The 115,343-nt window shown below is 40.3% G+C and carries 98 protein-coding genes, 1 other RNA gene and 1 pseudogene (2 of these 100 only partly in view); 62 read left to right on the top strand and 38 right to left on the bottom strand.

Annotated features, from left to right (window positions below):
• Together F952_RS03270 and F952_RS03265 are read left to right on the top strand one after the other, a co-directional pair.
• Window positions 1-277, top strand: partial view of an HAD-IA family hydrolase gene (locus tag F952_RS03270; RefSeq protein ID WP_004922134.1) — the final stretch only. The gene continues 398 nt to the left of window position 1, outside the view; the window shows 277 of its 675 coding nt (coding positions 399-675); its start codon lies beyond the left edge, outside the window; the stop codon is at window positions 275-277.
• 160 nt (window positions 278-437) lie between these two features.
• A complete protein-coding gene (locus F952_RS03265; protein ID WP_004922131.1) occupies window positions 438-1,559 on the top strand; it encodes an acyltransferase family protein in 1,122 nt (373 codons plus the stop codon).
• Window positions 1,560-1,583: 24 nt separating this feature from the next.
• On the opposite strand, the gene hemJ is transcribed toward F952_RS03265, so the two are convergent.
• Together hemJ and F952_RS03255 are read right to left on the bottom strand one after the other, a co-directional pair.
• Complete coding sequence (hemJ, locus tag F952_RS03260; RefSeq protein WP_004922129.1) at window positions 1,584-2,036, bottom strand: protoporphyrinogen oxidase HemJ; 453 nt, start codon at window positions 2,034-2,036, stop codon at window positions 1,584-1,586.
• Window positions 2,037-2,354: 318 nt separating this feature from the next.
• Complete coding sequence (locus F952_RS03255; RefSeq protein ID WP_004922125.1) at window positions 2,355-3,584, bottom strand: beta-ketoacyl synthase N-terminal-like domain-containing protein; 1,230 nt, start codon at window positions 3,582-3,584, stop codon at window positions 2,355-2,357.
• 299 nt (window positions 3,585-3,883) lie between these two features.
• On the opposite strand from F952_RS03255, the gene F952_RS03250 reads away from it, so the two are divergent.
• The 7 genes from F952_RS03250 (at window position 3,884) to rimI (ending at window position 11,806) form a co-directional block, all read left to right on the top strand.
• The gene (locus tag F952_RS03250; protein WP_004922123.1) at window positions 3,884-5,269 is read left to right on the top strand and encodes an EcsC family protein; all 1,386 of its coding nucleotides are present in this window, start codon (window positions 3,884-3,886) and stop codon (window positions 5,267-5,269) included.
• Between the two features lie 184 nt (window positions 5,270-5,453).
• Window positions 5,454-5,828 carry a 30S ribosomal protein S12 gene (rpsL, locus tag F952_RS03245; RefSeq protein WP_002050319.1) on the top strand — a complete coding sequence of 125 codons (375 nt, stop codon included), beginning with the start codon at window positions 5,454-5,456 and terminating at the stop codon, window positions 5,826-5,828.
• Between the two features lie 160 nt (window positions 5,829-5,988).
• Complete coding sequence (gene rpsG, locus F952_RS03240) at window positions 5,989-6,459, top strand: 30S ribosomal protein S7 (RefSeq protein ID WP_004750610.1); 471 nt, start codon at window positions 5,989-5,991, stop codon at window positions 6,457-6,459.
• Window positions 6,460-6,636: 177 nt separating this feature from the next.
• Window positions 6,637-8,775 carry an elongation factor G gene (gene fusA / locus F952_RS03235; protein ID WP_004922119.1) on the top strand — a complete coding sequence of 713 codons (2,139 nt, stop codon included), beginning with the start codon at window positions 6,637-6,639 and terminating at the stop codon, window positions 8,773-8,775.
• A gap of 91 nt (window positions 8,776-8,866) precedes the next feature.
• Window positions 8,867-10,057, top strand: coding sequence for an elongation factor Tu (gene tuf / locus F952_RS03230; protein ID WP_004922118.1), 1,191 nt, complete (start codon window positions 8,867-8,869; stop codon window positions 10,055-10,057).
• A gap of 256 nt (window positions 10,058-10,313) precedes the next feature.
• Window positions 10,314-11,195, top strand: a complete 882-nt coding sequence (locus F952_RS03225; protein WP_004922115.1) for a metal-dependent hydrolase — start codon at window positions 10,314-10,316, stop codon at window positions 11,193-11,195.
• A gap of 152 nt (window positions 11,196-11,347) precedes the next feature.
• A complete protein-coding gene (gene rimI / locus F952_RS03220; RefSeq protein WP_004922113.1) occupies window positions 11,348-11,806 on the top strand; it encodes a ribosomal protein S18-alanine N-acetyltransferase in 459 nt (152 codons plus the stop codon).
• A gap of 6 nt (window positions 11,807-11,812) precedes the next feature.
• On the opposite strand, the gene F952_RS03215 is transcribed toward rimI, so the two are convergent.
• The 3 genes from F952_RS03215 to trxB form a co-directional block, all read right to left on the bottom strand.
• On the bottom strand, window positions 11,813-12,628 hold the full coding sequence (locus F952_RS03215; protein WP_004922110.1) for an arginyltransferase: 816 nt from the start codon (window positions 12,626-12,628) through the stop codon (window positions 11,813-11,815).
• A 24-nt stretch (window positions 12,629-12,652) separates the two neighbouring features.
• Window positions 12,653-13,378, bottom strand: a complete 726-nt coding sequence (aat, locus tag F952_RS03210) for a leucyl/phenylalanyl-tRNA--protein transferase (RefSeq protein ID WP_004922107.1) — start codon at window positions 13,376-13,378, stop codon at window positions 12,653-12,655.
• A 72-nt stretch (window positions 13,379-13,450) separates the two neighbouring features.
• Entirely contained in the window at window positions 13,451-14,398 is a 948-nt protein-coding gene (gene trxB, locus F952_RS03205) for a thioredoxin-disulfide reductase (protein WP_004922106.1), read from the bottom strand.
• 266 nt (window positions 14,399-14,664) lie between these two features.
• Here trxB and F952_RS03200 point away from each other — a divergent pair, with 266 nt between their 5' ends.
• Window positions 14,665-17,721, top strand: coding sequence for a DNA translocase FtsK (locus F952_RS03200; protein WP_004922102.1), 3,057 nt, complete (start codon window positions 14,665-14,667; stop codon window positions 17,719-17,721).
• 46 nt (window positions 17,722-17,767) lie between these two features.
• On the opposite strand, the gene F952_RS03195 is transcribed toward F952_RS03200, so the two are convergent.
• From F952_RS03195 to F952_RS03170, 6 genes are all read right to left on the bottom strand, one after another.
• Window positions 17,768-18,055 (bottom strand): PA4642 family protein, encoded by a 288-nt coding sequence (locus F952_RS03195; protein ID WP_004922099.1) that lies wholly within the window; start codon window positions 18,053-18,055, stop codon window positions 17,768-17,770.
• Between the two features lie 245 nt (window positions 18,056-18,300).
• Window positions 18,301-18,573, bottom strand: a complete 273-nt coding sequence (gene minE / locus F952_RS03190; RefSeq protein ID WP_004922096.1) for a cell division topological specificity factor MinE — start codon at window positions 18,571-18,573, stop codon at window positions 18,301-18,303.
• Window positions 18,574-18,575: 2 nt separating this feature from the next.
• Window positions 18,576-19,388 carry a septum site-determining protein MinD gene (gene minD / locus F952_RS03185; protein WP_004922093.1) on the bottom strand — a complete coding sequence of 271 codons (813 nt, stop codon included), beginning with the start codon at window positions 19,386-19,388 and terminating at the stop codon, window positions 18,576-18,578.
• 66 nt (window positions 19,389-19,454) lie between these two features.
• The gene (minC, locus tag F952_RS03180) at window positions 19,455-20,177 is read right to left on the bottom strand and encodes a septum site-determining protein MinC (protein WP_004922091.1); all 723 of its coding nucleotides are present in this window, start codon (window positions 20,175-20,177) and stop codon (window positions 19,455-19,457) included.
• Between the two features lie 123 nt (window positions 20,178-20,300).
• Window positions 20,301-21,347, bottom strand: coding sequence for a hypothetical protein (locus F952_RS03175; RefSeq protein ID WP_004922088.1), 1,047 nt, complete (start codon window positions 21,345-21,347; stop codon window positions 20,301-20,303).
• Window positions 21,348-21,363: 16 nt separating this feature from the next.
• Window positions 21,364-22,290: an acyltransferase gene (locus F952_RS03170; protein ID WP_004922085.1), complete on the bottom strand. Its 927-nt coding sequence runs from the start codon at window positions 22,288-22,290 to the stop codon at window positions 21,364-21,366.
• A gap of 250 nt (window positions 22,291-22,540) precedes the next feature.
• Between F952_RS03170 and F952_RS03165 the strand changes: the two genes are divergently transcribed.
• From F952_RS03165 to F952_RS03125, 9 genes are all read left to right on the top strand, one after another.
• Window positions 22,541-23,194, top strand: a complete 654-nt coding sequence (locus tag F952_RS03165; protein WP_004922081.1) for a YiaD family glycine zipper/OmpA-like lipoprotein — start codon at window positions 22,541-22,543, stop codon at window positions 23,192-23,194.
• Between the two features lie 125 nt (window positions 23,195-23,319).
• The gene (locus F952_RS03160) at window positions 23,320-25,359 is read left to right on the top strand and encodes a UvrD-helicase domain-containing protein (RefSeq protein ID WP_004922078.1); all 2,040 of its coding nucleotides are present in this window, start codon (window positions 23,320-23,322) and stop codon (window positions 25,357-25,359) included.
• Between the two features lie 24 nt (window positions 25,360-25,383).
• On the top strand, window positions 25,384-25,836 hold the full coding sequence (dut, locus tag F952_RS03155) for a dUTP diphosphatase (RefSeq protein ID WP_004922077.1): 453 nt from the start codon (window positions 25,384-25,386) through the stop codon (window positions 25,834-25,836).
• Between the two features lie 191 nt (window positions 25,837-26,027).
• Window positions 26,028-27,452 carry a phosphomannomutase/phosphoglucomutase gene (locus F952_RS03150; RefSeq protein WP_004922074.1) on the top strand — a complete coding sequence of 475 codons (1,425 nt, stop codon included), beginning with the start codon at window positions 26,028-26,030 and terminating at the stop codon, window positions 27,450-27,452.
• A 10-nt stretch (window positions 27,453-27,462) separates the two neighbouring features.
• Window positions 27,463-28,374, top strand: coding sequence for an acetylglutamate kinase (gene argB / locus F952_RS03145; protein ID WP_004922071.1), 912 nt, complete (start codon window positions 27,463-27,465; stop codon window positions 28,372-28,374).
• A 126-nt stretch (window positions 28,375-28,500) separates the two neighbouring features.
• Window positions 28,501-29,280, top strand: coding sequence for a GNAT family N-acetyltransferase (locus F952_RS03140; RefSeq protein ID WP_004922069.1), 780 nt, complete (start codon window positions 28,501-28,503; stop codon window positions 29,278-29,280).
• A 107-nt stretch (window positions 29,281-29,387) separates the two neighbouring features.
• Window positions 29,388-30,236 carry a class II glutamine amidotransferase gene (locus tag F952_RS03135; protein WP_026056952.1) on the top strand — a complete coding sequence of 283 codons (849 nt, stop codon included), beginning with the start codon at window positions 29,388-29,390 and terminating at the stop codon, window positions 30,234-30,236.
• 98 nt (window positions 30,237-30,334) lie between these two features.
• Window positions 30,335-31,420, top strand: coding sequence for a hypothetical protein (locus tag F952_RS03130; protein WP_004922063.1), 1,086 nt, complete (start codon window positions 30,335-30,337; stop codon window positions 31,418-31,420).
• Window positions 31,417-31,728 carry an RnfH family protein gene (locus tag F952_RS03125; protein ID WP_004922060.1) on the top strand — a complete coding sequence of 104 codons (312 nt, stop codon included), beginning with the start codon at window positions 31,417-31,419 and terminating at the stop codon, window positions 31,726-31,728. The genes F952_RS03130 and F952_RS03125 overlap by 4 nt, the downstream gene beginning before the upstream one ends.
• Before the next feature lie 55 nt (window positions 31,729-31,783).
• Here F952_RS03125 and F952_RS03120 read toward each other — a convergent pair whose 3' ends face one another.
• Window positions 31,784-32,182 carry an outer membrane protein assembly factor BamE gene (locus F952_RS03120; protein ID WP_004922056.1) on the bottom strand — a complete coding sequence of 133 codons (399 nt, stop codon included), beginning with the start codon at window positions 32,180-32,182 and terminating at the stop codon, window positions 31,784-31,786.
• 111 nt (window positions 32,183-32,293) lie between these two features.
• Between F952_RS03120 and fur the strand changes: the two genes are divergently transcribed.
• The gene (gene fur / locus F952_RS03115; RefSeq protein ID WP_004922054.1) at window positions 32,294-32,734 is read left to right on the top strand and encodes a ferric iron uptake transcriptional regulator; all 441 of its coding nucleotides are present in this window, start codon (window positions 32,294-32,296) and stop codon (window positions 32,732-32,734) included.
• A gap of 45 nt (window positions 32,735-32,779) precedes the next feature.
• Here the strand turns inward: fur and F952_RS03110 are convergent, their stop codons facing one another.
• Both F952_RS03110 and F952_RS03105 read right to left on the bottom strand, forming a co-directional pair.
• Window positions 32,780-33,931: a PilT/PilU family type 4a pilus ATPase gene (locus F952_RS03110; RefSeq protein WP_004922051.1), complete on the bottom strand. Its 1,152-nt coding sequence runs from the start codon at window positions 33,929-33,931 to the stop codon at window positions 32,780-32,782.
• Window positions 33,932-33,967: 36 nt separating this feature from the next.
• On the bottom strand, window positions 33,968-35,002 hold the full coding sequence (locus F952_RS03105; RefSeq protein ID WP_011182164.1) for a type IV pilus twitching motility protein PilT: 1,035 nt from the start codon (window positions 35,000-35,002) through the stop codon (window positions 33,968-33,970).
• Between the two features lie 124 nt (window positions 35,003-35,126).
• On the opposite strand from F952_RS03105, the gene F952_RS03100 reads away from it, so the two are divergent.
• Both F952_RS03100 and F952_RS03095 read left to right on the top strand, forming a co-directional pair.
• Complete coding sequence (locus F952_RS03100) at window positions 35,127-35,816, top strand: YggS family pyridoxal phosphate-dependent enzyme (protein ID WP_004922045.1); 690 nt, start codon at window positions 35,127-35,129, stop codon at window positions 35,814-35,816.
• Window positions 35,817-35,952: 136 nt separating this feature from the next.
• A complete protein-coding gene (locus F952_RS03095) occupies window positions 35,953-36,810 on the top strand; it encodes an undecaprenyl-diphosphate phosphatase (protein ID WP_011182166.1) in 858 nt (285 codons plus the stop codon).
• A gap of 95 nt (window positions 36,811-36,905) precedes the next feature.
• On the opposite strand, the gene F952_RS03090 is transcribed toward F952_RS03095, so the two are convergent.
• The 3 genes from F952_RS03090 to F952_RS03080 form a co-directional block, all read right to left on the bottom strand.
• Window positions 36,906-37,691 (bottom strand): transglutaminase-like domain-containing protein, encoded by a 786-nt coding sequence (locus F952_RS03090; protein ID WP_004922040.1) that lies wholly within the window; start codon window positions 37,689-37,691, stop codon window positions 36,906-36,908.
• 210 nt (window positions 37,692-37,901) lie between these two features.
• Window positions 37,902-41,498 carry an AAA family ATPase gene (locus F952_RS03085; RefSeq protein ID WP_004922038.1) on the bottom strand — a complete coding sequence of 1,199 codons (3,597 nt, stop codon included), beginning with the start codon at window positions 41,496-41,498 and terminating at the stop codon, window positions 37,902-37,904.
• 9 nt (window positions 41,499-41,507) lie between these two features.
• Complete coding sequence (locus tag F952_RS03080) at window positions 41,508-42,758, bottom strand: exonuclease SbcCD subunit D C-terminal domain-containing protein (protein WP_004922034.1); 1,251 nt, start codon at window positions 42,756-42,758, stop codon at window positions 41,508-41,510.
• Window positions 42,759-42,881: 123 nt separating this feature from the next.
• Here F952_RS03080 and F952_RS03075 point away from each other — a divergent pair, with 123 nt between their 5' ends.
• Window positions 42,882-43,355 (top strand): OsmC family protein, encoded by a 474-nt coding sequence (locus tag F952_RS03075; RefSeq protein WP_004922028.1) that lies wholly within the window; start codon window positions 42,882-42,884, stop codon window positions 43,353-43,355.
• Window positions 43,356-43,433: 78 nt separating this feature from the next.
• On the opposite strand, the gene F952_RS03070 is transcribed toward F952_RS03075, so the two are convergent.
• Window positions 43,434-44,003 carry a hypothetical protein gene (locus F952_RS03070; protein ID WP_004922025.1) on the bottom strand — a complete coding sequence of 190 codons (570 nt, stop codon included), beginning with the start codon at window positions 44,001-44,003 and terminating at the stop codon, window positions 43,434-43,436.
• Window positions 44,004-44,367: 364 nt separating this feature from the next.
• Between F952_RS03070 and F952_RS03065 the strand changes: the two genes are divergently transcribed.
• Together F952_RS03065 and F952_RS03060 are read left to right on the top strand one after the other, a co-directional pair.
• Window positions 44,368-44,814, top strand: coding sequence for an ABZJ_00895 family protein (locus F952_RS03065; RefSeq protein WP_026056951.1), 447 nt, complete (start codon window positions 44,368-44,370; stop codon window positions 44,812-44,814).
• Between the two features lie 66 nt (window positions 44,815-44,880).
• Window positions 44,881-45,792, top strand: a complete 912-nt coding sequence (locus tag F952_RS03060; protein ID WP_004922018.1) for a TIGR01777 family oxidoreductase — start codon at window positions 44,881-44,883, stop codon at window positions 45,790-45,792.
• A gap of 2 nt (window positions 45,793-45,794) precedes the next feature.
• Here the strand turns inward: F952_RS03060 and F952_RS03055 are convergent, their stop codons facing one another.
• On the bottom strand, window positions 45,795-46,910 hold the full coding sequence (locus F952_RS03055; RefSeq protein WP_004922015.1) for an NAD(P)/FAD-dependent oxidoreductase: 1,116 nt from the start codon (window positions 46,908-46,910) through the stop codon (window positions 45,795-45,797).
• A gap of 24 nt (window positions 46,911-46,934) precedes the next feature.
• A complete protein-coding gene (gene hemB, locus F952_RS03050; RefSeq protein ID WP_004922013.1) occupies window positions 46,935-47,948 on the bottom strand; it encodes a porphobilinogen synthase in 1,014 nt (337 codons plus the stop codon).
• Between the two features lie 109 nt (window positions 47,949-48,057).
• Between hemB and F952_RS03045 the strand changes: the two genes are divergently transcribed.
• From F952_RS03045 to F952_RS03030, 4 genes are all read left to right on the top strand, one after another.
• Window positions 48,058-48,555, top strand: coding sequence for a thioesterase family protein (locus F952_RS03045; RefSeq protein WP_004922010.1), 498 nt, complete (start codon window positions 48,058-48,060; stop codon window positions 48,553-48,555).
• A gap of 327 nt (window positions 48,556-48,882) precedes the next feature.
• A complete protein-coding gene (locus tag F952_RS03040; protein ID WP_004922008.1) occupies window positions 48,883-50,019 on the top strand; it encodes an HlyD family efflux transporter periplasmic adaptor subunit in 1,137 nt (378 codons plus the stop codon).
• A gap of 6 nt (window positions 50,020-50,025) precedes the next feature.
• Entirely contained in the window at window positions 50,026-51,573 is a 1,548-nt protein-coding gene (locus tag F952_RS03035) for a DHA2 family efflux MFS transporter permease subunit (protein ID WP_004922005.1), read from the top strand.
• A 203-nt stretch (window positions 51,574-51,776) separates the two neighbouring features.
• Entirely contained in the window at window positions 51,777-53,738 is a 1,962-nt protein-coding gene (locus F952_RS03030; RefSeq protein WP_004922002.1) for a gamma-glutamyltransferase family protein, read from the top strand.
• Window positions 53,739-53,795: 57 nt separating this feature from the next.
• Here F952_RS03030 and glpK read toward each other — a convergent pair whose 3' ends face one another.
• Window positions 53,796-55,283 (bottom strand): glycerol kinase GlpK, encoded by a 1,488-nt coding sequence (gene glpK, locus F952_RS03025; RefSeq protein ID WP_004921999.1) that lies wholly within the window; start codon window positions 55,281-55,283, stop codon window positions 53,796-53,798.
• 131 nt (window positions 55,284-55,414) lie between these two features.
• Here glpK and ssrA point away from each other — a divergent pair.
• Window positions 55,415-55,774, top strand: a transfer-messenger RNA (tmRNA) gene (gene ssrA, locus F952_RS16645).
• A gap of 251 nt (window positions 55,775-56,025) precedes the next feature.
• On the opposite strand, the gene F952_RS03020 is transcribed toward ssrA, so the two are convergent.
• Window positions 56,026-56,658: an HvfX family Cu-binding RiPP maturation protein gene (locus tag F952_RS03020; protein WP_004921996.1), complete on the bottom strand. Its 633-nt coding sequence runs from the start codon at window positions 56,656-56,658 to the stop codon at window positions 56,026-56,028.
• Window positions 56,659-56,821: 163 nt separating this feature from the next.
• Here F952_RS03020 and F952_RS03015 point away from each other — a divergent pair, with 163 nt between their 5' ends.
• From F952_RS03015 to F952_RS02985, 6 genes are all read left to right on the top strand, one after another.
• Entirely contained in the window at window positions 56,822-57,097 is a 276-nt protein-coding gene (locus tag F952_RS03015; RefSeq protein ID WP_004921993.1) for an HvfA family oxazolone/thioamide-modified RiPP metallophore, read from the top strand.
• Between the two features lie 72 nt (window positions 57,098-57,169).
• Entirely contained in the window at window positions 57,170-58,033 is an 864-nt protein-coding gene (locus tag F952_RS03010) for an HvfB family MNIO-type RiPP peptide maturase (protein WP_004921990.1), read from the top strand.
• On the top strand, window positions 57,984-58,742 hold the full coding sequence (locus tag F952_RS03005; RefSeq protein ID WP_004921986.1) for an HvfC family RiPP maturation protein: 759 nt from the start codon (window positions 57,984-57,986) through the stop codon (window positions 58,740-58,742). Before F952_RS03010 ends, F952_RS03005 begins: the two co-directional genes overlap by 50 nt.
• Window positions 58,739-59,359, top strand: a complete 621-nt coding sequence (locus tag F952_RS03000) for an RNA polymerase factor sigma-70 (RefSeq protein WP_004921984.1) — start codon at window positions 58,739-58,741, stop codon at window positions 59,357-59,359. Before F952_RS03005 ends, F952_RS03000 begins: the two co-directional genes overlap by 4 nt.
• On the top strand, window positions 59,353-59,532 hold the full coding sequence (locus F952_RS02995; RefSeq protein WP_004921982.1) for a zf-HC2 domain-containing protein: 180 nt from the start codon (window positions 59,353-59,355) through the stop codon (window positions 59,530-59,532). Before F952_RS03000 ends, F952_RS02995 begins: the two co-directional genes overlap by 7 nt.
• Before the next feature lie 493 nt (window positions 59,533-60,025).
• Window positions 60,026-61,185, top strand: a protein-coding gene (locus F952_RS02985) for an IS3-like element IS1236 family transposase (RefSeq protein ID WP_099046170.1) whose coding sequence is annotated in 2 segments (ribosomal slippage) — window positions 60,026-60,260 and window positions 60,260-61,185 — 1,161 coding nt in all. Because the reading frame shifts where the segments join, the coding sequence is not laid out codon by codon here.
• Here F952_RS02985 and F952_RS02980 read toward each other — a convergent pair.
• Window positions 61,153-61,779 (bottom strand): DUF805 domain-containing protein, encoded by a 627-nt coding sequence (locus F952_RS02980; protein WP_004921979.1) that lies wholly within the window; start codon window positions 61,777-61,779, stop codon window positions 61,153-61,155. The genes F952_RS02985 and F952_RS02980 overlap by 33 nt on opposite strands.
• A 1,149-nt stretch (window positions 61,780-62,928) precedes the next feature.
• Between F952_RS02980 and F952_RS02970 the strand changes: the two genes are divergently transcribed.
• The 12 genes and pseudogenes from F952_RS02970 (at window position 62,929) to F952_RS16920 (ending at window position 82,869) form a co-directional block, all read left to right on the top strand.
• On the top strand, window positions 62,929-64,728 hold the full coding sequence (locus F952_RS02970; protein WP_004921976.1) for a ShlB/FhaC/HecB family hemolysin secretion/activation protein: 1,800 nt from the start codon (window positions 62,929-62,931) through the stop codon (window positions 64,726-64,728).
• Between the two features lie 85 nt (window positions 64,729-64,813).
• On the top strand, window positions 64,814-75,949 hold the full coding sequence (locus F952_RS02965) for a two-partner secretion domain-containing protein (RefSeq protein ID WP_004921974.1): 11,136 nt from the start codon (window positions 64,814-64,816) through the stop codon (window positions 75,947-75,949).
• A 1-nt stretch (window position 75,950) separates the two neighbouring features.
• Window positions 75,951-76,421, top strand: a complete 471-nt coding sequence (locus tag F952_RS02960) for a hypothetical protein (protein WP_004921971.1) — start codon at window positions 75,951-75,953, stop codon at window positions 76,419-76,421.
• A 369-nt stretch (window positions 76,422-76,790) separates the two neighbouring features.
• A complete protein-coding gene (locus F952_RS02955) occupies window positions 76,791-77,252 on the top strand; it encodes a hypothetical protein (RefSeq protein ID WP_004921968.1) in 462 nt (153 codons plus the stop codon).
• Window positions 77,253-77,326: 74 nt separating this feature from the next.
• Window positions 77,327-78,868, top strand: coding sequence for a hypothetical protein (locus F952_RS02950; RefSeq protein WP_011182172.1), 1,542 nt, complete (start codon window positions 77,327-77,329; stop codon window positions 78,866-78,868).
• A gap of 8 nt (window positions 78,869-78,876) precedes the next feature.
• Window positions 78,877-79,308, top strand: coding sequence for a hypothetical protein (locus F952_RS02945; protein ID WP_004921963.1), 432 nt, complete (start codon window positions 78,877-78,879; stop codon window positions 79,306-79,308).
• Window positions 79,308-79,571, top strand: coding sequence for a DUF6572 domain-containing protein (locus F952_RS02940; RefSeq protein WP_004921961.1), 264 nt, complete (start codon window positions 79,308-79,310; stop codon window positions 79,569-79,571). Before F952_RS02945 ends, F952_RS02940 begins: the two co-directional genes overlap by 1 nt.
• 117 nt (window positions 79,572-79,688) lie before the next feature.
• A complete protein-coding gene (locus tag F952_RS02935) occupies window positions 79,689-79,877 on the top strand; it encodes a hypothetical protein (RefSeq protein ID WP_227499419.1) in 189 nt (62 codons plus the stop codon).
• Complete coding sequence (locus F952_RS02930) at window positions 79,874-80,716, top strand: immunity 49 family protein (RefSeq protein WP_004921952.1); 843 nt, start codon at window positions 79,874-79,876, stop codon at window positions 80,714-80,716. The genes F952_RS02935 and F952_RS02930 overlap by 4 nt, the downstream gene beginning before the upstream one ends.
• A 121-nt stretch (window positions 80,717-80,837) precedes the next feature.
• A pseudogene (locus tag F952_RS02925) lies at window positions 80,838-81,965 on the top strand (hemagglutinin repeat-containing protein); the annotation flags it as partial.
• A gap of 242 nt (window positions 81,966-82,207) precedes the next feature.
• Window positions 82,208-82,579 (top strand): CDI toxin immunity protein, encoded by a 372-nt coding sequence (locus F952_RS02920; RefSeq protein WP_004921946.1) that lies wholly within the window; start codon window positions 82,208-82,210, stop codon window positions 82,577-82,579.
• A 137-nt stretch (window positions 82,580-82,716) separates the two neighbouring features.
• The gene (locus F952_RS16920; RefSeq protein ID WP_004921944.1) at window positions 82,717-82,869 is read left to right on the top strand and encodes a hypothetical protein; all 153 of its coding nucleotides are present in this window, start codon (window positions 82,717-82,719) and stop codon (window positions 82,867-82,869) included.
• Window positions 82,870-83,116: 247 nt separating this feature from the next.
• Here the strand turns inward: F952_RS16920 and F952_RS02915 are convergent.
• A protein-coding gene (locus F952_RS02915) for an IS3-like element IS1236 family transposase (RefSeq protein WP_099046170.1) occupies window positions 83,117-84,276 on the bottom strand; the annotation gives its coding sequence in 2 pieces (ribosomal slippage) (window positions 83,117-84,042 and window positions 84,042-84,276; 1,161 coding nt in all).
• Between the two features lie 251 nt (window positions 84,277-84,527).
• Here F952_RS02915 and F952_RS02905 point away from each other — a divergent pair.
• Window positions 84,528-85,073, top strand: coding sequence for a hypothetical protein (locus F952_RS02905; RefSeq protein WP_004921930.1), 546 nt, complete (start codon window positions 84,528-84,530; stop codon window positions 85,071-85,073).
• Window positions 85,074-85,184: 111 nt separating this feature from the next.
• Here F952_RS02905 and F952_RS02900 read toward each other — a convergent pair whose 3' ends face one another.
• Window positions 85,185-86,114 (bottom strand): YrzE family protein, encoded by a 930-nt coding sequence (locus F952_RS02900; RefSeq protein ID WP_004921928.1) that lies wholly within the window; start codon window positions 86,112-86,114, stop codon window positions 85,185-85,187.
• Between the two features lie 660 nt (window positions 86,115-86,774).
• On the opposite strand from F952_RS02900, the gene F952_RS02895 reads away from it, so the two are divergent.
• Window positions 86,775-88,163, top strand: a complete 1,389-nt coding sequence (locus tag F952_RS02895) for an NAD-dependent succinate-semialdehyde dehydrogenase (protein WP_004921926.1) — start codon at window positions 86,775-86,777, stop codon at window positions 88,161-88,163.
• A gap of 100 nt (window positions 88,164-88,263) precedes the next feature.
• Here the strand turns inward: F952_RS02895 and F952_RS02890 are convergent, their stop codons facing one another.
• The 4 genes from F952_RS02890 to F952_RS02875 all read right to left on the bottom strand — a co-directional run bounded on the left by F952_RS02890 (window position 88,264) and on the right by F952_RS02875 (window position 91,989).
• Complete coding sequence (locus F952_RS02890; protein WP_004921924.1) at window positions 88,264-88,578, bottom strand: DUF8200 family protein; 315 nt, start codon at window positions 88,576-88,578, stop codon at window positions 88,264-88,266.
• Between the two features lie 132 nt (window positions 88,579-88,710).
• Window positions 88,711-89,451, bottom strand: coding sequence for an ADPR responsive transcriptional repressor NtrR (gene ntrR / locus F952_RS02885; RefSeq protein WP_004921920.1), 741 nt, complete (start codon window positions 89,449-89,451; stop codon window positions 88,711-88,713).
• Window positions 89,452-89,573: 122 nt separating this feature from the next.
• Complete coding sequence (locus F952_RS02880) at window positions 89,574-91,091, bottom strand: nicotinate phosphoribosyltransferase (RefSeq protein WP_004921916.1); 1,518 nt, start codon at window positions 91,089-91,091, stop codon at window positions 89,574-89,576.
• A gap of 16 nt (window positions 91,092-91,107) precedes the next feature.
• A complete protein-coding gene (locus F952_RS02875; RefSeq protein ID WP_004921914.1) occupies window positions 91,108-91,989 on the bottom strand; it encodes a phosphoribosyltransferase family protein in 882 nt (293 codons plus the stop codon).
• A 331-nt stretch (window positions 91,990-92,320) separates the two neighbouring features.
• Between F952_RS02875 and F952_RS02870 the strand changes: the two genes are divergently transcribed.
• Window positions 92,321-94,252 (top strand): acid phosphatase, encoded by a 1,932-nt coding sequence (locus F952_RS02870; protein WP_004921910.1) that lies wholly within the window; start codon window positions 92,321-92,323, stop codon window positions 94,250-94,252.
• 93 nt (window positions 94,253-94,345) lie between these two features.
• Here F952_RS02870 and F952_RS02865 read toward each other — a convergent pair whose 3' ends face one another.
• A complete protein-coding gene (locus F952_RS02865) occupies window positions 94,346-94,939 on the bottom strand; it encodes a LysE/ArgO family amino acid transporter (protein WP_004921909.1) in 594 nt (197 codons plus the stop codon).
• Window positions 94,940-95,151: 212 nt separating this feature from the next.
• On the opposite strand from F952_RS02865, the gene F952_RS02860 reads away from it, so the two are divergent.
• Window positions 95,152-96,045 carry an ArgP/LysG family DNA-binding transcriptional regulator gene (locus F952_RS02860; protein ID WP_004921908.1) on the top strand — a complete coding sequence of 298 codons (894 nt, stop codon included), beginning with the start codon at window positions 95,152-95,154 and terminating at the stop codon, window positions 96,043-96,045.
• A gap of 99 nt (window positions 96,046-96,144) precedes the next feature.
• The gene (locus F952_RS02855) at window positions 96,145-96,834 is read left to right on the top strand and encodes a GntR family transcriptional regulator (protein ID WP_004921905.1); all 690 of its coding nucleotides are present in this window, start codon (window positions 96,145-96,147) and stop codon (window positions 96,832-96,834) included.
• Between the two features lies 1 nt (window position 96,835).
• Here F952_RS02855 and F952_RS02850 read toward each other — a convergent pair whose 3' ends face one another.
• From F952_RS02850 to F952_RS02840, 3 genes are read right to left on the bottom strand one after another with little or no spacing between them, the layout of a single operon-like run.
• On the bottom strand, window positions 96,836-97,600 hold the full coding sequence (locus F952_RS02850; protein WP_004921901.1) for an ABC transporter ATP-binding protein: 765 nt from the start codon (window positions 97,598-97,600) through the stop codon (window positions 96,836-96,838).
• 3 nt (window positions 97,601-97,603) lie between these two features.
• Window positions 97,604-98,620, bottom strand: coding sequence for a FecCD family ABC transporter permease (locus F952_RS02845; RefSeq protein WP_004921899.1), 1,017 nt, complete (start codon window positions 98,618-98,620; stop codon window positions 97,604-97,606).
• A gap of 3 nt (window positions 98,621-98,623) precedes the next feature.
• Window positions 98,624-99,649, bottom strand: a complete 1,026-nt coding sequence (locus tag F952_RS02840) for an ABC transporter substrate-binding protein (RefSeq protein ID WP_004921897.1) — start codon at window positions 99,647-99,649, stop codon at window positions 98,624-98,626.
• A gap of 152 nt (window positions 99,650-99,801) precedes the next feature.
• On the opposite strand from F952_RS02840, the gene F952_RS02835 reads away from it, so the two are divergent.
• Window positions 99,802-101,916: a TonB-dependent siderophore receptor gene (locus tag F952_RS02835; RefSeq protein ID WP_004921894.1), complete on the top strand. Its 2,115-nt coding sequence runs from the start codon at window positions 99,802-99,804 to the stop codon at window positions 101,914-101,916.
• 42 nt (window positions 101,917-101,958) lie between these two features.
• Here F952_RS02835 and F952_RS02830 read toward each other — a convergent pair whose 3' ends face one another.
• Window positions 101,959-102,414, bottom strand: coding sequence for a GNAT family N-acetyltransferase (locus F952_RS02830; RefSeq protein WP_004921890.1), 456 nt, complete (start codon window positions 102,412-102,414; stop codon window positions 101,959-101,961).
• Between the two features lie 766 nt (window positions 102,415-103,180).
• Here F952_RS02830 and F952_RS02825 point away from each other — a divergent pair.
• The 3 genes from F952_RS02825 (at window position 103,181) to F952_RS02815 (ending at window position 106,059) form a co-directional block, all read left to right on the top strand.
• Entirely contained in the window at window positions 103,181-103,636 is a 456-nt protein-coding gene (locus tag F952_RS02825; protein WP_004921889.1) for a hypothetical protein, read from the top strand.
• A gap of 571 nt (window positions 103,637-104,207) precedes the next feature.
• Entirely contained in the window at window positions 104,208-105,206 is a 999-nt protein-coding gene (locus tag F952_RS02820) for an isopenicillin N synthase family dioxygenase (RefSeq protein ID WP_004921886.1), read from the top strand.
• 166 nt (window positions 105,207-105,372) lie between these two features.
• On the top strand, window positions 105,373-106,059 hold the full coding sequence (locus F952_RS02815) for a GntR family transcriptional regulator (RefSeq protein WP_004921883.1): 687 nt from the start codon (window positions 105,373-105,375) through the stop codon (window positions 106,057-106,059).
• 46 nt (window positions 106,060-106,105) lie between these two features.
• On the opposite strand, the gene F952_RS02810 is transcribed toward F952_RS02815, so the two are convergent.
• A complete protein-coding gene (locus F952_RS02810; protein WP_004921880.1) occupies window positions 106,106-107,053 on the bottom strand; it encodes a PDR/VanB family oxidoreductase in 948 nt (315 codons plus the stop codon).
• An 11-nt stretch (window positions 107,054-107,064) separates the two neighbouring features.
• Window positions 107,065-108,141 (bottom strand): aromatic ring-hydroxylating dioxygenase subunit alpha, encoded by a 1,077-nt coding sequence (locus tag F952_RS02805; RefSeq protein ID WP_004921878.1) that lies wholly within the window; start codon window positions 108,139-108,141, stop codon window positions 107,065-107,067.
• Window positions 108,142-108,949: 808 nt separating this feature from the next.
• Between F952_RS02805 and F952_RS02800 the strand changes: the two genes are divergently transcribed.
• Together F952_RS02800 and F952_RS02795 are read left to right on the top strand one after the other, a co-directional pair.
• Entirely contained in the window at window positions 108,950-110,296 is a 1,347-nt protein-coding gene (locus tag F952_RS02800; RefSeq protein ID WP_004921875.1) for an MFS transporter, read from the top strand.
• Between the two features lie 31 nt (window positions 110,297-110,327).
• Window positions 110,328-111,611, top strand: a complete 1,284-nt coding sequence (locus F952_RS02795; protein WP_004921872.1) for an OprD family outer membrane porin — start codon at window positions 110,328-110,330, stop codon at window positions 111,609-111,611.
• A 92-nt stretch (window positions 111,612-111,703) separates the two neighbouring features.
• Here the strand turns inward: F952_RS02795 and F952_RS02790 are convergent, their stop codons facing one another.
• On the bottom strand, window positions 111,704-112,843 hold the full coding sequence (locus F952_RS02790; RefSeq protein WP_017385208.1) for an FAD-dependent monooxygenase: 1,140 nt from the start codon (window positions 112,841-112,843) through the stop codon (window positions 111,704-111,706).
• A 265-nt stretch (window positions 112,844-113,108) separates the two neighbouring features.
• Window positions 113,109-113,921, bottom strand: coding sequence for an IclR family transcriptional regulator (locus tag F952_RS02785; RefSeq protein ID WP_004921865.1), 813 nt, complete (start codon window positions 113,919-113,921; stop codon window positions 113,109-113,111).
• A 274-nt stretch (window positions 113,922-114,195) separates the two neighbouring features.
• On the opposite strand from F952_RS02785, the gene F952_RS02780 reads away from it, so the two are divergent.
• The 3 genes in view from F952_RS02780 to F952_RS02770 are tightly spaced (at most 18 nt apart) and all read left to right on the top strand, a layout consistent with a single transcriptional unit that may run on beyond the window.
• On the top strand, window positions 114,196-114,501 hold the full coding sequence (locus F952_RS02780; protein WP_004921862.1) for a non-heme iron oxygenase ferredoxin subunit: 306 nt from the start codon (window positions 114,196-114,198) through the stop codon (window positions 114,499-114,501).
• Window positions 114,502-114,519: 18 nt separating this feature from the next.
• Entirely contained in the window at window positions 114,520-114,819 is a 300-nt protein-coding gene (locus F952_RS02775) for a recombinase-like helix-turn-helix domain-containing protein (protein WP_004921859.1), read from the top strand.
• A 17-nt stretch (window positions 114,820-114,836) separates the two neighbouring features.
• Window positions 114,837-115,343, top strand: partial view of an aromatic ring-hydroxylating oxygenase subunit alpha gene (locus F952_RS02770; protein WP_004921856.1) — the start only. Its footprint extends 546 nt past the window's final position; only the first 507 of its 1,053 coding nucleotides appear in the window; its start codon is at window positions 114,837-114,839; its stop codon lies beyond the right edge, outside the window.

Genomic DNA, 115,343 nt, shown 5'->3' with positions numbered 1-115,343 from the left:
TCCCTATGGCAGTGAACTCACAGGTGAGCGAACCAATAAAGGCGACCTGATTCGTTATATTCTTGAGCAAGAGCAATTAGATCCTGCAGAATGCATTATGGTGGGTGATCGCGAGCATGATATTTTAGGTGCACGTCGCAATGGAATTGAAACGATTGCAGTGGAATACGGCTACGGTACTCAGCAAGAGCTAGATCTGGCAACACCAAAGTATCGAATTCAAAGTTTCGATCAGGTTTTGAAAGTCATCACTGAACATGAATATGATCAAATTTAATTTATAATGAAAGACAGGTTTACACATTTGAATCTGTCTTTTTATAATCCATTTTTTGGTTTATTTCACAAAATAGCCTTAATTTTTATTAATATGGATCAAGCACACAATATTTTAAGCGAGAGTTGATTCCTTTCTCTAATAAATAATGATGATAAAAATGCGACATTATAAAATTGATGTACTAAGAGGCGTGGCTATTATTTTGGTGCTACTTCACCATTTTAATATTCCTTACAAATTACAAGATACTTGGCTGGGTATTTCAGTTTTGGGTGAGCCTTTAAGTACTTTAGTTGCCCGAAATGGTAACTATGGCGTCACACTATTTTTTGTCATTTCAGGTTTTTTGATTACTCAACATACTTTAAATCGGGAAGGGGCTCTATCCAGAATTAATATCAGAAATTTTTACGTGCGGCGGATTGCTCGTATAGTGCCCTGTCTGGTTTTACTGGTGTTAATGGTCACGCTATTGGGATGTTTTGGATTACAGCCTTTTCTCAATCAGGCACCCACGGGTATACATGTTTCTTACAGTCTAACTATTTTTGCGGCCTTAACCTTTTGGATGAATCTTTTAATTATCGAATATGGCTGGGTAAACTACGCTTTGGGGGTGCTGTGGTCACTTTCGGTTGAAGAGGTTTTTTACCTGGCTTTTCCAATATTGTGTTTGATATTGGGTAAAAGCAAACTATTCATTTTATTTCTGATCTCGGTAATTGCTTATGCCCCATATTTTCGTTCTTTACATGCAGGCGAAGAAAGCGGTGCATATTTGTATCATTATTTTTCAAGTTTTGACGGTATTGCCATCGGCTGCCTTACTGCGCTACTGGCACAAAAAATATCGATACGGTTCATATACATTAAGCCTGCCATTTTTTCACTGGTTGCTCTAATGATGGCTTTATATGGTTATGTACCTATTAAAGAGGTGAGTACATGGAGCATAAGTGTATTTGCTCTATTGAGTGCAGCCTTAATTTTTTGTTGTGTTCAACAACAGCAAGTTCAAAACTTGGCTATTTTTCATAGAGTGTTTGCTTGGATTGGGGAGCGCAGTTATGAGATGTACTTGTTTCATTTAATTGTTTTAGGGCTGATTAAAGTCATGTATGTCCCCAAAACCACCTTGCCTGATCAAAAAATTATGCTACTCGTGACTTTTTTAATGGTGACTTTTATTTTGAGTTGGTTGATCGAGAAATATTATTCATCACCATTAAATCAAAAGATTAGACAAAAATGGATGGTAAAAAAGCCTCAAATGGACTGAGGCTTAATGCTGTGTAACCATGCTTTAAAATTGTGGTTTGACCACGACCAGGATCACGACTGCAAATAAAATCAGTGTCGGCATTTCATTAAAATAACGCCAGAATTTGTGTGATTTATAATGGGCATTGCCAATCAGTTTTTTACGGTAGTAGCCGCAAACAAAATGATAGATAACTAAAAGTCCCACCAATCCGACTTTGATATAAAACCAGAGTGCTTCATGATAATGTCGTGTTGCATCGCCCCAATCTACCAAAAAATGAGCAGTGATCAGTGTCGCAATCATAGAAGGCCACATAATCCCACGATAAAGTTTACGCTCCATGACTTCAAAACGACGATGACTAGTGTCATCCTCACTCATGGCATGGTAAACATAGAGTCGAGGTAAATAGAATAAGGCAGCAAACCAACATACTACGGCAATAATATGTAATGCTTTTACCCATAAGAAAGCATCAGAAGGTGCATCCATTACAAATCCTTAAATAGAGACAATGAACTCGAGATAATTGCAACACACAGCATATCTCGATGCGATCATGAGTTTAGATGAACACAGTATTTAGTGTTGAGTCAGATTTTTCAAGTGCTTGCACAGAAGCATTGCAGATCATGTGCTGAATTAAGATGCCTGTTTTCTGAGCTAAAACCATGCGGGTTTGTATTGAATAGGATGCTATAAATCATCGGGCAGAGTTAAAACCTAAATTAAAAAATAAGCGGAAATATATATCCGCTTATTTGTAATGGATGTATCTTTTAAAAAATGCTTTAAAGCTTTAAAAAGAAATTATTGATCCCATTTTTTGAAGATCAAGCATGCATTTACGCCGCCAAAACCAAAGCTGTTGCTCATTACAGCATTGAGTTTTGTATCACGTTTTTCTAAAACAATATCAAAACCTTTAGCGCCTTCATCGAGTTCAGTCACATTGATGTTTGGTGCAATAAATTCATTTTGAAGCATTAACACAGAATAAATCGCTTCATGAACACCCGCAGCACCCAAGCTATGGCCTGTCATAGATTTGGTAGAACTAAAAGCAGGAACTTTACCTTCACCAAATGCACGTTCCATGGCTTTAAGCTCGGTGATATCACCAGCAGGAGTCGATGTACCATGTGTGTTGACATAATCTAGAGAATCAACACCATGTTGCTTGGCTTCTTCAAGCGCCATGAGGATACAGCGAGTTGCGCCTTCACCACTTGGTGCAACCATGTCTGCACCATCGGCATTTGCAGCATAAGCTACAATCTCAGCCAGAATGTTGGCACCGCGTGCTTGAGCATGTTCAAGTGACTCAAGTACCAAGAAACCACCACCACCTGCGATGACGAAACCATCGCGGTCTTTAGAGTAAGGGCGAGATGCAGTTTCAGGTGTATCGTTGTATTTTGAGCACAACGCGCCCATGGCATCAAACAATAAGCTTTGTGACCAGTGGTCTTCTTCACCACCACCTGCCAAGATAAGATCTTGTTTGCCTAGCTGGATTAAATTATAAGCATAACCAATTGCATCAGCAGAAGTTGCACACGCGCTGGCAATAGAATGTGAAACACCCTGTAACTTGAATGCTACGCCTACGTTTGCAGTAATGGTATTGGTCATGTTACGGGGTACAAAGAAAGGACCGACTTTACGCGCACCTTTGGTTTCAAGTAATTCCTGCATTTCTACAACAGATGCGGTAGAACCACCACCACTTCCGCCTACGATACCGTAGCGAGGATTACCTTCAAGGTCTGCTGCTGTTAAGCCTGCATGTTCAACTGCAGCGACTGCTGAGTTGTAAGCGTACATTGCACATACGCCCATAAACCGTTTTAATTTGCGATCAATATTGTCAAAATTTTGTTCTGCTGCAGCACTCACATGACTTTTGAAGTTGAGTTCTGCATAAGTTGGGTTAAAACGTGTGCCCGAGATTCCATTTTGAAGTGAATGCGTTACATCTTCTAAAGTGTTACCAATACATGAGTTGATACCCATACCAGTGATTACAACACGTTTCATTTAGAGATCCCTTATTGGTGATAGTCTTGAGTCTGAATAAATACGTCGTCCTTTACGCGCAAGGTAAGGCGAAACGAAACATCGTGTGACTCATTGTTTGAGATTGTATTCATGATAACAGAATGATTTTTTAATTCTTATGGCAAATCTTATATGTATTAATGTTTACAGCAGATCATGTTACATGAAGTGACATACCTACAAGGATTAACCAAAAGAAACAGATTAAAGTTGAGATAAATCCGTACTCCACCTAGTATTTAGCATTAAACGTAAGAAACAAAATATAGAGGTACTTGATGACTAATTCTAATAATAATCAAACCCAGAGTCTGCTCTCTACGGCGTTTGGAGTGGCTAAAAAGCTCAGCTTCACGGGTTTAGATGCTTTAAACCATGTTGCACCCGGCACAATTGCTAAAATGAATTCTGCTGTAGATCAAGCACGTACCGTTGAAGGGCATGTCGAAACCAAGGGCGCTTTTGAAATAGAAAAATTTGATAGTCCTCAACAAATGCTTCGTCAGCATTTACCCAAAGTTTCGCATCAGCTTTTGGGGCGTCATTACAATCGTGTTTATAGTGTGGCAAATTTTGTATCTCCTGATTTTCAAAATAAAATTGCAGATTACTTATTTGATCGACTCAACGATTTTACAGCGCAAACCAGTTCGGTCGGGCGTGTTTTGGAGGAAGCAGGTGCAAAATCAATTGATGAACTCAAAAAGAATCCAGATCGTTCTCAGCGTTTGAGTCAGGCTTTTATTGAGCAAAACAAACTCATTGCTATTGCACAAGGCTCAATCAGTGGTGCTGCAGGTGTTATCGGGGCGGCTATAGATGTTCCATTATCCCTACTTTTGGCATTGCGCACGATTTATCAAACAGGGCATGCCCATGGTTTTGAGCTAAAAAATGAACAGCAGGTTGTAGCGTTTGTATTTAAAGAAATTGATCTTGGTCTTGTCGCTGAAAAACAGACATTGTTATTGGCACTCAAAACCTTAAAAAATATGCTACAAACCCATGACATTTCTCAATTACAGCAGTTTCTAGGGTCGAGTAATGATGCCGAAGTATTAAAAAAATGGTTTCTGGATGAGCAAGGACAACCGAAATTTAGTTGGTTAAATGGTGTATCACGTTTTGGTGCGATTGGTAAGCTTACTCCTGTAGCGGGTGCTGCACTTAGCGGCATATATAGCTGGAAACTAATAGAGGATGCTGGACATAAGGCCCAAGCGATTTTTGGTGGGGCAAGACATTATTTGCTTGAGCATCCAGATGAGCATCTGAATGCACTAGATGCATATCATGCAGAGGCCAGATTATTCCAGTCATCTTCTGCACCGCAGATGAAAGTTGCACAGATTGAGCAAAATACCGAAAATTCTGCTGCTGTAACGCCTACTTCAGAAGAAAATCCTGTGGTTGCAAAGGTTAGAGTACGAAAAAAAGTAGCAAAGCCTGCGCCTACTGAGTCTGAGGTTGATCAAGGTGTTCAGGAAAAACTTGAATCACTAGCTGATCAATATGTGGAACCACATCCAGATACAACACCTCAGCAACCTGCCTTAAAAGAGACTACTGAGGAGGAAGGTGCCGAAATTCAAGCATTTGATGAGCAACAGCCTCCAGAAGTCAAACCAAGACGTAAACGTACACCTAAACCTAAAACACCGTAATGTCATAAAAACTTAAACAAAACAGGTTATTTTCTACCGCTTAAAAAGATGTGCAATCCAAGGGCTGGTCAACATTTGCTAATGATGCCGATGTTGACCATTCTTGTATCTTGGCTTACAATTGCATGCCCTCAAAAAGAGGTGTTTTCTTTTTGAGGTTTTTAATTAACGGGAGAATTGCCATATGGCAACAACAAATCAGTTGATCCGTAAGGGTCGCACAACTTTGGTTGAAAAATCCAAAGTTCCTGCGTTGAAGGCTTGTCCACAACGTCGTGGTGTTTGTACACGTGTTTATACCACTACACCTAAAAAACCTAACTCAGCTATGCGTAAGGTTTGCCGTGTTCGCTTGACTTCTGGTTTTGAAGTATCTAGCTACATCGGTGGTGAAGGTCATAACCTACAAGAGCACAGTGTTGTTCTTATCCGTGGTGGTCGTGTTAAAGACTTACCAGGTGTACGTTACCATACCGTTCGTGGTTCTTTAGACTGTGCTGGTGTTAAAGATCGTAACCAGTCTCGTTCTAAATATGGTACTAAACGTCCTAAGAAATAATTCTTAGTTGTTGAATGCCGCAATCCTTTAGCGTTTCGCTTGTTTGAATTCCTAAGTGTTTGAAATTCAAGCGACGTATAGTAAGGCCAGCGTAGCGTGCATGACACTTGCACAATCTGCTGGATCATCCTGAAGTGTCATATTTATAGGTAGTTTTAAAATGCCAAGACGTCGCGTAGTCGCTGCTCGTGAGATCCTTCCAGATCCTAAATTCAGCAGCCAAACAATCGCTAAATTCATGAACCATGTTATGCAAGACGGTAAAAAGTCTGTTGCTGAAGGTATCGTTTACGGTGCTTTAGAACGTGTTCAAGAAAAAAATAAAGTAGACCCAGTAGAATTTTTTGAAGCTACGCTTGAAAAAGTTCGTCCTATGGTTGAAGTAAAAGCACGCCGTGTTGGTGGTGCTACTTATCAAGTACCTATGGAAGTACGCCCATCCCGTCGTACTGCCCTAGCTATGCGTTGGTTAGTAGATGCTGCTGCTAAGCGTTCTGAAAAAACGATGGCTTTACGTCTTGCTGGTGAGTTGCTTGATGCAGCTGAAGGTAAAGGTGCAGCAATCAAAAAACGTGAAGATGTGCATCGTATGGCTGAAGCCAACAAAGCCTTCTCTCACTACCGTTTCTAAGCGGATAAAACAGTCCCTCATCAGGAGAATATTCATGCGTACAGCAGCTCGATTCAACATTGCTCTTTATCAAAGTGGGAGCTTTGCGGGTATTTAGGTTGTCTGTTTGGATATTTGTGCGCATCAATTTGATTGATGCGTCCTGTTTTAAATATAACATTTAGGAATGTAGACATCATGGCCCGCCAAACCCCAATTAGTAATTACCGTAACATCGGTATTTCTGCTCACATCGATGCAGGTAAAACAACTACAACAGAACGTATTTTGTTCTACACAGGTGTATCTCACAAAATTGGTGAAGTACACGATGGTGCAGCAACAATGGACTGGATGGAACAAGAGCAAGAACGCGGTATTACAATTACCTCGGCTGCTACAACTTGTTTCTGGTCTGGTATGGGTAACCAATTTGCACAACACCGTATCAACGTAATTGACACCCCGGGACACGTGGACTTCACAATCGAAGTTGAACGTTCTATGCGTGTTCTTGATGGTGCGTGCATGGTTTACTGTGCAGTTGGTGGCGTACAACCTCAGTCTGAAACTGTATGGCGTCAAGCAAACAAATATAAAGTGCCTCGTTTAGCATTCGTGAACAAGATGGACCGTACTGGTGCAAACTTCTTCCGTGCTGTTGAACAAGTTAAAACTCGTTTAGGTGGTAATCCTGTACCTATCGTTGTACCAATCGGTGCAGAAGATACGTTTGCAGGTGTTGTTGACCTGATCGAAATGAAAGCGATTATCTGGGATGAAGCATCTCAAGGTATGAAGTTCGAATATGCTGATATCCCAGCTGACCTCGTTGATACGTCTAACGAATGGCGTACAAAAATGGTTGAAGCTGCGGCTGAAGCATCTGAAGAATTAATGGACAAGTACCTGGAAGAAGGTGATCTTTCTAAAGAAGAGATCATTGCAGGTTTACGTGCTCGTACATTAGCTTCTGAAATTCAAGTAATGCTTTGTGGTTCTGCGTTCAAGAACAAAGGTGTTCAACGTATGTTGGATGCTGTAATTGAATTCTTGCCATCACCTACAGAAGTTAAAGCGATCGAAGGTATCCTTGACGACAAAGACGAAACTAAAGCGTCTCGTGAAGCATCTGACGAAGCGCCGTTCTCTGCGTTAGCGTTCAAAATCATGAACGACAAATTCGTAGGTAACTTAACATTCGTACGTGTTTATTCTGGTGTTCTTAAACAAGGTGATCCGGTTTATAACCCAGTTAAATCTAAGCGTGAACGTATCGGTCGTATCGTGCAAATGCATGCGAACGAACGTCAAGATCTTGATGAAATCCGTGCAGGTGATATCGCAGCGTGTGTAGGTCTTAAAGACGTTACGACGGGTGATACATTATGTGATGAGAAAAACATCATTACCCTTGAGCGTATGGAATTCCCAGAGCCAGTAATTTCATTGGCTGTTGAACCAAAAACTAAAGCTGACCAAGAAAAAATGTCAATTGCTTTAGGTCGTTTGGCAAAAGAAGATCCATCGTTCCGCGTTCGTACAGACGAAGAATCTGGTCAAACCATTATTGCGGGTATGGGTGAACTTCACCTTGACATCATCGTTGACCGTATGAAGCGTGAATTCGGTGTTGAAGCGAACATTGGTAAACCAATGGTTGCTTACCGCGAAACCATCAAAAAGTCTGTTGAACAAGAAGGTAAGTTCGTTCGTCAAACAGGTGGTAAAGGTAAATTCGGTCATGTATATGTTCGTTTAGAGCCTATGGATGTTGAAGAAGCTGGTAAAGAATACCAATTCGCTGAAGAAGTTGTCGGCGGTACTGTACCTAAAGAATTCTTTGGTGCGGTTGACAAAGGTATTCAAGAACGTATGAAGAATGGTGTATTGGCTGGTTACCCTGTTGTGGGTATCAAAGCGACATTATTTGATGGTTCTTACCACGATGTCGACTCTGATGAATTGTCATTCAAAATGGCTGGTTCTTACGCCTTCCGTGATGGTTTCATGAAAGCAGATCCTGTTCTTCTTGAGCCGATCATGAAAGTTGAAGTAGAAACTCCAGAAGATTACATGGGCGATATCATGGGTGACTTAAACCGTCGTCGTGGTATGGTTCAGGGTATGGACGATCTTCCTGGTGGAACAAAAGCAATTAAGGCTGAAGTTCCACTTGCTGAGATGTTTGGTTACGCGACTCAAATGCGTTCTATGTCTCAAGGTCGTGCGACATATTCTATGGAATTTGCTAAATATGCTGAAACTCCACGTAACGTGGCAGAAGGCATTATCGCGAAATTCCAGTCAGGCGGTAAAAAAGGTGACGACGAGTAATCTTTCGATTACTATAAGCCCAAACTAATTTTTAGTTAAAAACCAAGCGCTCATGAGCGATCCTCATGAGCAGTTTATAAAGGAAAAACTCATGGCTAAGGCTAAGTTTGAACGTAATAAACCACACGTAAACGTGGGCACAATTGGTCACGTTGACCATGGTAAAACAACTCTTACTGCTGCGATCGCAACAATCTGTGCGAAAACTTACGGCGGTGAAGCGAAAGATTACTCACAAATCGACTCAGCTCCAGAAGAAAAAGCACGTGGTATTACCATTAATACTTCACACGTAGAATACGACTCTCCAATTCGTCACTACGCGCACGTTGACTGCCCGGGCCACGCCGACTACGTTAAAAACATGATTACTGGTGCTGCTCAGATGGACGGCGCGATCCTTGTTTGTGCTGCGACTGACGGTCCTATGCCACAAACTCGTGAGCACATCCTTCTTTCTCGTCAGGTAGGTGTACCTTACATCGTTGTATTCTTGAACAAATGCGACCTTGTAGACGACGAAGAGCTTCTTGAGCTTGTAGAAATGGAAGTTCGTGAACTTCTTTCTACTTATGACTTCCCAGGCGACGACACTCCAGTGATTCGTGGTTCTGCGCTTAAAGCGTTAGAAGGTGATGCTGGTCAATATGGCGAGTCTTCAGTTCTTGCGCTTGTAGAAGCACTTGACACTTACATCCCAGAACCAGAGCGCGCAATCGACAAAGCATTCTTGATGCCAATCGAAGATGTATTCTCGATTTCTGGTCGTGGTACAGTTGTTACTGGCCGTGTAGAAGCTGGTATCGTGAAAGTGGGCGAATCAGTTGAAATCGTAGGTATCCGTGATACTCAAACTACGACAGTAACTGGCGTTGAAATGTTCCGTAAACTTCTTGACGAAGGCCGTGCGGGCGAGAACTGTGGTGTTCTTCTTCGTGGTACTAAGCGTGAAGACGTACAACGTGGTCAAGTACTTGCTAAACCAGGTACAATCAAGCCGCACACTAAATTCGACGCAGAAGTATACGTACTTTCTAAAGAAGAAGGTGGTCGTCATACTCCATTCCTTAACGGTTACCGTCCACAGTTCTATTTCCGTACCACTGACGTAACTGGTGCAATCCAGTTGAAAGAAGGCGTTGAAATGGTAATGCCAGGTGACAACGTTGAAATGTCAGTAGAATTGATCCACCCAATCGCAATGGACCCAGGTCTACGTTTTGCGATCCGTGAAGGTGGTCGTACTGTAGGTGCTGGTGTTGTTGCGAAAGTAACTGCATAATCAGTGCTCGAAAAAAAAGCGTCCCCTTGGGGCGCTTTTTTTATATCTACATTTAAACATTACTTATTTAAGAATAATCCCTTTAATTTCTCCTTCAAAGAAATGGACTTGTTTAATCTTTTCTATTGTTATGACCCAAACTGATAATTCTGTGTCCTTAACTGCACTTAACTCCTTTCCTTAATTCAGTATCATGACAATCAAGAAAATAAACAATAAATGTTAATGGCGTTAGCGTCATTGAGGAGTAATTGGCATGAATGCTAAGGTAAATATTTCGAATCGTGCAGGTGCAAGCTTTCCTGTTCGTCGTATGAATTTTGACTTTGATGCTGTACCCGAATACTGGATGAATGGTTCAGCTGGATTGACTCATTTCATGACTGCACTGTCTGCATTGTTTCCAGCAGGCGAAAAATTTTTTATTGATAGTGTTCGTGCAGTACGTTATCACCCAGCAATTAAAGACGATGAAGCATTACAAAAAGAAATTAGTGCTTTCATTGGTCAGGAAGCTATGCATACCCAGGAACATGTTAATTTTAATGCATCGGCTCAGAAGTATGGGCATGATGTCCATACACTAGAAAAATTTACTGATAAAGCCATTCAGACATCACTTAAAACCTTTGCAAAAATTGTCAAACCTTTTGGGATGACACAGGAGATGGTTGATCTAACCGCAACAACAGCACTTGAGCATTTTACAGCAACAATAGCATCTCAACTTTTGGTGAATACACATATCCAAGAACTTATGACAGATGAAACCATGTCAACCATGTGGTATTGGCATGCGATTGAGGAAAATGAACATAAAGCAGTCGCTTATGATGTATATGAAGGGGTGTTTGGTAAAGGTGCCAAGGCATATGTTCTACGAACAAGCTCACTTGTCTTTGCAATGACATTAATCTTTTTGATCCAATCATCCTTTGTACTACGGTTATTAAAACAAGATAATAAACTTAATTTGAAAGAATTGTCAGTGATATATACCTATGGCTATAGTCCATCCAAAGGGATTATTTCAGGTATGGCAAAAGAAATGATGGCGTATTTTAAGCCTGGGTTTCATCCAAACCACTTGGATACCATTGATCTTCTTAAAACATGGAAAGCAAAAATCGGTCTATAAAAACAAATTTTTAGCGCAGAGCAGCTAAGCTGCTCTTTTTTTAATAGACGAAGTTTGGTGATACCGTCTATTTAAAAGTCCTTTTTACTCGTTTTTTTATTCGAAGTTTCTATAATAGAGATACCAAAATTTCTAGTAATGCTGAACCTTTTATGATTCGTGATATGCAAGCTGCTGATATTGATATCGTTACTCAAATTGAGGCAATGGTTCAGACACATCCATGGTCAAAACAACAATTTGCAGAATCCTTAAATTCGTATCAAGCGACTGTGATTGAATTGAACAAGCAAGTCGTGGGCTTTTGTATACTACAGCCTGTATTGGACGAAGCAAATCTGCTTCTGATGGCAATTCATCCCAATATGCAGGGAAGAGGTCTTGGTTTTAAGTTACTTGAAGAATCTATCAATCAGCTCAAAAATAATCCTGTGCAAATTTTTTTGGAAGTAAGAGAAAGTAATTTATCTGCGGTTGGACTATATGAAAAAAGCGGTTTCCATCAAATTGATTTAAGACGTCATTATTATCCTAATCCTGATGGTACACGAGAGCATGCAATCATTATGGTCAAAGCATGCAGTGATAACTTTGCAGATCTTTTTAAGTAAAAATAGTTACTTAATAATCATACTATTCCATTCAGATGGCAAAATTGTCATCAGTGATTCACCAAGCTGAGATATTTCTTCTTGAGATAAGGCTCTGTTAAGACGACGCCATTGACCATCAAGCAATAGTTCAAGAGGAATATATTGTGATTTATAATTCATCTTTTGTGAATGTGGAACCCAGTAACCAAGATACAAATAATCCAGATCGATAGATTTTACATATTCAAGCTGTTTGAGAATTGCAAAAACACCTAAAGATCTACGGTTTTCATCAGGATCAAAAAAGGTGTAAACCGCAGATAAACCATCGTCCATTAAATCACATGTTGAAACACAAATCAGACGGTCATCTTTCCACAATTCAAGAAAAAAACTTTCTGTACAACTGTGAACCAGAAATTTTTCAAATTGATCTAGACTCGGTGGGAACATATCACCATCGGCATGACGTTCATTGATATAGCGTTCATATAACTGATAATGAACAGAGGTTGCCGCATGGGTGGGCACAATCGACATACGCAAGTCCTGATTTCGTTTCCATGCTTTTTTTTGCAGGCTATTCATGTTGAAATCATGAACAGGGACGCGACAGGACAAACACTGGCGGCATAAATGACATTCAGGACGATAAACGAAATCTCCACTACGGCGAAATCCGACGCGTGAAAGTTCAGAAAGCGTCACCACGTCAATTCGATGGATAGGGTCAAGAAACACCATACGTGCAGATTTATTATCTAGATAACTGCAATCGTGTGGTGGGGTAATATAATATTGTAAGTCGTTAAGAAGGGACTTTGGTTGGTATGATTTCATTGTGATACAGCCCCCTCATTGTTATCATTCGGTTAGTTTTGCATTTTGGGCAATTCTTTTACTTGAAAATACACGTTCTTGATATCTTTTCCAATTGATAGGGGGCTGAATAATTACATCTTGTAACGATTTTAAGTAGGCTTGTCGAGAAAGTGTACAGGCACCCAGACTAATTAGATGGTCATTGACCAATTGACAGTCCACCCAAGGAACCTGATTTTCCTGTCCAATCAGCATTAGTGTGTAAAATGCAATTTTTGAAGTGTCTGTACGCAAACTAAACATCGATTCGCCGAAACAACCTTTACCAATATTTACCCCATATAAACCGCCAATCAATTGATCGTTTTCCCATACCTCTACACTATAAGCATAACCTGCCTTAAATAACTCCACATACCCTTGTACAATATCTTCTGAAATCCATGTTTCATTGGTGTAGTTACGTGGTAATGCACACGAACGTATTACTTTTTCAAAAGCGCGATTCATGGTGATTTGATAATCGTACTTTTTCATACTACGAATTAAGGTTTTACTGGGTTGATACTGCTCTGGATAGATTACACAACGTGGTTCTGGACTCCACCAACAAATTGGATCACCTTCATTGAACCAAGGAAATAATCCGTGCGTATAAGCTTCGAATAGCGTCGAAGGTTCCAGGTCTGCACCAATACAGATGAGTCCCTGACCTTCTGGATCTGCTTCGGGTGGATCGGGAAAAACATACATCGATGGAAGAATCATGGCAGGGGAGATATAAAAAGATCGGCTTCATTTTAGCCGATCTTTTTTATAGGATGAGAATAAATATTAAATTTAGATGCTATCTAAATAAAAATCTGCGTCCAAAGCTGCCATACAACCTGAACCAGCAGAGGTAATAGCCTGACGATAGATGTTATCGGCCACATCACCCGCAGCAAATACACCCGCTACAGAAGTTGCAGTGGCATTTCCCTTGGTTCCACTTTGTACCTGAATATAACCATCGCGTAATTCAAGTTGGTCTTTAAACATTTCTGTATTTGGTTTATGACCAATAGCCACAAATAAACCTTGTACATCGATGGTTTGAGTTGATTCATCTTGAGTCGATTTTAAACGTACCGAAGTTACACCAGTAGTGTCACCCAATACTTCATCTACTTGATGGTTCCATACGATGCTAATTTTGCCTTCTTTTTCTTTGGCAAAAAGATGATCTTGCAAGATTTTTTCAGAGCGCAAGCTATCACGGCGATGCACCAGTGTGACATGTGAGGCAATATTGGATAAATACAAAGCTTCTTCAACTGCAGTATTACCACCACCGACAACCATGACTTTCTGGTTTTTATAGAAAAAACCATCACAGGTCGCACAAGCACTTACACCTTGACCCATAAAGGCGGCTTCAGATTCTAAACCTAAATATTGTGCAGTCGCACCAGTCGCAATAATGAGCGCGTCACACGTATATTCATCCATATCGCCTTTAAGAACAAAAGGACGGGTTTTTAAGTCGACTTCATTGATGTGATCGTAAACGATCTCTGTACCAAAACGTTCTGCATGTGCTTGCATACGTTCCATCAGAGCAGGCCCAGTTAAACCTTCAGGATCACCAGGCCAGTTGTCGACTTCAGTGGTCGTTGTCAACTGACCACCCAGTTGTAAACCAGCAATCAGGGTTGGCTTGAGATTTGCACGTGCTGCATAAACAGCAGCGCTATAACCTGCAGGACCAGAACCTAAGATAATTAACCGTGAGTGACGAGCGCTCATGAAAGGTATCCTTATTTATATCGAAATTTTTAGAATTATACGTGAAACTGAAGCGGAATGGCTGTGATTTGATGTTGATAATATTGATCAATTAAATCGAATTAGGCTATATAGATGAATCCTGCACCGTGTTAACAACAAGCGTAAACAATCATGCATCATTTTTGTCAGAACAGGTGCATAATAGAAGGATTAATTCGTAGATTTATACACAAATCTAACGAAAGAAAAATGAATTCATTGAAACTGGTTTTACAGGACAGTATATGACTGCGGTGTCGAGTGTTTATGCACAGCGATTATTAATCACATTATTTTTGGTTTCGTTCGGGATTTATCTATTTGTCGCAACTGTGACTTATACGCCTTTCGATCCTGGCTGGATGCATATTTCGAGCGACACCCAAAATGTGTCCAATGCAAGTGGTGTCGCTGGTGCATGGATTGCCGATCTGATGTTTGGCTTTTTAGGTTGGGCAAGTCTGCTGATTCCTATTTTTTTATTTATAGAAGCCATTCAGATCTGGTGGCCTAGAAGCTTTTTAACTCGACCGTTTCGTTATGCTGCGCAATTTTTTATTATTCTTGCGACCTCTACATTATTGTATCTGTACTGGAATGTACCTGCAGACACGCTAGAAAATGCTTCGGGCGGTATTATTGGTTTTGAAGTGGGGCAAAGCCTTTCTGGATTGTTGACGATTTATGGTGCGACATTATTCTTAGTCGCATTTTGGGTTTTGCTAATCACATTGGCTTTTGGTATTCAATGGAATCGTACCTGGGCGACACTGAAAGCTACACCTGCATATTTACAAGATTTATTCTATAAAAATGTCTCTCCTAACGAGTCTGATTATGATTTAACTGAACAGCCAAAGAAAACAGCTTCTACTAGCAAAACGACGGTGGCTAGCGAACAAAATCATCAAGATCAAGTACATGATCAGCATCTTGAACAAACTACTCGTACAGATCAAAAAGCTTTTGATACCACAACGAAAAACTTTGTCAGTGATGAGATGGTAGAAAAACTTTTTGCTGATGTTGTAGCAAAAGAACAATATGCACAACAACAGGTTCAAGCGGTAAACACGTCAATAGAAGATCCAGCATTTGAGCAAACGATTCAAAAAGCACATCAACTTGAAAAAGAAGCCAAACGTTTAGTGCCGACAGGTGAAGTATGGAAAGCACTTCAAACCGATGATTCAACACATAAGCAGGAAATAGATGCTTTACTTAGAGCGGCTGATGACAATGAGCCATCAGTGACGCCAATGACATCGGATGAACTTCTGGCCAATTTAAAAGCCCAACAAGCACAGCAGAACCATACGCAACCGAATAATCATACCGCCAAACTAAATTGGAATGATGATCAGATTTTTGATGAGTTATTGGCAGCGATGCCTAACTCCAAAATAGGAAGCGATATTCATACGCCTTTTGTGGAACATCGTGAAGATACAACACCAGATCATACCGATCATTTGATTCAGCAAGTTGAGCAAACCCTGCAAGCGTCTTCCAATACACTACAACCAAAAAATATGACGAATTTAGACGAAGCTGAAGAGCAGAGTGATTTATTGACTGAAACTGTCGAAGAAAATCCAAGCACTCACTATGCGGGTCAGCCACAGAACCGTAGTTTCACATCAAATGAATTAACTGCAAAAGATCAGGAAAAACTTTCTAAAGAAGAATTTATTGAAGCGTGGCAAGAAACTGCAGGTAAACCTGTAGAAGATGACTTTGATTTTGATGCACCCTTAACAGATGCATCTGGACGACCAATGTCTCGTGCCATGCAGGTTGCACAAAAACGTCGTGATTTGCCAACCTTACCAGGTTTAGAATTACTGGATAAAGTTGATCCAAATAAAAAAGTCAATTTTACGGTTGAGCAGTTAGAGCGGTTATCTGAATTACTTGAGATTAAGTTACAAGAGTTTAATGTTAAGGCGAAAGTTGTAGAAGCACAGCCAGGTCCTGTTGTTACACGTTTTGAACTTGATTTGGCGCCTGGTGTAAAAGCATCCAAAGTCACCAATATTTCGCGTGATCTGGCACGCTCTATGTCGATGGCATCTGTACGCGTAGTCGAGGTAATTCCTGGTAAACCTTATATCGGAATTGAGGTACCTAACAGCTCGCGTGAAATGGTTCGTTTGATCGAACTTCTGGAAACTGCATCTTTTAGAGATCCTGCTGGTTTACTTTCGATGGCAATGGGTAAGGATATTTCTGGTAATCCAGTGATTACTGACTTAGGTAAAGCACCCCATATGCTAGTTGCAGGTACAACGGGTTCAGGTAAATCGGTGGCAGTAAACTCGATGATCCTGTCGATGCTACTCAAGTACACACCCGATCAACTACGTTTGATTTTGATTGATCCTAAACAGCTTGAATTGGCCAACTATAACGATATTCCACATTTGCTTACCCCAGTGGTCACAGACATGAAAGACGCTGTCAGTGCACTCAACTGGTGTGTCAATGAAATGGAGCGTCGCTATAAGCTCATGTCATTTTTAAAGATTCGTAAATTGGCTGATTATAATCGTAAGGTTGAAGAAGCCATTGCTAATGGTGAAGATCTCATTGATCCAACCTGGAAACCAAGTGATTCTGCTACGCAAGAACGTGCGCCACGTTTGCAGCCTTTACCATCAATTGTGATTGTGGCAGATGAATTTGCCGATATGATTATGCAGGTGGGCAAAAAAGCCGAAGAAATGATCACCCGTTTGGCTCAAAAATCACGTGCTGCTGGTATTCATCTATTACTTGCAACACAACGGCCTTCGGTAGATGTAATTACAGGTCTAATTAAAGCCAATATCCCAACCCGTGTAGCTTTGCGTGTTAACTCTAAAATTGATTCACGTACCATTCTGGATGCAGGTGGAGCAGAAGATCTGTTAGGTCATGGTGATATGCTCTTCCTTGGGCCTGGAAAGATTGAGCCTGAGCGTGTGCATGGAGCATTTATCGGTGATGACGAGGTGAACCGTATTTGTGATGCATGGCGTGAGCGTGGTGAACCTAACTATGTCGATGAGATTCTGACACCATTTGATGAGGAGCCTACTTCTCGAGGCTTTGAAGACGGTGGTGAGGGGGCATCAGATCGGGATATGCTTTATGACCAATGTGTGGCATTTGTGTTGGAAACCCGAAAAGCATCGACATCATCCTTGCAGCGCAAGTTTAGCCTTGGCTATAACCGTGCAGCACGTATTATTGACCAGATGGAAGAAAATGGCATAGTGAGTGCCATGGGCGCCAATGGTAAACGAGAAATACTGGTCTAGACCATAATAAAAAACCTGCATCATGCAGGTTTTTTATCAAATGTATTTAAGCAAACTTTGCCAAGACTTCCAAAAATGGTTCACGTTGTCTTGGAAACTCAGCAATCACGTCATGAATACGCTGACCTTCTGGATTTATTGCATTAACATCACGACCATTGGCAACAAATTGAGTGAGTAAACGCTCATAATCGGTTGGGCGCATGTGCTTAAAAGCATGATACAGCACATGAAAGTCTGCATTTATACCTTCAGGAGGAAGTTGGTTGAGGTAGGCAAACACACGCTCATCTGACCATTCTTCGTTGAAAGTTGCTGGCTGTGATAATGCCATAACACGTTCCTCATAAAAATTAAAAGGGTAAAATTTGAGACAGGATATTGAATCTTTTAGACGAAATGAGTTGTGATTCAAGTCCACTCGAAGCATAGCTTCTCGTCTTGCGACTGGGCAAAAAGTACTGATCCAGTCCACTCGAAGCATAGCTTCTCGTCTTGCGACTGGGCAAAGCGTTGCTTTGCTGATCCAGTCTCATATTTTGCCCTAATTTTTAGGTTATTGACTAATCAGTAATGAAATTATCGTTCTTCAGGTAAATTGATATTCATTTCTAACATTTCAATATTCGCCTCAGATCTTACCTGCATCTGGATATGATCTTCATCCACACCGCGTACATAGCGACTAACCACTTGCATGATCTCTTTTTTCATTTGATCAATTTTATCTTGACTCAAACGACGCCCAAGACCTTGCTCAGATGCCACGATAACTTTTAAACGATCTTTGGCTGTTTGGGCGCTCGAAGGCTTTTCATCATTACCGAATATTTTGCTCCAGAATCCTGCCATGCTTATGCTCCAAATAATCGTGCCAACCAGCTTTTCGGTTGAACGGTAATATGTCGATAAGGACGTTCTTCTCCCAAGAAACGCGCAACAAGGTCATCGTAAGCCTGACCTGATTTTGATTCTGTATAAAGAACTACAGGTTTTCCTTCGTTTGAAGCTTGTAATACGCTAGGACATTCTGGAATGACACCTAACGTTGGAATACGCAAAATATCTTTAGAAATATCATCGATTGTTAACATTTCTTGACGATCTGCACGTTCAGGGTTGAAGCGCGTAATACATAAATGTTTACGCACACGTCCTTCATTTTGCTCTACTTTTTTAGTTTTACTATCTAGCATGCCAATAATACGGTCAGAGTCACGTACAGAAGAAATTTCTGGATTCGTCACAATAATCGCTTCATCTGCATGATACATGGCTAAAATAGCACCGCGCTCAATACCCGCAGGTGAGTCACAAATAATATAATCAAATTCTTGAGATAATTCTTCGATTACACGGGCGACGCCTTCGTCGGTCAAGGCATCTTTATCACGTGTTTGTGACGCAGGTAAAATATACAAATTTTCAATGTCTTTATCGCGAATTAAAGCCTGCTGTAAGCGTGCTTCGTTGTTAATCACATTGACAAAATCATAAACAACACGGCGCTCGCATCCCATGATGAGGTCTAGATTACGTAAACCTACGTCAAAATCAATCACAACAGTTTTATGACCACGTAGGGCTAAACCTGTTGCAAAAGATGCACTTGTAGTAGTTTTACCTACACCACCTTTGCCTGATGTTACGACAACAATTTTGGCCACCGAATCCACTCCTATTATGGTCATACACCCGCTTTTTACGGGCTTTTCAGGTGCTTAATTTATACCTTAAAATTCCAACGCCCGAAATTCAAGTTCTTGGTTATCATTTAGATAAATATGTACAGACTTCTTTAATACATCTTTTGGTATGTCTTCTGCAACACAATACGTCCCAGCAATTGAAACAAGTTCAGCTTCCAGTGCATGACAGAAAATACGTGCAGAGGGATTACCACCAGCACCAGCGATAATTCGACCACGAACATTACCATAAATATGAATATTACCTGATGCAATTACTTCAGAACCACTGTTCATGCCAGCATTTAAAATAATATCGCCATGATCCTGCACCAAGCATTGTCCTGTACGCAAAATTTCATCATGGTATGAGGTTTTGTGTGCAATCGCTGTTTTTGTTATGGGTGTTTTTGTTTCAGGAGTTGTATCTGCTGCTTTAGGTGTAGCAATGACGGTAATTTCTTCTTTGGATGCCTTGATACGTTGTAGAGGCTGATCTGCTGGCAACACCGGAAACTGAATCGCTTTTGCTTCGTCACTCAAAATACCGTCAATGACAGCCATAGGTTGTAAGCCAAGACTGATCAGCAATTGAATCAATGCAATTAATTCTTGCTCGACTGTACTATCGAGAATGACGACTGTACCTTGATACGAGCCTTCATTTAAAATAGAAGTAAGTTGTTGTCGGATGGCATCATGATCATTGGTATCGAAGGTTAATCGGGTAAAATTAACCATTCTGCCTGTAATCCGTATATCAGCCATAATTATTCCTTAAGAACTTCTGACGGGTTGTTGGACGTTGAAGTTATATTGAGTAAATAGACCAGATGCTAGAACAAATTAACTGAATTCTCTAGGTAAAAACCTAAAAAAAAGTCGATATGCTTATTCTTTAGCTTGATCTTGTTGTTTTAATATCTCTTGCCACTGTTTAATTTTCACTTGTTTGCGAATTGCTTCGATACTTTCAAAGACAATGGATTCAACCAATTGTTCGAGATGTTGATTATCGATATTTAATTCGCTTACACGCTGCGCAATCAATTGATAATTTGTATTAGGTGCAGTGTCAGAGCCTTGAATAAAGGGATCAATCAGTCCTGAGGTAATATTTTCTCCCAGACGTTGACCGATGCTCTGTATTTGAGATTCTATACGCCCACCAACAATCGGAATCAAACGCAATAACTGGGTGAGCTCTGGTGTATCCTCAATTGCCTGATTGACGATTTCACCTACACGCTGAGACATGATGGGTTGTTGAGCTTTAAGTTCTGTGGCCAGTGTTTCCTGCAAAATTTCGGCAAGCGTTGTCGCAAATAAGCTGCGGTGATGATCAACCAGGTCATGCAAAATCTTTTTATGGGTCGAACTGGTTTGAAGTTCATGTTTGATACCATCAATCACTGTGATCACAACACGGTCGGACAATTCTTCCATAATCACTTGGTAATAAAAACGACCACGCTGTAGCCATGAGGCGGGAATGATTTTATATCCCATCTCGTATAAGCGGTATGCCACAATTCCTGCACGAAATAATCGCAAAAAACGCAAGTGTGGAATAATCGCTAATATTTCATACCAATGAATAAATGGGAAAAAGAACCAACGCTGATGATGTTTGTATACAACTGAAATTGCCCAGCGAACCAAAAGTTCAACAATCAAAAAGCCAATAAACCATGCTTCTGTCGTAATTACCCAAGGATGAAGATGGGTTTTATAAAACTCCAAGACAAAATTTAGGCGGATATGATCAAAGAACCAACTGCCTATGTTGCTCATCAAAAAAAAGTTGGCACATAAGCAGAACAGGTTAAAGATAATAATAAAGACCATAAAAATGTCATAGATCAAAAATAGCTTGAATGACAAGCTATTTGGATCCAGGTGATGATATTTAGTCTGATTTTTTGAACTGTTCTGCATAGTTAAAATGGCTAACTTAAGAGGATGAAACGGCGTATTTGGCTTTCATTTGCCCGATGAGTTGATCTTTTTCAAGCCAGAGTTGATCGACCCAAGCTTGGAAGCGTTTACGATACTCTTCGTCATCTTCGTAATTGCCACCTAAGACCCAGTCAGGAATATCAATTTTACGCAGGTTAACCGCAATTTTTGATACATCTCCTAACCAGAAATCTCCATAACCTGGACTTCCATCTGGATAAACAATAGTCATATCCACCAGAGCATCAATCTTGTCACCCAAAATATTAAGGGCGAGTGCTAAGCCACCCGCTTTAGGTTTAAGTAAATGCTGATAAGGCGAGGCTTGCTGATCATGTTTTTCCTGAGTGAAACGTGTTCCTTCCAGATAATTGAGTAAGGTAAATGGCTGACTTAACAGTTGCTCACAGGCTTTACGTGCCTCAATCATGTCCCGGGTTTTAAGTTCAGGATTTTTTTCAATTTGTGCTTTGGTATGCCGTTTCATCATGGGGAAACCCAGAATTTTAAAGGCTTGTCCTACAAAAGGAATAAAGATCAGTTCCCACTTAGTAAAAAAGCGGGTCAATGGCATACGGGTGAGTCCAAAATATTGATTGACCGTGGTATCTACCCAGCTCTGATGGTTACAGGTCATGAGATAACGACCTTGCATACTTAAATCGAGCTGTTCATCAATACTGATATCCCATTCCAAATGAGGTAAAACATGGTCGATTAACCAGTTATTGACATTTAACCAACTATTGGTGATCTGAATATTTGTTTGATCGACTTTACGAGATTTTTTAAAAAGTTTGGTTAAGCCGAGAGCTAAAACAGGAGGGCCATGTAAAAATGTACTTCCTGTAATCACACTGCCCACAGTCAGTCCGCGTGTAATTTTTTTTAGCGCCGATTGCTTATTCGCTTGCGTAGACATAAAAAAGTCCTGACTATCGAATCTTGAGATGGTATAAGGGTGTCATCAATATAGACGGTGTTTTGCAAATAAAAAAGTCATCTGATCAAACAATGAATAAAATGTGATGAACTGCACAATTGTATAGTCGTTAAATATTACAAAATGTAACTAAAATCGATATTCTTAACAAAAAATCAATGGTCTAAGTTATTTTTTTCTTTCATCATTTTCATCATAGACAACAAAGACACAAACGAGGAGGCATGCAATGCGTGCACTAGTCATTACAACAGTAGTCGGGGCGGCGGTAGCACTTGCAGGTTGCCAAACAACAGGTAACAACTTGGGTGGCGTAGAGTATGATAAAGCCGCTCTAGGTACACTTATTGGTGCAGCAGCGGGTTATGGTATCTCTAAGTCTAGCGCAAACTCTAGCCGTCAAAATAACCGTGCCGCAGCAATTGGTGCGATTCTTGGTGGTGCAAGTGGTTTGTATCTTGACCAGAAAGAGAAAAAATTACGTCAACAAATGGCAGGTACTGGTGTAGAAGTCAACCGTAACCCAGATGGTTCTGTTGGTTTGGTGATGCCAGGTAACATTACGTTTGATACCAACAAATCGAATATCAAACCAAACTTCTATTCTACTTTAAACAAGGTTGCACAAACTTTGGCTGAAGATAATAAGAGCGCGATTTTGGTTACAGGTTATACCGATAATACTGGTAACGATTCAATTAATATTCCACTTTCTCAAGCTCGTGCGCAATCAGTTGCAAACTACTTGAGTGGACAGGGTGTTTCTTCTAGTCGTATCAATGCCCAAGGTTACGGTTCGTCAAATCCAATTGCTTCAAATGCAACAGCACAGGGTCGTGAACAAAACCGTCGTGTTGAGATTAGCATTTACGAACGTCAATAAGCGTCGCGTGAATTTACAAAAACCACCTTCGGGTGGTTTTTTTATGAGTAAAATCCCTTGTTTTCGATTAGTCATCTTGCTGTTAGATGTCTATAATCATGCTCGGATCAATCAGAGGAATACTTATGTCTGCAGCCAGTCATTTAAATGACAAACAACAAGAAGCCATGAAATATACTCAAGGACCGTTGTTAGTGCTTGCAGGAGCAGGTTCAGGCAAAACTTCCGTTATCACGCAAAAAATTGCATATTTAGTCAAGCAATGTCGTATTCCTGCGCATCGTATTACCGCGATGACCTTTACCAACAAAGCTGCACGTGAGATGAAAGAACGTGTAGCTAAGTTACTTTCGCGTGAAGATGCAAAAGGTTTATCTGTTTCAACGTTTCATACCTTTGGTCTGAATTTATTAAGATTAGAGCTTAAACATACACCCCTGAAAAATAATTTTTCAATTTTGGATTCGGATGACTGCAAACGCATCCTGATGGACTTGATGCAACGTGACAATCTTTCAGGTGCAGAAAGCAAAGAATTGATTGCCAAAGCCATGAAAAAGATTTCAGACTGGAAAAATGATCTGATTGTGCCCGAACAAGCACATTCAACATGTGAAACCGTTGAAGACGTTCAGTTTGCACACCTCTATCAACTCTATGAGCGTAATTTGCGTGCCTACAATGCAGTCGATTTTGACGACCTGATTGTATTACCTACACGGCTGCTTCAGGAAAATGCTGAAGTACGTGACAAGTGGCAAAACCGTACTCGTTATTTATTGGTGGATGAATATCAAGACACCAATACAGCACAGTATATTTTAGTTAAGCTCTTGGTTGGGGTGATGGGGCAGTTTACTGCGGTAGGCGATGATGACCAGTCGATTTACGCTTGGCGTGGTGCTAAACCAGAAAACATGGCGCTATTGAAAGAAGATTTTCCAAATTTAAAAGTCATTAAGCTTGAACAGAATTATCGTTCGACCAGTCGAATTTTGAAAGCAGCCAACGCCGTTATTGAAAACAATCCACATATTTTTGATAAAAAGCTGTGGAGTGACAAAGGGCATGGTGAAGTGATTCGGATTATTACCTGTCGTAATGATGATGATGAGTCTGAACGTGTGGTCAAGGATTTGATGACTCATAAGCTGATGAATGGAAAAAACTGGAAGGATTATGCAGTACTGTATCGCGGTAACTTTCAGGCACGAGTTTTAGAAACCCAGCTACGTCAGATGCAGATTCCTTATAAGCTTTCGGGTGGACAATCATTTTTTGCGCGGGCTGAAATCAAAGACGTTATGAGTTATTTGCGTTTGATTATTAACCCAGAAGATGATAGTGCTTTTTTGCGTATTATTAATACGCCTAAACGCGCGATTGGACCTGTGACACTGGAAAAGCTTGGACTATTTTCTCAAGAAAATCATTTATCTTTATTGGCTGCTGCCGCTGACCAGCGTTTGAGTATGGTGATTCCGAAAAAAGCTGCATCTCAATTACATGAATTTGCAGATTTTATTACCACATTTACCCGTGAATTATTAGATGATGACGAGCCTGTGCCTAAGGTGCGTCAGATGATGAATGAAGCGGGCTATATTGATTATATCCGTGAGCAGGCAGCAACCCCTGCGCAAGAAAAAACCAAGCTCGATAATATCGAGAGTTTATTTAGCAGCATCCAAAACCTGTTAAATCGTACCGAAGATGTCGATGAGAAAAATATTGAAAGTGTGATTCGTAAGCTGGTTTTGCTCGATATGCTGGAACAACAGCAGGAAGAAGAAGATACCGATAAGGTCAATCTTTTAACTTTGCATGCAGCTAAAGGTCTAGAGTTTCCATTTGTTTATATTATGGGGCTTGAGGAAGAGTTGTTGCCACACAAAAACTCAATTGCAGCAGATACGATTGAAGAAGAGCGTCGCTTGATGTACGTGGGAATTACCCGTGCGCGTCAAGGCTTGACTCTAACGCTTGCCGAGCAACGTAAAAATGGCGGACAAATGAAACAAATGACACCAAGCCGCTTTCTGGATGAATTGCCTCAAGATGAGCTGGAATGGCTAGGTCGTAAGAAAAAGCTGGCAGGCAATGTTGATCCGAAAGAGCAGGCTCAGCAGTATTTAGCCAATTTAAAAGCGTTATTAAAGAAATAATTGATAAACCAATTAGGAACTGTAATGAAAGTCCAAGTTAAAATTTTAGATCAGCGTTTAGGTCAGGAATGGCCTTTGCCTTCTTATGCCACTACGGGTTCTGCGGGTCTAGACCTTCGTGCTTGTCTGGATGAGGCCATTCAGATTGAACCAGGTCAAACTGTTTTAATCAAAACAGGCATGGCGATTTATATTCATGATACTAACTTTGCTGGTTTGATTTTGCCGCGTTCAGGTTTAGGTCATAAGCATGGTATTGTTTTAGGCAATCTGGTGGGATTAATTGATTCAGATTATCAGGGTGAACTGATGATTTCAGTTTGGAATCGTGGTCAAAACACCTTTACTCTGGAACCAGGTGAGCGTTTAGCGCAGTATGTTCTGGTTCCAGTAATTCAGGCTGAATTTGAGCAGGTTGAAGAATTTGTAGCAACCGATCGTGGTGCGGGTGGCTTTGGTCACACAGGTCAGAAATAAGCCAAATTGTTGAAAATAAATGTCTGTGTTAACAGACATTTATTTATTAGTAATTGAATGTTACAAAAAATTATATTAAAAATGTTTGATTGTGTTTTGCAATATTTCCCTTCCACTTTACCTCAAGCGTTTTCATGTACTTATTTCAATTTTTATTATTTTGCTAATATAGGCATAAGAAGAATTTACTTATGGATATCAAGCAGGCTTTTCCGTTTCAGATTTTTCGTGCATACGATATTCGTGGAAAACTGAATATATTGACACCTGAACGGATCGTTGCAATTGCTCATGGATTGGCATCTCAATATTTGGATGCAGAGCAAACATGTGTCGTTATTGGATATGATGCCCGTTTAACCAGTCCCTCTTATGCACAGTTAATTCAGTCTGTATTTGAGCAACGTGGTCTAACGGTGATCAACATGGGGTGTTGTTCTACGCCCCTAATGTACTTCACGGCACGCCACTACGAAGGAAATGGAGTGATGATCACGGCCAGCCATAACCCAAAATCAGACAATGGCATTAAGTGGCTCATTGATAACGAACCACCATCACCAGAGATGATTCAGCAAGTAGGGTGGTCAGCTTCCCAGATTCGGGTGGATGCGTCAGATTTTCAATCTTGTACTGCAATACCACATCAAATCAAAACCGAGTTTTTTAATGTTTATCAAGATACGATCCTTCAAGATATTCATTTAAACCGATCCTTTAAAGTGGTATTGGATGGTTTACATGGTTCCGCAGGTCAATGTGCAAAAATTTTACTCGAAAAACTCGGATGTGACGTGATTGCACTGCGCTGCGAGGCAAATGGTGAATTTCCAGATCATGCACCTGATCCTTCTCAGGCAAAGCATCTTGAGTCTTTGCGCCAGCAGATCATATTGCAGCGGGCTGACATCGGAATTGCACTTGATGGAGACGGAGACCGTTTGGTGGTGATTGATGAACACACCAACATCATTAGTGCAGATCGGCTCATTTCATTGTTTAGTCATTTATGCTTGCAAACATTACCCGCACGTGAAATTGTATTTGACGTAAAATGTTCAACGATGGTCCGAAATACCGTATTGAACTGTTCTGGCACACCTAAGATGATTCGTACTGGCAGCAGCTTTTTACGCAAGTATCTGGCTCAATCACAAGGACATGCGATTTTTGGTGGCGAATATGCAGGTCATTATGTGTTTAATGACGGGCGTGGTTTTGGTTTTGATGATGGCATTTATGCAGCTTTGCGCTTGCTCGAATATTTAAGCCAATCTCCACAGCAAACCATTTTTCAATTATTACAAGCCTATCCTGAGCGTTGTTCTACTGAAGATCTGTATATTAGTACGCATCATGCGAACCCAGAAGTCGTTTTAAAATATATAGAGCAGTTTGCACAACATATACCTGCACAGTTAAGTAAAATTGATGGTATCCGTCTTGATTTTGAAGACGGTTTTGGCATTATTCGAGCATCCAACACGGGTGAATATTTTACTGTGCGTTTTGATGCGGATACGCCCCAGCGTTTAGCTGAAATCAGACAAATATTTATCGTCATGCTGCAAAAGCAATACCCTAACATTGCACATGATCTTTCACAGGCTTATTAAGGAGAGGCGAATGCCACATCAGCATAAAGGTATCGATAAGGCAAAAATTTTGACTGAAGCTTTACCTTATATTCAACGTTTTTCTGGTAAAACGCTGGTGGTCAAATATGGCGGTAATGCCATGACAGATCCTGAGCTTGAAAGCTCATTTGCCCGTGATATTGTACTGCTTAAGACGGTCGGTCTGAATCCAATTGTGGTTCATGGTGGTGGCCCGCAGGTAGATTCATTACTCAAACGTTTAGGACAAGTTTCTGATCGTATTGATGGAATGCGCGTGACCGATGAAGCGACCATGGAAGTGGTTGAAATGGTTTTGGGTGGTAGCGTAAATAAGTCGATTGTCAATCTGATCAATCAACACGGTGGTCGTGCGATTGGCTTGACGGGTAAAGACGGCAATTTGATTCGTGCACGTAAGCTACTCATGGAAAAACATGATGAACAGGGCGATATCAAGCATATCGATTTGGGCTTGGTAGGTGAAGTCGTGGGCATCAAGACAGATGTACTCGAAATGTTTACCCAAAGTGATTTTATTCCGGTGATTGCGCCGTTAGGCGTTGATGAAAGTGGCAATACCTACAATATCAATGCAGACTTGGTGGCTGGTAAGGTCGCAGAAGCATTAGGGGCAGAAAAACTGATTCTTCTGACCAATATTTCAGGTGTTTTGGACGAAAACAAAAACCTTTTGACAGGGTTGTCCACACAAGAAGTAGACCGTTTGATTGCAACGGGCGTGATTTATGGAGGAATGATTCCGAAAGTTGGATGTGCATTAGATGCCGTAAAAGGCGGTGTAGTAAGTGCACATATTGTGGATGGACGTGTTCCACATGCGACATTACTTGAAATCTTTACCGACCATGGCGTTGGTACCCTCATTACCAATCGTCTGCATGCTAAGTCAGAGCATTAAACGTATATCCGCTACATATATCAAAAAGATCACGGAATGTGATCTTTTTTTTGGCAATAATTATTGGTCATTATTTTGTCATCTGTGTGTTTTAGTGTAAGCAGAGAAAAACTCAGTGGTGACATTATGCTAGAAAAACTGAATCACTATCGTCAAAATTTAAACTTTCCGCTTGCTCGTCCAAAAAATAGCTCAACTCAATTTAGGTTCGATTGGGTAGATAATTTAAGAGAGCTCCAAGAAGTACAACGCTTTCGTGCGACACAATTTAGCCATCAATTTGGTATCCATTTTGATGATGGTCTGGATCAGGATTTATATGATTTTAACTGTGAGCATGCCGTTTTAAGGGAGAAATGGACAGGTGAGATTGTCGCCTATACCCGATTAAAACTATTTCAAGGACATGAACTATCACAAAGTTATAGTGCTCAGGAATTTGACATAGTCGATAAGCTATCTTATTTACCTAATGTTGTTGAAATTGGACGTACTTGTGTTCATCCAAAATTTCGCTCTGGAAAGGCGCTCTCTACCTTATGGCTCAATCTAGTACCCAAAGTGCTGTGGTCGATGAAAGCCAAATATTTAATGGGCTGTGTCAGTATTCATTTAGATGATAATGCTGCACGTGTCTACCATACGCATCAAAAGATTCAACGCCTAAGTGCAGAACAAACTATTGATATTTCTTCTAAATGTGCCTATGAGCCGACTCATCCACAATTCAGTTTTCCGCAAGATGAGCGTATTCCAAAACTGTTTCAGATGTATTTAACCATGCAATCTAAGCTGTCCAAAGAAGCATTTTATGATGAAGATTTTAACTGCCTTGATTATTTTGTTTTCTTGGAAGTGAATAAAATTGCAAAGTCTTTTGTCATGAATAAGATGGTACAGCGCTAGTCTTAGCAGAAAAAGTGCATAAGATGTGCCAAAATTGAGATTTGCAACACCTTCTACTCTCATGCAAAATAGTGTTTGAATCTCGATAATTATTTAATTTGATTGTTATGTGCCAGCTACTTGGAATGAATTGTGCAACCCCGACAGACATCACCTTTTCGTTTAAGGGGTTTTCACAGCGTGCTGGCATTACCTCTGATCATTCAGATGGCTTTGGTATCGCCTTTTTTGAAGATAAAACCTGTCGTTTATTTATCGACAATCAATCTGCTGTTGAATCTCCAATTGCCGAACTGGTAAGAAACTTTCCAATTAAATCACGTAATGTGATTGCGCATATCCGTAAAGCGACGCAAGGTAAAATTACGCTGGAAAACTCACATCCATTCATGCGTGAACTTTGGGGGCGGCAATGGATTTTCGCACATAATGGAGATTTACATGGTTTTGATCCGCGTTTGACAGGTCGTTTTGTACCTGTGGGTAATACCGACAGCGAACGGGCATTTTGTTATGTGCTGGATCAACTGGTGGAACGCTTTGGCTATACAGAGCCGAGTGTACTTCAGGTTTTTGCGACGCTAGAACAGATTGCACCGCGTGTTGCCGAATACGGAACCTTTAATTTCTGTTTATCGAATGGACAGGCATTATTTAGTTATGCCACCACCAAGTTACACTGGCTGGTTCGTGAATATCCTTTTAAAGCAGCGCGTTTGATTGATATTGATGTCGAAGTCGATTTTAGCCAGGTCACGACAGCTAAAGATCGTGTTGCGGTGATTACTACTGAACCCTTGACGCATAACGAAATCTGGACGCCTTATCAGCCAGGTGAAATAATCCTGTTTCAGGATGGACGTCCTGTAAAACGTGCTTTAACCCATGTTGCGCGTCTGACACGTGAAGCACTCAATCCCGAATTAAAACGGATCACACGTGCAGACCAGTATTAAGTGATTAGATCTAATTAAAACATCTATTTTTAGAGAAGCTTTGATTTTCATACACGACAAAGGCAAAATATCGGCAGTCTTTATTCAAGGAATGCATGATGCAGGATTCTCCTCTATCACGATGGTTATCGCCGCTCATGGCGTTTTGTTTAAGCCTAGTGATTATTGTAACACTTGCGCCATCTGCGGGTATTCAGATTGATCGTCAGTTAGATTTCTGGTTATTGTGGCTAGGTAGCATGGTGGTTTTGGCACTGCCCATCTGTTATCTGGAAATTGCACTGGCACGGCGTTCAAAAACAACAGCACTGAATGCATTATCCCATTTAACCCGCGATGCAGATGCATCAGCCAGATGGCGACTGGTGGGATGGATGGCCGTGACATTCATCGCCTTTTTGGCAGGTGGAATTTTATCTCATCTTAGTTTATTGCTACCGCAATTTACCCAGTTTAATGTAATTCCGAGCTTTATTCTGGCTGGACTAGCTGTTTTAGCCTTTGCTTTATCTTTTGTCTCTCGTCAGATTTTATTACTGATGACAGGAATTGGCGTCATTCTATCTCTGATTTTAGCCCAAGTGAGCGGTACAGAAACGACACCGTGGCATTGGACATCTATCGAGTTTAAAGAGTGGGGCAATGCAACTGTACTGGCTCTGGTGGCGAGTGGGTTAGGAATGGGCTTATATTGGCAGACCAGCTTACAACACGCTTCACAATCTCAACACGCAAGTTCAACAGTCCTACCAATTTGGTTTGCTCAGCTTCTGGCTGTGGTTGCATTTGGTTTTATGAGCATTCAGCATGCCTTACCTATGTGGACTTGGGCTGTTGCGGCGATCATGGCATCTGCTTTATTAATTCAATTGGCTAAAGAGCAACTTGCACAACGCCAAATTGCTTTGCCTATACAGTGGATGATTCTGATTGTTGCTGTTTTGATCTGGATGATTCCAAATTTACAACAGCAATTCTTTGTACTGTTGATGCTGTGGGGGTTACTCCTTTGTCTGATTTATGCGATCTTTGCTGGCTGGATTATGAAAATTAGTCATTTGCGTAAATCGATGAATTTTAGTAACGAGCTGTTTTATAACCTTTGGCGCATTGCAGTACGTATTGTGTTACCTTTGGCAATCATCGTTGCCATGATTTCCGTGATTGGACAGTTGTTCGGATGAGTAACCAGCAAAATGTCTGGGTGGCTTATGCAACGCAGACACAACAGTTTCATATCCGTGTCGCATTTCAGCAAGGTATGACTGCTTGGCAGGCGATTGAGAGCAGCGGTTTGCTAACGCAGGTAGAACTACCACAGCCCTATCACCTGGGGATTTTTGGTGTGCGCTGTGTCGCGGATCGATTACTTGAAGCTGGTGATCGGGTCGAAATTTATCGACCTTTGACCATCAATCCAAAGGATATTCGACGTAAACGTGCAGAAAAAAATCCAGTAGGTCGGTTTCAGAAAGGCAATCGCTTTAAGTGATGCACTTAATAAGAAAAACCCCTCTGCTGAGGGGTTTATTTTTTTGCATAAGTCTTTATAGTGGTGGCGCAGTTAAAATCGCTTCTTTTGAGCCTGGTAAGCCAGGTTGAGAATCTGGAAGGGTATCTATTCCTTCTATACTTTTCACAATACCAGACTCGTTGAAATAGATTTTCAAATGTTGACCATGAGCTGCTGGGATTTTTGCTTTTTTCGCATAAGTTCCTGGGATGTAATTATAGATGTAATCCCAACGTAGTGGATTTAGCGGATCAGTAATCGTTGGGCTACCTAGTAAGAAACGAACTTGTTGGTAACTCATGCCGACCTGAACTTTCGATGCTTGAGCTTTGGTTAAAGGGGTTCCTTGAGGAATATCAACCTTATAAACTCCAAGCGTCGAACAACCAGCAAGCAGTGAAGTGACGAATAACGCCAACATAAGTTTTTGCATTTTGCTACACTATCCCGATAAATTATGATGCATTTGATCCAAGGATAGATCATACTGCATCTAAACACGATTGCCTATTCCAACTTGAGATTTGTTGAGAGACCTTTTTTTATGCCGATTTCCAATCAAGATTTACGAAAAGCTGGACTGAAAGTCACCCTTCCTCGAATTAAGATTTTGGAATTATTAGAAAATTCAAAACAACATCATTTGAGTGCTGAAGATATTTATAAAACTTTGCTTGAACAAGGCGAAGATGTGGGTTTAGCAACAGTTTACCGTGTATTAACTCAGTTTGAAGCAGCAGGAATTATTCAGCGTCATCATTTTGAAAACAATCATTCTGTTTTTGAAATTATGCAAGAAGACCACCACGATCATTTAGTATGTTTAAATTGTGGGAAAGTTGTTGAATTTACAAATGAAGTTATTGAACATGAGCAACATACAGTAGCTGAAAAGCATGGCTTTACGCTGACTGGCCATTCTTTAAATTTATATGGTTATTGCGATGCGACTGAGTGTCAGGAAGCATATCGTAAAAAGCAGTAAAATCACATAAATACAACAATTAAAAGAGGGCAAAATTGCCCTCTTTTATTTGAGATTACGGCGTTGACCATCAAAAGTCATTTTCCGTTCCATTTCGGACATTCTTTCTCTGTTATCTAGGGGTTTGTTGGCTTCTTCCGAAAGCTTGATCTGTAGACGTAAATTATTAGGCGAGTCTGCATGCTTGAGCGCATCTGCATAACTGATGTGCTGATGATCATATAAATCAAAAAGTGCCTGATCAAAGGTTTGCATGCCAAGTTCTCCAGAACGAGCCATTAATTCCTTAATTTTATAGATTTCACCTTGACGAATGTAATCTGACAGTAAAGGCGTATTAATCAGCACTTCGACGGCAGCACGTCGACTTTGACCATCATGGGTTGGAATAAGCTGTTGTGAAATCACCGCTTTAAGATTGAGCGATAAATCCATAAAAATTTGCTGATGTCGATCTGCATCAAAGAAGTGAATAATCCGTTCTAAGGTTTGATTGGCATTATTGGCATGTAAAGTTGCAAATACTAAATGGCCAGTTTCTGCAAAAGCTAAAGCATAGTCCATCACTTCACGTGAGCGAATTTCACCAATCAGAATCACATCAGGCGCCTGGCGCAACGTATTTTTAAGCGCGATTTCAAAAGAATCTGTATCAATGCCGACTTCACGCTGAGTGATAATACATCCAGCATGCTCATGTATAAATTCAATCGGATCCTCAATAGTAATAATATGACCTTTTGAGTGCTGATTACGATGTTGAATCATGGATGCCAAAGACGTGGATTTTCCTGTACCAGTTGCCCCAGAAAAAATAATAATGCCACGTTTGCTCATGGCCAGTTCTTTTAAAATTGGAGGTAGATGTAAATCGTCAGGAGAGGGGATCTTGGTCTCAATACGACGAATCACCATACCAGGCATGTCACGCTGTTGAAATGCGCTCACCCGGAAACGTTCGTTTTTTTCACGATTTAAGATGGCAAAATTACATTCATGCGTTTCAATGAATTCTTGTCGTTGCTTTTGCGTTGTAATCGAATCAATCAACTGAGCGATCATATCTCCATCGAGTTTGGTTTTAGAGACGGGGGTAATTTCACCGTTAATTTTTAAAGATGGTTCTACACCTGCTGTAATAAACAAATCAGATGCTTTGTGTTTTGCCATCAAATTGAGTAAATCATTAAAGTCCATCGTATTGTTTTCCTCTCAGATCGAGTAGCGTTATTCTTAGAACGACTCTGGAGATTTTGCGACAGCGCGTGCCGTTGGTAAGTTGATGATGCCTTTTGCCAAAAGCTGTTTGAGACTCTGATCCAGGGTCGTCATGCCATGTGTCGCACCTGTTTGGATAGAAGAGTACATTTGAGCGACTTTACCTTCACGAATGAGATTGCGAATTGCAGGAATTCCAATCATGATTTCATGGGCTGCAACACGTCCACCGCCTTCTTTTTTTAATAAAGTTTGGGAAATAACCGCTTGTAAGGATTCCGACAACATGGTGCGAACCATATCTTTTTCTTCGGCAGGAAAGACATCAATAATACGATCAATGGTTTTCGCGGCTGATGTGGTATGCAGTGTTCCAAAAACCAAATGCCCTGTTTCTGCGGCAGTAAGAGCCAGACGGATGGTTTCCAGATCCCGCATTTCGCCAACCAGAATAATGTCTGGATCTTCACGCAAAGCTGAGCGCAGTGCTTCATTGAAGCCTAATGTATCGCGATGTACCTCACGCTGATTGATCAGGCATTTTTTAGGCTCATGTACAAACTCAATTGGATCTTCAACAGTCAAAATATGGTCGTAGCGATGATTGTTAATATAATCGAGCATGGCTGCAAGGGTGGTTGATTTACCGGAACCAGTGGGGCCTGTGACAAGGACGAGTCCTCTCGGATAATCGCAAATATCCCGAAAAATTTTACCCAGTCCCAGTTCTTCAAGCGTCAGAACTTGTGATGGAATGGTCCGAAATACAGCACCAGCTCCACGATTTTGATTAAACACATTGACGCGAAAACGAGCTAGATTAGGCACTTCAAAAGAAAAATCTGTTTCCAGTTTTTCTTCGTAGTCTCGGCGCTGTTTATCATTCATAATATCGTAAATGAGATTATGGACTTCTGAATGATCCATTGCAGGAAGATTAATACGACGAACTTCGCCATCGACACGGATCATGGGGGGAATTCCTGCGGATAAATGCAGGTCAGAGGCACGATTTTGCACCGAAAACGCGAGTAATTCTGTTATATCCATATTTTCCCCGAAGATCGTCAAAAGGTTTAATTATTTTGTAGAATACTGAGTTGTTTGATTAAAGCTTACCAAGATTTGTGCTTTAGGTTAAGTAAAAAATACGTTTGAAATGAGAACCCTGTCAATGAATCACTTTAAAGATGCACGAAATCAAGTTCTTCATCAAATTCAGGTCGCCTGTGAGCAGGCACAACGTGATCCAGCCACTGTACAGTTATTGGCAGTCTCGAAAACTCATCCAGATTCTGCACTGCGAGAGATGTATCAACTTGGGCAGCGCGCTTTTGGTGAAAACTATCTTCAGGAAGCGCTAGATAAAATTGAAGCCCTCGATGATCTCGATATTGAGTGGCATTTTATTGGTCATGTTCAGCGTAATAAAACTAAGCTTTTGGCAGAAAAGTTCGACTGGGTGCACGGGGTCGATCGTTTGATCATCGCCGAGCGATTATCTAGCCAGCGTTTGCAGACGCAGCCGCCGTTAAATTTATGCATTCAGGTCAATATTGATCATCAGGATTCTAAAGATGGATGCCAGCCTGAAGATGTTGCTCAACTGGTTGAAGAAATCAGTCAGCTTCCTCAGGTACGCTTACGCGGAATAATGGTGATACCTGCACCCGATCAGATCACCGCTTTTACTGATGCTAAACAATTGTTTGAACAGGTTAAATCTCATCATCAACAACCACAGGATTGGGATACGCTCAGCATGGGAATGTCTGGAGATTTACAGCAAGCAATTGCTGCGGGAGCCAGTATTGTACGTATTGGAACTGCTTTATTTGGTGCTCGAGATTATGCCAAACCTTAATACTGAACTTGCGATACCCGATGATTACTTTAGAACATGATTTTATTTAAAAAGGGATATGATTTATTTCTAAAAAATTTTACGCTTTTTAATCTGTTCTTAATGGCATCTGCGTATATAAGCTGCAATAGCATATATGAGTCACGCCATGGATCTGTTGCATGTTTTTATTTTAGCTGTTATTCAGGGATTAGCTGAATTACTACCCGTTTCGAGTTCTGCGCATGTAATTTTGGCAGAAAAGCTGATGGGGTTTGATCCTTCAGCACCCAATATGACATTTTTATTGGTTATGCTGCATACGGGAACCATGTTTGCCGTTATTGTGTATTTTTGGCATTCGTGGAAGAAAACTTACTTTTTTGATTGGCAGTCATTTAAACAGCGTGCATGGTATGTGTTACTGGCAACCGCGATTACGGGCGTACTTGGGCTGTTATTGCAATCGCTCATTAAGCATGTGTTCTTTGGCGGAGTGAGCAGCTTTGAAATTGAGCATTTATTTAGTAATTCAAAACTGATGGCTGCGGCATTGGCTGCGGCAGGAATTTTAATTATTTTGTCTTCTCGTTTAGATCGCGGACAGCAAGGCGATATCCGTTTACCAAGCGCTATGATTATTGGCGCTGTGCAGGCATTGTGTCTACCTTTTCGTGGTTTTTCTCGTTCTGGTGCGACTATTTCAACGGGACTATTTTTAGGTATTTCCCGTCAAAAAGCAGAAGAATTCAGCTTCGCTTTGGCAGTGGTGCTTACTCCTGCTGTGATTGTAAAAGAACTTGTACGCTTATTGCATGCTCAACACGCAACGACAGGAGCAACGCATTTGGCGTTAGGGAGCCTGCTTTTGCCGAGTATATTTGGAATGGTATTTAGTTTTTTGACTGGTTTATTGGCACTTAAATGGCTTTCAGCATGGCTCGAGCATGGTCGTTGGTATTTATTTGGTATTTACTGTCTGGCATTTTCAGGTGTCGTTCTGACTTTGGCTTAAATACTCAAGCTAAATAATTACGAGGGAAATTTATGTTCCCTCGTTTAAAAATTAAAAACTCTTAATTAGCAAATTGATTCATCATGCGGTTTGATTTAAACAAGCTCAATCACGGGGCTCATAGAAATGAGCTCAATCTCGCCATAAACCGTTGCAAACGGAACGTCTTTGGCATCAAGCCCAGTACCAACACGTACAAATTGGTCAATCGGCCCCATACGTGTTGCATCAAAAAGCATCCATTGATTTTCAAGGTAAACCTCAAAAATTGCATGAAAATCTGGTTGAGCTTGGTAAAAAGGCATATAACCAAAAACAAAGCGGGCAGGAATGTTGAGCGCACGGCAAATCGCAATGCCTAAATGGGCAAAATCACGGCAGACGCCTGCACGGTTCACCAAAATATCTCGTGCTGTGGTGGTACTGTCGGATGATCCTGATTGATAGATAATATTGTCATGGATCCAGTCGCAGATTGCCTGCACACGTGAATAGCCTTTAGGTAACTCTGCAAAAGTGTTAGTTACCATTGTGTCGATGAGGTCAGATTCGCAAAAACGGCTGGGTGCCAGATAAAATAAAGTATCAGAAGGTAAATCTTTAATTTCACACTCTTTTAAAGAAGTATTCCGTTCTGGGATGTGCGTTTGAACTTTCGCAGTATAGGAAACACTTAAATCACCTTCTGGGGCATTGACGCGTATGAGTCGATTTAAACCCGCGTCACGTTCGTACTGCTCAAAGGCCAAATCAGGCTTGAATTGAAATGACTCATGGATCAGCGTTTGCCAAGGGTGCTCGGCCACTTCAAACTGAAAAACAAACTCAGTCATTTGGATAACGCGATAGTGAAGTTGACAATCAATTTTAAAAGTATGCATATGATAAAGCTCAAAGAAAAAATTAATAAAAATTCTTCTTCATCCTAAAAATTGATCTTTGCTTTATGAGTTTATGTGATCATTTTTTCATTTTGAATCTGAATCATTTTAAGCTATCAGTTTCTGGGATATTTTCAATTGAGTCTTGGCATACAAACGGTAGTCTAAAGGTAAAAAGATTAAACAATAAAAGGGATTTAAGCGTCGGGTTTAACCGACCACTTCAATTCGACTTGAGCCAGACCCAATCGGTTGTACTTGAATCTGCACTGGAATACGTTCGTGCATTTCCTGAATATGCGAGATGAGTACAACTTTACGTCCCTGACTTTGTAACTGATCCAGTGCATTCATCACCATATGTAAGGATGAAGCATCGAGTGTGCCAAAACCTTCATCAATAAATAGCGATTCTATTTTCATGGAGCCAGAAGCCATATTGGCAATTGCCAAAGAAATGGCAAGGGCAGTTAAGAAAGACTCACCACCTGATAGTGATGCAACCGAACGAGTTTCTCCATCCATATCATGATCGATAATCGCAAGACTCAATGAGTTATCCAAACGCTTTAATGTATAGCGTTGAGACAGCATGGCGAGCTGCTGATTGGCATATTCTAAGAGAATATCAAGATTATATTGTTGAGCTAAATCTCGAAATTCTTTCCCTTTAGCGTCACCAATGAGGCTGGAAATTTTACTCCAGCGATGTTCTTGTTGTTGAATGATTTGAATCTGATTTGCAAATTGCTGCTGCTTGCTCAGGTTTTGTTGATGTAATTCGAGCTGTATTTTTAATTGATCTCGTTGATCTGTGGTGTGCATTAAAATGTTTTGATTGGTTATCATGAGTTCAGATAACTGCTCAGCCTGAATGGCTGGTTGTAACTCAAGATGCACATTTAACTGTTGCTGAAGTGTTTTGAGCACAGAATTTACTTCACTTAACGCACGATCTGCCTGTTGTATTGTATTTCGAATCTGTTGTTCTTGAGTCGATGCAATAGCAAGTAAGTCGTTCAATTGATCTTCTACAAAATCCTGATGTTGAACGAGCCATGTAGATATTTCAGTTTTACATTGTGCGAGTGAATCCTGATTTTGCTGCTGTTTTGCTTCTAGGTGCTCAAGCGCACTTTTCTGCTGTTCAAAATTTTCACGTGCTTGTTCAAAGTTGAATTTTAACTGTTGGTATCGCTGCTGTAATTGATGACGCTGTTGATCATGCTGTTGTAACCATTCATTGGCTTTAAGCTCAGTCGAACCTGTCATGGTGAAAATCAGTTGATTGGCTGCATCTGTATTTTGTTTCCCGTTTGCTTCGATCTCTTTTAATTGCTGCGCACATTCTGCTTGCTGTGTCGTAAGTCCTGCCACATTGGATAGTAATAACTTGAGTTGCTGATCATGTTGGTCTTTTTGTTTGAGTAGGTGTTCTGCGTGTTCAAGTTGCTGGCTACGATGTTGTAACGCTTGTAAAATATGCTGTGTAAATAACAGGCCTTGTTTGGTCCAGGAAATTTTATCCTCGGCGCTTAGACAATCTACAATATGCTGAACTTGCTGCTGTAATTGATCTACTGTCTCAAGTTGATGACGTGTATTTTGAATACGTTGAGTCAGTTGATAGTGATCTTTATTGGCCTGATTGAGCAGTTGTAATTCATTTTCAAGCTGCTGATGTGCTTGAAAAGAGTCTAAGGTTAAAGCTTGAAGCTGAGCAGTGATATCTTGCTCATTTAAGTTAAAATTGAGTTGAATATTCGACTGTAATAAATGCTGTTGTAACTGCTGATCATGACCATTCAATTTTTCCCGCAGTTGCTGTAAATCGTGTTGCAACTGTTTATGCTGGGTTTGGCTTTGAGTGAATTGCTGTTGCATGTTTTGCCACAGTTTAAAACACTGCTGTTCCTGCTGAATGGCTTGTTGTTCTTGTTGTTGCTGTAATTCATATAGGGCTTTTGATATTTGACTTTCATCATCACGATAAGGATGTTCGATACTGCCACAGACCAGACATGCTTCGCCGTGTTTGAGCTCGGCACGTAAATGTTCAATATTTTCAGCGTGCAATAAACGTTGTTGTTGCAACATTTGCTGTAGTTTTTCACGTTCATTTTTAGCTGATTGATAATCTTGCTCGGTTTTTTGAGTGGACTGCTCAAACTCTTGGTATTGTTGATTTACAGTCTCAAATTGACTTTGCAGAGTGAACATTTCATTTTTTAATTCAAAATAGCGCTGGATTTTCTGTTGAGTCGTATCCAATTGATTAAGACGAATCTGCTGCGCTTGTTTTAGTTTTTGTTGTTGCTCAATGCGTTCCTCAATGTGTTGGGTGGTACCAAATTGCATGATTAATGTGTTGAATCTATTTTGATCTTGTTCAAGCCTTGCTTGTGCGTCCTGAATCGAACCTAAACTATGTTCTATTTTCTGATAGTGCAAATTAAACTGGTTAAGCTGCTGAATATGCGCTTTTAAACCTTGATCTAAAGGAGAATACTGAGCGCTGTTTTTTAATCGCTCTAAGTCATCCGTATGCTGTATATCGAGCTGATGGATCGTTTGCTCTAACTGTTGTTGTTGCGCTAATAGAGGGTGTCGTTGGCTTTCGATTTGGGTTAAACGACTTTTAGTTTTGTTATAGTCTTCTTTAATATGCTCGCGTTTCTGCAAATGATTGCGTAAATCGGCAAGCTCTTTTTGATGCTTTTGTTCAAAACCTTGAAACTGATGTAGGCTCTGTTCTGCCTGAGAATAACGCGTTTTCTCCTGCTGAAATTGCGTGGTTAAAGCATGAAACTCGTTGTGCTTTTGTTGAATGTGTGGCGCGAGTTGTTGTAATGTTTTTTGAATCTGTTGCTGTTGAAATACGATTGGACGTATTTCAGAAAATATTTCTAACTGACTCAGTAAAACGCGATCTTGTGCAATTGCTTGTTGAGCTTTAAGTTGCAGATCATATTGTTGTTGCTTTAAATCGATTTCATTTCTAATTTTATCTCGTTGTTCAAACCATTGCTGTTGCTGTTTGAATTGATTCTTTTCATTTTCAAGCTGTTGAACTTGTTGCTGAATGTTTTGAAATTGTGTGTGTAATTCAGCAATTTCTTCATCGGACCGGATTTCAAGATGCCCGAGAACGCTTTCTAATTTTTCACGCTGTAATCGAACTTCTTTCGTTTTTTCAAAAGCCAATTGTCCAATTTTGGCAAAAATGGCAGAGTTGGTCAGATACTCAAGCAGTTCACCCCGTTCATTGTCGCGTGCTTTTAAAAAAGCAGTGACTTCAGATTGTGCCAGCAATACTGCACGGGTAAATTGTTCAAAACTCAGCTGAGTAATTTGCTGAATATACGTTTCGACTGCTTTGCTTTTATCGGCAACCACGACACCATCGGTCAGGCATTTTAAATAACGTTGCACACTTTGCAATTTACCGTTGGCATTCTCGCGTGCGCGTTTGATTTCCCATCGAACCAGATAGTGTTTTTGATCTTGTGCGACAAAGCACAGTTCGGCAAAACCATGTGCTGTTCCACGACGTAGTACAGTAAGGGGTGAATTGGTTAATAACTCAGAACCATCAACATCGGTGAGTTTGCCATCGCTGTCTTTAAGTCTTGGAATTTTGTTAAACAGCGCCAGACACATAGCGTCTAAAATTGTGGATTTTCCTGCACCTGTTTTACCAATAATCGCAATGAGTCCTGCACTGGCTAAAGGCTCACTTTCAAAATCAATAAAATGCTCACCTGCCAAAGAGGCTAAATTTTTAAGTCGGATTGATAAAATTTTCACGGCAATCCTTTAGTATTTGTGTTGATCTTCAAGTTGTTGTTGTGCCTGAGCGACCAGGCTCATAAAGTCTTTTTTGACGTCATCATCTGCGTGATAGCCTTTTTTATCCCAGATTTGTTCAAACAGTTTTTCGGGAGTCGGTGGTTCTAGATTAATTTTGCTTGCTTGGGCTGCGTTGTTGTCCTGTGACAAATATTGCCGTGAGATTCGAACCAATCGATAGCGCTTGGGGGGCAATGCATCTTCAAATTGTTGTCTGAGATTGGGTAATGGTGGTGTAAGCGTATGATATTCAATATCGATATATTCGCGTAAATCAATTGATTCAATTTCACCCTGCGCCAATGATTTTAACTGCTGTATAACCTCATTGAGTTCACCACGAATTTTATGCAGTTTTATACTTCTTGGAATTTCGATTGCTTCAAACTGGAATTTATCTGTGCTCTGCGTAGGATCAATATTCACATCGACTACTTGATGTTTATAGTTAATTTCACTAAATGACAGTGGAATAGGCGAGCCACTATAACGAATGTGCGGATGCTGTACTTTCTGGGGTTTATGCAAATGCCCCAGTGCGACATAATCAATTGCATCGTCAAATAGCGCAGTCGAAAGAGCTTCTTCATTGCCAATAATAATCGGGCGTTCGGAGTCTGAGGTTTCACCGCCTTGCATATGCGCATGTGACATCAAAATAATCGCTTGATCATCCGTTTTACGTCGTTTGGCTTCTGAAATCAATTGTTCATGCAAGTAAGCAATCGCGCTTTGGCTATTGTTGGTATGCTCGTTAAAGCCTGTAATTTCGGCCGAACGTAGAAAGGGCAGCGCAATACACCATGCAACCACGTTTTTATTTTCATCATAAACAGGCAGGATCAAGCGTTCCAGATTAAGTGTTTTATCTTCATTCCAGCGAATGACACCTACAGTTCTGGCATTGTATTTTTCAAGCAAAGGCTCAACTTGTTCAATGCGATAACCCGAATCGTGATTACCAGCAATCATCAGCGTTTGCATGTGTGGAGCAAGTGCATGGGCATCGGCCAGAAACTGATAAAGTTGCTTCTGTGCCTGCGAACTTGGATTAATGACATCAAAAATGTCACCAGCGATCAGCAGGGCATGTGGCTGTTTGGCCTTGATCTGCTTAAGTAACCATGCCAGAAATTGTTCATGTTCATAGTGGCGGGAGTGATTATAAAAAAACTGCCCCAAGTGCCAGTCTGAAGTATGAAAAAAACGCACGGCCATTGCTGATGAATTTCCTGTTTTTGATGAGAAGATAAGGTAGCATAAATCACAGTCTAATTCAGATTCTACCGAGTGAAAAAGCTACTTCGGTTTTTACTCAAATCGTGTCAAGGAATATCTATAATGACCATTCATCAATATGACCTAAAAATTCGCTGGATTGGTAATACGGGTGAAGGCACTCAAACCTATCAATCCTATCAACGTGATTTTGTCATTGAAAGTGAGAATAAACCCGCTATTTCTGGTTCGGCAGATCCAGCGTATCGTGGCGATCCACGCAGATGGAACCCTGAAGATTTGATGGTCGCAGCAGCATCAGCCTGTCATAAATTATGGTATTTGCATCTTTGTGCAGTGAATCATATTTGTGTCGTCGATTATGTTGATCATGCATGTGGATTTATGGATGATGCGCATGCTGAAAAACGGGGACACATGACGCATATTGTTTTAAAACCGCATGTTATTTTAAAAGCAGGTGCAAATCTTGATCTGGCGAATCAGTTGCATGAGCAGGCGCATCATGAATGTATGATCGCAAATTCTGTGAATTTTCCAATTATGTGTGAAGCATCATTTAAATTTGAAGGGTAATGCTGATTTTTTAAACAAAGATAGGGTTGAAAATACAAAGATAGGGTTGGTTTAGATTTTAAATGGATATTTTTAGGTTTAATCCACCCGATTTAAGGCTTGATGTAACTGATCCAGAAAATTTTGTTGTTTCGCATCATTTTTAAAATATCGTTGATAAAGCACACTACAGCTTTCAACATCAGTGATATTATTTTTATTAAATGACCAATCATTTGTGTTTTTTACGGTGATGCCTAATCTCTCGTCACATGATTGCCAAAGTTGAGTAAATCTATTTTTCTGAGTATCAGGCAATCGTTTGAAATCAGCATAAACTGTATAACCATGCATTTCTGAGTTAAAAAATTTATTGATTGAGGAGATAGGAACCCCTCCCCAAAGTATGGTTTGGTTATTTGGAAATTCAATTGCGGTCAGCTTTGTCTCAGGCAGCAACCGATCTTGTCTGCCTTGTTTAAAAGATTGTTCTTGATAAACTAATTTTGTTCCTATTGGAACACGAATATTTTTTACAATTTGAGCTTGAGTTGTAATAAAAAAGGGATAGTTTGGAGATGAATTTCCACCAGTAGGATTCATATTCCCTACACAAGCAGTTAATAATGGCAAGCATAGAACCGACAAAAAATTAATTTTTATAGACATTTAAAAATCCTTTTAATCATGATTCTATTGAGTTCTGGCTTTTATAAAATAGAGATGTCAAAGATTAAGCTATGCTAACCATAAATAAAATGAAAGCTTAAAAAAATAAAGACCGACGATTCGAGTGATGATAAATCGTCGGTCAAAAACTTTAGAACAGGTTTGGCTGCTAACAAAACATATCCTAAAGTGGATGTCATAATGAAAGGTCACCGAAAATCTGCGGATGCCGTGCAAAAATAATCGGTTGCTGCTGACCTTGTACTCCATATAACGAAGCTCATACCGAAAAGGTTGACAATAAAATGAAAAAAAATTGAAAAAAACTTAAAATATTTTTTTCTTTGTCAATTTTGTGATGAATATGACCGCTTTACGCCGTTATTACCTTTGGTTTTTTCTGATTTGTTTTATTTTAACTTTAATTGGGGGTGTCATTGCAGCCGTGCTGCCTGCAGGGATGGGAGGAATTGTGACAGCAATCCCTTATCTGGTTGCGATGATCGTGGTGTTATTTCAATTTTTAAAACGTGAGCAGCGAGCACCCACGCAGCAAGAGCGTAAGAAACTGACCTTGGGATTTACCTTGATTTTTTGGGGTTACAATTTTTTGGGCGTATTGCTTGGATTAGTGATCTTTGCGCGTCAGGACGCTGAAATTTTTCAGAACTTTTTATTGTATTTACAACAGCCCCAATTTATCACTATTGCACTGATCATGATTTTATTGCTGGCGATTCCACTGTATCTGATTACCTACTGGTTTTATGGTAAACAGGCGCAACGCATGGCAGACAAAATGTTTCAATAAGCAAACGGCAATATAGATCAGCTTAGTTAGACTTGTTTCAATAATAGCAATAATGACTTTAAAAAGATGAATCATCATGTCGCAACAATTTTGATTACAGGCGCATCAGGTTTTATTGGTCGTCATGTATTACCGCATTTACTTGATGCGAATTATCAGCTTTTTGCTTATACACGGCATATTGCTCAGCGTTATAAGCATCCAAATCTGGTCTGGATTGACGATCTGGATCAGATCATGCAACCGCTCGACTATGTCATTAATTTGGCGGGAGAAAATATTGGCCAGTCCAGATGGACAGCAGAACGCAAGCAAAAATTGATCGATAGTCGAGTCGACACCACGACGCATGTTTATGAATGGTTAATCAGGCAGCAGCAAAAACCAAGACGTATTATTTCGGCTTCTGCGATTGGTTACTATGGCATAGATGAAACAGAGCAATGGCAACGCGTTTGTGATGAGCATTCACCTCCGCAGGCAATTTTTATGTCAGAACTCTGCCAGCAATGGGAGCAGGCGGCATTAAGCTATACGCAGTTTGACACCAGAATTATGCGACTTGGCGTCGTTTTTGCCAGAGACGGTGGGATTTTGCCACAAATGATGCTTCCGATTAAACTGAATCTGGTGGGTAAAATTGGTTCTGGGCGCCAAGCTGTGGTGTGGGTGCATATTCAGGATGTGCTGGCTATTCTTGATTTTTTATTACATACCCAGACCGAGCACATCATCTTTAATGCCGTTGCGCCGACTCAGACCTCGCAAGCCGAATTTGTGAAAATTGCAGGGCAAGTGATTAAGCGTCGTCCATTTTTGAGCGCGCCTGCTTTTATATTTCAGAAACTTTTGGGAGAACAGTCTCAACTGATTTTAAATGGACAGTATGTGCAACCTAAAGCGTTGCTAGACGCAGGTTATCTTTTTCAGTTTGCTCATCTCGATCAAGCATTACGCCAGATTTATTCTAAATCTTAGTGCTATACCATGACAGGCTTACTGAGGCGTTCGGGAGAATAAAGGGCTGGGTTTATGTCTGTGGGTTGTTTGAGCATGAGCTGACGTAACAGTTGTGCAGAGGCAGGCCCCATACATAACCCATTACGGAAATGCCCCGCATTGATCCATAAGTTATCTATTTCTGGCACTTGGCCAATATAGGGAATACCTGTAGGTGAGCTTGGTCGAAGTCCAGCCCATTGTTTTACAATTGGAAATTGAGCCAATTCAGGCACCATTTCCAGACAGGCATCAACAATATTTTGCTTGGTGGTTGAGTCTGGTAGGGTGTTAAAACCACAATGTGCCATACTGGAACCGCAGACAATATGGCCATCCTGACGTGGTATCAGATACATCACGTTATTCATGCACATGGTCGGTAGCCATTGGGCAGGGGCTTTAAACAGTACCATTTGTCCTTGTACTGGATGTACAGGAATATCCAGATCAAGCTGTTGTGACCAGTGCTGGCTCCATGCGCCAGTTGCAATCACAAACTGATCCGCTTCAATTTTTATGCCTGATTCATCAAGTACATACCCAATTTGATGCTGCTGAATATGAAGTTTGACCACGGGACGATGTTCAAAAAAGCGAACTAAAGGATGCTGTTTTAAATAAGCCATGATGGATTGTAAAAGGCGTGGATTACGGATATTGGAGAGTTCAGGAAAATAGATCGCCTGTTCCAATTTGGAATTGATCCGTGAATTGACCTGTTGCAGTGGGTTGCCATCCAGATAGCTGGCGTGTTGCATCGGCTCTCGATGCTTTTTTGCGTAATTTAAGCCAATTTCAAAATCGCTTTCATCAAAAATCAGCATGCCTGTATCGTGGATTTCAAAATCGATACCTGTCAGCGGCTGCAATTTTTGGTTCCATTGTTGATACAGGGTTTTGCCATTTTGGGCGAGTGTATTGACCGCTTGCGGATAGCGCCATGGATACATAGGCGATAAAATACCACCACCTGCCCACGAGGCGGCTTGTCCTGCCTGTTGCTGATCAAAAATAGAGACCTGACAACCGTGTTCAATCAACTCCAGTGCGGTGAGTAAACCACTTACGCCCGCGCCAATAATGGCAATATGCATGCTCATATCCGATGTGTATTCTGCTTATTTCATCTCTTTGAGTTTTTGTGCGGCTTCTTCTGCAAAATATGTCCAAATACCGTCTGCACCCGCACGACGACAGCACATCAGTGATTCTAAAATCACACTGTCAGATAGCCATCCATTCTGGATGGCACCTGCCAACATGGCATATTCACCACTGACTTGATAGATGAAGGTCGGAACACCAAAAGTATCTTTCACTTCACGAACGACATCCAGATACGGCATACCAGGTTTGACAATGACCATATCTGCACCTTCCTGAAGATCAAGGGCAATTTCGTGGAGTGCTTCGGCACGATTTCCGATATCCATCTGGTAGTTATACTTATTACCACCTTTAAGGTTGGTTGCCGAGCCAACTGCGTCGCGGAATGGACCGTAAAAGCTAGAAGCATATTTTGCAGAATAGGCCATGATATTGGTATAAATGAAATTATTTTGCTCTAATGCCTGACGAATCGCACCAATACGCCCATCCATCATATCACTTGGTGCAATCACATCTGCGCCAGCTGCAGCATGGCTTAGTGCTTGCTTCACCAGACATTCAACCGTTTCATCATTGAGCACATAACCTGTGTCATCGATAATGCCATCCTGACCATGCGTGGTATAAGGATCTAAAGCACCATCGGTGATCAGTACCATTTCTGGCAATTCTTTTTTAAGCAGACGACAGGTTTCCTGGACCAATCCATCTTCACGCCATGCCGCTTCGGCGCTTAGACTTTTATCTTCTTGTGGAGTCACGGGAAATAGAGCCAGTTTTGATACACCCAATTCTAAAAGCTGTTCAGCCTTTTTGAGCAACAGATCGGCAGATAGGCGCTGAACATTCGGCATGCTTGGAATATCCTGGCGCTGGTTTTGCCCTGGCAATACAAATACTGGATAAATGAGATGATGAGGCGTCAGTTGTGTTTCACTGACCATTGCTCGCAATTGATCATTTTTACGGATACGGCGCATACGCGTTGCGGGAAAAGCAGGACGATTGAACGTATAAGTCATAACAATCTCAATGTTCAGTATTAAACTTGTGGGGTATTGTAGACCCATCACTGGGCATTTGTACAAGCAGAATTGGCTTTAATGCAGATTTATCAACGTTGAGTATTTTATGACTGAATCAAAAAAACTGTGGACTGGGCATATACATTTAGGTGAAAAAGTTGATTTTGGCGTTATTCTAAATCAACTCTGTCAGGCATTTAATGGATCTCCATTTTTTAGTCACAACGCCATGCAGATGCGTGTCATTGACAATCAAATCGAGGGCTATATCGACATGCAGCCTTACCTGATTGGCAATGTGGCTTTTCAAATCTTGCATGGTGGTGTGGCCGCTACACTGCTCGATAGTATTGGCGGAATTGTCGCTATGGCTGAGATCTATCGCCGTGCTGAAGCCACTGAAATGGCAGAGGCAATCAAGAAAGTATCACGCCTTGCGACGGTAGATATGCGGGTTGACTATCTGGCTCCTGGCCGAGGACAATATTTTATTGCACGTGCAGAAGTTTTAAGATTCGGACGCAAAGGCTGTACCATGCGTATGAATCTGATCAATGATGAAAATAAAGCGATCGCAACAGCAATTGCCTCGTATGCATTTTAAAAATATAGGAGAAAAAATCTCCTATTTTTTATAGCTATTAGCATTTAAACAATAAAAATAAATACAGGATTTTTGAAATAAACAATCTAAAACATAGGCTTAATTTATAAAATGGATTTTTGTAAAATATCGTCTACTGCATTTTTGAACGCATAAGTTAAGTTTTTATTCTCATCATGTGAATTATTTCGATAAAATTGCCTGATGATGAAAATATCAATTGTCATTTTAGTTTTATTTTAAGTTTCAGTTCAGGTTCAATTCCTAAACTTAAAATTAACTTAAGAAAATCGTGACAATTAGACCTGAGCCATTTAGGAATACACAATGACTGAATCTGCACAAGTGACTGCATCAGACGTAGATGATGATGCTTTAAAGGCGAAACGAAAGAAATTACTGAGTATTTTTGCCTTGGTTATTGTGATTGTTGCGATTTTATATGCAATCTGGTTTTTCTTCTTTAATCATACTGTCAGTACTGACAATGCTTATGTCGGGGCGGAAACTGCACAGATTACCTCTATGGTGACAGGGCAGGTTGCTGAAATTCGTGTACATGATACGCAACAAGTACATAAAGGCGATATCTTGGCTCAGGTGGATCCAAGAGATGCACAGATTGCATTGAGCCAGGCACAAGCGATGCTGGCCAAAGCACAACGTCAGTATCGTCAGACAGAAGCCAACAGTAAATCTTTAAACTCTCAAGTCTTTGTAAGTGATGATGGAATTGCAAGTGCCCAGGCACAGGTAGGCAAGGCTCAAGCTGACTATAATAATGCCATTGAAGAGTTAAAACGTAGACAGACGCTTGAACAATCTGGCGCAATTTCTAAAGAAGAATTGAGTACGGCGCAAACAGCGGCACAAACTGCCAAAGCTGCACTAGATGTCGCTAAGGCAGCTGTTTCTCAGGCACAGTCAAGTCGCAAGGCAGCACAAAGTAACTTGGCAGCCAATCAGGCCTTGATTCAGGGAGCCTCTGAAAACTCGGCACCAGATGTATTAAGCGCTGAAGCCAATGTACAACAAGCGCAGCTTGATCTTGAGCGTACCGTAATTCGTTCACCTGTTGATGGGGTCATTACAGGCCGTAATATTCAAGTGGGTCAGCGTGTGGCTCCTGGTAGCGTACTCATGAAAATTGTTCCGCTTTCTGCGTTATATGTCGATGCAAACTTTAAAGAAAGTCAATTATCTAAAGTACGTGTCGGGCAAGCAGCGACCTTAACGTCTGATTTATACGGCAGTGACGTTGAATATCACGGTAAGGTGATTGGATTCTCGGGAGGAACAGGTTCTGCATTTGCGCTGATTCCTGCACAAAATGCAACAGGCAATTGGATTAAAGTGGTTCAGCGTTTACCAGTGCGTATCGCACTTGATCCGAAAGAATTGGCTGAGCATCCGTTACGTGTTGGGCTGTCTATGGATGCTAGCATCGATTTATCCAAGAAGTAACCTATTATGACCGCTCAAAGTCAGGCTTCTTCGACCAAAACCCCTTTTGCTGAACTCAGTGGCGGACGATTACTGCTCGCTGCATTTGTGATTGCACTTTCCAACTTTATGGTGGTGCTGGATACCACGATTGCCAATGTATCTGTGCCACATATTACTGGAAATTTGGCTGTTTCAGCATCACAAGGCACATGGGTGGTGACGTCCTATGCCGTTGCAGAAGCCATCTGCGTGCCGCTAACAGGCTGGCTTGCCAGTAGGTTTGGAACAGTACGTGTATTTGTAATGGGGCTGATTGGATTTACAGTTTTTTCTTTTTTATGTGGACTCTCGACCAGTTTAGAAATGCTGGTTTTGTGTCGGATTGGGCAGGGTTTGTCAGGTGGGCCATTGATGCCACTCAGTCAAACGTTGCTGATGCGGATTTTCCCGCAAGAAAAGCATTCACAAGCGATGGGCTTATGGGCAATGACCACCGTTTTGGGGCCGATATTAGGTCCAATTTTAGGTGGGTTAATTAGTGATAACCTGTCATGGCACTGGATTTTCTTTATTAATATTCCTGTGGGTATTATCTGTGTACTGGGTACGATTCGGCTTTTGAGCGTAGCAGAAACGGAGACAATTCGTGTCCGAATAGATGCGATTGGGTTGTTTTTACTGGTGCTATGGATTGGTGCATTGCAGCTGATGCTGGATTTAGGGCACGAACGTGACTGGTTTAATAGCAGTATTATTGTTTTATTTGCAGTGATTGCAGTACTCGGATTTATCGTATTTTTAATCTGGGAAATGACGGATCGGCTGCCAGTGGTCAATCTGTGGGTATTTAGACACAGAGGCTTTACCGTTTCTGTGCTGGCATTATCTTTTGGCTTTGGTGCGTTCTTTGGCAGTATTGTATTGATTCCGCAGTGGTTACAGATGAATCTTAACTATACTGCAACATGGGCAGGCTACCTGACCGCCACCATGGGTTTTGGTAGTTTGATGATGTCACCCGTGGTGGCGAAACTGGCAGCGAAATATGATCCGCGAGCTCTGGCGAGTTTTGGGTTGTTGCTACTCGGGGGAGTCACGCTCATGCGCGCTTTCTGGACATCAGATGCTGACTTTATGACGCTAGCCTGGCCGCAGATTTTGCAAGGGTTTGCTGTTCCGTTTTTCTTTATTCCATTGTCTAATCTGGCACTTTCTTCGGTACAACCTCAAGAGCTTGCCTCTGCAGCAGGTTTAATGAACTTTTTAAGAACGATGGCAGGTGCAATAGGTGCTTCTATTGCAGTTACTATATGGGACGATCATGCCAAAGTAGCACGTAGTGAAATGGTCTCAAACCTACATTCAGATGATGTTTACAATACCCTGATTCAAAGCGGTTTTTCTTCAGATACAGCATTAGGTACCATTTCAAATTTAGTGGATAAAGAGTCGATTACGATGTCGTCAGATCATGTATTCCTCATATTTTCACTCGTATTTGTATTTGCTGGATTGATCATCTGGTTAAGCCCTAAACCAAAGCAGCAATTAAAAGGGCCTGCACCACATTAAGCATTTTTTTACCAAGCGTTATGACATCAATGTGATAATGCTTGATCTATTTTTTTAAATTATCTTAATAAAATTGAATAAGTTAATCTGTTTAGTGCTGAATTATTAAGCATTTGATATAAAAGGTAATTTATTTTTTCTAAATATTGGCTCCATAATTGCTTGGAAGGAACACTTAATAATGAAATATAAATGGAGATGCAATGCAAAAAAAATATTTCCTCATTCTGGGAGGTTTTTTAAGTTTAGGATTGTTACAGGGGTGTAATGATTCAAATGATCAGGAACAAACATCTACAATCGTAGATACCAACCCGAATAGCTGTAATCAGCTGACTAGTGATGGCTCAACTGTCGTGGTAGGCAGTGGGCAAGTCGGCGATCCTTCGGCACCCGAACCTGCCTCTGCATATCGTTTGGGTTTAAAAGCAAAAACATCAAATCAATATATGGTCGTTGCCAATACACCACTGGCGACTAAAGCAGGCTGTGACATCTTAAAAGCAGGTGGTTCGGCTGTAGATGCAGCAATTGCTGTACAAGCCGTACTGGGTTTGGTCGAACCACAATCGAGTACCATTGCAGGTAGTGCATTTATGATGTACTACGATGCCCAAACTCAAAAAGTCACAGCCTATGATGGCCGAGAAACTGCCCCAGCAGCAGCCAATGAATATTATCTGGTTCGTCAGAATCTAGAGGATCCAAACTCACTCGCACCCGTGCCAAGTGCAAGACGTAGTGGTCGTTCGATTGGGGTGCCTGGTGTGATGCGTATGCTGGAAATGGCGCATAACGAACATGGTAAATTAAGATGGAATCAATTATTTGATAACTCCGTACAATTAGCCGAAGGTGGTTTTAAAGTACCAGGACGACTGGCAGCCGCTATTCAAAGTAATGCAGCTTCATTGGCTCTGGATGCAAATGCAGTAAAAACTTACTTTCATGCAGATGGTTCTCCTTATCAGGTGGGAGAAACCATGACCAATCAGGACTATGCACGCACCATTCGTACGATTGCGGCGAATGGTGCTCAAGCAATGTATAGTGGAACAATTGCACAGGCAATCATTGCTAAAGCTCAACAAGATAAAGGTGATGATGCCGCCAATACGCCCATTACTCCAAGTCTGATGACACTGAATGATTTAGCCAATTATCAAGCCAAGAAGCGTGATGCCATCTGTTTTACTTATCGTAGCCAGTATCATGTATGTACCATGCCACCGCCATCATCAGGAGGGATTGCTGTGGCTCAGACGCTGGGAATTTTAGAGAATTTTGATCTTGCATCATATGGCCCGACACAGCCTGAAACCGAGGGTGGTGTGCCTACGGTGATGGGTGTGCATTTAGTTTCCGAGGCTGAGCGTCTGGCGTATGCCGATCGTGATAAATATGTCGCAGATACCGATTTTGTGCCGCTTCCCGCTCAAGGTGTCAGCAGCATGCTCAATAAAAACTATTTGAAGCAACGTGCGGGTTTGATTAATCCAGATCAAAGCATGAAAGTCGCAACTGCTGGAGACTTTAGTGTCAATGCGGGTATTGATAATACTGTAGAGCATGGAACAACTCAGTTTACGATTGCAGATGCTTATGGCAATGTTGTGTCTATGACATCTACGGTTGAGTCGAGTATGGGTTCATTCCATATGGTTGATGGATTCTTGCTGACCAATCAATTGACAGATTTTAGTGCACAGCCAGTAGATAGCACAGGTAATTTGGTTGCAAACCGTGTTCAAGCCAATAAACGGCCAAGAAGTACCATGGCACCGACGTTGGTCTTTAAAGGGACTGCACCAGGTGATTTCTATATGGCAACGGGTTCACCAGGCGGCGGTACGATTATCCAGTATGTGGTCAAAACACTGGTAGGCGCACTAGACTGGAATTTAGATGCACAGCAAGCGACTTCACTTGTGAATTTTGGTGCGACCAATAGCGCAAATACCAATGTAGATAGTTCAAATACTTCACTTGATCTAACTGCACTCATCGATGGCTTAAAAGCTAAAGGTCATGGCATTAATTCTTCGGCACAAAGTAGTGGGGTTGCTACCATTATGCGCATTGCCATACAAAATCAGCAGATTAAGTATGTGGGTGGCGTCGACCCTCGACGTGAAGGTATTGTACTGGGTAATGGTGCTTTATAGTTTCAGGCATTTAATTTAGATCAATAAAAAAGCTGCAAGTTATTGCAGCTTTTTTATTTATATCAAATTGGACTTCGCTCTTTTGAGTGCCTGACTCCATTCACACAAACGTGATTCACGTTCGTCATTTTTCATCTTTGGCTCAAAAGTACGATCAAGTTGCCATGACGCTGCAATTTCATCCAGATTGGTAAAAACACCTGCTTTTAAGCCGGCCATGGCTGCTGCACCCCAAGCGGTTGATTCAAGCATTTTAGGCCGTAGAACAGGTACATTTAAAATATCGGCCTGAAATTGCATGAGCATATCGTTTTGGCTGGCACCCCCATCGACACGAAGTTCTTTTAATGGCCGCGATAAATCAGACTGCATGGCACACAACACATCAGAGACTTGGAAGGCAATCGCTTCAAGTGCTGCACGAGCAATATGTGCTTTTGTGGTACCGCGCGACATTCCACAAAGCAAAGCACGCGCTTCACTGTCCCAGTGCGGCGCACCAAGCCCAGTAAATGCGGGCACCAAAACGACACCTTCTGTACTTTGCACCTGACTGGCAAGTTGCTCAACTTGGGCACTATGCTGAATGAGTCCAAGACCATCACGTAACCATTGCACAATGGCGCCTGCCATAAATACACTGCCTTCGAGTGCATAACGGGTTTGATTTTGACATTGCCATGCAAGGGTAGTGAGCAACTGATTTTGACTAAATTGAAGTTGATCTCCTGTATTGAACAGCATAAAACATCCTGTGCCATAGGTGTTTTTGGCAGAACCTACCTCAAAACATGACTGACCAAATAACGCTGCTTGTTGATCACCCAATATTCCAGTAATCGGAATTGTACTTCCCAAAAGACCTTGTGCAGTATCGGCCACATATGCATCTGAGCTAATGATTTTAGGTAGAATTGCTGCTGGAATATTAAATTTATTAAGTAAATCTTCATCCCACATTTGTGTTGAAAGGTTCATGAGCATGGTACGAGACGCATTACTGGCCTCAATGATATGCTCTGCACCTTGAGTTAAATTCCAGACCAGCCAACTATCAATGGTACCAAACGCGGCATGTCCCTGTTCGGCAAGTATTCGAAATCCCGCAATATTTTCAAGTAACCAGACCAATTTTCCTGCACTAAAATAGGGGTCAATTCTTAAACCTGTTTTTTGCTGAACCTGTACCAGCATGCCATTTTCAATTAAGGTATTACACCACTGTGCTGCACGTCGATCTTGCCAGATAATTGCGGGCGCAAGTGCTTTACCTGTGCGTTTATCCCAAACGACTGTTGTTTCACGTTGATTGGTCAGTCCTAAAGCCTTGATATCCTTTGCCAGAATATGAGCTGAAGCCAAGGCTTGCTGAATAACAGCAATCTGGCTTGACCATATTTCATTGGCATCTTGTTCTACCCAACCAGAATTTGGGGTTTTGATACGTGTTTCACGTTGTGCAGTTGCATGGATCTGGCCTTTTTCATCGAAGATAATGGCGCGGCTAGATGTCGTTCCTTGATCGAGGGCAAGTAAGTAGCTCATGTTTTCTTATTAGGCATCCTTGAAAAATAAAATAGTAGCTCAATTATCATGTTAAATACATTGGCGCAGTTCATTTGGTTATAAATTGCATAGCAATTTTTCAGGGTTGTGCTATAGTGTAATACTCATCTGGGGATGTTATTGGCTTCGACGCTGGTGATGAAGCTCATAGATGCATGCCGAGAGCGCATTTTCTCTCGTAAATAAAATTTGCATTTTAATAGTCGCAAACGACGAAACTTACGCTCTAGCTGCCTAAGGGCAGTTTGTCCGCTTCCTAGAATACTTGTGGTTTAGGAACCCGACCGTAGCGCACGCACACAAGTCCGTATAGAGTCAAGCCTCGGGGCTTTATACCAAACTTAGAGGATCGCATCTTGTACCCTGTTCGTCGGGTCACTGGGTGTTAAAACAATAGACGATATCTAAGCATGTAGTATTCTCGAGTGTAGTGCTGGCGGACGCGGGTTCAACTCCCGCCATCTCCACCAAAATTACTTAAATAAATCAGCCGCTTACTAAAGTGGCTTTTTTATTGTCATTTTTTTGCTATACATACCACTTTTTTAAGTCACATTTTTAAAATGATAAAAAGGGCACGTTAAGTGCCATTTGAAGTATTGAATTGCGCCATTTCAATTTTATGTTTACCGTTATGAATCTATTTTGCATATCTTTTGATGAGTATTGTAAATAGGGCAATGACGAATACTGCAAGTGGTCATTGCTGTACACAAGTGATTTACTTGATCGTTGTTTCTTTAAGGGCAGAGTGTTTGAGCTTTGATTGAATCCAATAATCTACACTCAAATAACGACCTCCCCCCAGTACCATGAGTGCAATCAACATAATTAAATAAGTCACTGCAAATTCAACACCATTATTTAGAATCACCAATGAACCGCTAGATGTGAGCCAGTCATAATTGCCATAGGCCATTAAAATCTCCCGCGCTTTGTCTAGCTTCTCACTGGAGTCTAATACTTGAGCATTGGCAAAGGGAGCATTCGGATCGGCAATCGCTTGCCAGCCATTTGGCAAATGTACACTGAAAATGGCGACGAGCATGGTAATAATCAATGGAATACTCATAAAACGAGTGAATAAACCCAGTGCCAGCAGAACAGCACCTGCGATCTCAGTGGATGTTGCCAACGCCGCCATAACATAAGGAAAGGGTAGACCTAACCCCCAATCTGTATTACCAAACCATTCCACTGTATCCTGGAAATGCATCAGCTTATTTGTACCCGCCATCCAAAAAATCGGCGTCAAATAACATCGTAAGGCAAGTGCTGCGATACCATCTGCATGTTTAAGCAGGGTGCAGGTGTTTTGATAGCATTGAGCCAGAGAATGCAAAATGTTCTTCATGATAACTTCACACCGAATGAGATTGAATGATCATTAGTCGGATAAAGCGTCAGTTTCTTACACAAACTTTTTTTTATTTGCACTGTAATAAATTGAGATTTGCGCCGTCTAACTTTATGTACCTCTGTACAAACCGAGTATTTACCTTAAAAGGAATAGAAAAATGAGCAAACTTAATTCAATGACTTCAGTTGCAGCATTATTGGCATTATCAGTCGCTGGTGTAACTCAGGTGGCTGTGGCAGCCACCACCACAGCAACAGAAGCACATGCAAACAAAGCTGCTGATGGCAAGTGTGGTGAGGCAAAATGTGGTGCCAATAAAGCAAAACAACAGCATAAATCTGCTGAAGCCAAATGTGGTGCAGCAAAAAAAGCAGCAGATGCAAAGTGCGGCGCAGATAAAAAAGTCGCTGACGGTAAGTGTGGCGCTAAATAATCCATTCACTCATGGATGATGTCGATCTAACATCTATTAGATCGACATCAGTTCAATGATAGGAGTTTAACCATGACCGAATTGGTGGGCGTGGGTCTGGGTTTAAGGCGTGAGTTTATGGATGCATTTTTAAATGCTGAAACTCATCCAGATTTTATCGAAGTTGCTCCTGAAAACTGGATGGGTTTTGGTGGACGGCATGCCAAACTTTTAGCACGATGTGTAGAGAAAGCTCCTTTAATCTGTCATGGACTATCGTTATCGATTGGAGGGCCTCATCCACTTGATCTTGAATTTATTCAGCAAGTAAAACTTTTTTTACAACGCTATCAGGTGCAGATTTACTCAGAGCATTTGAGCTATACCCATGATGGTGGCTATTTATATGATTTATTACCCATTCCAATGACTGAAGCTGCTGTCAATTATGTGGCAGAGCGTATTTTACGGGTACAGGATATTTTAGGGCAGAGATTGGTGATTGAAAACGTTTCCACTTATTTGATGCCGAATGCAGAAATGCCCGAAGCTGAGTTTGTACGTGAAGTCTTGCTCAAAGCCGACTGTGAATTGCTGCTAGACGTTAATAATGTCTATGTAAATAGTGTGAATCATGACAGTGATGCTTATGCGTTTATTGACGCAATGCCTAAAGACCGGATTCGTTACTTACATGTTGCAGGCCACGAACAAGTTGAAAAAAATTTATTGATTGATACGCATGGTGCTGCAATTCGTGATCCAGTTTGGCAGCTCCTCCAATATAGCTATCAAGTTTGTGGAGTTAAGCCGACGTTACTGGAACGTGATTTTAATATCCCATCCTGGGCACAACTACAAACTGAGTTGAGCCAGATCAAAATCATGCAGCAACAGGGGAGCCGTAATGAAGGCAAAGCAAATATCCTTTCGCACAACGCAACGACAGTTTTGTAATTGGATTCGCAATCCTGAATTAGAGCCACCACCAAACTTTGCTGCGAATCGCATGCAGGTCTATCGTGATTTGCTATTTAATAATGTCTGTTCATTTATCAACTTGGTCTTTCCTGTAGCACAGGCAATGTTACCTGAGCAGCAATGGCAGCAATTATTGGTCGAGTTTTTTCAGAAATCACAATCCCAGTCACCTTTCTACAATGATATTTCTTTACAGTTTCGCGAATACCTAAATGAGCAACAGCATCCTGTATTGCAGCAATATCCCTGGTTAGCCGAGTTATTGCAGTATGAATGGTTAGAATTATATTTAGATACCGTCGAAATTGAATCTCCAATTTTGGCCCAGGATCAGGATTGGCAACTAACCACCCAGATATGGGTGCTTGCCTATCAGTATCCTGTGTATCAGTGGACAACTGCAATGACACCTGCTTTGGTCGAACTCATACCGAGTGCAATTATGGTCTGGCGAGATGATTTGGATCGAGTCAGATTTGAAGTTTTATCTCCTTTATTTGCTGTATTGATCGAACAACTGAATCAAAATAGACTCATGCAACTAGATTTACATCAGGTGATTGAATCCTTGCTTCCTGATTTATCTGAGCAAGAAATTAAAATACAAATCTATGAGTTAAAAGCATTATTGACTCGATTAAGATTAATTCATGTTCCCCATAATTATGGTGAGATCCAAGGATGAGTTCTGCTTCAGCGCATCACAAAAAGGATCTTTTAGATCAGGTGAATAATCCTGTCTTTTTACAAGATCTAAGACAACAAATGATTAAATTTGCTGTTTTACAGCTTGCTTCATTACCGCATGCAGAGGACGTGGTGCAGGACGCTTTGGCAAGTGCATTTCAACACTTGGATTCTTTTACAGGACGCGCTGCTTTCAAAACTTGGGTTTTTGCAATTTTAAAAAATAAGATCATTGATTTGATCAGACAAAAATCACGTTTGGTGAGTATGAGTGAACTCTTTAAAGATGAGGAAAGTGAACTCAGCATTGATGCCTTATTTGATGCTTCAGGTCATTGGCATAAATATGAGGCTCCCCAAGCTTGGTTAAGTCCAGAAGAAATGATGGAACAGCAAGATTTCTGGATTATTTTTGATGCTTGTCTTAATCACTTACCTGCCAAATATGCACAGGTATTTATGCTGCGTGAAGTGATTGAACTAAATTCCAGTGAAATTTGTGAGAAACTCGAACTGACAGTTTCACATTTTAATGTACTGATGTATCGTAGCCGAACCCGACTGCGAGAATGCCTAGAAAATAAATGGTTATTGCAGGAGGATTGCTCATGTTAACCTGCCGTCAGGCCACTCAACTCTTATCTGAAAAGCAAGATAGAGCACTTTTATTGCGAGAGCAGAGCAATTTACAGCTACATTTATTGACCTGCCGTTCATGTCGCCGTTATGGAAAACAGATAAAGACCTTATCTCAACTTTCAAAAGAATTTAAGAAATTTGATCACTGATTTATTTCATAATATTTTTAGAGTAATGCAAACAATTTATAAGGCTTTAGATTTTAATAGTCTAATTAAAATATTTTATAGATTGAAGTTATTATAATTTGATTTTAAGTAAATAAATAAGAAATAACTTAAAGGTAATTTTTGAAATTTATTTTAATTTTTGGTTTTCTTTATATAGTGTTTTATTGGGCGATAATAATTTTTTATTTTTTAAAATGAATGGTTTAGAGGTTTTTTTAATCTAAACTATTATCGCTATAAAATTTTAAAGAGCCTTTAGACATTAAGTTTAAAGGCTCTTTTGATTGTCTAAATGATTCGGCATTTTTTCAAAAAATACGCGAACATTACTTTGAGGGTGGGCCAAAAGCATTGGCGCGCGAATCTCCTTCCTCAGTCATAAAGAAAAAAATCACAATCATGATCCTAGCCAAAATAATGGACAGTACTTCCCTCTAAAGATAACGTAACGTTAACTTTGGAGATCCAAGAAATGGCCAAACGTTTTAGTCCTGAATTTAAACAGCAAGCAATTGATTATGCACTTTCAAACTCACACGAGCCTATAGCTACAATCGCCCAGAAATTAGGTGTGGGTTATTCAACTTTAGACAAATGGATTCGTGAAGCCAATCCAGTGGGTTCAAGCAAACGTCAACTTTCACCAGAACAACAGCGGATCTTGGAATTAGAGAAAGAAGTCAAACAGCTCAGGGAAGCCAATGACATCTTAAAAAAAGCGCATGTGTACTTTCTGACAGATCATGCCAAGAAAAGTACACGGTAATTCAAGATCTGGATGTGAATGAAGTCACTGTATCTTCTGCCTGTAAATGCCTGGGTGTCAGCACTTCAGGCTATTATGCCTGGCGAAAACGCCAGACCAATCTAGCGCAGAAATATAATGATTTAAAAGCCGTGTATTGGCAGCATCATGCACGATTGGGTGCACCTTCATTGGTACATGACATGCATGATTTAGGTTACAGCATGAGCGAACGAACCGTTGGAAGAATGCTTAAAAAACTTGGTTTACGGAGCAAAATTGCACGTAAATACAAGCATACGACTGATTCAAACCATCGTTTGCCTACAGCGCCTAACTTGTTGGATCGTCAATTTACGGTCAATGAACCCAATAAGATCTGGACAACGGATATTACCTATATCCGTACTAAGCAAGGTTGGCTGTATTTATGTGTGATGCTGGATCTATTCAGCCGTCGTATTGTCGGTTGGCAAACCAGCCATCGAATAGACCGTCAATTGGTGTGTGATGCGTTTCATTATGCAATGGCTCGTCAGGGGTATCCAATGGGTGTCATGGTACATTCGGACCAAGGCTCACAGTACTGTAGTCGTGATTTTAGGGCGCTATTATTGACGAATAACTGCGTTCAAAGTATGTCACGCAGGGGAAACTGTTGGGATAATGCAGTGACCGAAAGCTTCTTTCATACATTGAAAGGTCATATGGTCCATGGCAGTGTGTTTGCCACTCGAAAAGAAGCGAATGCTGTCTTGTTTGACTATATTGAGATTTATTACAATCGAATCAGACGACATTCTACAAACGGCTGGTTAAGCCCAGAAGCCTTTGAACAGAAATATTTCAAGAATTTAGAGGGATTTGTTGTCCACGATACTGTCTAGGATCATCAATACCCCTACAATCGGCACCAAGTTGATGAGCAATAGCCATCCACTGCGGTTAATATCATGCAAGCGGCGAACACTCACTGCAAGTGCAGGCAACAGCATAAAAATGCTACTTACAATAAACAAGGTATGTCCTAAATCAAGAAAATGTCCAAATGCCAGCATACTTACACCCAGCACAGTATAGAAAAACTGAAATGACCAAAACTCCTGACGTCGGGCACGACCCTTGAAATCTAATGCATTTTTAAAGCATTTGATGACCCAATCGATCATGCAGTAGTGGGCTTCTTTTTCTAGCATGGTGTGATGCTGTTTATCCTGCATATCAACCATAAGCGGTGCTGTTATAAAAGCTTTGACTGGTGTAAGGATGGGTTTTGCGATGGGCGTATCCTCCTCGGGTACATCAATAAAAACTTCTGTAACTTCCCCTTGAGCATCCAATTCAAAATAGACATGCATGCCTGGCATGGGCACAATCCACTCACGCCACGCCGAGCCTAAAAAAGAATAATGCTTTTGATCTTCTGTACGAATAATGGCGGTATTGGTTTGAACGGAATAATCGAGTATTTTGCCTTTCATCTGTATTGTTATCCTTATTTTTTGAAATGGAATGATTTTTTTGGCGCCAGAAATTTTTAGGACGAGCGAACCTATGGAAAAGCATTCCAGATATTAAAAATGAAACGTAAACATGCCGTGATCTGAAGTTAAAAAAAGATCATGAAGGTGTGGGCAATCTGCGTTTGAATAACCACAAAGACAAAATGAATGGATGCGATAAGCAAAGAAATAAACGAGCGATGTGAGTCATGGTGACTACTCCTAGATGTATTAGAAGTTCTACCGAATCACTGTCAATTGATTATGGTGGCAGAACGAAAGAGGGTTGACAGACTGGACATCTAGAACCAGCACGCGCGGACGCGTCCCCCTTCCGTTCTACCGCAAAGGGGGACGAAAAGGTTTTTACACATAAGGGTAATACTCAGAAGAGCAAACTCTGATGCGCTAGATGAACGGTCTGTCAAAACCGGCTGGCAATGTAGGCCAGCAGAGGAATGATAATCTGTGGGAAAAGGGGAGTCAATTTGTTGTCGTTGTATATGCTGGAATGCTATGCGTAATATCAATAAAAGCTAAACTAAGAGTAAAAAGCCCCGACATCCTGTCGAGGCTTTTCGTATTTGCGTCTTAGGGCTAACTCCTGTCATCCCTCGCGTCCTGTCGCTCATTTTATTGTTTTTATACGGAACATCCTGTTCTCAATGAATCCATCATAGAAAATTAAGTGATATATAACTATGGGCGATTTTCCTGAATCTTTGTACGCCAAAACCTACACCAAATTAGATGAAAAAATACTCACATAGTTATCCGCAGAAAATGGGGATTATTTCAGTTCTGTGAAGCTTGGATAACCATAAAAACTTGCATATTTGAGTATTTTTTAACCAATTTAAAACGCAGGGCTGTGTATAACATTTTTGTCGATTGACACTATATAGATGATGAACGTCCAGATTTGAATTTTTCGATTAATTACTTGGTATATGACCCGTTCTTGCATTGTGTAAAAACAGGATATTTTTGAAAAATCGCGTCATGATTTGTCTATCTATTTACATGTGCACTAGACCCGTCTGTATAAAAAATAAGAGTGACATATTTACAAAAATAAAAACCTTGTTATGATTTGTTAACTAGTTATCATTTATTTTAATAAATCCAATGAAAATCACAATTGTTGATTGTAAAGTTATTCTAAAAAAAACAGCATTATGTCTTGGTGTATGCAGTAGCATACACGGCCTGGTTCATGCCGCAGATTTGACTCAGCAGGAGATCACAGAACAACAGCGCCGCGATGCACAAAAAAATATGGCGGATAATCAGATTCGCCAGCAACAACGAGATGATGCTCTCCAAAAACAAATCCAGCCTGAAGTAAATGTCAATCTGGGTCCGCAAAACGCTAAGCTCCAAGCTCAGCAACTTCAATATCTGCGTTCGCATAGTGAAAGCCCGTGCTTTGAAATTAAAGATATTCATTTACAAGGTGAGAAGGCAGAGCATTTTTTATTTGCTCTTAATGAAATCACGCAGGGAACACACAATATTATTGGACGTTGTCTTGGGGTACAGGGATTAAATCAGGCATTAGATCTGGTACAAAACCGTATTATTTCGGCGGGTTATGTCACTTCACGTGTACTTCTACCTGCACAAAATATTGCATCGGGTCAGCTTAAAATTGCAGTGATTGCAGGTCGTGTCGATCATGTGAAATTTGCCGAAGGTACTTCGTCACGCGCACATAAAATCAATGCACTCCCGATCAAATCGGGTGATTTGCTCAACCTACATGATCTTGAGCAGGGGCTTGAAAACTTTAAGCGAGTACCCACTGTCGAAGCAGATTTTAAAATTCAGCCAGCCGAAAATAACAATACGCCAGGTTATAGTGACGTCATTCTTGCATGGCAACAATCCAAGCCCTATCGCATTAACTTGAGTCTGGACGATTCTGGTTCAGACTCAACGGGTAAATATCAAGGCACAGCGACCTTATCTTTAGATCACTTACTGACCCTTAATGATCTTTTTTATGTCAGCTATAACCATGATTTAGGTGGTGGCGATGCGGGTAAACGTGGTACAGAGGGCTTTTATACCAGTTACACCATTCCTTTTGATTATTGGTTACTTACCAGCAGTTACAGCAAATCTAACTACAATCAAACTGTAGCAGGTGCCAGTCAAAGCTATGAATATAGTGGTAAAAGTGAACTCATTGGCCTTGATTTGTCACGAGTGATTTATCGCGATGCACACCGCAAAACCACACTTGGATTTGGCGGCTGGTATCGAGAATCACGCAATTACATTGAAGATGTTGAAGTTGAAGTTCAGCGCCGAAAAACAGCAGGCTGGAAAGCCATGCTGGATCATACCGAATATTTTTCTAATGCGACTTTAAGCGGCAATTTGACCTACAAGCGCGGTACAGGCTGGCTGGGTGCAATGCGTGCGCCAGAAGAAGACTTTGACGAAGCTTTTACCCGAGTGGGCATTTTACAAGCCAATGCCAGTTTACAGGTGCCGTTTAAAGTCGGTGCACAGAATCTGCAATATACCGCTGAATGGCGTATGCAAAGTAGTAACAAACCTTTAACCCCCCAAGACCGTTTCTCGATTGGTAACCGCTATACCGTACGTGGCTTTGATGGCGAACAAACCTTATTGGCAGATCAAGGTTTTCTGGTTCGTAATGAAATCAGCGGTTCGATATTTGGTAAACCACATTATTGGTATGCCGGCATTGATTATGGCGAAGTCGGTGGGCGTACTGCTTATCAGCCTAATCCATTGCCAGGTACAAGCTTGCTGGGCAGTGTAGTGGGTTTACGTGGCCAGATTGCGCCACTACGAATGAGTTACGACGTATTTGTGGGTGCCCCACTTAAAAAGCCAGATAATTTTAGAACAGACCATTACACCACAGGCTTTAGCCTGAACTGGGGCTACTGATGTGTAGCTGAATCGTTTGAGCAAGATTTTCATTTTTTCTCGTTAATGAGATTGCAATACATAACAAAATTTAGAGTAAAAGCACATGAATAAGAATCGCTACCGTATTATCTTCAGTCAGGCTCGCGGTATGTTTATTGCGGTGGCCGAAATCGTCAAAAGCAAGACCAAACAGGCTGGCCAAAGTCAGGCAGATGGTCATGACAACAAAGCTTGTAGCGCAAGCGATTCAGACAGCATGGGCTTTGATAGCAGCCATTTAAAAAAACTCAAACAACTCAATTTTGCCGTGATCAGTGTACTGGGTGCCAGTATCTTTACTTTGCCCCTAAACACCATTGCAGATAGCCAGATTATTGCAGACAAAGGCGCACCGACCTCACAACAACCGACAATTTTAAATAGCAGTAATGGTGTAACACAGGTCAATATCCAGACCCCAAGTGCAGGTGGTGTGTCACGCAATACCTATAGCCAGTTTGATGTGGGACAGGAAGGTGCCATCCTCAATAATGCGCGTAACAACACCCAGACTCAACTTGGGGGCTGGATACAAGGCAACCCATGGTTAGCCAAAGGTGAAGCCAAAGTCATCTTAAATGAAGTCAATTCGAGCAATCCAAGCCAGCTCAAAGGCTACATCGAAGTGGCAGGCAAACAGGCACAAGTAGTGATTGCCAATCCATCTGGTTTGGTCTGTGACGGCTGTGGAGTCATCAATGCCGATCGTTTCACCCTGACTACGGGTCAGGCAGTCATGAATCAGGGCTATCTGGAATCTTTTCGGGTACGTGAAGGACAGATTACGATACAAGGTAAAGGTCTAAATGGTAGCTTAACCCCGTTTACCGATGTTTATGCTCGTGCTTTACAGGTCAATGCAGGACTATATGCCAAAGAGTTGAATGTGGTACTTGGCCAAAACGATATCAATGTAAACGACCCAACCACAAGCAATGTAAGCCCAATACAGAGTAATACCTCTGCAAATAACAAACCCCAATTTGCACTTGATGTCGGACAGCTTGGCGGCATGTATGCGGGTAAAATCTTTTTGGTGGGAACAGAGCAAGGTGTAGGCGTACGCAATGCAGGGTCAATGAATAGTACCCAATCTACACTTACCCTCAATGCCAATGGTGACTTAACCAATACGGGCAATCTCATTGCCAATCAAGGCCAGCTTCAACTCAATGCTGAAAATATTAAAAATACAGGCAATATCAGTAGTGCAACCTCACAGGTCAGTCTACACAGCCAGAATCTGGACAATTCAGGTTTAATCAGCAGTGCGGATGAGTTGAACATTCAGCAACAGGGCCATGTTGGTAATCGTGGCACTTTAAATGCAGCGCGTATCGTGGTTGATGCAGGCAGCTTGGCGAACAGTGGCTCGATTGAACAAACTGGAGCTCAGGCGCTGGATTTAAAAGCGGGTTCAATGAGCAACATCGGCGGTAAAATAGGCATTGCCAAAACCTCATCGACAGGTGGTAATGGCAGTGAATCTGGCGGAGGCTCACAACCTGTCGAGCCAAACAATGCTGCACAAGATGGCGGAAGCCTCGAAGTGGTTAATACTGATTCAACACCAACCACCCCAAAAACCTATGAGACTGGCTATATACATGTTCGTGATCAGCTTAATAATGATCAGGGCGCGATTGTGGCGCAAGGCGGAATTGACCTGGAAAGTAACAATGGACTGGATAACCAAGGCGGTCAACTCAACTTAGGTCGTGTGAAAATTCAAGGTGAGCGCTTTAATAATGATCAGGGACAATTGACCGTTAAGCAGGCAGAGATTCAGACCAATAGTTTGAGTAATCAGTCTGGTCAATTGATCTCAAACCAAAAACTGAATATTCAAACCCAGACGGCCAACAACCAGAAAGGGAAAATTCAGTCTGTTGATCAACTCGATCTCAATGTAGCGAATGGTCTTAATAATATTGAGGGTCAAATTGCCAGTGGGCAACAACTCAATATTCAGGCAGATCAAGTCAATAACCAGTCTGGACTGATCTATTCAGAACAACAAGGCATTGAGCTGAAAGCCAATCATGCCATCAATAATACATCAGGTATCATTCAGGCTAAAACTCAGTTAAATCTTGCGAGTACACAGCTTGATAATACGTCTGGTCATATTCAAGCAGAAAACATTCAGCAACAGCATACAACCGTCAATAATACCCAAGGCAGTATTGTTGCAGGCCAAAGTTTGATCAGTACGGTCGATCAATTTGACAATCATCAAGGGTTGATTGATGCCAAAAATATTCAATTGACCCATCAAGTGCTCAATAACAGTGGCAGTATTTATGCCGATCAAAACATCAAGATCACAGGGCAGCACATACTGAATACTGGTTCGATTGCCGCGGGACAAAACATTCAGCTGAATACGGCAAAATTACAACATGAGCAAGCTGCGCTGATTGCTGCGGGTCTGGATCGTCAGGGAAAACTGACAAGCACAGGCGATCTTGACATTACGGCAGAGCAAACAACACTACATGGGCAAAGCTTTGCAGGTCAACAGCTTAAAGTCGCTTCAAAGCAGCAGATTGACGCGACCAATGGACAGTTACAAGCAAAAAATATCGATTTAGCCAGTGATGCAGGTGATATTTCTACACGTGCAGCAACGGTGATTGCAGAGCAGTTGAGTCTTAAAAGTCATGATTTGATTGATAACCAGCAAGGAACACTGAGTGCACAGCAGTTAAACCTAACAGCAAACCGTCTGGATAATACACAAGGGCATATTTTACATACAGGTCAGGATCAGTTAGACCTCAACTTTAGCCAGAGCTTGAATAACCAGTTGGGGGAAATTCGCAGTAATGCCGCTGAGCTCAATATCAAGACAGCATTATTGAATAATACAGAAGGCCAGGTGGTTCATGCGGGAACCCAGCAACTGAACATTCAGACAGCGCAACTCAATGGTCACTTGGGACACATTTTGAGCAATGGAACCTTGCAACTCAAAGCTGGCACTTTGGATGTGAGTGGTGGTGTGACTTCGGCAGATCAGATTACGATTCAGGCCAATGTGCTAAACAACGCGCAAGGTCAGTTGATTCAGCGTGGGACATCAAATCCTTTAAATCTTACTATTCAACAACAACTCAATAATCAGGCTGGACTGATTCAAAGTGCAACAGCAACGGATATCAAAGCGGGTAGCCTGAATAATCAGAGGGGCACACTCAGCTCGGCACAGGGTCAGAATTTAGATGTAGACGTCGCAGGAAAGTTGGATAACAGCCAATCGGGTCAAATCTACGCAGGCAATCAAGCCCATCTTCAAGTTGGTTCAATCGACAACAGCCATCAGGGTCAAATCAATGCCCAGCAAAATCTTCAACTGACCAGCCAACAGCAGATCAATAACCAGTCGGGGCAAATTGTTGCCAATGGTGACGTGCAGATTCAATCACAAGGGCTAAACAACAGTCATGGACAAATGGGTTCGCTACAAGGCGGCCTCAGCCTAAATACTGGATCAGACACGCTGATCAATCAATCGGGTCTAATTCAGGCCAAAAAAGACATTGGTATTCAGGCACAGCGCATTGATAATCAGCAAGGCCAGATCACCACACAAGGACAAGCCGAATTAATCAGCCAAGCAGAGATTGATAATCTTGAGGGAGCGATTGCAGCCGACTTAGATGTAAATATTCGCAGCCAAGGCTTAAATAATAATAAAGGCCAAATCAGTAGTGCACAGGGTAATCTTACATTAAATGCGGGTAACGGTACTCTGACTAATCAGGCAGCTACAATTGTTTCTGGTAAAACGCTCACGCTAAGTGCCAATCAACTCGACAATAGCAATCACGGTCAGATTAATAGCCAGAATAATGCAGACATTAGCATTGTCAAAGACATTAACAATACCAGTGGTGTCATTGCAGCGAAGCAGCAATTAATCCTCAGCAGCCAGGGCCTGAATAACACGACTGGCCAAATAGGTACAGTTCAGGGCAATCTCCACATCGATGCTGGCTCGCAGCTGTTAAATAACCAGCAAGGTCGTATTCAATCTGGTCAAGATCTCAATTTAAATGCCACAGGTATTGATAATACGCAGGGTCAAATCAGCAGCAAAAATCAGTTACAACTGGATAGCCGTGAGCAACTGCTGAATAATCGCCAAGGCACGCTCAGTGCAGAAAATCTCACCATTGATTCAGGTGAACTGAACAATGATCAGGGACTAATTCAGGCACAGCAAAGTATCCAGATTGATACCCATCAGCACAACCTAAGCAATACCAACAGTGGTGCGCAAGGCGGCATCCTGAGTCAGGGCAATATTCAACTGAATAATATTCAGACACTGGATAACCAGCAGGGCTATCTTGCCAGTGCTCAACAATTGGATCTACAAGCCAATCAGGTGTTCAATCAAAACGGCACCTTACTTGCAGCAAAACAGCTTAATTTGCAAGGAACAGGCCAAAATCAGTTATTAAACAACCAGTCTGGGCAAATGTTGTCGATGGGCGGCATGAATCTGAATATTGATCAGATCAATAACAAGGGTAAAGCCAATACTGCCGATGCCGATAGCCACATTATGGCGGCAGGTGAGCTGAATATCACCACCCAACAACTGGATAACCAGAATACGTTAAATACTGATCCAGCAAACACATCGATTCAGGGCATTGATGCGAATACACTGAATGTCACCAGCAAGGTCTTAAATAACCAAAGTGGTGTAATTCGTAGCAGTGCGGATCAAAATCTGAATGTTCAACAGGCATTGAATAACCAGTCAGGGCAGATCAGTAGTGAAAAACAGCTCACGCTTGTGGGCGATCAACTCGAAATCAACAATTTGAATGGACAAATACTCGCGGGTACGGCACTTGACCTGATTGCACAGTCTTTATCTGGAGATGGCAAGCTACTGAGTTTGGGCAATGCGAAATTGAGCTTACAAAATGATTATATCCATAGCTCAGGTGCTCAATTACAAGCCAATCAGGATTTAAGCCTAAGCACAAAAGGCAATATTATTAATAACGGTACAATTAACGCAGGTAATCAACTGGCGTTAAACGCTGCCAATATCACCAACCAGCAAGCAGGCAAGATTGAAAGCCATGACACCCGACTCACTGCGCAAAATACGTTAAATAATACGGGGCTGATTAATGGTGACTTCACTCGTTTGCAGGCAGAAACCCTCAACAACCAAGGCACAGGTCGTATTTATGGCACGACACTGGCAATTCAGGCCAATACTTTAAACAACCAGCCAGATAGTACAGGTACAGCACCTGTGATTGCATCACGCGGTGACCTGCATCTGGGCGTACAAACGCTCAATAACCTGTCGAATCCGACAGACTACACTAGTCAAGCCTTAATTTTTAGTGCGGGTAATTTATATCTGGGTGCTGCTTTAGATGCAAATGACTATGCCACTGGGCAGGCAGACGTTATTCATAATGAAAGCGCCACGATTGAATCGTTGGGAGACATGAATCTTTCGGCAAAGCAGATTAACAATATAAACAAATACTTCAAGACTGAACAGGTTGAAGTCAGCAGAAAAGATGGTTTAGAAAAATATTGTGATGCTTGGTGTACCTTCGATGGAAATTATTATGATGGCAATCCATATGAAGACTGGATGAGATACTATTATAGTGAAATTACCTATGAAACTCGAACCACTGAATCAGCACCAGGTCAAATTAAGGCTGGTGGCCATCTCGATTTAAATGGTGCTCAGGTTGTTAATGATAAGAGTCAGATTCTGGCAGGTGGCGAGCTTAAAAATGAGGGGGGAACAATTGACTCGGGTACACAAATTGCAGGTATTCGAAAGATTGTGAATACAGGTACTCAAGTCAAATATTGGAAATATGAAGGACAGTGGGATAATCCATTTGAAAATTCAAGTGAAACTACATTTGATCTTAGTATTAGCCAAGCGTTAGGTAATCAAAACTTAAATCAAAATCAGCTATCAACTGTTGCAGTATCAAACAATCAAAGTGCAGAACACATCCAAAATAGCCAGACCACTCAACAAGAGATTAATGGCTTACAAACCAGCAATAACAACACACAACTGAATCAAACCAAAGATGTTGATCTGGATCAACTGAACTTAAAAGATTCACAGAGCCAGAATGCACCACAAGCCAGCGCTGTAGAGACCGTCCAACAGCAAAGCGCAACGTCTGCACCGAGTAGTACCCCACAGGGGACTTCAGAAGAAATCCGAAGCATTGATTTTAGCAATATTAAAGTCCCCAATAGTGCTTTATATAAAGTCAATGCAGACAGCAAAGCAGGCTATTTGATTGAAACAGATCCAGCCTTTGCCGATTATAAAAAATGGTTGTCCTCAGATTACATGCTCGATGCGCTTGGTCTGGATCCTGCCTTACAGCAAAAACGTTTGGGCGATGGTTTCTATGAACAGCGTTTGGTGCAAGATCAGATTGCCAACCTGACAGGCTATCGCTTTCTGGAAGGATTTGCCAATGATGATGAGCAATACAAAGCGTTGATGAATAATGGCATCACCTTTGCCAAACTGTATGGCTTGCGTCCGGGTATTGCTTTAACAGCAGCTCAAACGGCACAGCTCACCAGTGATATTGTGTGGTTGGTCGAACAAAGTGTAACTTTACCAGATGGAACGATCACTAAGGCCTTGGTTCCACAAGTGTATGTCAAGGTACGTGTCGGTGACTTAAAAGGTGATGGTACCTTACTTTCAGGGAATAGCGTTAACCTGAAACTGGACGGTGATTTGATTAATGGGGCGACTATTGCAGGCCGTGAAGCATTACAAATTACAGCCGACAACGTACAGAACCTTAATGGAAGGATTCAGGGCAATCAGGTCGCGATCGAAACCCAGAAAGACCTCAATAATATCGGCGGGCAAATCATAGCTAAAGATGCCATGGCACTCAAAGTGGGTGGCAATCTTAATATTGAAAGCACGACTCGAACATCTGAATCCAAAGTTGGCAACTTCAGTTCAAGTATTACCAATGTTGATCGAGTTGCAGGGCTGTATGTTGGTAACGGAAGCACAAAGCAGCTTGATCCTAATCAGGCCACACTGATGCTGAATGTTGCAGGCAATAGCAGCTTAAAAGGTGTGCAGATCAATAACAGTAATAGTGCGACCGTACTCAATACAACGGGCAATGTTGACCTTGGCACTGTAAGTGTCGGCAAACAGGAAACACTGAAGATCGATGATAAAAATGGCTATCAGCTTAAACAACAGCAGGACGTTGGTAGCCAGATCAAGAGTGCGGGTTCGTTGCTGATCAATGGGCAGAATATCACGAGCAAAGCTGTTGATTTAAATAGCCAACAGGGTGATATACAATTGTCTGCTCAAAAAGATATTGTGCTGGACAATGGTTTAAATCAAAGCACTGTTTCTAGTCAGTCACAAAGTAAAGGATCATTTGGCGGTAAAAAATCATCGACTTACGATGCGAGCAGCAGCACATCTATTGCCAATCAATTGAATGCTGGACAGAACATCATTATAAACAGTGCACAGGGTAATATTAGCGCGACCCATTTACAGGCTGAGGCAGGCAATAATATCCAGATCCATGCCCAGCAAGGCAATGTCACCCTGTTATCTGCAATTGATGACAAGCGTGAAAGCTCAACTTCATCGAAAAAAGGCGTTGCGACCTATAACAACCGTCAATCGGGTTATATCGATCAGGAAGTTGCACAGACCACACTCAAAGCAGGCGATACCGTCGATATCAATGCTGCCAAAAACATAGAACTACAGGCCAACGATGTACAGGCAGGCAATAGCATCTATGTGGGGAATACCCTGATGCAACGTCAGGCGGATGGTAGTCTAAAAGCCGCAGATGGGTCGCTAATGCCTGAGAACGTCACCCTATCTACCCTTGCCACCAAGGATGAACAGTGGGATGAACAACAAAAAGGCTATCGCGGTATTGTTAAAGACATTGTAAAGGCAACTGCTGTTGGTTTGGCGGGTATTGAGGCTTTAGCTCCAGGACTAAAAGCACCTAAGATTACGGTGAGCGAATCGACGGGTAAACGTACTGAGCAGATTAGCCAAACAGGATCAAGCTTAAAAGCGGACAATGTTTATGTTGGATCATCAGGTCAAACCACACTGACCAGTACAGATATTACTGCAAAAAATACAATTCTTTTAGGTCAAAAGGTGACATTGAATGCGGCTGAAGAGCAGAAAATCACTGTTGAATCTACGAGTAAGGAAACAGTTCAGGGCTTGGGAGCTAAACTAAATAAAGACAGTATACGCTTAGGCGGATTTGTTTTAGAAGATGCATCACAAAGTAGTAAAACCACCGAAACTACGCATAAACTGGGTAGTATCAATACGGAGAACCTTAAAATACAGGGCGTTGAAGGGGTTGATATCTTAGGTCAAAATATCACAGCGACAGGCGATACACTGATTGATCATGGTCGAGGTGACTTAAATGTTGGTGGCTATGAAAATAAAACGACAGTGGAAGATAAAACACACGTAGAAACCATCAGTACAGAAGTCGGTGTGCGAAATGCCTATTTGGATGCTGCACTTGCATTAGGTGCGGTCAAAGATGCAGCCGAGGCAGTCAAACAAGCCAAAGATCAATATAGTCAGGCACAGCGAGACTATGCATCAGGAAAAATCACCAAAGAAGCACTAGACGATAGCAAAGCCAATGTTGCTATGGCAACAGCCAATCTTGCCAATGCACAGATTGCGGTGGGTTCGGCAGCAGCAACCGCGGCAGCAAGTTCAGCGACTTATGGTTTTACCATTGGTGCCAATGGAGAGCGGATAGAAACGACCAACACGACCAACACCACCCAAGGTAAATGGCAAGGCAGTACGCTTGAGTTAAACAATCTGACACTTAAATCTGAAAATCAGGATGTGAATGTTCAAGGTAGCCGCTTAACCGCAACAGGCACCACCAGCTTTGATGGAACCAAAGACCTGAATGTGACAGCAGGAACAGAACACAGCCAACAAGAGACCAGCAGTAAAACTAATAGTCAGAGCGTGAGTTATACCTATGGCGGTGGTGGCAGTGCATCGATTGGTAAACAGACCAGCACATCAGAAAGCAAAAGCCTGACTTACGTCAACAGCGAAGTGACCCTGAACAAAACCGAAGGTCGCTTAAACAGCCTGAACATCAAAGGCGGAGAAGTCAGCATACAGGATCGGGGCAATTTACAAGTCAACAACATCCATGTGGAGAGCCTACAGGATACCGCGAGTAGCAGTAACAGTAGCCGAGGTGGAAGTATAGGCGGCGGATACGGCAGTGGTAGTAAAAATATCACCGCCAGCTACAACCAAAGCAAAGGCAGTAGTGACAGCGCATGGGTCAACACCACCAGCAAACTGCTGATTGGTAACGCACAAAACGATGCTAATCTCGATGCGATGGGGGTTAAAAATATCACCAACATCGGCGGGGTGATTGCAAATGCAAATAAGAATGCAGATGGAAGCTTAACCGACCACAAAAACTTAAACTACACAGGCAATTTAGAACTTAAAGACCTACAAGACCATAACAATAACAATAGTAGTGGCTTTAATGTTTCGACCAATATTGGTATCCCACAAGGTGGAAGCAAAGCAGCTTCCACTGCACCGAAAGGATCAACCACAATTGGATTGAACAGTAGTGGACAGGAAACAGAGCAACTGACCAAAGCAACGCTGGGGCAAGGATCAGTCACAAATGCGACAGCCGACACCAATCGCGACATTAACAACACCCAAGAAATCACCAGAGACCAGACCACAGGGATGCTCAATGGCAGTGTGACGGTGGATCATCGCTTGCTGAGTGAAAGTGGGCGAGCGGAGATTGTAAAAGAGCAGGAGCAATTAATTGAAAACTTTAGACAAAGTGCTGAGAATTTAGCAAAAGCATTACCAGATGGAGTTTATAAGGATAAAGCTTTACAGACGTTAAATGATGTTCAGGCAAAACTTTATAATTTACCAAGTGAATATAAAGAAGTTGGTGTGGTTGGTAATAGTGTTGCAAGTGAGTTACTAAAACGTGGAATGGAATCACAAGATGTTGAAGCATTATTTAGTAAATTAGATTTCTTCTACGCAGCGAAAGAATTTAGTGAAATTCAGAACCAGTTAACCGATTTAGAAAAATCAGGCGTTAACTTGGAAACAATTTTCAAACAACCCAAAGCAGGAGTGAATGAGCAGGAAACGATTTATGCTCAGGGTACAGATTTTGAGACGAAAGTTCGTTCGCAAACCACATTAGGGATGACAATATTAAGTAATATTGCTGACCTTGGAAATAGTATTAAGGATATTAGTGAATCTACAGGGGTTGATATAGAAAAAGTACAACTTGCAGTGGGTTTATTGATTTCAGGGCCAGTACGTTTAGTGATTGAATCTGGTAAATCAATGGCTGTAGATAGTGTAGTTGGAGAGAAAGTTGCACAAGGTGTTGATATCTTGGCAAATTCAATGACAGCAGCAGCGCATGATACAAGTGTTAATACAATAAATAATTGGACGAATCCAGACAAGATCAGTGAGCTTGAGAACTCTACAGGTGAAAATAAAGATGCCAGTCTTAAATTTGCCAATGAGGTACAAAAAGATAAGCAAGGTGCAGAGTATTTAATTAATGCAGCATCAGGTATTATCGTTGGTGGTATTGCTAAAGGAACTGTTAAGAACAATAATTCTGATATAGATATTTCTAAGTCAGGATTTGAGATAGGAAATATTAATCCTATTACAGGCCATAAAATATTAGGTACTCATAAAGATGAAAGTAATAACACAGTTGGTAATTATATTGTTGAAGGAACAAAGCCTTCTACTAAAGATAAGGTAATAAAAACGGATATTCAATATTATGAAAATCCTGGCCACCATGACCCTAAAGGAGGAAATCAAATTGGTTATAATAAGACAAAATCAGTTCTGCCAGATAACCATAAAAATTTATGGGACAATAGTATTGTAGCTTCTGATGGGAATAGGTGGGCAGTAGAGGTGATAAACGGGAAAAAAGTTTATCATCGCTTCCAAAATGATGGTAATGGTAATTTCCATTGGAACGGTTCTACGAATGGTAAAACAGCAAGTGGGGTTGATAGAAGTGATGTTAGCAAAATTCCACCTGAAATATTGAGGAAGTAAAATGTTATTTGGTGATCCTAGTATTTTCGCCTTAAAGTGTATTGATGCTGATAGTAAGCAAAGAAAAGTTATGATTAATTTAGTGCTTGTTATAAATGGAATTGAAGTTGGTACATTAGAGGATGGTACTTATATTCCTACATTTAAAGCAAGCCTTAATAGAATTGTTAATCCAGAAAAGCTTGATATAAAGAAAATAGAACTAAGCGCAGAAGGGAAATTTGATTATTTCTTAAATCCTAATACAACTGGAAAATATATGGCGAGTTTAGGTGATTCCTTTGATGATTTTGATATTTTCTTTTATGAATCTGAATTAAATTTTGTTGAATTTATTTGGAGGCTTCATAATCAAACAGTATTTTCATATCTTGATTTAAGAAGCGATATTATTTATTCAAGTAAAGTGCCTAAATCTTATATACTGAAAATCATTAAAGAATTTTTAGAATGGGTGGATAAGGTAGATTAGGAACTAAAAATTATATTAGTAAAACCCACTTAAATGTAAGTGGGCTTTTTAATGAGTAGTAATAGTTAAGAGTATGTTCTTATAAAAAGGTGTAGGTATATTGAACTAATATACTTAAATCTTATGTTTTACAGTAGATTATTTTGCGAAGAAATATAACCATATCAAAATAGAGATTAATTATGGGATAGAATGATATAATAAAAAATTTTTTATTATAATTAATAATTAAGTTGTGGAAAATATATGGAAATTTGAAAATAAATTATTATAACTGATATCATTATCAAGACAATGGATGTATGCAACTAGTCCCTGAGTGAGAATATACTACAACTGAGCATATTGGTGGTAGAGAGGTAAAAAATAGTGCAAGAATTAAGACTAAATTGGGAGCCAGTAAACATTACATCTTTAGAAGAAATAGAAGAAAGATTAATGTTTTATGTGAGCAATAGAGAAAATGGCGTCACATTGATGTGCAATGGAACAGTTTTATTTACTAAAAATGGTAGAGATCATCTATCAGGTGCCAAAATTGCATTGCAAGAAGGATTATATATGATTGATTTCAATGTAATAGAATTGAAACTAGGAGGTTTTTTTGTTGATTTTAAAGGGCCTGTAACTGTTTTTGTTAGTCAAGAGGAATTTGAAAGTCAGAAAGAAATTATTCAATCGAGAATAAAAGATTTAATGTTTCCAGAAGAAATATTTTTTGGAGGTAATGATGAAACTAAACAGAGAGATCTATTAGTAGGTTTATATGCGAGAGGAAAATTACAATATGATGCACATCATTTTTGTTTTTATAAAAGGATAGACCCATGATTCTTTAATGGCTAATTGGATGTTGAATCCTCACCACGATTGGATTAAACAGCAGTGGACAAGAAACAGAGCAATTGACCAAAGCAACAATGGGTCAAGGTACGGTGAAAAATAGCGCTGAGCTGACCAACCGCGATATTAACAATACCCAAGAAATCACCCGAGACCAGACCACAGGCATGCTGAACGGTAGTGTGACGGTCGATCATCGATTGCTCAGTGAAAGTGGAAGAGCGGAGATTGTAAAAGAGCAGAAGGAATTGCCTGAAAATGGAGTTCAAATTGCAAAAAATATAGTGAGTCAACTTCCTGAAGGTCAATACAAAACAGATGCGTTAAATACTTTAAGTCATCTTCAAGTAAAAGCAGCAGTTACCCCAGTAGGTTTTAAAGAAGTTGGAGATGAATTACTTAATCAATATGTAAAGTTTATAGAACAATGCAATGATCCTAAAATCTTTAGAGCAATGGCAGACCAGCCAGAAACACTCAAACTTCTACAAGAAGCGTATACGCTTGAAAAAGAATTAAATCAGTATAAACAACAGTTGATATCACAAGGTTTAGATGAAGAAGATGCAAATGCAGAAATCCGTCAAAGGCTATTGGAAAGACGTAATCAACCCAATCTGAATCAAACAACAACAACTCAAAGTACTGTAACCACTCAAGCAGAAATATCCTCATCAACATCAGATGACATTTCTAGGATAAATGTAGGTACTTTAGAAACGCAAGAAGTACAGGCCAGCATTTTTGCTTTGCCAAATGCCAAAACAGATATGGCTAAACTTGGTGGAGAAGATATATCGGTTGTTAACGATAGTAATTTGGCAATAGATGTATTAACAAGAATTGGTCAGTTAAAACAAAACTTTGATGCAGTAGTAGATTCAACAGGCGTAGATAAGGAAAAAGCCAGTTTGGTGGTTAATATGCTGCTAGGTGGTGTTGCTGGTACTGTTAAAACATTGGTTGAAGATAAACTAATAGGGAATCAAGTAGCCGCGATTCAGGACCGCTTGACTAAAGAGGGTGTGGCACTCGTTCATGGAACCGATTATGACACCGTACAACAAGCAAGTCAGCGTGATCAATTAGGGAATGATACAGCGAAACAATTATCTGATCAGTTAGAATTGACAGGAGAAGGAATCAACCTAAGTAGTGGGATTATAGGAGGAACCATAAATTTAGGTAGTAAGGGTACGACGACTAAGACGATTGATGGTAAAGAAGTTGAGGTTAGTACGAATGGAGAAGTATTAGGAGGAGCACATAAAGATACATCCAAACCTGTTAATGATGGTTTTGATTCACATCATTGTCCTGCAAAAAATTGTTATAAAGATGCACCTATAAGTAGTTCCGATGGTCCAGCAATTAAAATGGAACCTGCTGATCATAGGGAAACTGCGAGTTATGGTAATAGTGATGCTGCAAAAAAATATAGAGAAAAACAACAGGAATTATTAAACCAAGGAAGATTACAAGAAGCTGTTGATATGGATATACATGATATACGTTCAAAATTTGGTGATAAATATGATCAACATATTTTGGAAATGCAAAAGTATATTGATACACTAGATCCTAATATTTTTATTAAAAAGTAGGTAAGTATATGGATTTTTATTATAGTAAAACAGATGGTTTAACAATATTGAGGGGAGTACGTAATCGTGAAGGTGTTCGTAAAGCTATCGGTACAGAGTATAGGGTATTACCTAAAACAGAATTTAGTGAAAATTCAACTGATTCATTTGGCCAGTTAATTGCTAAATGTTGGTATGATAAAGATAATATTTTAATTGAGATAGAGCTTTATGATTTAGATGCTCGGTTGTTCATATCAAATAAGAATGTATTAGGAATAAGTTGTCTAGAGTTGAAAGAAATTTTAAAGAGTTTAGATTATACATATATTTTAGATGAGGAAAATTTAGGGATAAATATTTTTGATGATACGATTCGTTTTTATATTCCGAATATAGATGAAGACGAAAGTAGTGCTAAAGTTGAAGCTGTTTTAATAAAAATTAAAAATGAGAACTGATGTCAATTACTGATACTAATATAATTGATATTGTTGGAACAACATCTGATGGTTTAGTTATATTAACTATATCTGATTATTTAGATTGGAGTGAAGTTGGAAAGCATTTATTGTATCTTCAACAAAAAATTAATACATATATACAATATATTGAAAGTGAGAATATATATGAAAATTTAACATCTGGTAAGGAAAAACCCTTAGCAATTAGGGTGTATTTTAAATATGAACCTAAGGATCAAATGATTTTTTTTCTTGAATAAGGTTTCAGAAATTTTAGAAGAAAGTAATATTTTATTTTAAATAAAATATATTTCTTAGCGATGTTATTAATCAGTGGAGAAATTACTAAATTTCCGTCCACTGGACTAGATGTTCAGATGACTAATCAATGGATTATAAGTCGTACAAATGAGCTAGTAAAGACTAAAAAACCAAATGCGTTGAAAACTGCGACGTTAATTAATCAAGCAATTAACCAAGGAAAGCCAATCAATAAAATTGTAGTTGGAGTAAATGAAGGGCGTGCAGTTACCATAAATCTTGGTAATAAGGTTATAGTAAAATGAAAAAAGTGGAATTGCTACGACGTTTAGAAATGGCAATATCATCCTATGATGATAGTGAATCTGAAAATATTAACTTTATTGAACACGGGTTAAAAAAGGGAGGGGTTAATGGATATACGTATCGCTTGTTAGCTGTCAATTCAGGTTATAAAGGTTTAACTACTTTAGTTAATATAAAGAAGGTTAATGAATTAAAACAATGGTTCTATGTATCTAGCCTACTACGAGCAGAAAGTTGTAAATATGATGGTGGTTGGAATATGTGGACACCACACGCTTTTATCTTCCCGCTGTTAACTGATAATGTGGATTTAATAAAAACCTATAGCTCATTGACCACAGTGAATGACAATGATCATCATAAGTCGTTAGTAGAAGCGATCAACTATCCAAGGGAGGGACGTTTTAATGTTTTAAGACTCCAAGCAGTCTTGCGTCACGACTGGAATAATGTTAATCAAATGAAGGAGATATTTCAGGAAAAGGTAAAAAATCCAAAAAATTTTGAAATATGGGAAATGGATTTCTATGAGGCGTTACAAAATAAAGATGCAAATTCCGCACAACAGATAATTTATGAATATTTACATCCTAAAATACATCAATATTTAAATCAGCATCTCGTTGAAGAGTTCAGTGGAGATATTTGGTCGCACCATCCCGTAATGTTTACCAAACTTGCTTGGATGAATGGATTAGAAATAGAAATAGATAACCCTTTAGTTCCTATGGAATTAATGCCAATTAGACCATTAGATCATTATGACTACCATTATGACTTTTTAGATCCGAATTGGAAGCCAAAAAGCTTTTGGGAAAGATTATTAGGGCGGAAGTGAATTCATAGTAAATATCCAAGTTAAGGAAGAATCACTGTCCAGTACTATGCTCCACTGGGTGTCCAGTTGAATAAGAATATGCACTTTGTTGCAAAGATATATCGATAAAGGCTTATTCAGCCATAATATCGGCGGGCAAATTAGTGCCAAAGACAGTATGGCACTCAAAGTGGGTGGTAATCTTAATATTGAAAGCACGACTCGAACGTCAGAGAGCCAAGTAGGTAATTTTAGTGCGAGCAGCACCAATCTTGATCGAGTTGCAGGGCTATATGTCGGCAACGGTAGCACAAAGCAGCTTGATCCTAATCAGGCCACACTGATGCTGAATGTTGCAGGCAATAGCAGCCTAAAAGGCACGCAGATTAACAACAGTAATGGTGCGACCGTACTCAATACAACGGGTAATGTTGACTTGGGCACTGTAAGTGTCGGCAAGCAGGAAACACTGAAGATCGATGATAAAAATGGCTATCAGCTTAAACAACAGCAGGACGTTGGTAGCCAGATCAATAGTGCGGGCTCGTTGCTGATCAATGGGCAGAATATCAATATTAAAGGTTCAGAGCTCAGCAGTGAACAAGGCACGACTCAAATCAGTGCGACTGACCATTTAAATATTGAGGAAGGAAGAAAAACCAGTGACATGGAAAGTCAGTGGTCGAGCAAGAGCAAAGGTGTGTTGGGTAGTACCAAAAAAACTAGTTATTTCCATAATCAAAGTGACGAAGCGATTTCCAGTACGATTGACGGCAAAAATGTTGTATTAAATGCGAATAATATCGATATCCGTGGCAGCAATGTGGTGTCAGATGAGTTGACCCAGATACAAGCCAAACAAAATGTGAATATTACCGCTGCTGAAAATTACTCCTCGAATGAATCACAACAGACCAAGAAAAAATCAGGACTGACTGCCAGCTTTTCAGATGGTGTTGCTAGCGTAGGTTATAGCAAATCCAGCTCGAATATTAAACAGCAAAGTAGCAATGTTGGTTTGACCCAAAGTCAGATCTCTAGTGAAAATGGCAATACCAACATTATCGCTGGTCAGGATTTAACAACACAGGCAGCTTTATTGAACGCAGGTAAAGACCTGAACCTTAGTGCAAAGAATATTCATCTGAATGCGGGTTACACCAGTAACAAACAACAGACTGAGATTCAAACCAAACAATCAGGGTTGTCAGTCGGTGTGACATACTCATCGGCGTTGGCGGGCAAATCTGCCTATGACAAGAGTATGGATGCAAAACCTGTAGTGGGTCGTTTGGAGGTCAGTGCAGGTTATAACCAAGTCATTGGTCGACAAACATCTGATGCTAAAAGAGGATGGCGTGTGGATTTTGATCCTGAAAAAGGCACTCATATTAATATATGGGATTATTCAAAAGGTAAAGGACCTGATAAGGCGATTAAGAGAGTAATTCCATTTGAAGGGAATGAAAATACATTTAAGACTTTATTAAAACAATTAAATAGGTAATTGATATGTCATTATTTTTAGAATGCTGCGATGCTTTAAGTGAAGATGTTGAAATAATGCACAATAGTGATTTGGCTTTGAGTATGTTTAATAAATATCCAATGAGACTTAACAATATTGATTGGACAAAAATATTCTATAAAGATTATGAGGATATGAGTTTATTACTTGATGATTTTAAAGTATATGTTGATGATAAGGTTTTTATTATGCCTGATGATAAGGATATTCCAGTATTGAAGTCTAATCTCAGATTAGTTGTATATAATATTTATGAAGTAATGGCATTGTCTCCAAAATTATTTATTTTTAATAAGGATATAGTTTTATATCCTTTATTTCCGACATATATAATTAGAGTGGGCACACTTATTTAAAAATGAATTTTTTATAAAGCTGGAATAGATTATTTTGAAAAAAATTGATTAAATTAACAGAATTACTAGGAAAATCCTTCTCTAGGGGAACTTTGATAAGATTTCCCTCATAATATCCCTTTGAAAATGAGGTCATTATGATGGTATCAGAGGCACCAAATGGAAGTGGTTTATGTTTAATAACAGTTACAGGTTATAAAGCAGGTATAAATTGTTATCAGAAATTCCCAGAATCTGAAGTAAATTTAGAGATTGCTGCTGATTGGTTAATTCAGAATTGGAATAAATGAATTTGGCCAGAAGGTAATGTAAATGACGTATTAATTCATAAAGCTTTAAAACCTAATGATTTGTGAGTAAGTATACAAACTTATCTGTGTGTCCATATAATAGGCAAAAAAATTGAATATTGAGAAAATGAAAATCAAATTTTACAACTAGTGAGTCATGTGATATTAGGTTCAGTATTGATACATAAGTAATGGTAATCTAAATTGGCTAAAGATGAAAATTGATTATTTAATCATTAAAGTGATCCTAGACAGTATCGTGGACAACAAATCCCTCTAAATTCTTGAAATATTTCTGTTCAAAGGCTTCTGGGCTTAACCAGCCGTTTGTAGAATGTCGTCTGATTCGATTGTAATAAATCTCAATATAGTCAAACAAGACAGCATTCGCTTCTTTTCGAGTGGCAAACACACTGCCATGGACCATATGACCTTTCAATGTATGAAAGAAGCTTTCGGTCACTGCATTATCCCAACAGTTTCCCCTGCGTGACATACTTTGAACGCAGTTATTCGTCAATAATAGCGCCCTAAAATCACGACTACAGTACTGTGAGCCTTGGTCCGAATGTACCATGACACCCATTGGATACCCCTGACGAGCCATTGCATAATGAAACGCATCACACACCAATTGACGGTCTATTCGATGGCTGGTTTGCCAACCGACAATACGACGGCTGAATAGATCCAGCATCACACATAAATACAGCCAACCTTGCTTAGTACGGATATAGGTAATATCCGTTGTCCAGATCTTATTGGGTTCATTGACCGTAAATTGACGATCCAACAAGTTAGGCGCTGTAGGCAAACGATGGTTTGAATCAGTCGTATGCTTGTATTTACGTGCAATTTTGCTCCGTAAACCAAGTTTTTTAAGCATTCTTCCAACGGTTCGTTCGCTCATGCTGTAACCTAAATCATGCATGTCATGTACCAATGAAGGTGCACCCAATCGTGCATGATGCTGCCAATACACGGCTTTTAAATCATTATATTTCTGCGCTAGATTGGTCTGGCGTTTTCGCCAGGCATAATAGCCTGAAGTGCTGACACCCAGGCATTTACAGGCAGAAGATACAGTGACTTCATTCACATCCAGATCTTGAATTACCGTGTACTTTTCTTGGCATGATCTGTCAGAAAGTACACATGCGCTTTTTTTAAGATGTCATTGGCTTCCCTGAGCTGTTTGACTTCTTTCTCTAATTCCAAGATCCGCTGTTGTTCTGGTGAAAGTTGACGTTTGCTTGAACCCACTGGATTGGCTTCACGAATCCATTTGTCTAAAGTTGAATAACCCACACCTAATTTCTGGGCGATTGTAGCTATAGGCTCGTGTGAGTTTGAAAGTGCATAATCAATTGCTTGCTGTTTAAATTCAGGACTAAAACGTTTGGCCATTTCTTGGATCTCCAAAGTTAACGTTACGTTATCTTTAGAGGGAAGTACTGTCCATTATTTTGGCTAGGATCAAAGTGATAATTATAAAATTTTGGAATATAAGTCTAAATTATATGATTTGGAGGATGTTTAGTTAAAAATAAAAATTATTGGAATAACTTTTTAAATTTAAAATTTTTATATAGAGGTTAAAAGTGAAGCTTAGATCAACTTTAATTATATTGTTAGTAGTGCCTTTGGCGAGCTGTTTCATGGCACAGAAATCTGCACTAGTCAAAAGTAATGTTGTATATGATGCAACATTTCAAGCTCGGATCCGTCTATATGGGCCTTATGGCGACAAACTTATTAAGCATTATAATGATAGAACCTGTAAAGAATGGCGAGATACAGCAGGTAGTGTAATACATCATCGTTTTAATAACGGTGCGCCTAGAAAAATTAAAAATATCAGTATAGGTATTCCTGCTACCGAGCGAAGCTTAATGGCATTGAATGATACAGGTGTTATGTTTCGTGACTCTTTTAAAGAATATGTGATTGAGGCAAATAAACCTATGGTTCTAGATGCTTCGAGTAGTGTTGTTATGGATTCCTATAGCAAGTCTTGTCGAATAGCGGTTTCTTTTATTCCGCAAGCGGGTAAAGATTATGAAGCCGCTTATATTGAACAAAATCGCACTTGCACTATTCGTATTTATGAAATTACGCATCAAATCACCGAAAAAAATTTAGTATCAATCCAAGGTGTTGATCAATTAGAAAACTGCTCAAGACTAAGTGATTCCTCTATTTAGAGCATATTAATATCATCTAAATATATACATTTCAGATTTGATCTCCTGCATTAACTTATAAAACCGAATTCTGTTTTTAAGCAGAATTCGGTTTAAGTGAGATGAATCTGTTTAACGAACAACTGTACGGGTACGTAAAATACGATCTACTCCAACTTTTCCTGTAAACATGGTCACGATTAAACCAATCAATAATCCAATAAATGACCAAAGTGCAGCTTTAGCAGCCGCCTGAGTTGCAGCAGCAGCTTTGGCTTTCGCTTCTTCTTTCATTTGTGCATATTTAACTTTTGCTTTTTGAATATTGATTTCCAAATTATTAAAGAATTGTTCTTGCTCTGTCAGATAATTATTGACCGCTTGATCAGCCTCTTGTGGTGTCAAAGAGGTATTTTTAGCCAGAGCCTGACTCACTTCATTTCTATCGATAGAGTTGGTCACTGTTTGTGCACGTGTTTTTAACGTATTTGATAATCTTTGAATGATTTCATCACTCTGGTCTGGGTTTAAGATTAAATCTTTCGCTGCAGCCTTGATTTGTTCTTTTGCCCATTCACCTTGTGCTTTTAAATACTCTGGCTGTAGTTCCTGAATACCTGTTTTTTGAAGTGCTTCGGTCAGCTTTACATCGCCATTTTTTAATTCAGGCAATGGAACCAACTCTTCAAAAGCTTGTGATCCAAGACTGGTGAGGTTGACGGTGCCTTTTCCAATGCCAGTGGCAACACTCCCAGCAGCCGAGCTTACCGAGCTAATTGCAGTACCAGTAAGTCGTGCAGCATTATTAATGGTCATGGCACCAAACCAAATACCCACCAACAGAGAAAGTGCCCATACCAAGAAACCATGAGTCAGACCATCTGTTCCAGCCATACGACCTGCAATAAATCCACCGATCGCAAGACTGACTAATAATGAAACGAGAGTCCAGATAGTGACTGCAGTACCTGAACCATTGGTCACATCCGTAGATGATTGAGGATCAAGTAGTGCAAAGCCTAAGGCAACACCAAGCAATGATAATAGAATTGAAATAGCCAATACAGCAATTACACCAGCAAAGACACTACGTCAGGAGATCCGATTTTGGATTATAATTGTTTCTTCATACATATTATTCGCCTTTTATTTTAGGAGTTTGTTTATCAAAAGTTTTTACACTTTATAAAATTGATATTATGGAGAAATATGCCTATTAGGTGTGATGTATTTGTTGTTTTTGGTGAGTTTAAGTGAAGTTGTTAAATAGTAATGTGAGTCAATTGCTTTAATTTAAATTACATCAAAGTTAATTGATTTATGTACATTAATTCGTAATTTTAAAGTCTATCTTATTGAAAAGTTATCATTTAATTTTTTTATTGGAGAATATTTTAGATTAAATCAAGACAAATCATCAATGTCTTATATTGGAAAATTCATAGAATACTTTTTATTTCCAAAATAGATCGTACTATCTAAAGCCATCATTTTTATAAGATGTTTATGATATTGCCAAATAGATCAACGTAATAGAATCTATACTACATGATTTATTATAACTCCACACTGACTCTATACATTTTCTAGTCAAATGTTACTTCACTATAAAAATTGTAAGATCAAAATAAATTACTTTTGAAATCCTTCAGATCTACGTAGCTTAGAGTGAGTAACTCATCTTTTTATTTGAACAATAACCAATGATTAGAGGATATATTCATGGCCTATGCAACCGTAAATCCTTATACAGGTGAAACATTAAAAGAATTTCCATTTGCGACGGAACAAGAAGTTAAAGCAGCGATTGACGCAGGTTACACGGCCTTTACAACGTGGAAAGATAGCTCGTTTGCCACCCGTGCTGAAGTTTTAAATAAGGCTGCTAAAATTTTGCGTGATAAAACGGATTATTATGCAAAATTTCTTACTTTAGAAATGGGGAAGTTATTTAAAGAAGCACAAGGTGAGGTCGAGATTTGTGCGCAGATTTTTGAATACTATGCAAAACACGCAGAAGAATTACTGGCACCTACCAAACTTTCGACCGCAAATAAAGAGATTAATGCCACGATTTACTATGAACCGCAAGGCATTGTTATGGCAGTTGAGCCATGGAATTTTCCTTTTTACCAGATTGCACGAATTCTAAGTGCTCAGCTCGCTGCGGGTAACACCGTTATTCTTAAGCATGCATCAATTGTACCGCAAAGTGCCAATGCCTTTGAACAGTTGCTATTAGATGCTGGATTACCTCAGGGAGCTTTTAAGAATTTATACATGCAGCATGAGCATATTCCACTGGTTTTAAATGACCATCGGGTGTGTGGGGTAGCACTGACTGGGTCTGAAGGTGCGGGTGCAGAAGTTGCTGCCCATGCGGGTAAAGCCTTGAAAAAATCTACACTTGAGTTAGGTGGGTCAGATGCATTTATTGTATTAAAAGATGCAGATCTTGAAAAAACAGCCCAACTTGCCGTCAGTGGACGCCATAGTAACGCGGGTCAGGTATGTACTGCATCCAAGCGTTTTATCGTGGTAGATGAGGTGTATGACCAGTTTGTTGAGTTATACAAACAGGGAGTTGCAAAATTAAAAGCAGGTGATCCGATGGATCCCGATACAACATTAGCGCCATTATGTTCGCAAGATGCCGCCGATCAATTGAAAAAACAGGTTGAAAAAGCCAAAGCTGCGGGCGCGACTGTGGAAGCAATTGGTGCGCCTGTACCCGAGCAAGGTGCCTTTTTTCAGCCATTACTGATGACTGATATTCAAGAGGATAATGAAGCGCGATACTGGGAATTTTTTGGGCCTGTCACTCAGCTTTATCGTGCCAAAGATGAAGCAGATGCAATCCGAATTGCAAATGATTCACCTTTTGGGCTAGGGGGCTCGGTCTATACTGCAGATCATGCGCGTGGAGTTGAAGTAGCGAAACAGATCCATACAGGCATGGTATATATTAACCATCCCACCACTTCGCAGGCCGATCTACCTTTTGGTGGAGTAGGTCGTTCAGGCTATGGTCGTGAGTTAATCGACTTAGGATTAAAGGAATTTGTAAACCACAAATTGATTGCCATCACAGACATTGATGCCAAGCTTTAAGTTAATGATTTGAGCTTCGAGCTCAATCACTTTCACTTTAAAAAACAAAAGCCAGATCGGTTTTGATCTGGCTTTTTTATATCAGTAATTTTATAGAGGTTTAGCGTGCAACTTTATTGCAGGCAGCAAGTTCAGGTGATTTTGAATCCCACATTTTTCCAGCAGAGTTTTTGTAATAACTAATTTTACCCACACGCATCACCAGGCTTTGACACGAGTCAAGTGAGAGATCATCGCCCCAAGGGCCAGACATACTGCATGCTTTACCATTACATTTCCATACCACATTTGGTCCACTTTCTATCGGTACTGTAACTGTTCCTTTATAACTTGAACCTGCAGACCACGTTGTTTGTGCGGCAAATGCCTGATGTGCTCCGAGTAATAAACCACAGCAGAGTAGAATCCTTTTCATGAGAGTCCTTTTTTTGCTTGTTATTTATACAACTATAGGATTGGCTGTGACGAGTAGTCAACTCAATTTATAATGAATTTGTTGATGTTTTATAGGGCATTTTGAAAGAAATGTTGAACTTCGCGTAGCTGCCTAATCTTCATGATGTCTTGGATATTCAAGCATTCTAGGAAAATTAAAGTCATAGTCTTGTAAAGCAAAACGATAAAGCTGGGCAGGACGTTTGCCTGCAATTTTACTTTGATCGGTTTCCTCGACGACACCAGATTCAATCATGCGACGGCGAAATGCTTTTTTTTCTAAGTTGTGCCCCAGAATGATTTCATAAATATTTTGTAATTCAGTAAGCGTAAAAAGAGGGGGCATTAAACTGATAGGTAATGCAGTGTAACGTGTTTTATTATTTAAACGAGCAAATGCTTGCTGTAGAAGATCATGATGATCAAAAGCCAGATCCAGTTTTAAAGCTTGTTCAAGCGTGACCCATTCACTGTGTTCGCTATGCTGGATTTGTTGCTGATAGGCTTTAAAGTTGATGAGCGCAAAATAAAGTACCGTTACAGACCAGCCACGAGGATCTCTTTTTGCATTTCCGATAGAGGCGACTTGTTCAAGATAAGGTGAATCTATTCCTGTTTTTTCAAGCAGTTTACGATGTGCACATGCCATCAAATTTTGATCTTGCTCTAGATCTACGAAACCTCCAGGCAATGCCCAATAACTTTTTTGTGGGTAGTTGGAGCGTTGAATCAGTAAAATCTGCAACTGACCCTGATCAACAGAAAAGATAGCCATATCGACAGTCATGAGTGGCGATGGATAATCAGACTTTTGATACTGGGCTAAAAACGCTTGTTCTGATGAAAAGTTCACACGCAAGCTCACTCAATTCATGAAAAAGGATGGATAATTCGGAGATTATTACAGTCTCACTCGAATTATCCAAGTAAAAATCCTTAATTGGGTGATGAGATTCGCTTAATTAAATTGAATTATTAATTTGAGTCTTTAAAGGACTCAAGTTGCTGAGCAAGACGTTGTCTGATTTCATCCAGTGTGCTTTTTAAGCATAACTGCCCATTTTCAAAGACGGTATGTAACTCTCCCTGATTTTCCTGTTGCTTACTTTGCCGATCAAAAAGTGTAAAACCATCTTGTGATCTTTCAACGCGCAATAATCCTTGAGCCGATTTTTTGGTACCGCTATCGGTAACAGGGTCTTTGAAAAGTTCACGTCCAACACCATTGACCTGTCCCCAGGTTGCTTTAACTGCAAAACCGAATGTATCGCGTGTCATATAGTTATAGGTATAGCTACCAATTCCAAATACTAGATTGCTAGATGCAAAGCCTTGGGCTTCAAGACCTTGTAAAATTGCTTCAGCACGTTGTAGGGTAATTGAGTCTCCGTAAATGAGCCCGACACGCTCATGCAACACTTTATAACCTTGAGCAGTATAGGTTCCACCAAAAATTTCCCAGAGCAATTGAACAGCACCTTTATATGCAGGAGTATCCTTTTCTGCGTCAGGATCACCACAAATGATTTTAACTGGATCACCTGAATCAGGTCGGAAAACTACTTTTGCCAGCCCTAATGCATTAGGTGTGCGGTTTAAAATATCCTGTTTCAGCTTAACGCTAAATTCGCTCAGTACTCGCCAGAAATCCCAAGTGTCAGATACGATACTCACGATCCCTGAAGGGTAAAGCTCACAGATAAGCCTACGAAATGTCTCAAGCTCATTTTCTTCGCTTCCCATACACATAACACTGTGCTCAGTTGCGGGTACAGAAACACCCACTACACCAGAAGCTGCATAGTATTGTTCTGCATAATCAATTGCTGTTACCGCATCGGTTCCAATAAAACTGGTTAAATGGCCGACACCAGATTGGGCTGCATCATAAATACCACTCATTCCACGGCTACTGAAGTCATGTCCTTGTACAACTACATTTTCAATTGAAGCGCCTGTTTTTACGGCATATTGAGTTAATAAACGCTTGTATTCAAATGCAATAGTGGCTGTGGTTGAGCTTTTCCAGAGTTCAGCACTGAGCACGGTTTCGATATAGTTGGTGAGCCAGAAAAATTCTGCTTGAGTATTGATGACAGTGAGCACAGGAACCCGCATATTTACGCGACTTCCTTCTGGCAGTGCCTTGATTTTGAGTGGCAGATAACCTAGATCATGCAAGGCTTCAATATGTTCAACAGATACAGCACCTTCTCCCAAAGATGTATCCATTCTACGTTTATAGTGACTCACCACCGTCGCTTTATCTTGATTAAAAAAGCCTTCATTCCATGTTTCAATCAGAAAATGCTGAATAAATCCCTGTAAGCCAAAGAATACAATTTTGTCATCAAAATCATGCAGCATATTGGCCAGACGTGAAGAGCGGGGCGTAAAGTTGGCGTACACATATTCTGTACCTTCAGGATACTGACGTCTGTGATCTGCTTTGTAAAAATCGATGGCATTGAGTGGATTAATTCTGAAACTCATAATGTTTCTCCAATATTTAAATTGCTGTAAATTCAATTACATTCAGGTTTTTATGGAATTGTTGTGGTCGACTATTGCTGGTAAATATCTGGTCGATCAGTCCATCAAACACATCCAAACCGCGACTAAAAATTCCATGTGTGACATACAAGATGATGTGCTCGCATTGCAGTTTTCTTAGCTCTTTTGCGATACCAATAAAGGTTGCACCGCCGTCACAAATATCGTCAGTGATTACTGCGGTTTTCCCTGCCAAAGAACCAGTTTTGACCACGCTTGAAGTAATTTTTCCTGTGGTTGGTTCTCGTGTTTTGTCACAGTGAATGATTGCAATTTGCTGTGATCTTTTTGGATTAAAATATTGTGCAATTGCGGCTGTTCTCGCTTTTGCACCACGATCTGGACAAACCAGAACAGTGTGTTGCTGTTGTAATAATTCAGTCAAAGCGGGCGATGTTTTGATGATTTCAACGGGTTCAACCTGATACAGATCTAAATGTGATGAGTACCCATTCAAAAGCTGCCCAATTACATTGCTGTGAGCATCCCACAACGTAATTCTTCTTCGGATAGAGGTGTGTTTTTCTATATTGATATTTAGAAGATGACAAAACACATCCAGTGAAAATGCTTGACCTGTAGCACATACACGATCCTGCCGTGCATAAGGAAAATACGGAATTTCGACCTCAATATTCTTTCTGTGTTGTATCAATACATTTTCTAAAAGCAAATAATCCAGAATGTCATCACTGCTGTTTAATTCAGCTCTTACCCTGACGGTATTGCCTAATGTATCAAGTAGTTGGGAGCTAAGTTGGACATGACGTTCTCCACCTGAAAACTGTATAAACTCGATATTCACTTTCTGTTGTTTGATGAAAAATTGAATCGCCATTTGAATTCTCATTAATAGTGGCATAAAGCCATTAAATATATAGTGGCATAAAGACAATTTATATAGCAATACTCGAATTACAAAAAATTACACTTACCTGCTGTAATAAATCTCTTAAAAAGAAATTGGAGCATCAGTGATCTAAACGTATTAAAGGAGGCGGGATGATCGAAGCGAAATGTAGCGTAAATTTATTGTTTTAAAAAAAGCCTGTGAAACAACACGAACTTTAAAAAAAGTACGAATAATTTTTGTCAAATGCTATAGATAGGTTGTAACGCAGATTAAACAATTTTCGTGAAAGATAACGTTTTTTCGAACGGATCACGTCATGTCCAGCTTTAAGTTTAATGTGCTTTGTCTCCCGATTTTGTCTTGCTCGCTACTCTTTACAGGATGTAATGATCATGATGCCGAAACAACAACTGATTCGTCACAGCCACCTAAAGGTTTAGGCTATGAAGATACCGCACCAGTCCAGTCTAATTTGACGGCTGCGGTGGATTCATGGGCGAGCAATCAGCGGGGTGATGCGCGTTATGCAACAGTTGATACCAATGCGGGTGTGAGGGTTTTAAGTGGTTATCTGGATGTCTGGACGCCTTCAAGTTTATTTGTAGATGCAGGCGTATCGGCTGAAGCACGAGATGGCTTTCCAGCAGTAAAGGCTTCAAACTGGACAGGAATTCCAGGTGATAGTACAGACGGTACAAAAAAGAATAGTGATGTACTCAACTATAATATTCATTACTCTGTACAGACTACGCATAATCGAACTGCAGATGATGCTATTCGTGCTTATCTGGATGATAGACGTGGTAAGAGCTACAGTGTGACTACAGGCTTGGGCGCGCTGACAGATCCTTGGCGTAAACTTACAGGACAAACCACGACCATCAATGCAGTACCCAGTGATGCTCAGCAAGTCAAATATGATGATCAAGGCAATAATTCAGGTTTGACTACCGCTGAAGGCAATACTGATTTTGGTCTGGTAGTCGAATTTGTAAAGTCAATGGCTGATAACGCATCGACTGAACCTGCTAAACGGTTTTATAAATATGCACGCCCGTACCGCTGGAGCAGTGATGTGATTGTGGTGCCGAGTCTAGAATCGGCCAAGAGCAGCACACCTGCAACAGATGGTGGTTTTCCAAGTGGTCATACTGCCGAGGCAGGCCGAAATGCGATTGCCATGGCCTATCTCATTCCGCAACGTTATCAAGAGCTGATTGCGCGTGCTATGGATTTGGGAAATTCACGGATTATCGCAGGAATGCATTCTGCCCTTGATGTGGTGGGTGGCCGGATTCAGTCAATTGCTGCCGATGTTGCTAACTTGAATGCCATGACACCAGAGAAAAGACAGCAGGCGTATCAACAAGCACAAACTCAGCTAATGAAAGCCACCAATACATCGAGTTTTGAGTCTTTCTACGCAGTGGCAAAAATGCCATACGATCAAAATGATCGGTTTGCGGATATAGATCAGCTCAAAGAAAAGGTTGCGCATTGGATGACGTATGGTTTCAATCAGATTGCAGATAAAACACGAATTGCCAATGTACCTAAAGGGGCAGAGGTATTGCTAGAAACCCGATTCCCTTATTTGACCGCCAATCAGCGCCGTGTCGTTTTAAAATCGACAGCGATTGCTTCAGGTTATCCTGTAATGGATGATGCTGAAGGCTATGGGCGTTTAAACCTATTTAAGGCGGGTGCAGGTTATGGCAACTTCAATGGCGATGTAACGCTAACCATGGATGCCAGCTTAGGGGGATTTAACCAGTATGACCAATGGAGCAATGATATTTCTGGTGCAGGTAAACTGACCAAGCTTGGAACGGGGACATTGGGGTTGAATGGAAACAACTCATTTACAGGTGGAATTGATATCACGCAAGGAGCAATCAGTTTATTGACTAAAAATGCAGCAGGACAAGGCGATATTTATGTCCGTGGCAATAGCAGCTTAAATATCAATGCCAATAAAACAGTCAATATCGGCACCAATTTAACTCAACTTGCCAATTCAACTTTAGCCATTCATTTTAAAACTGCGGCACAACCAGCTTTGCGTGTGGCTAATATTGCAAACTTAAATGGTATCTTGAAAGTTACGACCACCAACAACTTACCAACAGGTACATATACGCTGTTATCAGCAAAAAAATTGCAGGGCAGCTATCAAAAAGTTACGTTGAACGGTCAGGATATTACCCCTGTTTATCAGAACAATACAGTCACATTTAAGGTGTCATGATGGATTGGCTTATTTGGTCACACAATGAATTTTTAAAATAGCTTGTTTAACTTATAAATTGGTCTGCTAAATAAACAGACCAATTTATAAATCTTAAATGATCAATGTGAGTGCAATTGTCCACATCATCAAGCCGATAATCATATCGAGTATTTTCCATGAACGTGTGCTTTTAAAAATAGGTAGCAACATGCGCGCGCCGTAACCCAGTGCAAAAAAGAATAACCATGAAGCCAGCATACATCCCGCTGCAAATAGATCGCGTTGTTGTGAAAATTGAACAGACAGTGAACCGACTAGAATGACCGTATCAAGATAGACATGTGGATTAAGCCATGTAAATGCCAGACATAGCCCAATAATTGTATAAAGAGAGTCGTTTTCCAGTTCGCTCGGATACAATGCCGATGACTGTAACGCTGCATAAAAATGTTTGGCGCCATAAAGCAACAAAAATAGTGCACCAAAATATTTTGCTAAGATCACAATCATAGGAAAACTGACAATGATTTGAGAGAAACCTATTACTCCTAAATAAATCAATACAGAATCGGACAATGCACAAACCAGACACACCCAAAATACATGTTGGCGTTTTAGCCCTTGTTTTAATACAAATGCATTTTGGGCACCAATTGCCAGAATTAAAGAAAATCCAATGCCTAATCCATAGAGAAAAGCAGTCATATTAAAGTGTCCATATATGGCTGAGGAGATATGCGCATGGATCAAGATGAGCGTAGAGGGCAATATCAAAATAAGTTCTAATAACGAAAAAAATAAGCTGCATAAGGGGCTTTAAATGAGTTCAAATCAATCACAATGATTATCTACTTTTCATTATTGAAATCAGTAAAATTAAGAATATATAAGCTGAACTAAATTTTTTTAAGGAAACTATGCTTGATAATAAACAATGTGATGCCTTTTTTGCTGTTGCAGAACAGGGAAGCTTTGAGCAAGCAGCCATTCAATTGTGCATTACTGCTTCGGCTGTGACATTGCGTGTACAAGCCCTTGAAAAAGAGCTGGGGCAGTTATTACTGATTCGAGCAAGACCGTGTACTTTGACACATGCAGGTCAGCAATTATTTGAACATTTACAGCATACTAGACGCCTTGAACAAAATTTTCTGCACAATTTGACTGACGCAACGCCATCACAATTTTTTAAAGTTATGATGGCAGCAAATGCCGATTCATTGGCCACTTGGCTTTTACCTGCTTTAAATGAAGTGGCTTCTCAACAAAAGTTGATGTTAGAAATCTTACTAGATGATCAGTCACATACTCATGCTTTAATGGAAAAGGGAACGGTGAGTGCTTGCATATCCATCGAACCCAAAGCTATGAAAGGATGCAAGTCGGTTTATTTGGGAAGTATGCGTTATAAGATGCTGGCGACGCAGGCATTTCAAGGTACATGGTTTCGTCATGGCGTACATCGTGAAGCGCTACGGGTTGCACCCGCTATTATTTTTAATCATAAAGATCAGATGCATTTTGATCTGCTCGAAAAACAATATGGACTTATTAAGGGGGCTTATCCCTATCACTATATTCCATCTTCAGCGTGTTTTTTTACAGCAGTGCAGTTGGGTTTAGGGTATGGTTTGGTGCCTGAATTACAATTAAAACAAGCAGCAGATCCCGATCAATTACGAGATATTATGCCTGAGATGCAGCTGGATATACCATTGTACTGGCATCATTGGCAGCAGCAATCTCGACCACTGCAATCTCTCACAGAACATTTAACCCAGCATGCAGCTAAATATCTGAGCCCATTATGATTATGTTGGGTTTACATCTATTTGACTGCGATGAAAGGTTTGTAAATCTTAAAAACGCACTATAATGCAGGCTTATATTTATCGTATTTGATTATACTTATGTCTAAGCCATTATCTGAAAAAAAGACCTCTAATAATATTTCGGATCTGATCTATGGACTATTAAAAGAAGATATCTTTAACTTTGTCTTAAAACCTGGTCAGCGCTTTACCGAAACAGATTTATCGGAACGTTATGAAGCGAGTCGAACTCCGATTAGACAGGCGTTGTATCGCCTTGAACAAGAGGGATTTGTGCATGTACATTTTCGAAGTGGCTGGGAAATTCGCCCGCTTGAATTTAAGTATTATCAGGAATTATTTGATTTGCGCATGATTCTGGAAAAAGAGGCGGTCAAGCGCCTGTGTGAGCTTGAGCATCCCGAACAATTACCCGCATTAATCGAATTAAAAAAAATGTGGTTGATTGCGCCTGTAGATTATTTGACGGATACCAAAACGCTTGTTTTACAAAGTGAAGACTTTCATTGTGCTTTAGTACGTGCAGCAGGAAATCAGCAAATTGCCAAAATTCACCAAGAAGCCAGTGAGAAAATCCGAATTGTACTCAGTTTAGGGGCCATGAAAGAGTTTGATATTGCACATGCCTATCAGGATCATGGTGCAATTTTACAATGCATTTTAAATAAAGACGCCGAGCAAGCGATTCATCTTGCAGAGCATCATGTACTTGAAAGCATCCATGAAGTCAAAAATATTACTTTACAGATGATCAGCGCGATTCATTAAATTAGAGTTTTCGCGGCATTACAATTTTTTGTTCGCCTATAAAAGCCTGCTGAAATGGCAAGTCATAAATACTTGCCAAAAACTCAGCATCTGTAGCCAAAGATGGATCCTTGGGCTGAATAATTTGCTGATTCTTAATAAAGTAAAAATCATCGGCATATAAAAAAGCAAGATTTGGATCATGCATAATGGCGACAATGGTATAGCCTTGTTTAGACAATTCATGCAGTTTCTGCATTAAAAATGCCTGATAATAAACATCCAGATGGTTGGTTGGCTCATCCAGTAAAATCACTTTCGGATTTTGCGTTAAAATACGTGCAATCATGATTAATTGTTTTTCACCACCCGAAAGAGTGGTGTAATCACGATCTACCAAGTGTTGAATGTCTAGTGTTTTTAATGCGTCATTTGCAAGCTGTCGGTCTTGTTTGGAGGGTGCATAGCCAGAGAAGGCAGCCCGACCAGTCATGACCACATCCAGCACACTAAAATTAAAAATACTACGATGACTCTGAGCTAAAAATCCAAGTTGTTCTGCTCGTACTTTTCCTTTAAGTGCAGATAGGGATTGCCCATCAAAGTAAATTTTTCCTGTTTGGAGAGGATAAATGCCCGCCATCAGATTAAATAACGTCGATTTACCACTGCCATTTCGCCCCAGTAACACCGAAAAACGGTTGGATCGAAACTCAAGATGAATATTTTTTAATACCGTTTTTTGCTGATAGGCAAAGTGGATATTTTGAAGCGTGATCTTACTCATAACTCAAGCCCAGTTCATTCGATAACGGCGGATCAAATACAAAAATAGCGGTGCGCCTAGCAGCATGGTAAAAATCCCGATTGGAATTTCAAAGGTCGAAAATGTTCGGGAGAAATTATCAATCAGTAGTAAAAAAGAACCACCCAGAAAAATATTGGCGGGTACTGTTTTCGCATTGTCTGGCCCAATCATCATGCGCACCAAATGTGGTAGGAATAAACCATAGAGACTAATGATTCCAGCCACTGCGACTGAAGATGAAGTCGCCAGCGTGACACACAAAATCAGTAAAAACTGGTCACGACGCGGATCCACACCCACTGCCTGTGCTTCAAGATGACCCAATGCCAGTAAATTGAGTCGCCAACGTAAACAATAGATTCCAATCAGTGATAAGCTAATGGGTAAAAAGGCCTGTTGTACTTTGTCCCAGGTTGCTTGATGTAAATTGCCCATCGTCCATTGCACAATGGCTTGTAATTTATAGGGATCACTTAAATATTGCACAATACTCAGGCCAGCAATAAATAATCCTGATACGATCATTCCCGAAAGTAAAATCACCACAACCGAACTTTTTTCATAGCGCTGCTGTGCAAAACCATAAGTCATGCAGACCGCTAAAATTCCAAAAATAAATGCAGAGAGTTGTACGGGCATCCAATTGGTTAGAAGTGCCAATGCAGCACCCAGCGCAGCGCCAGAGGAAATACCCAAGACATAAGAATCGACTAAAGGGTTACGAAACAGCGCTTGTAAGGTATTGCCCGAAGATGCCAGAGCTGCACCCACCATGAACGTTAAAAACACACGCGGCATACGCACATTGATGATGATATTTTGCATTAGTTCTAGACGCTGCATATCCAATTCATTCAAGTGTAGAGGAGGAACGACAAATGCCCAGAGTGCATAAGCAAAATCAGTCATACCAAACTGTTCAGAGGGACCAATCAATAATGACAAAATAATCAGTGGCAAAGGAATAAAATAAATTAAAAATAAAAACGAACGTTTCACAGATTATTCCTTGGTCACATCGTTGGCATATTGAATGAGCTGTTCTGCCGCTGTTTTGCCATAAAACTGGGTCAGGATTCTGAGTTTGTCCTGGGTTGCAGCCTGATCAGAATGTGGAGCTGGATATACCCAGTGATTCAATTGATTGGCCGCCAGTAAAATTTTGGGAGTATGCGGATTAAATAAAAAACTCGGACTCAAATTAAAAACGTGTTGTTGTTTTACGGCAGTGAGCGTTTTTAATTCGGAACGTTGATAAATTTGTTTCGGGTTGGTGTTCCAGAGCAAAATGACATCTGGGTTCCATTCAATAAGCTTTTCTGGATTGACATTCGGTTGATCGATAGCGGTATTTACGACATTGTGAGCACCTGCGAGTGTCATGACTGTATTGGGCATCGAGTCGCGACCAGAGGTCGAGAAAATACGTCCACCCGACCAACCGTAATAAATGGTTTTCTGATCAGACTGCGTATGATTTCGCTGTTGAATCGCTTGGATTTCATGATCAATAAACTCTACCAATTCGCTGGCACGTTGAGATTTGCCTGTCAGTTTTCCCAGATCTAACAGCTCTTTACGGGTTTGTTGTAGATTTTCTGAGAGTACAGAATAAACCGGAATATGCATCCTGTTCAGAATCTGGATCACATCTTTTTGACCTGCGCTGACAATGACCAAATCTGGTTGTAAGGCCACTACACTTTCGATATTGGTCGAAGCTTCCCAGTTGCTTGGCGTTGCGATCTTTTTTTCATAAATTCGTCGATCCAGAATTGAATAAGCGCGATACAAATCTGAAGATGTATAAATTTTTGCAGGGATTCCAATGATCGATTTGCCTGCACCGAGCATATATAAATCATCGACACTGGCTTCAAATAAACACACAATCCGTCGTGCAGGCTGATTCAACTGAACGGTATTTCCATCACGATCTGTTACGCTGATTGAAGAATGCAGTTGTGAATGTACATGATCTTGTGCTGGAGAACATCCCGTTTGAATCACTAAGCATAACGTGGTCATTATCAGATAAAAAATATTGGGGCAATAACTCAACACATAATCTCACGCCATAGAAAACTAAGAAGACCAGTAAGTCAATTAACTTATACAATCTTGTGTACAAGATGGTATTTTATTGTAATTTACCACAATTGCAACATTCGGTTTTTTTCATGACGACTTTCTCTTCTCAATCAATATTCGGTATGACTTGTTTATGGTTAAGTATTCAACTGGTATATGCGCAAGATCTACAGGTCTTGAATGCAATTCAGTTGACTGCAACAGCTCAAAAAAATTCGTTTTTAGAGGAGCCTGAAAGCGCGGCTACGAAGTTTGTGCTAGATCCATTAAAAACGCCGCAAAATGTACAGGTCGTCAATCAGAAAATGATTGAGGATATAAACGCTCAACGTATCAGTGATGTGGTTGGCCTAGTGAGTGGTGTCAGTTTACTTAATCCAACAGGAGGAATATGGGATAACTATTCATTTCGAGGATTCAACACAGACCAAACCATTGGTGTAGCAAGCCTTAGAAATGGATTAACGTCATATTTAGGGTTTAATGTTGCACATGATCTGGTCAATGTAGAACGAATTGAATTTTTAAAAGGGCCAGAGGCAGCATTATATGGTGCTGGAGAGCCTGGTGGTGTTTTAAATATTGTGACCAAAAAGCCAGAATTTGAACCACACCATAGCATTGAATTACGAGGCGGATCTTATAACCAGTATCGTAGTGCTATAGATTCAACCAATGCGATTACAGAAACAATCGCCTATCGTTTGGGTGTGGCTTATGAAAATAACAAAAGCTTCCGTGATGAAGTGCAAAACAATAAATTATTTGTTGCACCACAACTGACATGGAAGCCAAGTGACACTACTCAGGTTGATTACGACAGTGAATATACCGTGCTAAATACGTTGTTTGATCGTGGAGTTCTTGCAGTCAATCAGCAGTTAGGAGCGATTCCGAACTCAAGATTTCTGGGCGAAAAAGACGATGGTCTGATGACCGTGAATGACTATTTACAACAGGTCAGAATCCAGCATCAGTGGAATCCAATGTGGTCGACTCAGACCATCCTCAACTATAAAGATAATACATGGCGTGGTTTTTCTTCGGAAGCTTATCAGCTCTTAAATGCACAAGGTGATTTAAACCGTGAACGCCGTTATCGTATCTATGACACCACCAGCTATTTGTTCAGTCATGATTTAACTGGGCAGTTCAATACAGGTTCGTTAAATCATCGACTTTTTATAGGCATGACCTATAGTGATTTAAAAGTACAGAATCATTTGCTTAGATACAGAAAAAAGGGATCGACGAGCAGTGAAATCAATATTTATGATCCTATCTATGGCGTTAATCTTCCAGCCGTTACTTCGGTCTATAACACGCTTGAGCGTCAAAAAAATGCAGCTTTGAGTTTAAGTGATTACATCGAGATTAATCCAAAATGGGCAGTTTTACTGGGTGGACGTTACGATTACTATCAGCAAGACTATCGTGAATTTATTGCGGGCATTCAGGGCGGTCAGTATTTCATGCATTTTAGCCCTAAAGTCGCTGTCAATTATTTGCTTGATGATCATGCTTCACTGTTTGCCAGCGTGGGACAGTCGTTTCATCTTAATTCAGGACTGGATATTCAGCAGCAACCATTCAAACCCGAAAAAGCATGGACTTATGAGCTAGGCACCAAAGCAAAATGGCTAGATGATCGTATCATGGCTTCTGTATCACTTTTTCATGTCAAAAAGCAGAATGTCTTGACGACTAATCCATTGAATTCGGCTTATATGATGCCAGTGGGCCAAGAAACGAGTCGTGGTATTGAATTTGATCTCACTGCACAGCCAGTCGACCCGCTTAACTTAAAGTTTGCATATGCCTATACGGATGCGATTGTTTCTAAAAGCGAAGAAAGCTCAGGAATTGCAAAGGGCAGTGCTTTACTCAATAGCCCTAAACATCATCTTAACTTATTGGTGATGTATGATGTATGGCAAGCAGGAGCAAGTAAAATTGGCTTAGGCGGGAATATTCAGTATGTTTCGGCGCGTACAGGTAATGTCTATGACAATGGTTTTAATTTACCATCTTATACCTTGTTGAACTTAAATAGTTACTATCAGATGAATCCAAAACTCAAATTACAGTTTAATTTGAATAATCTATTTAACACTATATATTATACTGCCAGTGTAAAGGATGAATGGGTGGCCCCAGGGCATCCGAGAGAAATATTTCTAAGCATCAATTATCAATTTAATTAAATAGATTAAACCAGAAGCATAATACTTCTGGTTTTTTCAAGTTCAATGGATTGGCATGCGGTACTGGATCATTTCAGATTTTTCAGCGACCCAGTTATAGAGTTTTTGTGCAGTCAGATTATTTTCCTGAGTATGCCAGTATAAACGTGTTGCATGCTGGGTTTTGGCCTGCTGCTGTACATATTCGATGAGGCTTTTGCCAATATGTTGCCCTCTGCAATCTGGTGAAACATATAAATCTTCAAGATAACAATAATAGTGCGGTGCCCAGGTCGAGCGGTGAAAGACGTAGTGCACAAAACCTAATACTTGTTCTCCTTTCTTGGCAACTGCGCAAAAGACAGGCTCAGAATCATCAAAAAAGCGTTGCCATGTTGTTTGCGTAATCTCTTCCGTCAAAATCACCTTATAGAAATTTTGATAACCTAACCAGTATGTATACCATTGTGAATAGTCTTCTTGAGTAACTGGTACAACTTGAAGCAGCGCAGTATTCACTGATTGATCTCCTCATAACATCAGCTTTTATCATAAAAAGAATGTAGTTTTTTATACTGCTATATAAGATACAGCTATCATATTTTTAAAAGTAGCAGTTTCTAAATATGGTTGCTATTTTTATTGATATGACGCACATAATTGTTAATAAATAACGAAAATTTATTAAAAAATTGATAAAATAATAGATGTGTCACAAATTTCTAAATGAGCATAAGTTGTATGAACGAGCCTGCCCATTTATTTTGGGACAGACATTGACCATCTATATTTTAAAATCTTGACGTCATAGTACCTGCTGATTATTCTTTGCCGGCTGGCCCAAATCGCCAGTGGGTTTTGACAGGCCCGTTCAAACAAAGATGGTTCAACAATTTAGTTTGTGAGCCAAAAACCCGTTCGTCCCCCTTTTCTCTATGGTAGGGCGGAAGGGGGACGCGCTTGCGCGTGCTGGTTTCTTTGTTTGCCAGTCTGTCAACCCTCTTTCGTTCTACCACCCTCATTTGACAGTGAGATGCTAGAACTTCTTTTTCAAACAAAGGAGTACGCTATGTGCTTTTCAAATCTTTTATCGTATTTTTTTATACGGAATCCCTTAAAAAAGAGTTACCCACATTTCTATCAACTCATCGTTACAAATACTCAAAGCGCATTATCGATATTAGAAAAAATGCATGTCAAATATAGATTTATCCAAGACTATAAATAATCGACATGATCAATTTTAAAAGACTAAATCTTAAGAATGCTTGGGAAGTAAGATGTTATGAATACATGGGAATGGGATAAAACCAAGTTTTTTATCCAGCAAGAAAAGATATTGACGGTGTTGATCAAACTATTTCATTATCTGGTTCGAGATGAATATGGTTATTGTAAGCCTGAGCTATCAAAAAAAATCTTTGATCTGTTTAATGATATTACGCCACATCATCAAAATATGATTCATCATCATATACAGATTAAATCGTATGAAAGTTTAAAAACAGTTTTATTGCAACTGGGTGATGTGGAGGAACAACTCAATCTGCAACAGAAAAATTGGATCATGCATCAAGCACTTAGATTTATGCTGGCACAACGCTGGCAAGGTAGCCGTTTTCAGTCTGTTTCTACAGAGCTTATGAGAGTGCTGCAGATTAATAAATCAGAAGTAGATCAATGGGTTAGAGATATCCAGGAAAGTGAAGGGATCACGTTACAACAGTTCAAACCTGACTAAATTAATTGTCTAGGTTATTGCTGCAATCATTCAAAAATGGAAATGGTCTAATTATAAAAATTTAAACTTCATAATTAAGTTTAAATTAAGTTAGTTTGTCTATTCTAAATTTAAGGTGAATAGCTTGTTGTAATCACCGTTTAGTCAACATGAAATACCCTTCGCCACACCCTCAGATGTGGCTTTTTTTTGTTTAAAATTTGCTTTTTAAAATAAGAGACGAGGAATGCCTAGGAAAAATCTTAAACCCACGACGCACAGTATTGGGGCTTATTTTAAGATAATTGGATTTTATGACTGGACATGCACTTTAATTGAACAGAATGGATGTTTTTCTTAATCTAATAATGTCTTCTAAGAGTTGTTTTTTTGGCATATTCATTGCTTAATTCATATGAGAGTAGAAGCTGTCAACATGATGACGTTGTCACTATGTGGGTCATTGCTCTAGGTAATATCAGTTTTTGTTGCAAAACCAATGATATTGCTTAGTGTGGCTCAATCCTATATTCGACTTTTTATAAAATTGAGTCACATCATTAAATTTTCTTTTTTAATGTGAGTGACAAGCATGAACAGTTTAAACACCAATAACGAATTTTCTCTCCAAGAACTGCAAAAAGAATCTGTCATGGGTGTGATGGGTACAGAGACCCAACGTGAAGTCCGTGTAATCGATCTAAGTGATTTTGAACAGCGTAAATATGAAATTGCAGATCAACTTTGGGATGCTGCTGTTGAAATTGGTTTTTTTCAGGTTTCTCATCATGGTATTCCTCAGCAAGACATTGAGCATGCATTTGGATTGGCAGAACAATTTTTTGCCCTGCCACGTGAAGTAAAAGCACAATATCCTTTAAAGCGTAATTCCGGCTGGGAAAGCAAAGCACAGATTCGTCCTTCTACTAAAACACCGGATCAAAAGGAATCTTATCAGGTTACTCGTCCACGTATGACGGGGTTATGGCCTACGCAGCAAGAATTACCAGATTTTAAAGAACAGGTATTAAATTTTGAAAGTCAGTGCTGGTCGGTAGGCATGAAAATTTTGTCTTGCTTTGCCTACAAAATGGGATTTTCAGAAGACTTTTTTACCTTGGCGCATGATCCATCCAAGGAAACCTATCAAAGCACTTTGCGGATGTTGCATTACTATGCGGTTGATCCTGCGTTTAAAGATGAACTCGGTTTATGGCGTGCAGGTGCACATACCGATTTTGATTGTTTAACGCTATTGTTCCAGCAAAAAGGTCAGGGTGGCCTACAGGTATGTCCTGGTAAAGAAATGGAAAATCGTGCATGGACTTCAATTGAACCGCGTGAAGATGTGATTACTTGTAATATTGGCGATATGTTGATGCGCTGGAGTGATGATGTGTTGCCTTCAAATTTTCATCGTGTAAAAAATCCAGCCGATTATGAATATCAGGGAGCGCGTTATAGCTTGGCATTTTTCTGTCAAGCCAATGAAGATGTACTCATCCAAAGCCCAAAAGGCAAATACCCAGATATTACGGCTAAGGATTACTTGGCGCAGCGTGTGAGTGCTAATTTCTCTGGAAAATACTAATTTCTATTGTAGATGATTCAATCTATAGCAGTACAAAAGCAGTCTGAGCAGGCTGCTTTTGTTTTTATGACAAAAATCATATTTCAAATAAACTCAAAGGCATTGTCATCAATGTAATGAACTTGATAGCATCAGGCATAATCTTTTTTATATAAAAGTGGCTGTAATGTCATCAGGGCACCAAGTTTTAATTAAACTCAGAAAAATGATTATCGATGGCGAACTTGAGGGTGGCAGCCGAATCGCAGAAATTCCAACGGCAGAGCTTTTAGGAGTATCACGTCAGCCTATTCGAATGGCCTTTCGTCTGCTTGAGCAAGAAGGCTTGCTGATTAAAAATCCAACCCGTGGCTATGTTGTCCGTGAGATTTCGGATGAATTGGTGCATGATGCCCTTGAGGTGCGAGGTGTACTCGAAGGCTTGGCAGCAAAAACCATAGCAGAGCAGGGACTTACCGAACAACAAAAAAATATTTTGCATGAATGTATTGAAGAAACTGAAAAGCTATTTAATGGAAGAAATGAATTTGGTGACGAAGAGCTGGAAAAATATCATCACTATAATGTAATTTTTCACGATACTATTATTGAGGGTGCAAAAAATATTGCTCTGATGCAGGCGTTGGCTAAAAACAACCAATTACCTTTGGCTTCTGCACAAGCGATTACCTACGATCAAAACCGTGCCTTATCTGAATATCGACGTTTACATTATGCGCATCTACAGCATTGCTCAATTTATAATGCTTTAGTGAATCGTCAAGCTGGACGTGCAGAAAACTTAATGCGTGAGCATAGTAGTGTTGTCGTACTCGGAGAGACTGTACGTCAGATTTTAGCGGATGCCGAGTAAAAAACTCCTATACATGGGCTTAATGTATAGGAGAAAAACTGAACTTTTAAGCAAGATCAATGACTAAAATTTTAGACTTCGCACGCGAACAACACGGTGTAAACTGATCATTTAAAGCATGTTCCTCATCTGTCATAAATACATCACGATGATCTGGTGTTCCAGAAACCACGCGCGTAATACAGGTGCCGCAAATGCCTTGTTCACATGAAACAGGCACGTCAAAGCCATGTTCGAGCAAGGCTTGAGTCGCCGTCTGATGGGCAGAAACTTCAATTTTACGATCTGAGCCAAGCACTTCAATGGTAAAAGCTTCATTCTGACTTTGGTCGATTTGCGGTGCGACAAAATGTTCTTGATGCAACTGTTCATCTGACCAACCTGCCTGCTGTGCAGAATCCATCACAAATTGCATAAAACCAGCTGGACCACAGACATATAAATGTCGATCTGGAGCGACTTCTTCAAGCACTTTCGACATTTCACATTGTGTTTCAGACTGATTCTGAATGTGAAAATGAATTTGCTCTGGGAAGTGTTCAGTCAGGTTGCCATAAAATGCAATCATTTCATGACTACGTACAAAATAATGTAGTTCAAATGGAATTTGCTGATGTTTTAGACGATAAGCCATGGAGAGAATAGGCGTAATCCCAATACCGCCTGCAAATAAAACTGCTTTCTGAGTTTTAGAATGAATTTCAAATAAATTGCGCGGTGTACCAATATTTAAATGATCGCCTTCACGATAATCCTGATGAATACAACGTGAACCACCTCTTGAATTTTCATCGTGCAATACACCAATCACATAGCGATGTTGTTCACTACAACAGTTAGAAAGTGAATATTGTCGAGTCAATCCATTTTTGAGATGTACGTCAATATGTGAGCCTGCGTCAAAAGCTGGTAAGTCGCTGCCATTGGCAGAGATCAACTCAAATGCACGAATACTTGGAGTAAGCTGGTGAATTTTGTGAATGATCACGTCCATGTTTATCATCCTTAAATTACACGAATATTGGGAAATTTTCGTTGTGTATCTTGAGGTGACGGGCTATTTTCTTTTGCCAGTAACCGATCAATAATCTTGCGTGATTGAACCCCGCCAGCATCGATATTCAGCATCAATAATTGGCGCTGTGGGTTACGTAGAATATTTTGCTGCTGCTGTTCCAGCATTTCTAAATCTTCGGTAAAAATCTTGCCTTGTCCTTCACGAATCTGGTCGGTCAGTTGTTGGTTTTCTGGCTGGAAATTACGTGCCATGCCCCAAAAATACCAGTGAGACGTTTCTGTTTCAGGCGTAATAAAATCGACAACCACTGAAGCGACTTTTTTGTCTTTTGGTGCGTTATAACCACCATGACCCGCATGAGCCACACCCACTTCAATATGGACATTACTAGGTGCAAAGAAGTGACAACGTTGCCAACGATCCACAGGCACATCATCAGCTAAATGATTTCCACGTAACGCCATTTGCCAGAATGGTGGCGCAATAATATTTTCCATGTAGCGTTCAGTTACCACATGGTCTCCATCGACTTTGGTTACTGGCAATGCTTCATCAATTTCTTTTTGACCGATACTGCTCGAATGAACATAAGTTTCATGAGTCAAATCCATCAGGTTATCAATCATGAGACGATAATCACACTGGATATGAAACAGCCCACCGCCATAACTCCACTCTGGATGATCTGCCCATTCGAGTGTGGGTAAGTCTGCTTCATTTGCCAGAGATTTTTCACCTGGCCAAACCCAAATAAATCCGTATTTTTCGACAACAGCATATGCTTTATTGCAGGGGAAGCCGCCTACACGCTGCGCAGGCATAGCAATGGTCTTTCCTTCACATCCCATAACTAAACCATGATAACCGCAAACTAGATGACCATCTTTAACATAACCCAAAGACAATGGCGCGCCACGATGAGGACAGAAATCTTCTACCGCTGCGACTTTATTTTCTTTGCCACGATAAAATACGATTTTTTCACCATAAATCGTACGGCCTAATGGTTTATCTTGAATTTCTTCTGGGCGGCAAGCGACATACCAGGCATTTTTAATAAACATGTGTGACGACTCCTTATCACTTATTGGATCCAATTTATGCTAATTTTTATGCAGAGTCAATCCTATTTTATTTAATTTAGTCTCATTTGGATTCTGTCTTATAGGGTTGATATACAATGAATATGCACTAATTTAAGTATAAAAATAACGAATGGTTGATTTTTTGAATAAAAAGTATCGAAATTAAGTACTTTTGATTATTGTAATAATTGGATCCAAAAAATAACAACTCTGGATCATCTCCTTACATGAGAACTTGACGGTGTAATGTAACCTCATGCGTTGTTCGTCAAGGCTTTTGCCATATTTACGCTAGGAATAACAATACCTGTAAATAAACATAGACTGAAGCTAAATCGACTTAATTGATTCATCATGATTCGAGTAATCCTTTGAAATTCCCATGCATCTTGCTTAGGTTTTGCGGTATTAAAATAATGATTTTTTAAGGAGGATCCATTCCCGTTTAAAAAGCATATATTTTTTATTTATTGGATCCATATTTGTTCTAAATAAATATCTAGACCAAATATAATTTTTATCAAGTATATAATTTTATTGTTTTAATTTTAGTATTTAAACTTTATGTACGCTGATCGCACAAAATTTTCCAAGAACCAATTGATTTTTTGGATCCATTATATCAGTATGCAAATTGAGCAGGATGCTCCAGAAACCGATCCAATCATACTGTTTCTGACATAAATAAATTCCTTTTAGGCAATTATGGATATGGATATGCATAATCACCCAGCATTCAAGCTTTGTAATGTCGTGAGTATCTCCTGTCCAGATTGGGAGATATATAATGCAAAGAGACATTTTAAGCGAAATTAATCAGAATAATATGAGCCGTTATCAATGGTTTGTGATCGTTGTTTGCGTGTGTCTCAATATTATTGATGGCTTTGATGTGATGGTCATGGCATTTACAGCTCCATCTGTTTCAGCTGAGTGGTCACTTTCAGGTGCACAAATCGGGCTTCTACTTAGTGCTGGTTTGTTTGGCATGGCTGCGGGTTCTATTTTTCTGGCACCTCTGGCAGACAAAATTGGTCGCCGTTTACTGATTTTAATTTGTTTAGCTATTGCAGGCATCAGCATGCTCGCCTGTGGTTTGGTGCATAGCCACAGTATGTTGGCAGCATTACGCTTTGTGACAGGTATTGGGGTGGGGGGTATTTTAGCCAGTAGCAACGTTTTGGCCAGTGAATATGCCAATTTACGCTGGCGTAGTCTTGCTGTTAGTCTCATGTCAACGGGGTATGGGATTGGCGCAACATTAGGCGGCATATTGTCATTACTATTGATTGAGCATTTAGGCTGGCGTTCGATCTTTCTGGCGGGTGGTGTGACGACAGTTGTAATGTTATTGGTGAGCTTATGGTTATTACCAGAATCACTGGATTATTTATTGGCGAAGAAACCGAAGCAAGCACTAGAAAAAATCAATCTGACCGTGCAGCGTATCGGACTTGTTCGCTTAAATGCCTTACCACAGCATGAAAAAAATACACAACAGCACAGCAGTGATATTGCCAAGCTTTTTCAAGGCAAGCAGGGATTTCAAACATTATGTTTGTGGTTTGCTTTCTTTCTGGTCATGTTCGGTTTTTATTTTGTGATGAGCTGGACACCAAAAATTCTGATTGCAATGGGCATGTCGCCAAGTCAGGGCGTAACGACAGGAATCTTAATTAGTATTGGTGGTGTTTTTGGTGCTGCAATTATTGGTCTTTTGGCATCACGTATTAAAATCTTTCATGCCTTAAGTCTCTTTTTGGGATTAACCGCTGTGTGTGTATGGTTGTTCGTGGCCGTATCTTCGCAAGTGAGTATTGCACTCATGGTCGGTTTATTGCTTGGTACACTCATTAATGGCTGTGTGGCGGGTTTATATTCTATTTCTCCCACTATTTATGACGCAGATATACGTAGTCGTGGTGTAGGTTATGCCATTGGTTTTGGCCGTATTGGTGCAATTTTATCACCAACAGTGGCAGGTATTTTTCTCGATAAAGGCTTAGCTCCGTCAACCTTGTATGCCTATTACGGTATTGTTTTTATTTTAGCGATTTTCCTGATTCTGAGCTTGAGTAAGGCATTTTATCGCCAGAAAGAAGGTCTAGGAAGTTCTATAAAAACAGTTGCTTAAATCAATATAATAAAACAGTAGAGTTTAAAAAATGAAAAAGACATCCTTATGGGTGGGGGGCTGCTTATGCCTATTATTTACCCCTGTAGTCCATGCCGAATTTATTGCAGACAGTAAAGCAGAACTCACACTTCGAAACTTTTATTTTGATCGGGATTATAAACAAGATCCGTACCCCTATACCGCCGCCCGAGATTGGGCGCAAGGGGTAATTTTTAAAGGTCAGTCTGGTTATACAGATGGACCAGTGGGTTTTGGTGTTGATGTACTGGCGATGGCTGGATTCAATTTGATGGGAAATCGTGCTGATGATTATGCACGTAGTGGTTTGTTGCCTGTCAATTCAGATAATTCACGTGATGATTATTATGGCAAAGTCGGAATAACAGGCAAGGCAAAGTATCGCAACAATGAGCTGTTTGTGGGTGATTTGGTGCCGTTACTGCCTACTATTTTCTCTTCACCTGCGCGCTTGTTTCCACAAACTTATCGAGGAGTACGTTTTTTATCGACAGAAATTCCAAAATTTCAACTGGAAGGTTTTTATGTCGATGAAGTGCGTCAGCGTGATTCCATCCGTTTTACCGATGTTGGAACAGACAATATCAATCGTCGTTTTGATCGCGCTGCAACGACAGATTATTTCTATACCTTGGGTGGCGCATATCAGGTTAATGATGCGTATAGAGTACGAGCTTATCAGGCAGAATTGCATAATATTTACCAACAACAATTTTTGGGCTTTAACGGCAAACAACCGCTGAATCAACAATTAAATTTTTTGAGTGATGTTCGGTTTTTCAATAGCGAAGATGCGGGTACAAAGAAAATTGGAGAGGTAGATAACCGTCATTTAAGTGGTTTATTTGGCCTCAATTATCAAAATCATACGATCTCTTTAGGTTATATGCAGTCATTTGGTGCTACAGGTTTACCATTTTTGTCTGGTACAGAAAGCCCGGTTGTATTGGATTTTATGAGTTCGGATTATTCTAACAAAGATGAAAAAGTATATTCCGTCCGTTATGAATACGAGTTTAAAAATGTAAATGTGGGGGATATTTCTCTGAATGGGTTACGCTTTATGACCCGTTATGCCAAAGGTGAAGACATTAATTTACTCAATTATGGCGACCAGCGTTTCAAAGAAGAATCGATGGAAGTTGAGTTGGGATATCGTATTCCCGAAGGTAAGTTCAAAGGCTTAGGATTACGTGGGCGCTTTTCTCACTACCGTAATGATATGCCAACGATTATGACTTTTCATTCAACCAACGAAACACGTTTAAATGTAGATTATACTTTTAAGTTTTAAACCCACTATTTGTATACATTTAAAATGCTATAAAGATTAAGTCATGTTAAAGCATGGCTTAATCTTTAGTTTTTTACTTAAACGGCATGGTTTTAGCTCTGAGCCAATTCGGTATGCCATGCATCATAACGATAAACCCAGTCAGCATTGCCTTGTTGCTTCATCCATTGATTCCCTTGTGAACCGAGCTGGATTTGTGCGGTACGCTGTTTGCGTGTTTCCTCATATATTTTTAACGCATTTTTGATTTGCTGTTTATGGCGGATGCCTTCAAAGGCACGGCCCAATACAACAGCATCTTCAATTGCCATGCCTGCACCTTGCGCCATAAAAGGCAGCATAGGATGGCATGCATCACCTAATAGCGTGACACAATCTTGAGACCACTGAGGTAATGGATCACGTTCGTATAAAGCACTTTTTAATGTAGTATCACAGGCTTGCAGTAAGGCTTTTGCGTTTGGATGAAAGTCTTTATAAAACTCCCGTAATTCATCGACATCCCCTTGACTGGTCCAGGATTCTTCCGTCCACGTTTCCTGACCTGTAGTGGCAAAAATAAAAGTATCTTTGCCCTGATTAAGTGGAAAGGTGACGATCTGCTGCTCTGGAACAGGTCCCCACCATTTGGTGAAAGCCTCAATTTCAGGAACGTGTTTGACTTTTTCGGTAGGAACAACGCAACGGAATGAAACAATTCCTGTAAAGCGCGGAGATTCTTCACCAAATATGGCAGTTCGAACACGTGAATGGATGCCATCCGCACCCACTACAACATCAAATTTCTGCTGTGAGCCATCTTCAAAGATCAGTCGAATACCATTTTCATCCTGACTTAGCGTTTTAAGGCGTTTTGAAAAATGAATATGTTCAAGCGGAAATTGATCTGCCAGCGCTTGTACGATATCAGCACGATGTATCGTCACTTGTGGAGCACCATAACGTTGTTCGGCATCTTTACTCATGCCTAAGCGTGAAGTTTCAAGTCCAGTATCCCAGTCACGACTAATACGATAGGTGGGCATAGCTCCTGACTGTCGAATAGCTTCACCTGCTCCCAAGCCATCGATTGCGCGTACAACATTTGGGGTGAGGTTGATATCAGCTCCGACTCTGGAAAAGCTAGAGGCCTGTTCAAAAATACTGACGGCATGACCACTTCTTCTAAGTGCAATTCCTGCTGCCAAGCCTCCTACACCACCACCAATAATTGCAATTTTTAAAGTATCCATACTCATTATTTACCAGATAAAAACATCATTTAAAAAATACTTAGTTTTAAATATAAAACAAAGTTACCTATATAAAACATAAGCTATATTTATGCTAATTTAAAGGCAAGTCAATCTTTTTTTGATTGAGCAGGTGAATGTATTGGGAATGTCTCAAATTAGAGAATAGAAAGAGAGGCATCGTAAGGGGATATACGGCGCATTTTTAATTAGACTTTATTTCATGCTGAATATTTTAAGTGATGGCAATCCTTTGCCATATACATCAATAGATAAATTTAGAGATTTTATCTGCTGTCTCGATGACCTGAGCCGCGACACTATGTTTAAACGTATATTCATCGTAAGTGGTGATAGGGCAACTTACAGACAACACTGCCACCATATCTTTGGAGGATTGACGATAAATGGGTGCTGCACAGGCAGCCATATCATTATTGTAATGTCCCCAACTGACCATGGACGGCTGAGTTTTGACATAATTCAGACGCAATAATAATTCTTTTAAGTTTTTTGGCGTGAGTTCCGAGAAGGTATCCCATTCATCAAATTTACGATAACGCTGACGAATTTCAGTTTCTGATAAATTGGATAGCAATAGCTGACCAATCACAGTCGCATGTGCAGGCCAGCGCGTTCCTAAACTAATCGTACTGGTAAAAGGGCCACTCGATTGAATATTGTTTACAAAGACAATATGTGTACCTTCCAAAATTGAAAGATGGACTGCAATCTTGGTTTGATCGCGTAGTTCTTTCATTAAGGGGGTAGATAAATCAAGTAAGGACAGTTTGGATAAACTGTTAAAACCAAGCTCCATGACTTTTGAATCTAGGGCATAGGTTTTTTGAGTTGCCTTACGCAAATATCCGCAAGATTCCAGCGTATAAATCAAACGAAATGCACTAGAACGGTTCACATCCAAAATTTCTGCAATTTCAGAAATGGTCATTTCTTGAGATTCTTGATTAAAGGCTTGCAAAATCGCGAGGCCTCGAACCAGCCCTGGAACCAAGTAGCGATCATCGTTTTTAGTACTTTCAGCCTCTTGTACATCTTCTTCAATGACTACACTCATTCTATAAAAATTCCTAAAAGTAAAAAGGGAGTGATGTTGGTGCGTTGTGCTTTATTTTGGAACTATTCTAATCATATCGAAGTGATAAAACAATGTTTATATATAAAACTAAATTTATGTCATAAAACGTAATTAAATATTAAATTTTAAATAAGTATTTGAATAATATGATTTTAAAATTATTGACATAAAATCAATAAGCGCATTATGCTGTGCTTATGTTTTGAAAATAAACTAATGTTTTGTATATAAAACAATATCGAGGGCTCAAACGATGAGTTGGATTTCAGTTTGTGGCATTGATGATGTCTCGGAAGATGAACCAAAAGCAGTAGAGATTAATGACAAAAAGATTGGCGTATTTGTGATTGATGAAAACTATTTCGCAATCGAAAACGTTTGTCCGCATGCCTTTGCATTACTGACAGAAGGGTTTATTGAAGATCAGACGGTTGAATGTCCGCTGCATGAAGCTATTTTTGATATCCAAACAGGGCAATTAAAAAGTGGACCAGGCTGCCGCGATCTTTGTACATATCCTGTACGTGTTGAAGATCAGCAGATCCAGATTCAACTGTGAGGGAAAAGGAATTTTGCTATGAAACAATTTAATGAAAAACTGGCTAACTGGATGAGCCCATCGCCATCAAAAGAAGCGGGTATTAACAATATTCAGATTCCTGGGCAGGTTGAACATCTGGTCTGGCAGACTCGTTATAAAAAACCAACGGTGTATGAGCAGGACTTTGTCAAACATTTGATTCAGGCTTTTGCTTCAGGCGTAACTGAGCTGAATGATCTGGTCGACTCTCTAAATCGACAAGGGTTTCGCCGTGAATCTGGTGAAGTCTGGACCATGCAAAGCTTCACAGAAGAAATGCAGCGTTTGGGCTATTAACAGCAAGGATGACAACAATGAATGCAATTTATCAACACGCTTCAAGTACTGAACAATATCTTGATTTGGGTTTACGTGACCAATGGTATCCAGTACTCGCCAGTTGGGAAGTCAGTGCCAATCCAGTTGGGATTACCCGTTTGGGTGAAAATATTGTGGTTTGGCGTGATGAAGCTGGTCAGCTTTATGCATTGGAAGATCGCTGTCCGCACCGTGGTGCGCGTTTATCGTTGGGCTGGAATCTGGGGGATCGGGTTGCTTGCTGGTATCACGGTGTAGAAGTGGGGGGAGATGGTGTGGTTGCAGATGTACCTGCGGTGCATGAATGTCCACTCAAGGGTGCAGCCTGTGTTAAAAGCTATCCAATTATTGAAAAGCATGACGCTATTTTTATCTGGTTTGGAATCGACGCCAATGAGCCACCAGCAGAGCTAGTGTTCCCTGAACAGTTAGCCAGTGAAGCGTGGAGTTCATTTTTGTGTCAGGCAGACTGGAAGGTCAATCATCAATATGCAATTGATAAT

The organism is Acinetobacter baylyi DSM 14961 = CIP 107474 (genome assembly GCF_000368685.1).
Taxonomy (GTDB): Bacteria; Pseudomonadota; Gammaproteobacteria; order Pseudomonadales; family Moraxellaceae; genus Acinetobacter; species Acinetobacter baylyi.
This window is presented reverse-complemented; position numbering and strand designations above follow the sequence as displayed.

Bases quoted from the DNA above. Each gene is read 5' to 3' on its own strand.
- F952_RS03265 (WP_004922131.1), top strand. From the start codon at position 438: ATGCGACATTATAAAATTGATGTACTAAGAGGCGTGGCTATTATTTTG.
- hemJ (WP_004922129.1), bottom strand. From the start codon at position 2,036: ATGGATGCACCTTCTGATGCTTTCTTATGGGTAAAAGCATTACATATT.
- F952_RS03255 (WP_004922125.1), bottom strand. From the start codon at position 3,584: ATGAAACGTGTTGTAATCACTGGTATGGGTATCAACTCATGTATTGGT.
- F952_RS03250 (WP_004922123.1), top strand. From the start codon at position 3,884: ATGACTAATTCTAATAATAATCAAACCCAGAGTCTGCTCTCTACGGCG.
- rpsL (WP_002050319.1), top strand. From the start codon at position 5,454: ATGGCAACAACAAATCAGTTGATCCGTAAGGGTCGCACAACTTTGGTT.
- rpsG (WP_004750610.1), top strand. From the start codon at position 5,989: ATGCCAAGACGTCGCGTAGTCGCTGCTCGTGAGATCCTTCCAGATCCT.
- fusA (WP_004922119.1), top strand. From the start codon at position 6,637: ATGGCCCGCCAAACCCCAATTAGTAATTACCGTAACATCGGTATTTCT.
- tuf (WP_004922118.1), top strand. From the start codon at position 8,867: ATGGCTAAGGCTAAGTTTGAACGTAATAAACCACACGTAAACGTGGGC.
- F952_RS03225 (WP_004922115.1), top strand. From the start codon at position 10,314: ATGAATGCTAAGGTAAATATTTCGAATCGTGCAGGTGCAAGCTTTCCT.
- rimI (WP_004922113.1), top strand. From the start codon at position 11,348: ATGATTCGTGATATGCAAGCTGCTGATATTGATATCGTTACTCAAATT.
- F952_RS03215 (WP_004922110.1), bottom strand. From the start codon at position 12,628: ATGAAATCATACCAACCAAAGTCCCTTCTTAACGACTTACAATATTAT.
- aat (WP_004922107.1), bottom strand. From the start codon at position 13,378: ATGATTCTTCCATCGATGTATGTTTTTCCCGATCCACCCGAAGCAGAT.
- trxB (WP_004922106.1), bottom strand. From the start codon at position 14,398: ATGAGCGCTCGTCACTCACGGTTAATTATCTTAGGTTCTGGTCCTGCA.
- F952_RS03200 (WP_004922102.1), top strand. From the start codon at position 14,665: ATGACTGCGGTGTCGAGTGTTTATGCACAGCGATTATTAATCACATTA.
- F952_RS03195 (WP_004922099.1), bottom strand. From the start codon at position 18,055: ATGGCATTATCACAGCCAGCAACTTTCAACGAAGAATGGTCAGATGAG.
- minE (WP_004922096.1), bottom strand. From the start codon at position 18,573: ATGGCAGGATTCTGGAGCAAAATATTCGGTAATGATGAAAAGCCTTCG.
- minC (WP_004922091.1), bottom strand. From the start codon at position 20,177: ATGGCTGATATACGGATTACAGGCAGAATGGTTAATTTTACCCGATTA.
- F952_RS03175 (WP_004922088.1), bottom strand. From the start codon at position 21,347: ATGCAGAACAGTTCAAAAAATCAGACTAAATATCATCACCTGGATCCA.
- F952_RS03170 (WP_004922085.1), bottom strand. From the start codon at position 22,290: ATGTCTACGCAAGCGAATAAGCAATCGGCGCTAAAAAAAATTACACGC.
- F952_RS03165 (WP_004922081.1), top strand. From the start codon at position 22,541: ATGCGTGCACTAGTCATTACAACAGTAGTCGGGGCGGCGGTAGCACTT.
- F952_RS03160 (WP_004922078.1), top strand. From the start codon at position 23,320: ATGTCTGCAGCCAGTCATTTAAATGACAAACAACAAGAAGCCATGAAA.
- dut (WP_004922077.1), top strand. From the start codon at position 25,384: ATGAAAGTCCAAGTTAAAATTTTAGATCAGCGTTTAGGTCAGGAATGG.
- F952_RS03150 (WP_004922074.1), top strand. From the start codon at position 26,028: ATGGATATCAAGCAGGCTTTTCCGTTTCAGATTTTTCGTGCATACGAT.
- argB (WP_004922071.1), top strand. From the start codon at position 27,463: ATGCCACATCAGCATAAAGGTATCGATAAGGCAAAAATTTTGACTGAA.
- F952_RS03140 (WP_004922069.1), top strand. From the start codon at position 28,501: ATGCTAGAAAAACTGAATCACTATCGTCAAAATTTAAACTTTCCGCTT.
- F952_RS03135 (WP_026056952.1), top strand. From the start codon at position 29,388: ATGTGCCAGCTACTTGGAATGAATTGTGCAACCCCGACAGACATCACC.
- F952_RS03130 (WP_004922063.1), top strand. From the start codon at position 30,335: ATGCAGGATTCTCCTCTATCACGATGGTTATCGCCGCTCATGGCGTTT.
- F952_RS03125 (WP_004922060.1), top strand. From the start codon at position 31,417: ATGAGTAACCAGCAAAATGTCTGGGTGGCTTATGCAACGCAGACACAA.
- F952_RS03120 (WP_004922056.1), bottom strand. From the start codon at position 32,182: ATGCAAAAACTTATGTTGGCGTTATTCGTCACTTCACTGCTTGCTGGT.
- fur (WP_004922054.1), top strand. From the start codon at position 32,294: ATGCCGATTTCCAATCAAGATTTACGAAAAGCTGGACTGAAAGTCACC.
- F952_RS03110 (WP_004922051.1), bottom strand. From the start codon at position 33,931: ATGGACTTTAATGATTTACTCAATTTGATGGCAAAACACAAAGCATCT.
- F952_RS03105 (WP_011182164.1), bottom strand. From the start codon at position 35,002: ATGGATATAACAGAATTACTCGCGTTTTCGGTGCAAAATCGTGCCTCT.
- F952_RS03100 (WP_004922045.1), top strand. From the start codon at position 35,127: ATGAATCACTTTAAAGATGCACGAAATCAAGTTCTTCATCAAATTCAG.
- F952_RS03095 (WP_011182166.1), top strand. From the start codon at position 35,953: ATGAGTCACGCCATGGATCTGTTGCATGTTTTTATTTTAGCTGTTATT.
- F952_RS03090 (WP_004922040.1), bottom strand. From the start codon at position 37,691: ATGCATACTTTTAAAATTGATTGTCAACTTCACTATCGCGTTATCCAA.
- F952_RS03080 (WP_004922034.1), bottom strand. From the start codon at position 42,758: ATGGCCGTGCGTTTTTTTCATACTTCAGACTGGCACTTGGGGCAGTTT.
- F952_RS03075 (WP_004922028.1), top strand. From the start codon at position 42,882: ATGACCATTCATCAATATGACCTAAAAATTCGCTGGATTGGTAATACG.
- F952_RS03070 (WP_004922025.1), bottom strand. From the start codon at position 44,003: ATGTCTATAAAAATTAATTTTTTGTCGGTTCTATGCTTGCCATTATTA.
- F952_RS03065 (WP_026056951.1), top strand. From the start codon at position 44,368: ATGACCGCTTTACGCCGTTATTACCTTTGGTTTTTTCTGATTTGTTTT.
- F952_RS03060 (WP_004922018.1), top strand. From the start codon at position 44,881: ATGAATCATCATGTCGCAACAATTTTGATTACAGGCGCATCAGGTTTT.
- F952_RS03055 (WP_004922015.1), bottom strand. From the start codon at position 46,910: ATGCATATTGCCATTATTGGCGCGGGCGTAAGTGGTTTACTCACCGCA.
- hemB (WP_004922013.1), bottom strand. From the start codon at position 47,948: ATGACTTATACGTTCAATCGTCCTGCTTTTCCCGCAACGCGTATGCGC.
- F952_RS03045 (WP_004922010.1), top strand. From the start codon at position 48,058: ATGACTGAATCAAAAAAACTGTGGACTGGGCATATACATTTAGGTGAA.
- F952_RS03040 (WP_004922008.1), top strand. From the start codon at position 48,883: ATGACTGAATCTGCACAAGTGACTGCATCAGACGTAGATGATGATGCT.
- F952_RS03035 (WP_004922005.1), top strand. From the start codon at position 50,026: ATGACCGCTCAAAGTCAGGCTTCTTCGACCAAAACCCCTTTTGCTGAA.
- F952_RS03030 (WP_004922002.1), top strand. From the start codon at position 51,777: ATGCAAAAAAAATATTTCCTCATTCTGGGAGGTTTTTTAAGTTTAGGA.
- glpK (WP_004921999.1), bottom strand. From the start codon at position 55,283: ATGAGCTACTTACTTGCCCTCGATCAAGGAACGACATCTAGCCGCGCC.
- F952_RS03020 (WP_004921996.1), bottom strand. From the start codon at position 56,658: ATGAAGAACATTTTGCATTCTCTGGCTCAATGCTATCAAAACACCTGC.
- F952_RS03015 (WP_004921993.1), top strand. From the start codon at position 56,822: ATGAGCAAACTTAATTCAATGACTTCAGTTGCAGCATTATTGGCATTA.
- F952_RS03010 (WP_004921990.1), top strand. From the start codon at position 57,170: ATGACCGAATTGGTGGGCGTGGGTCTGGGTTTAAGGCGTGAGTTTATG.
- F952_RS03005 (WP_004921986.1), top strand. From the start codon at position 57,984: ATGAAGGCAAAGCAAATATCCTTTCGCACAACGCAACGACAGTTTTGT.
- F952_RS03000 (WP_004921984.1), top strand. From the start codon at position 58,739: ATGAGTTCTGCTTCAGCGCATCACAAAAAGGATCTTTTAGATCAGGTG.
- F952_RS02995 (WP_004921982.1), top strand. From the start codon at position 59,353: ATGTTAACCTGCCGTCAGGCCACTCAACTCTTATCTGAAAAGCAAGAT.
- F952_RS02980 (WP_004921979.1), bottom strand. From the start codon at position 61,779: ATGAAAGGCAAAATACTCGATTATTCCGTTCAAACCAATACCGCCATT.
- F952_RS02970 (WP_004921976.1), top strand. From the start codon at position 62,929: ATGAAAATCACAATTGTTGATTGTAAAGTTATTCTAAAAAAAACAGCA.
- F952_RS02965 (WP_004921974.1), top strand. From the start codon at position 64,814: ATGAATAAGAATCGCTACCGTATTATCTTCAGTCAGGCTCGCGGTATG.
- F952_RS02960 (WP_004921971.1), top strand. From the start codon at position 75,951: ATGTTATTTGGTGATCCTAGTATTTTCGCCTTAAAGTGTATTGATGCT.
- F952_RS02945 (WP_004921963.1), top strand. From the start codon at position 78,877: ATGGATTTTTATTATAGTAAAACAGATGGTTTAACAATATTGAGGGGA.
- F952_RS02940 (WP_004921961.1), top strand. From the start codon at position 79,308: ATGTCAATTACTGATACTAATATAATTGATATTGTTGGAACAACATCT.
- F952_RS02935 (WP_227499419.1), top strand. From the start codon at position 79,689: ATGACTAATCAATGGATTATAAGTCGTACAAATGAGCTAGTAAAGACT.
- F952_RS02930 (WP_004921952.1), top strand. From the start codon at position 79,874: ATGAAAAAAGTGGAATTGCTACGACGTTTAGAAATGGCAATATCATCC.
- F952_RS02920 (WP_004921946.1), top strand. From the start codon at position 82,208: ATGTCATTATTTTTAGAATGCTGCGATGCTTTAAGTGAAGATGTTGAA.
- F952_RS16920 (WP_004921944.1), top strand. From the start codon at position 82,717: ATGATGGTATCAGAGGCACCAAATGGAAGTGGTTTATGTTTAATAACA.
- F952_RS02905 (WP_004921930.1), top strand. From the start codon at position 84,528: ATGGCACAGAAATCTGCACTAGTCAAAAGTAATGTTGTATATGATGCA.
- F952_RS02895 (WP_004921926.1), top strand. From the start codon at position 86,775: ATGGCCTATGCAACCGTAAATCCTTATACAGGTGAAACATTAAAAGAA.
- F952_RS02890 (WP_004921924.1), bottom strand. From the start codon at position 88,578: ATGAAAAGGATTCTACTCTGCTGTGGTTTATTACTCGGAGCACATCAG.
- F952_RS02880 (WP_004921916.1), bottom strand. From the start codon at position 91,091: ATGAGTTTCAGAATTAATCCACTCAATGCCATCGATTTTTACAAAGCA.
- F952_RS02875 (WP_004921914.1), bottom strand. From the start codon at position 91,989: ATGGCGATTCAATTTTTCATCAAACAACAGAAAGTGAATATCGAGTTT.
- F952_RS02870 (WP_004921910.1), top strand. From the start codon at position 92,321: ATGTCCAGCTTTAAGTTTAATGTGCTTTGTCTCCCGATTTTGTCTTGC.
- F952_RS02865 (WP_004921909.1), bottom strand. From the start codon at position 94,939: ATGACTGCTTTTCTCTATGGATTAGGCATTGGATTTTCTTTAATTCTG.
- F952_RS02860 (WP_004921908.1), top strand. From the start codon at position 95,152: ATGCTTGATAATAAACAATGTGATGCCTTTTTTGCTGTTGCAGAACAG.
- F952_RS02855 (WP_004921905.1), top strand. From the start codon at position 96,145: ATGTCTAAGCCATTATCTGAAAAAAAGACCTCTAATAATATTTCGGAT.
- F952_RS02850 (WP_004921901.1), bottom strand. From the start codon at position 97,600: ATGAGTAAGATCACGCTTCAAAATATCCACTTTGCCTATCAGCAAAAA.
- F952_RS02840 (WP_004921897.1), bottom strand. From the start codon at position 99,649: ATGACCACGTTATGCTTAGTGATTCAAACGGGATGTTCTCCAGCACAA.
- F952_RS02835 (WP_004921894.1), top strand. From the start codon at position 99,802: ATGACGACTTTCTCTTCTCAATCAATATTCGGTATGACTTGTTTATGG.
- F952_RS02825 (WP_004921889.1), top strand. From the start codon at position 103,181: ATGAATACATGGGAATGGGATAAAACCAAGTTTTTTATCCAGCAAGAA.
- F952_RS02820 (WP_004921886.1), top strand. From the start codon at position 104,208: ATGAACAGTTTAAACACCAATAACGAATTTTCTCTCCAAGAACTGCAA.
- F952_RS02815 (WP_004921883.1), top strand. From the start codon at position 105,373: ATGTCATCAGGGCACCAAGTTTTAATTAAACTCAGAAAAATGATTATC.
- F952_RS02810 (WP_004921880.1), bottom strand. From the start codon at position 107,053: ATGGACGTGATCATTCACAAAATTCACCAGCTTACTCCAAGTATTCGT.
- F952_RS02805 (WP_004921878.1), bottom strand. From the start codon at position 108,141: ATGTTTATTAAAAATGCCTGGTATGTCGCTTGCCGCCCAGAAGAAATT.
- F952_RS02800 (WP_004921875.1), top strand. From the start codon at position 108,950: ATGCAAAGAGACATTTTAAGCGAAATTAATCAGAATAATATGAGCCGT.
- F952_RS02795 (WP_004921872.1), top strand. From the start codon at position 110,328: ATGAAAAAGACATCCTTATGGGTGGGGGGCTGCTTATGCCTATTATTT.
- F952_RS02790 (WP_017385208.1), bottom strand. From the start codon at position 112,843: ATGGATACTTTAAAAATTGCAATTATTGGTGGTGGTGTAGGAGGCTTG.
- F952_RS02785 (WP_004921865.1), bottom strand. From the start codon at position 113,921: ATGAGTGTAGTCATTGAAGAAGATGTACAAGAGGCTGAAAGTACTAAA.
- F952_RS02780 (WP_004921862.1), top strand. From the start codon at position 114,196: ATGAGTTGGATTTCAGTTTGTGGCATTGATGATGTCTCGGAAGATGAA.
- F952_RS02775 (WP_004921859.1), top strand. From the start codon at position 114,520: ATGAAACAATTTAATGAAAAACTGGCTAACTGGATGAGCCCATCGCCA.